This window comes from Planotetraspora mira, from assembly GCF_016863275.1.
Lineage (GTDB): Bacteria > Actinomycetota > Actinomycetes > Streptosporangiales > Streptosporangiaceae > Planotetraspora > Planotetraspora mira.
Genome location: NZ_BOOO01000024.1, coordinates 1 through 115,343 on the forward strand (window position 1 = coordinate 1; position 115,343 = coordinate 115,343).

General features: G+C 68.7%; 97 protein-coding genes, 2 tRNA genes and 2 riboswitches (1 of these 101 running past the window's edge). Of the genes, 63 read left to right on the top strand and 36 right to left on the bottom strand.

The window, feature by feature from the left end:
* From Pmi06nite_RS22545 to Pmi06nite_RS22555, 3 genes are all read right to left on the bottom strand, one after another.
* Positions 1-325: ricin-type beta-trefoil lectin domain protein (locus tag Pmi06nite_RS22545; protein ID WP_239114122.1), on the bottom strand; the 325-nt coding region annotated here is incomplete at its 3' end.
* 229 nt (positions 326-554) lie between these two features.
* The gene (locus tag Pmi06nite_RS22550) at positions 555-2,408 is read right to left on the bottom strand and encodes a ricin-type beta-trefoil lectin domain protein (protein ID WP_203955081.1); all 1,854 of its coding nucleotides are present in this window, start codon (positions 2,406-2,408) and stop codon (positions 555-557) included.
* Positions 2,409-2,555: 147 nt separating this feature from the next.
* Positions 2,556-3,860: an enolase C-terminal domain-like protein gene (locus tag Pmi06nite_RS22555; RefSeq protein WP_203955082.1), complete on the bottom strand. Its 1,305-nt coding sequence runs from the start codon at positions 3,858-3,860 to the stop codon at positions 2,556-2,558.
* Between the two features lie 480 nt (positions 3,861-4,340).
* On the opposite strand from Pmi06nite_RS22555, the gene Pmi06nite_RS22560 reads away from it, so the two are divergent.
* The 4 genes from Pmi06nite_RS22560 to fxsT all read left to right on the top strand — a co-directional run bounded on the left by Pmi06nite_RS22560 (position 4,341) and on the right by fxsT (position 11,997).
* Positions 4,341-4,499: a hypothetical protein gene (locus tag Pmi06nite_RS22560; protein WP_203955083.1), complete on the top strand. Its 159-nt coding sequence runs from the start codon at positions 4,341-4,343 to the stop codon at positions 4,497-4,499.
* A 31-nt stretch (positions 4,500-4,530) separates the two neighbouring features.
* Complete coding sequence (locus Pmi06nite_RS22565; protein WP_239114152.1) at positions 4,531-6,804, top strand: FxsB family cyclophane-forming radical SAM/SPASM peptide maturase; 2,274 nt, start codon at positions 4,531-4,533, stop codon at positions 6,802-6,804.
* A gap of 85 nt (positions 6,805-6,889) precedes the next feature.
* The gene (locus Pmi06nite_RS22570; protein ID WP_203955085.1) at positions 6,890-8,104 is read left to right on the top strand and encodes a TIR-like protein FxsC; all 1,215 of its coding nucleotides are present in this window, start codon (positions 6,890-6,892) and stop codon (positions 8,102-8,104) included.
* A 2-nt stretch (positions 8,105-8,106) separates the two neighbouring features.
* Positions 8,107-11,997, top strand: a complete 3,891-nt coding sequence (fxsT, locus tag Pmi06nite_RS22575) for an FxSxx-COOH system tetratricopeptide repeat protein (RefSeq protein WP_203955086.1) — start codon at positions 8,107-8,109, stop codon at positions 11,995-11,997.
* A gap of 2 nt (positions 11,998-11,999) precedes the next feature.
* Here fxsT and Pmi06nite_RS22580 read toward each other — a convergent pair whose 3' ends face one another.
* The 9 genes from Pmi06nite_RS22580 to Pmi06nite_RS22620 form a co-directional block, all read right to left on the bottom strand.
* Positions 12,000-12,866 carry an alpha/beta fold hydrolase gene (locus Pmi06nite_RS22580; RefSeq protein WP_203955087.1) on the bottom strand — a complete coding sequence of 289 codons (867 nt, stop codon included), beginning with the start codon at positions 12,864-12,866 and terminating at the stop codon, positions 12,000-12,002.
* A 203-nt stretch (positions 12,867-13,069) separates the two neighbouring features.
* A complete protein-coding gene (locus Pmi06nite_RS22585) occupies positions 13,070-14,389 on the bottom strand; it encodes a hypothetical protein (protein WP_203955088.1) in 1,320 nt (439 codons plus the stop codon).
* A 6-nt stretch (positions 14,390-14,395) separates the two neighbouring features.
* On the bottom strand, positions 14,396-14,782 hold the full coding sequence (locus tag Pmi06nite_RS22590) for a cupredoxin domain-containing protein (protein ID WP_203955089.1): 387 nt from the start codon (positions 14,780-14,782) through the stop codon (positions 14,396-14,398).
* A gap of 56 nt (positions 14,783-14,838) precedes the next feature.
* Entirely contained in the window at positions 14,839-15,684 is an 846-nt protein-coding gene (locus Pmi06nite_RS22595) for a copper resistance CopC family protein (RefSeq protein WP_203955090.1), read from the bottom strand.
* A gap of 298 nt (positions 15,685-15,982) precedes the next feature.
* Positions 15,983-19,054 (bottom strand): FG-GAP repeat domain-containing protein, encoded by a 3,072-nt coding sequence (locus Pmi06nite_RS22600; RefSeq protein WP_203955091.1) that lies wholly within the window; start codon positions 19,052-19,054, stop codon positions 15,983-15,985.
* 323 nt (positions 19,055-19,377) lie between these two features.
* Positions 19,378-22,518, bottom strand: a complete 3,141-nt coding sequence (locus tag Pmi06nite_RS42655; protein WP_203955092.1) for an FG-GAP repeat domain-containing protein — start codon at positions 22,516-22,518, stop codon at positions 19,378-19,380.
* Positions 22,519-22,759: 241 nt separating this feature from the next.
* Positions 22,760-24,274: a serine/threonine-protein kinase gene (locus Pmi06nite_RS22610; protein ID WP_239114123.1), complete on the bottom strand. Its 1,515-nt coding sequence runs from the start codon at positions 24,272-24,274 to the stop codon at positions 22,760-22,762.
* 260 nt (positions 24,275-24,534) lie between these two features.
* Positions 24,535-25,017, bottom strand: coding sequence for an Hsp20/alpha crystallin family protein (locus Pmi06nite_RS22615; RefSeq protein WP_203955093.1), 483 nt, complete (start codon positions 25,015-25,017; stop codon positions 24,535-24,537).
* Positions 25,018-25,321: 304 nt separating this feature from the next.
* Positions 25,322-25,410, bottom strand: a tRNA-Leu gene (locus tag Pmi06nite_RS22620).
* A gap of 216 nt (positions 25,411-25,626) precedes the next feature.
* Between Pmi06nite_RS22620 and Pmi06nite_RS22625 the strand changes: the two genes are divergently transcribed.
* The 3 genes from Pmi06nite_RS22625 (at position 25,627) to Pmi06nite_RS42045 (ending at position 29,840) form a co-directional block, all read left to right on the top strand.
* A complete protein-coding gene (locus Pmi06nite_RS22625) occupies positions 25,627-26,937 on the top strand; it encodes a M20/M25/M40 family metallo-hydrolase (RefSeq protein ID WP_203955094.1) in 1,311 nt (436 codons plus the stop codon).
* 94 nt (positions 26,938-27,031) lie between these two features.
* Positions 27,032-27,655, top strand: coding sequence for a hypothetical protein (locus Pmi06nite_RS22630; protein WP_203955095.1), 624 nt, complete (start codon positions 27,032-27,034; stop codon positions 27,653-27,655).
* A 208-nt stretch (positions 27,656-27,863) separates the two neighbouring features.
* Entirely contained in the window at positions 27,864-29,840 is a 1,977-nt protein-coding gene (locus Pmi06nite_RS42045) for a chaplin family protein (protein WP_239114124.1), read from the top strand.
* 329 nt (positions 29,841-30,169) lie between these two features.
* On the opposite strand, the gene Pmi06nite_RS22655 is transcribed toward Pmi06nite_RS42045, so the two are convergent.
* A complete protein-coding gene (locus Pmi06nite_RS22655) occupies positions 30,170-30,337 on the bottom strand; it encodes a DUF5703 family protein (RefSeq protein WP_373317328.1) in 168 nt (55 codons plus the stop codon).
* Positions 30,338-30,638: 301 nt separating this feature from the next.
* On the opposite strand from Pmi06nite_RS22655, the gene topA reads away from it, so the two are divergent.
* From topA to Pmi06nite_RS22690, 7 genes are all read left to right on the top strand, one after another.
* On the top strand, positions 30,639-33,314 hold the full coding sequence (topA, locus tag Pmi06nite_RS22660) for a type I DNA topoisomerase (RefSeq protein ID WP_203955097.1): 2,676 nt from the start codon (positions 30,639-30,641) through the stop codon (positions 33,312-33,314).
* Positions 33,315-33,397: 83 nt separating this feature from the next.
* Positions 33,398-34,768 (top strand): metallophosphoesterase, encoded by a 1,371-nt coding sequence (locus Pmi06nite_RS22665; protein ID WP_239114125.1) that lies wholly within the window; start codon positions 33,398-33,400, stop codon positions 34,766-34,768.
* A gap of 182 nt (positions 34,769-34,950) precedes the next feature.
* Positions 34,951-37,008 (top strand): dTMP kinase, encoded by a 2,058-nt coding sequence (tmk, locus tag Pmi06nite_RS22670; RefSeq protein WP_203955098.1) that lies wholly within the window; start codon positions 34,951-34,953, stop codon positions 37,006-37,008.
* Between the two features lie 563 nt (positions 37,009-37,571).
* On the top strand, positions 37,572-38,756 hold the full coding sequence (locus tag Pmi06nite_RS22675; protein ID WP_203955099.1) for a DNA polymerase III subunit delta': 1,185 nt from the start codon (positions 37,572-37,574) through the stop codon (positions 38,754-38,756).
* A 206-nt stretch (positions 38,757-38,962) separates the two neighbouring features.
* Complete coding sequence (locus Pmi06nite_RS22680; RefSeq protein ID WP_203955274.1) at positions 38,963-39,790, top strand: PSP1 domain-containing protein; 828 nt, start codon at positions 38,963-38,965, stop codon at positions 39,788-39,790.
* Entirely contained in the window at positions 39,787-41,331 is a 1,545-nt protein-coding gene (locus tag Pmi06nite_RS22685) for an alpha/beta hydrolase (RefSeq protein ID WP_239114126.1), read from the top strand. Before Pmi06nite_RS22680 ends, Pmi06nite_RS22685 begins: the two co-directional genes overlap by 4 nt.
* Positions 41,332-41,416: 85 nt before the next feature.
* Positions 41,417-41,490 (top strand) — tRNA-Thr (locus Pmi06nite_RS22690).
* Between the two features lie 216 nt (positions 41,491-41,706).
* Here the strand turns inward: Pmi06nite_RS22690 and Pmi06nite_RS22695 are convergent.
* Complete coding sequence (locus Pmi06nite_RS22695) at positions 41,707-42,201, bottom strand: hypothetical protein (protein WP_203955100.1); 495 nt, start codon at positions 42,199-42,201, stop codon at positions 41,707-41,709.
* Between the two features lie 262 nt (positions 42,202-42,463).
* Here Pmi06nite_RS22695 and Pmi06nite_RS22700 point away from each other — a divergent pair, with 262 nt between their 5' ends.
* The gene (locus tag Pmi06nite_RS22700) at positions 42,464-42,988 is read left to right on the top strand and encodes a DEAD/DEAH box helicase family protein (protein WP_203955101.1); all 525 of its coding nucleotides are present in this window, start codon (positions 42,464-42,466) and stop codon (positions 42,986-42,988) included.
* Between the two features lie 98 nt (positions 42,989-43,086).
* On the opposite strand, the gene sigJ is transcribed toward Pmi06nite_RS22700, so the two are convergent.
* Positions 43,087-44,025: an RNA polymerase sigma factor SigJ gene (gene sigJ, locus Pmi06nite_RS22705; RefSeq protein ID WP_203955102.1), complete on the bottom strand. Its 939-nt coding sequence runs from the start codon at positions 44,023-44,025 to the stop codon at positions 43,087-43,089.
* A 211-nt stretch (positions 44,026-44,236) separates the two neighbouring features.
* On the opposite strand from sigJ, the gene Pmi06nite_RS22710 reads away from it, so the two are divergent.
* Positions 44,237-44,866 (top strand): LUD domain-containing protein, encoded by a 630-nt coding sequence (locus tag Pmi06nite_RS22710; protein ID WP_203955103.1) that lies wholly within the window; start codon positions 44,237-44,239, stop codon positions 44,864-44,866.
* Positions 44,867-44,947: 81 nt separating this feature from the next.
* Here the strand turns inward: Pmi06nite_RS22710 and Pmi06nite_RS22715 are convergent, their stop codons facing one another.
* The 3 genes from Pmi06nite_RS22715 to Pmi06nite_RS22725 are packed head-to-tail and all read right to left on the bottom strand — an operon-like array spanning position 44,948 to position 46,604.
* Complete coding sequence (locus Pmi06nite_RS22715) at positions 44,948-45,448, bottom strand: HAD domain-containing protein (protein ID WP_203955104.1); 501 nt, start codon at positions 45,446-45,448, stop codon at positions 44,948-44,950.
* Positions 45,449-45,488: 40 nt separating this feature from the next.
* Positions 45,489-46,166: a class I SAM-dependent methyltransferase gene (locus Pmi06nite_RS22720; RefSeq protein WP_203955105.1), complete on the bottom strand. Its 678-nt coding sequence runs from the start codon at positions 46,164-46,166 to the stop codon at positions 45,489-45,491.
* A 45-nt stretch (positions 46,167-46,211) separates the two neighbouring features.
* Positions 46,212-46,604: a winged helix-turn-helix transcriptional regulator gene (locus tag Pmi06nite_RS22725; protein ID WP_203955106.1), complete on the bottom strand. Its 393-nt coding sequence runs from the start codon at positions 46,602-46,604 to the stop codon at positions 46,212-46,214.
* Between the two features lie 132 nt (positions 46,605-46,736).
* On the opposite strand from Pmi06nite_RS22725, the gene Pmi06nite_RS22730 reads away from it, so the two are divergent.
* Positions 46,737-47,582 (top strand): SDR family oxidoreductase, encoded by an 846-nt coding sequence (locus Pmi06nite_RS22730; protein ID WP_203955107.1) that lies wholly within the window; start codon positions 46,737-46,739, stop codon positions 47,580-47,582.
* Between the two features lie 48 nt (positions 47,583-47,630).
* Here the strand turns inward: Pmi06nite_RS22730 and Pmi06nite_RS22735 are convergent, their stop codons facing one another.
* A complete protein-coding gene (locus Pmi06nite_RS22735; protein WP_203955108.1) occupies positions 47,631-48,005 on the bottom strand; it encodes a DUF2218 domain-containing protein in 375 nt (124 codons plus the stop codon).
* Positions 48,006-48,146: 141 nt separating this feature from the next.
* On the opposite strand from Pmi06nite_RS22735, the gene Pmi06nite_RS22740 reads away from it, so the two are divergent.
* On the top strand, positions 48,147-48,734 hold the full coding sequence (locus tag Pmi06nite_RS22740) for a TetR/AcrR family transcriptional regulator (RefSeq protein ID WP_203955109.1): 588 nt from the start codon (positions 48,147-48,149) through the stop codon (positions 48,732-48,734).
* Between the two features lie 34 nt (positions 48,735-48,768).
* On the opposite strand, the gene Pmi06nite_RS22745 is transcribed toward Pmi06nite_RS22740, so the two are convergent.
* Both Pmi06nite_RS22745 and Pmi06nite_RS22750 read right to left on the bottom strand, forming a co-directional pair.
* Positions 48,769-49,371: an HAD family hydrolase gene (locus tag Pmi06nite_RS22745; protein ID WP_203955110.1), complete on the bottom strand. Its 603-nt coding sequence runs from the start codon at positions 49,369-49,371 to the stop codon at positions 48,769-48,771.
* Positions 49,372-49,462: 91 nt separating this feature from the next.
* A complete protein-coding gene (locus Pmi06nite_RS22750; RefSeq protein WP_203955111.1) occupies positions 49,463-50,386 on the bottom strand; it encodes a LysR family transcriptional regulator in 924 nt (307 codons plus the stop codon).
* A 71-nt stretch (positions 50,387-50,457) separates the two neighbouring features.
* Here Pmi06nite_RS22750 and Pmi06nite_RS22755 point away from each other — a divergent pair, with 71 nt between their 5' ends.
* Entirely contained in the window at positions 50,458-51,339 is an 882-nt protein-coding gene (locus Pmi06nite_RS22755; RefSeq protein ID WP_203955112.1) for an SDR family NAD(P)-dependent oxidoreductase, read from the top strand.
* Between the two features lie 27 nt (positions 51,340-51,366).
* Entirely contained in the window at positions 51,367-52,296 is a 930-nt protein-coding gene (locus tag Pmi06nite_RS22760) for an SDR family NAD(P)-dependent oxidoreductase (protein ID WP_203955113.1), read from the top strand.
* A gap of 163 nt (positions 52,297-52,459) precedes the next feature.
* Here Pmi06nite_RS22760 and Pmi06nite_RS22765 read toward each other — a convergent pair whose 3' ends face one another.
* The gene (locus Pmi06nite_RS22765) at positions 52,460-53,464 is read right to left on the bottom strand and encodes a DUF2278 family protein (protein WP_203955114.1); all 1,005 of its coding nucleotides are present in this window, start codon (positions 53,462-53,464) and stop codon (positions 52,460-52,462) included.
* Positions 53,465-53,727: 263 nt separating this feature from the next.
* Here Pmi06nite_RS22765 and Pmi06nite_RS22770 point away from each other — a divergent pair, with 263 nt between their 5' ends.
* From Pmi06nite_RS22770 to Pmi06nite_RS22785, 4 genes are all read left to right on the top strand, one after another.
* Positions 53,728-54,006 (top strand): YiaA/YiaB family inner membrane protein, encoded by a 279-nt coding sequence (locus Pmi06nite_RS22770; RefSeq protein WP_373317329.1) that lies wholly within the window; start codon positions 53,728-53,730, stop codon positions 54,004-54,006.
* A 261-nt stretch (positions 54,007-54,267) separates the two neighbouring features.
* Positions 54,268-55,230 carry a hypothetical protein gene (locus tag Pmi06nite_RS22775; protein WP_203955116.1) on the top strand — a complete coding sequence of 321 codons (963 nt, stop codon included), beginning with the start codon at positions 54,268-54,270 and terminating at the stop codon, positions 55,228-55,230.
* Positions 55,231-55,374: 144 nt separating this feature from the next.
* Positions 55,375-55,929 carry a DinB family protein gene (locus Pmi06nite_RS22780; RefSeq protein ID WP_203955117.1) on the top strand — a complete coding sequence of 185 codons (555 nt, stop codon included), beginning with the start codon at positions 55,375-55,377 and terminating at the stop codon, positions 55,927-55,929.
* 29 nt (positions 55,930-55,958) lie between these two features.
* The gene (locus Pmi06nite_RS22785) at positions 55,959-56,345 is read left to right on the top strand and encodes a VOC family protein (protein ID WP_203955275.1); all 387 of its coding nucleotides are present in this window, start codon (positions 55,959-55,961) and stop codon (positions 56,343-56,345) included.
* 12 nt (positions 56,346-56,357) lie between these two features.
* On the opposite strand, the gene Pmi06nite_RS22790 is transcribed toward Pmi06nite_RS22785, so the two are convergent.
* Entirely contained in the window at positions 56,358-57,191 is an 834-nt protein-coding gene (locus Pmi06nite_RS22790; protein WP_203955118.1) for a helix-turn-helix domain-containing protein, read from the bottom strand.
* A 53-nt stretch (positions 57,192-57,244) separates the two neighbouring features.
* On the bottom strand, positions 57,245-57,880 hold the full coding sequence (locus Pmi06nite_RS22795) for a TetR/AcrR family transcriptional regulator (protein ID WP_203955119.1): 636 nt from the start codon (positions 57,878-57,880) through the stop codon (positions 57,245-57,247).
* 79 nt (positions 57,881-57,959) lie between these two features.
* On the opposite strand from Pmi06nite_RS22795, the gene Pmi06nite_RS22800 reads away from it, so the two are divergent.
* Positions 57,960-58,760: an SDR family NAD(P)-dependent oxidoreductase gene (locus Pmi06nite_RS22800; RefSeq protein ID WP_203955120.1), complete on the top strand. Its 801-nt coding sequence runs from the start codon at positions 57,960-57,962 to the stop codon at positions 58,758-58,760.
* A gap of 80 nt (positions 58,761-58,840) precedes the next feature.
* On the opposite strand, the gene Pmi06nite_RS22805 is transcribed toward Pmi06nite_RS22800, so the two are convergent.
* Positions 58,841-59,950, bottom strand: a complete 1,110-nt coding sequence (locus tag Pmi06nite_RS22805) for an alpha/beta hydrolase (protein WP_203955121.1) — start codon at positions 59,948-59,950, stop codon at positions 58,841-58,843.
* A 155-nt stretch (positions 59,951-60,105) separates the two neighbouring features.
* Between Pmi06nite_RS22805 and Pmi06nite_RS22810 the strand changes: the two genes are divergently transcribed.
* The 6 genes from Pmi06nite_RS22810 to Pmi06nite_RS22835 all read left to right on the top strand — a co-directional run bounded on the left by Pmi06nite_RS22810 (position 60,106) and on the right by Pmi06nite_RS22835 (position 68,194).
* Positions 60,106-60,942: an alpha/beta hydrolase gene (locus tag Pmi06nite_RS22810; protein WP_203955122.1), complete on the top strand. Its 837-nt coding sequence runs from the start codon at positions 60,106-60,108 to the stop codon at positions 60,940-60,942.
* Between the two features lie 250 nt (positions 60,943-61,192).
* Positions 61,193-62,830 (top strand): ABC-F family ATP-binding cassette domain-containing protein, encoded by a 1,638-nt coding sequence (locus Pmi06nite_RS22815; protein WP_373317330.1) that lies wholly within the window; start codon positions 61,193-61,195, stop codon positions 62,828-62,830.
* Between the two features lie 215 nt (positions 62,831-63,045).
* Positions 63,046-63,837 carry a hypothetical protein gene (locus Pmi06nite_RS22820; protein ID WP_203955123.1) on the top strand — a complete coding sequence of 264 codons (792 nt, stop codon included), beginning with the start codon at positions 63,046-63,048 and terminating at the stop codon, positions 63,835-63,837.
* Positions 63,838-63,922: 85 nt separating this feature from the next.
* Positions 63,923-65,026: a saccharopine dehydrogenase family protein gene (locus Pmi06nite_RS22825; RefSeq protein WP_203955124.1), complete on the top strand. Its 1,104-nt coding sequence runs from the start codon at positions 63,923-63,925 to the stop codon at positions 65,024-65,026.
* Positions 65,027-65,204: 178 nt separating this feature from the next.
* On the top strand, positions 65,205-66,842 hold the full coding sequence (locus tag Pmi06nite_RS22830) for an RNA polymerase sigma factor (protein ID WP_203955125.1): 1,638 nt from the start codon (positions 65,205-65,207) through the stop codon (positions 66,840-66,842).
* Between the two features lie 197 nt (positions 66,843-67,039).
* Entirely contained in the window at positions 67,040-68,194 is a 1,155-nt protein-coding gene (locus tag Pmi06nite_RS22835; protein WP_203955126.1) for a C40 family peptidase, read from the top strand.
* Between the two features lie 66 nt (positions 68,195-68,260).
* Here Pmi06nite_RS22835 and Pmi06nite_RS22840 read toward each other — a convergent pair whose 3' ends face one another.
* Complete coding sequence (locus Pmi06nite_RS22840) at positions 68,261-68,791, bottom strand: inorganic diphosphatase (RefSeq protein WP_203955127.1); 531 nt, start codon at positions 68,789-68,791, stop codon at positions 68,261-68,263.
* An 86-nt stretch (positions 68,792-68,877) separates the two neighbouring features.
* Between Pmi06nite_RS22840 and dacB the strand changes: the two genes are divergently transcribed.
* The 11 genes from dacB (at position 68,878) to Pmi06nite_RS22895 (ending at position 78,817) form a co-directional block, all read left to right on the top strand.
* A complete protein-coding gene (gene dacB / locus Pmi06nite_RS22845; protein WP_239114128.1) occupies positions 68,878-70,272 on the top strand; it encodes a D-alanyl-D-alanine carboxypeptidase/D-alanyl-D-alanine endopeptidase in 1,395 nt (464 codons plus the stop codon).
* A gap of 76 nt (positions 70,273-70,348) precedes the next feature.
* Positions 70,349-71,416, top strand: coding sequence for an Rv3626c family coenzyme F420 biosynthesis-associated protein (locus tag Pmi06nite_RS22850; protein WP_203955128.1), 1,068 nt, complete (start codon positions 70,349-70,351; stop codon positions 71,414-71,416).
* Between the two features lie 201 nt (positions 71,417-71,617).
* Positions 71,618-72,598: a tRNA lysidine(34) synthetase TilS gene (gene tilS, locus Pmi06nite_RS22855; protein WP_203955129.1), complete on the top strand. Its 981-nt coding sequence runs from the start codon at positions 71,618-71,620 to the stop codon at positions 72,596-72,598.
* A gap of 12 nt (positions 72,599-72,610) precedes the next feature.
* Positions 72,611-73,168, top strand: a complete 558-nt coding sequence (gene hpt, locus Pmi06nite_RS22860; RefSeq protein WP_239095131.1) for a hypoxanthine phosphoribosyltransferase — start codon at positions 72,611-72,613, stop codon at positions 73,166-73,168.
* Between the two features lie 264 nt (positions 73,169-73,432).
* Positions 73,433-75,433, top strand: a complete 2,001-nt coding sequence (gene ftsH, locus Pmi06nite_RS22865) for an ATP-dependent zinc metalloprotease FtsH (RefSeq protein WP_203955130.1) — start codon at positions 73,433-73,435, stop codon at positions 75,431-75,433.
* Positions 75,430-76,020 carry a GTP cyclohydrolase I FolE gene (gene folE / locus Pmi06nite_RS22870; protein WP_203955279.1) on the top strand — a complete coding sequence of 197 codons (591 nt, stop codon included), beginning with the start codon at positions 75,430-75,432 and terminating at the stop codon, positions 76,018-76,020. Before ftsH ends, folE begins: the two co-directional genes overlap by 4 nt.
* Positions 76,021-76,173: 153 nt before the next feature.
* The gene (folP, locus tag Pmi06nite_RS22875; RefSeq protein ID WP_239114129.1) at positions 76,174-77,049 is read left to right on the top strand and encodes a dihydropteroate synthase; all 876 of its coding nucleotides are present in this window, start codon (positions 76,174-76,176) and stop codon (positions 77,047-77,049) included.
* Entirely contained in the window at positions 77,046-77,471 is a 426-nt protein-coding gene (locus Pmi06nite_RS22880; protein ID WP_203955131.1) for a nuclear transport factor 2 family protein, read from the top strand. Before folP ends, Pmi06nite_RS22880 begins: the two co-directional genes overlap by 4 nt.
* Before the next feature lie 26 nt (positions 77,472-77,497).
* Positions 77,498-77,857: a dihydroneopterin aldolase gene (gene folB / locus Pmi06nite_RS22885; RefSeq protein WP_203955281.1), complete on the top strand. Its 360-nt coding sequence runs from the start codon at positions 77,498-77,500 to the stop codon at positions 77,855-77,857.
* Positions 77,854-78,354, top strand: a complete 501-nt coding sequence (folK, locus tag Pmi06nite_RS22890) for a 2-amino-4-hydroxy-6-hydroxymethyldihydropteridine diphosphokinase (protein ID WP_203955132.1) — start codon at positions 77,854-77,856, stop codon at positions 78,352-78,354. The genes folB and folK overlap by 4 nt, the downstream gene beginning before the upstream one ends.
* Before the next feature lie 13 nt (positions 78,355-78,367).
* Positions 78,368-78,817, top strand: coding sequence for a DUF3180 domain-containing protein (locus Pmi06nite_RS22895; RefSeq protein WP_203955133.1), 450 nt, complete (start codon positions 78,368-78,370; stop codon positions 78,815-78,817).
* Between the two features lie 9 nt (positions 78,818-78,826).
* On the opposite strand, the gene Pmi06nite_RS22900 is transcribed toward Pmi06nite_RS22895, so the two are convergent.
* Together Pmi06nite_RS22900 and Pmi06nite_RS22905 are read right to left on the bottom strand one after the other, a co-directional pair.
* Entirely contained in the window at positions 78,827-80,011 is a 1,185-nt protein-coding gene (locus Pmi06nite_RS22900; protein ID WP_203955134.1) for an NADH-quinone oxidoreductase subunit D, read from the bottom strand.
* 75 nt (positions 80,012-80,086) lie between these two features.
* Positions 80,087-81,355, bottom strand: coding sequence for an aminotransferase class V-fold PLP-dependent enzyme (locus Pmi06nite_RS22905; RefSeq protein WP_373317331.1), 1,269 nt, complete (start codon positions 81,353-81,355; stop codon positions 80,087-80,089).
* Positions 81,356-81,423: 68 nt separating this feature from the next.
* Positions 81,424-81,539, bottom strand: a riboswitch (SAM riboswitch).
* Between the two features lie 121 nt (positions 81,540-81,660).
* Here Pmi06nite_RS22905 and Pmi06nite_RS22910 point away from each other — a divergent pair.
* Positions 81,661-82,860 carry a cytochrome P450 gene (locus Pmi06nite_RS22910; RefSeq protein ID WP_203955136.1) on the top strand — a complete coding sequence of 400 codons (1,200 nt, stop codon included), beginning with the start codon at positions 81,661-81,663 and terminating at the stop codon, positions 82,858-82,860.
* Here the strand turns inward: Pmi06nite_RS22910 and Pmi06nite_RS22915 are convergent.
* Entirely contained in the window at positions 82,857-83,831 is a 975-nt protein-coding gene (locus Pmi06nite_RS22915) for an SAM-dependent methyltransferase (RefSeq protein ID WP_203955137.1), read from the bottom strand. The two genes, Pmi06nite_RS22910 and Pmi06nite_RS22915, sit on opposite strands and share 4 nt — an antisense overlap.
* A gap of 147 nt (positions 83,832-83,978) precedes the next feature.
* Here Pmi06nite_RS22915 and Pmi06nite_RS22920 point away from each other — a divergent pair, with 147 nt between their 5' ends.
* The 7 genes from Pmi06nite_RS22920 to Pmi06nite_RS22950 all read left to right on the top strand — a co-directional run bounded on the left by Pmi06nite_RS22920 (position 83,979) and on the right by Pmi06nite_RS22950 (position 93,482).
* Positions 83,979-84,869 carry a Rossmann-like and DUF2520 domain-containing protein gene (locus tag Pmi06nite_RS22920; protein ID WP_203955138.1) on the top strand — a complete coding sequence of 297 codons (891 nt, stop codon included), beginning with the start codon at positions 83,979-83,981 and terminating at the stop codon, positions 84,867-84,869.
* Between the two features lie 41 nt (positions 84,870-84,910).
* Complete coding sequence (gene panC, locus Pmi06nite_RS22925; RefSeq protein WP_239114154.1) at positions 84,911-85,720, top strand: pantoate--beta-alanine ligase; 810 nt, start codon at positions 84,911-84,913, stop codon at positions 85,718-85,720.
* Positions 85,721-86,391: 671 nt separating this feature from the next.
* The gene (locus tag Pmi06nite_RS22930) at positions 86,392-88,890 is read left to right on the top strand and encodes an L-aspartate oxidase (RefSeq protein WP_203955140.1); all 2,499 of its coding nucleotides are present in this window, start codon (positions 86,392-86,394) and stop codon (positions 88,888-88,890) included.
* 7 nt (positions 88,891-88,897) lie between these two features.
* On the top strand, positions 88,898-89,680 hold the full coding sequence (locus Pmi06nite_RS22935; protein ID WP_203955141.1) for a type III pantothenate kinase: 783 nt from the start codon (positions 88,898-88,900) through the stop codon (positions 89,678-89,680).
* Positions 89,681-89,739: 59 nt separating this feature from the next.
* Positions 89,740-91,416 (top strand): lysine--tRNA ligase, encoded by a 1,677-nt coding sequence (lysS, locus tag Pmi06nite_RS22940; protein ID WP_239114130.1) that lies wholly within the window; start codon positions 89,740-89,742, stop codon positions 91,414-91,416.
* Positions 91,417-91,436: 20 nt separating this feature from the next.
* Positions 91,437-92,915 (top strand): bifunctional lysylphosphatidylglycerol synthetase/lysine--tRNA ligase LysX, encoded by a 1,479-nt coding sequence (gene lysX, locus Pmi06nite_RS22945; protein ID WP_203955142.1) that lies wholly within the window; start codon positions 91,437-91,439, stop codon positions 92,913-92,915.
* 306 nt (positions 92,916-93,221) lie between these two features.
* Complete coding sequence (locus tag Pmi06nite_RS22950; protein WP_239114131.1) at positions 93,222-93,482, top strand: helix-turn-helix domain-containing protein; 261 nt, start codon at positions 93,222-93,224, stop codon at positions 93,480-93,482.
* An 80-nt stretch (positions 93,483-93,562) separates the two neighbouring features.
* Here Pmi06nite_RS22950 and Pmi06nite_RS22955 read toward each other — a convergent pair whose 3' ends face one another.
* Complete coding sequence (locus Pmi06nite_RS22955; RefSeq protein WP_203955143.1) at positions 93,563-94,495, bottom strand: C40 family peptidase; 933 nt, start codon at positions 94,493-94,495, stop codon at positions 93,563-93,565.
* Between the two features lie 189 nt (positions 94,496-94,684).
* A riboswitch (cyclic di-AMP (ydaO/yuaA leader) is annotated at positions 94,685-94,847 on the bottom strand.
* 381 nt (positions 94,848-95,228) lie between these two features.
* Here Pmi06nite_RS22955 and Pmi06nite_RS22960 point away from each other — a divergent pair.
* The 6 genes from Pmi06nite_RS22960 (at position 95,229) to Pmi06nite_RS22985 (ending at position 102,887) form a co-directional block, all read left to right on the top strand.
* Positions 95,229-95,777: an amino-acid N-acetyltransferase gene (locus Pmi06nite_RS22960; protein ID WP_203955144.1), complete on the top strand. Its 549-nt coding sequence runs from the start codon at positions 95,229-95,231 to the stop codon at positions 95,775-95,777.
* A gap of 121 nt (positions 95,778-95,898) precedes the next feature.
* Positions 95,899-97,113, top strand: coding sequence for an RDD family protein (locus Pmi06nite_RS22965; RefSeq protein ID WP_203955145.1), 1,215 nt, complete (start codon positions 95,899-95,901; stop codon positions 97,111-97,113).
* Positions 97,114-97,277: 164 nt separating this feature from the next.
* Entirely contained in the window at positions 97,278-97,832 is a 555-nt protein-coding gene (locus tag Pmi06nite_RS22970) for an RDD family protein (protein WP_203955146.1), read from the top strand.
* A gap of 556 nt (positions 97,833-98,388) precedes the next feature.
* Entirely contained in the window at positions 98,389-98,733 is a 345-nt protein-coding gene (locus tag Pmi06nite_RS22975) for a histone-like nucleoid-structuring protein Lsr2 (protein ID WP_203955147.1), read from the top strand.
* A gap of 268 nt (positions 98,734-99,001) precedes the next feature.
* A complete protein-coding gene (locus Pmi06nite_RS22980; protein ID WP_203955148.1) occupies positions 99,002-101,503 on the top strand; it encodes an ATP-dependent Clp protease ATP-binding subunit in 2,502 nt (833 codons plus the stop codon).
* Between the two features lie 448 nt (positions 101,504-101,951).
* Positions 101,952-102,887 carry a TIM barrel protein gene (locus tag Pmi06nite_RS22985; RefSeq protein ID WP_203955149.1) on the top strand — a complete coding sequence of 312 codons (936 nt, stop codon included), beginning with the start codon at positions 101,952-101,954 and terminating at the stop codon, positions 102,885-102,887.
* Between the two features lie 173 nt (positions 102,888-103,060).
* On the opposite strand, the gene Pmi06nite_RS22990 is transcribed toward Pmi06nite_RS22985, so the two are convergent.
* The gene (locus Pmi06nite_RS22990) at positions 103,061-103,927 is read right to left on the bottom strand and encodes an iron-sulfur binding domain-containing protein (protein WP_275409596.1); all 867 of its coding nucleotides are present in this window, start codon (positions 103,925-103,927) and stop codon (positions 103,061-103,063) included.
* Between the two features lie 126 nt (positions 103,928-104,053).
* On the opposite strand from Pmi06nite_RS22990, the gene Pmi06nite_RS22995 reads away from it, so the two are divergent.
* Complete coding sequence (locus Pmi06nite_RS22995) at positions 104,054-104,767, top strand: hypothetical protein (RefSeq protein ID WP_203955150.1); 714 nt, start codon at positions 104,054-104,056, stop codon at positions 104,765-104,767.
* Positions 104,768-104,799: 32 nt separating this feature from the next.
* Here Pmi06nite_RS22995 and disA read toward each other — a convergent pair whose 3' ends face one another.
* The 5 genes from disA to Pmi06nite_RS23020 form a co-directional block, all read right to left on the bottom strand.
* The gene (gene disA / locus Pmi06nite_RS23000; protein WP_203955151.1) at positions 104,800-105,939 is read right to left on the bottom strand and encodes a DNA integrity scanning diadenylate cyclase DisA; all 1,140 of its coding nucleotides are present in this window, start codon (positions 105,937-105,939) and stop codon (positions 104,800-104,802) included.
* A 33-nt stretch (positions 105,940-105,972) separates the two neighbouring features.
* Positions 105,973-107,400 (bottom strand): DNA repair protein RadA, encoded by a 1,428-nt coding sequence (radA, locus tag Pmi06nite_RS23005; protein ID WP_203955152.1) that lies wholly within the window; start codon positions 107,398-107,400, stop codon positions 105,973-105,975.
* Positions 107,401-107,435: 35 nt separating this feature from the next.
* Positions 107,436-107,750: a thioredoxin gene (gene trxA / locus Pmi06nite_RS23010; RefSeq protein WP_203955153.1), complete on the bottom strand. Its 315-nt coding sequence runs from the start codon at positions 107,748-107,750 to the stop codon at positions 107,436-107,438.
* A complete protein-coding gene (locus Pmi06nite_RS23015) occupies positions 107,747-108,124 on the bottom strand; it encodes a MerR family transcriptional regulator (protein ID WP_203955154.1) in 378 nt (125 codons plus the stop codon). Before Pmi06nite_RS23015 ends, trxA begins: the two co-directional genes overlap by 4 nt.
* A 74-nt stretch (positions 108,125-108,198) precedes the next feature.
* Complete coding sequence (locus tag Pmi06nite_RS23020; protein WP_203955155.1) at positions 108,199-108,897, bottom strand: class I SAM-dependent methyltransferase; 699 nt, start codon at positions 108,895-108,897, stop codon at positions 108,199-108,201.
* Positions 108,898-109,062: 165 nt separating this feature from the next.
* On the opposite strand from Pmi06nite_RS23020, the gene Pmi06nite_RS23025 reads away from it, so the two are divergent.
* The 6 genes from Pmi06nite_RS23025 to Pmi06nite_RS23050 form a co-directional block, all read left to right on the top strand.
* A complete protein-coding gene (locus Pmi06nite_RS23025) occupies positions 109,063-109,878 on the top strand; it encodes a sugar phosphate isomerase/epimerase family protein (RefSeq protein ID WP_203955156.1) in 816 nt (271 codons plus the stop codon).
* Entirely contained in the window at positions 109,875-110,663 is a 789-nt protein-coding gene (locus Pmi06nite_RS23030) for a class I SAM-dependent methyltransferase (protein WP_203955157.1), read from the top strand. Before Pmi06nite_RS23025 ends, Pmi06nite_RS23030 begins: the two co-directional genes overlap by 4 nt.
* Positions 110,660-111,292, top strand: a complete 633-nt coding sequence (locus tag Pmi06nite_RS23035) for a TetR/AcrR family transcriptional regulator (RefSeq protein WP_239114133.1) — start codon at positions 110,660-110,662, stop codon at positions 111,290-111,292. The genes Pmi06nite_RS23030 and Pmi06nite_RS23035 overlap by 4 nt, the downstream gene beginning before the upstream one ends.
* 180 nt (positions 111,293-111,472) lie before the next feature.
* Positions 111,473-113,575 (top strand): (Fe-S)-binding protein, encoded by a 2,103-nt coding sequence (locus Pmi06nite_RS23040; RefSeq protein WP_239114134.1) that lies wholly within the window; start codon positions 111,473-111,475, stop codon positions 113,573-113,575.
* A gap of 160 nt (positions 113,576-113,735) precedes the next feature.
* Entirely contained in the window at positions 113,736-114,530 is a 795-nt protein-coding gene (locus Pmi06nite_RS23045; protein ID WP_203955159.1) for a hypothetical protein, read from the top strand.
* Positions 114,527-115,343 carry the 5' portion of a glycosyltransferase gene (locus Pmi06nite_RS23050; protein WP_203955160.1) on the top strand. 260 nt of this gene lie beyond the right edge of the window, so the window shows 817 of its 1,077 coding nt (coding positions 1-817); its start codon is at positions 114,527-114,529; its stop codon lies beyond the right edge, outside the window. The genes Pmi06nite_RS23045 and Pmi06nite_RS23050 overlap by 4 nt, the downstream gene beginning before the upstream one ends.

Sequence of the window (115,343 nt, forward strand, 5' to 3'; positions counted from 1 at the left end):
AGCCGTTGCAGTCGTAGATCTGCACCTTCGTGCCGTTGGCGCTGCTGGCGGCGGCCACGTCGAGGCACTTGCCGAGGGCGCGGATGGTGCCGTCGGTGCCGACGTTCCACGACTGGGCCGCGGTGCCGTTACACGTGTAGAGCTGGACCTGTGTGCCGTTGGCGCTGCTGGCGGCGGCCACGTCGACGCACTTGCCGCCGAGGCCGGTGATCTGGCCGGTCGCGGCCATCGCGGGGGTCAGGCCGGTCGCGATCAGGGGGAGTGACGCGACCAGGGTGCCGAGGAGCAGCCGGAGCCGGAGCCGGCCGGAGCGTTTGGGGTTCAAGGGGGGTGCCTCTTTTCTGAGAGGGGTCAACGCTTCGACTGCGAGATGGAGAAGAGGTGAGGGGTGAGGACCTCCCGGGGTCCGCCTTCCGTGGTGCCGGGTGGGCAGCCCCGGCAACTGTTAGGAAGGTTTCCTTATAATTACTGAGCCGTAGTTAACTCCGGCGAACCGGGATGAGTCAAGAGGCTGGTTGATGTTCGCGGAGCCGGGTGTCGACTCGAGCGTGGAGTCAGGCCTGGACGGTCCACTTCTGGTTGGAGCCGCCTGTGCAGTCCCAGATCTGGAGCGGGGTGCCGTCGGCCGAGCTGGGGCCGGTGGCGTCCAGGCACTTGCCGAGCGCGCGGAGCGTGCCGTCGGAGTTCGCGGTCCACGACTGGGCGGCCGAGCCGTTGCAGTCGTAGATCTGCACCTTCGTGCCGTTGGCGCTGCTGGCGGCGGCCACGTCGAGGCACTTGCCGAGGGCGCGGATCGTGCCGTCGGCGCCGACGGTCCATGACTGGGCGCTCGAGCCGTTGCAGGTGTAGAGCTGGACCTGCGTGCCGTTGGCGCTGCTGGCGGCCGCGACGTCGACGCACTTGCCGCCGAGACCCGTGATGGCCTTTCCGCCGGGTCCGGAACCACCGCCGGACGGGGTGCCGGCCCAGGTGAAGGTGGCCGAGGTCTTGGTGGGCAGGCTGTAGGTGAACGACTGGCCGCCCCAGTTGACCTTGACCGTCTGGGTGCTCCCCGTCGTGTTGTAGGCGATGAGCGCCTTGGACCCGTCGGGGTTTTTCCACGCCACGTTCTTCACCGCGGAGTTGGCGGTGGAGTCGATCCGGTACGCGCCGGGCCGTACGAACTTGGTGAGGTGGCCCATCGTGTAGTACTCGATCGTGTAGTCGACCTGGCCGCTCCGGCCGTCGCCGTTGTGGACGGTGATCAGGCCGGTGCAGGTGTCGCAGCCGCCGTTGTGCGGGCCGTGGTTCTGGTCGACGGCGAGGCTCCACTTGACCCAGCTACGGTCCCAGTTGCGGGTGTAGTCGATCAGGTTGTTCATGTCCTCGGTCTGCTGGTTCCCGATCCACGTCCCGCCCGAGTGCTCGGTCATGTACGCGTTGACCTGCGGGTACTGGTTGTGCACCGTCGTCTGGGTGGCGACGTCGCCGCCGTACCCGTGCCAGGCGATCCCGCCGAACAGCGGGTCGTTGCGGATGGCGGTGTCGGCGAGCAGCGGGGCGGCCCAGGTGTTGTAGGCGTCCCAGTTCCAGTCGTTGACGAGGGTCTTGGTGGTGATGCCGGCGTTGCGGAAGGCCGGCCACAGCGCGCTCTTGATGAAGTACTGGATGCCGGCGGTGTTCCACTGCATCGACGGGTACCCGGCGCAGCAGGTGGGCTCGTTCTGCACCGACACGTAGTCGATGGGCACACCCTGCGCCTGGTAGGCCTGGATGTACTTCGCGAAGTACTCGCCGTACAGGCCGTAGTACTGCGACTGGAGCCAGCCCTGGTTCAGCGAGTTGTTGTCCTTCATCCACGCGGGCGCGCTCCACGGCGAAGCCATGATCTTGAGCGCCGGGTTGAGCGCCTTGGCCTGCTTGGTCAGCGGCAGGACGTCGGCGAGGTCGTGGTTGATCGAGAATCCGTTGAGGTCGCAGCAGGTGTCGTCGAAGGAGTAGTTGTTCCTGGCGAGGTCCGAGGAGCCCAGCGGGTTGCGGATGAAGCTCAGGCCGATGCCGTTGACGGGGTCGAACAACTTCTGCATGACCGAGGTTCGGGTGCTCGCACTGAGTGCGCCGCTGCTGTTCATCAGCCACGCGGCGGTGTCGGTGAACGACGCTCCGCCGCCCTCGAACTGCTGGTAGGTCGTGTTCTCGTTGACGTTGATCGTCTGTGCCGCCCCGGGACTCGTGGCGGCGAAGGACACGGGCGTCTGCTGCTGGAGCCCTCTGGTGACGGTACGGCCTCCGGAGTCGGAGGTCGTGGTGAGCCAGACGTTGACGCTCTCGCCCGCGGCCTGGGCGGCGGGGGCGCCGACGACGGTCAGCGTGCCGGCGGCCGCCAGCAGAACGGCGGGCAGCGCAAGACGGAATCTTCGGAAGGGCATGAGCGGGGTCTCCCTCTGGGGGTGGAGTGAAGACCGCCCGTACGGGCCCTGCCCGGCAGCGCACTCGGCGTGACGTAAGTGATAACACGCTTGACACCGGTGTGCAACGGGTTGGCAACGGACAAGTGACGAAAAGATCCGCCGCCGTCAGGGGGCCTCGATGCCCCCGTCGGGGCGCCGCACCCGCGTCGACCAGCGCTCGTGCAGGTGGGTGAGCGGCGGATGCTCGGCCGCCAGCTTCTCGTCCAGGTCGATTCCCCAGCCTGGGGCCTGGTTCGGGTACAGGTAGCCGTTGACCGGGCCGAGCGTGCCGGGGAAGACCTCGTGGACGACGTCGGGATACACGTGGCCCTCCTGGATCTGGAAGGCCGGGGTCGTCACGTCCAGCGCCACGTTGGCGGCGGCGCCGACCGGGGAGACGTCGGCCGGCGAGTGCCAGGCCGTACCGACTCCGGTCAGCTCGCACAGCGCGACCAGCTTGCGTGTAGGGGTGGCGCCGCCCACCGCGGAGACGTGGAGCCGCAGCAGGTCGACGCCGCCGTCGCGGATCAGCCGCGCCGCGTCGGTGACCGAGCTGACCTGCTCGCCCGCCGCGATGGGCATCGGCGCGGCCGCGCGCACCTCGGGCAGGCGGTCGTAGAACTCCGGCGCGATCGGGTCCTCCAGGAAGAACAGCCGGTACGGCTCCAGCGACCTGGCCAGGGCGATGGCCTGCTTGGGGGCGAGCCGGGAGTGCACGTCGTGCATCAGGCCGGGCTCCTCGCCCAACTCGCGGCGGGCGCGTTCGAACAGCCCAGGGGTGTCGCGCAGGTAGCGCTGCACATCCCAGCCGTCGGGGTACGGCGAGCCGGGGTAGCCGCCGGGCGAACCGGGCGCGCCGTAGTGACCGAGCCCGGGGGCGCCCACCTGGAGCCGCACGTTCCGGTATCCGAGGGCCAGGATCGCCGCGGCCTCCTCGATCGTCTCCTCGGCCGTCGCCCCTCCCGCGTGCAGGTAGGTGTCGGCCGCGGCGCGCACCCGCCCGCCCCAGAGTTCGTGGACGGGCATGCCCGCACGCTTGCCGGCGATGTCCCACAGCGCCTGGTCGACTCCGGACAGGGCGCTGTTCAGGACCGGCCCGCCGCGCCAGTAGGACGAGAAGTGCACCATGCGCGTGATGTCCTCGATGTCGGCCGGATGGCGGCCGATCAGGAGGGGGCCGACGTGCTGGTCGACCGCGGCCGCCACGGCGTGGAAGCGCTGGGTGAACGTCGCGCAGCCCAGGCCGTACAGGCCGGGTTCGCTGGTGTCGACCCGTACGACGACCAGGGGCGGCCCCTCGGGAGCCGTCACGATCGCGCGGACCCGGGTGATCCGCAGGGCGTCCCGGTCCGGCCAGGGCGCGGGGAACTCGGGGGAGGGGAGTTCGGGCAACGGCGCCGCCGCCGTGACGTCCGCGACATGCTCGGTCATCGTGACTCCACTTGTAGCTCGGCGAAGAGGCTCATCCGGCTCTGCTGCCGGCACCTGAAGGCCGTCAACGTTCCCCCCTGTCCCGTTTACCGCTTGTCCCGTGTCCGCGCAAATCGTTTTGCGCTCGAGATCGCGAGTAGTTTTTCCCGCACTCCTCGCCTTGTCAACGGTCCGGTGTCGCGGTCCCGGTAGGGCGGACCCGGTGTGGCGGTCCGGTGCCGGGGAACCGGCCGGGCGGGTCCTTCGATTTCCGGGGGTGCTAGGCCCGGATTTATCCGAGATTTCTCGCACTGGATGTGTATTGTTGTGCTCGGAAAAGTCGTTTGGGAAGTTTTGGTCCACCCCAGGCCCAAGGCAGCCTGAGTAATAACCTTCTTCTGGAAGTCAGCCCTATGTAACTCCTGGTAGCGTGGGGCCCCTACCGCTTGCATTTAGTCGAGCGCCCGTTCGCATTGGTGTGGGATTATGAGCGCTACTGCAATGACGCAGTTCAACGTGGCATCGAACGTCACGGACCTTCGGGACGTTCCGCTGTCTCTCGTTCCCACTGCCGATGTCGACCGTATCCTTGGGCGTGTCCTTCCGGAGACCGTGGCCGTCGAGTCGGTCTCCGTGGCGGCTTTCAACTCCTCGATCTGACCACTAGGGGGCCGTCGTGAACGGGCCCTTCGTGCCATTCCGGCAATTCGTACTAAAAGTACACAGCCGGTGTGATCTAGCGTGCGACCACTGTTATGTATATGAGCATGCCGATCAGTCGTGGCAGGTGCGTCCAAAAGTCATATCGGACGAAACCGCTACTTGGTCGGCCAGCCGTATAGCGGAGCATGTCAAGCGGCACGGCCTTGAGCGCGTGCACATCGTGCTGCACGGCGGCGAACCGCTTCTCGCTGGCCGGGACAGGCTCAGGCGCATCATCGCCGAACTGCGCGGTCACCTCGACGCCTTGTGTGACCTTGATCTGCGGGTGCACACGAACGGCGTGCTGCTCGACGACCGTTACCTCGATGTCTTCGCCGAATACGACGTGAAGGTCGGCGTCTCCCTCGACGGCGATCGGGTGGCCAACGACAGGCACCGTCGCTATGCCGACGGCCGCAGCAGTTACGATCGCGTGATCCGGGCCGTCGAACTGCTGAGCAGGCGTCGCGAGGTGTATGCGGGTCTGCTGTGCACGATTGACGTCGCCAACGATCCGCTCGCCGTCTACCGGGCTCTGTCCGACCTGAACCCGCCCCGCATCGACTTCCTGCTCCCGCACGCGACCTGGGACACGCCTCCTCCGCGGCCGTCCGAGACCGCGTACGCCGACTGGCTCATCCGAATCTTCGATGCCTGGCTCGATGAGGGGGCCAGGGTGCCGGTGCGCATGTTCGAGTCGATCCTGCGCACCAGCCGGGGAGAATCCAGCCTCACGGAGTCGCTCGGTCTCGAGCCGGCCGACCTCGTCGTCATCGAGACGGACGGGGCCTACGAGCAGGCCGACTCCTTGAAGGTCGCCTTCGACGGGGCGCCTTCCACGGGGCTGAACGTCGTCAGCGACGACCTCGACACGGTGGCCGCGCATACCGGCATCCTGGCTCGGCAGCAGGGACTCGGCGGGCTGTGCGACACGTGCCGCGCCTGCCCGGTCGTCGACAGTTGCGGCGGCGGCCTGTACGCCCACCGGTACCGGACCGGATCCGCCTTCGCGAATCCGAGCGTCTACTCGGCCGACCTTCTCAAGCTCATCACTCATGTCAGGCACAGGACCGCCATGCCCGCGCACGCCCTGCCGTACGAGACGATCGAGGCCCTCGCCTGTGGATACGGCGACGACCACGACATGGAGCATCTCCTGGCGGGGCAGCGCACGCTGCGCCGCGGACTCCTGGCCGGCGTCCACGCCCAACGGTCCGCGGCCGACGGATGGGATCTGCTGACCAGGCTCGACGCGGAGCATCGTCCTGCCGTCGACGCGGTGCTCGACCACCCCTACGTCAGGGAGTGGGCCGCTCGGTGCCTGACCGGCGGCGGGAGCCCCGGCTACCTCGCGAACATCGCCGCGGCCGCCGCCGTCAGGGCGGGCGTCGACGCGGAGATCACGCTGCAGGATGTGGACGGGGTGTTCCACCTGCCGACCCTGGGCGCGTTCGAGGCGACGTCCGGCGCCGACGGCCGGTTGCTCGTGAAGGACGAGCGGTTCACGCTTGCGCGGACTCCGGACGCCGTCTGGCTTCCCGTACGGAAGATCGAGACCGGCGGCTTCACCGTCATCCTGGAGGACACCGATCCGCACCGTCACTGCCACGGTCATCTGGCGGCCGGGCGGCTGCCCGAGGAGGAGGCGGGCGCGTGGCAGCGGATGTTCACCGAGGCGTGGTCGCTGATCGAGTCCCATTACCCCCGCTACGCGCCGGGGTTGCGCGCCGCGCTGTCCACGGTGGTCCCCCTGGCTCCTCCGGAGGGCGGTGACGTCAGTTCGGCGGCGCGGCATGCGTTCGGCTCCGTCGCGATCGCGCTTCCCAAGGACCCGGCCACTCTCGCCCTCCTGCTGATGCACGAGTTCCAGCACGTCAAGCTGGGAGCGGTGCTCGACATGGTCGACCTGTACGACCAGGGGCACTCAGGCCTCTACTACGCGCCCTGGCGTCCGGACCTCCGTCCGCTCGAGGGCCTTCTGCAGGGCACGTACGCCCACCTGGCCGTCTCCGACTTCTGGAGAGTGCGGCGTGACAGCGTGCCCGGTGACACCGAGGTCCAGTTCGCGCTGTGGCGCAAGCACACCGCCGATGCGATCGACTCCCTCAACGGCTCGCAGGCGCTGACCCCGCTGGGCATGCGGTTCGTGGCCGGTATGCGGCGGTCCGTGGAGCCCTGGCTCGCCGAACCGGTCGCCGATGAGGCCATTGCCCTCGCCGCGGAACTGGCGCGGCGGCATCGGGCGGCTTCGGGCGCCCGGTAGGACTCACCACTTTTTCTGGAGTTTCACGATCGCGGCCTTTCCTCGCAAAGGCCGTGTTCTTATAGTGAATTCCGGAAGGAGGCGGATGACGACTCCCCAGTCCTCGGCTCAGCCCTCGGGGCCGTACTTCTTCCTGAGTTACGCGCACGTGCCGCCCTACGACCTCTCGGATGCCAGCGATCCCAACCAATGGGTGGAAAAGCTGTTCAAGGTGCTCTGCGAGCACATCATGCATCTGACCCGGGTGCCTGCCGGAGCGGCCGGGTATATGGACCGGGAATTACGCGTCGGTGACAACTGGCCCCAAACGCTCTCCGAACGCCTCTCAAGCTGCCGGGTCTTCGTGCCCCTGTACTCACCGCGCTACTTCGAGAGTGATCACTGCGGAAAGGAATGGGCGGCCTTTCTCGACCGGGCGCAGGGGCACACCGGGCCGGTGGCGATCCTGCCGGCCATCTGGGCCCCCATGCGGACGATGACCCTTCCGCGGGCGGCCCAGGCGATCCAGTTCAACCACGCGGACCTCGGCTCGCGATACGCGGACGAGGGCTTCTACGGGATCATGAAGCTCAGCAGGTATCGGAGCCAGTACCAGATGGCCACCATGGGCCTGGCGCAACGGATCATCGAAGTGGCGGAGACGTCGCCCATGCCGTACGGCAAGATCCGCGACTACACGGCCGTGCCCAGCGCTTTCACCGACCACACACCGGAGCGTCCGGTGACCGTCACCGTCGTCGCTCCCGACCTGCGCCATCTGCCCGAGGGTCGGGACGCCTACCACTACGGGCGCACGCCGTACGAGTGGGATCCGTTCCGCAGCCGCAACGGGATGCGCCCTCTCGCCGACTGCGCGGAGGATGTGGCACGTTCCCGCGGCTTCCTTCCCCATGTCGGCACCCTTGAGGATCACGGCGGCGAACTGGCGGCGGAGACGCCGCAGGCTCCGGGGGTGATGCTGGTGGACCCCTGGGCCACGACGCAGGAGGAGTGCCAGGAGTCGCTGCGGCCGGTGAACCGGCCGGGACGGCAGTGGATCTCCGTCATGGTGCCGTGGAACCGCGACGACCAGGAGACCGTCGAGCAGGAGCCTCGGCTGAAGGGACACCTCAGGGACGCCCTCGGGCACAAACTGGCGGAGCCGGCGGCCGAGACGGACGTGCGGAGCCTCGAGTTGTTCCGGAGCCTGCTTCCCGAGGCCCTGCACAAGGCGACCCAGCAGTACTTCAAGCACGCGCCCGCCTACCCCCCAGAGGGCGCGAGAGTCGACAGACCCCGGCTGGTCGGGCCAGAGGAGTAACGATGAGCGAGGGCCGGATCGTCACCTTCTACTCGTACAAAGGCGGCACCGGGCGCACGATGGCGCTGGCCAACACGGCGTGGATCCTCGCCAGCAGTGGCAAGCGGGTCCTGGTCGTCGACTGGGATCTCGAGTCGCCCGGATTGCACAAGTTCTTCCGACCGTTCCTCGACAACGGGACGGTGGCGACCACCTCCGGGGTCATCGACCTGATCACGACCTACCAGTGGGCGGCGATGAAGCCGGGGGCCCGCCCCCGCGAATGGCATCGGCAGTACGCCCGCGTGGAACCGCACGCCGTCTCGCTCGACTTCGAGTTCCCCGGCGAGGGCACCCTGGACTTCATTTCGGCCGGCCGGCAGAACCGTGACTACTCCTCCCTGGTCTCCGGGTTCGACTGGGACACCTTCTACGAACGCCAGGGCGGCGGACAGTTCTTCGACGCGCTGCGCGAGGACATGAAGGCCTGTTACGACTACACGCTCGTCGACAGCCGTACCGGGCTGAGCGACATCGCGGAGATCTGCACCATGCAGATGCCCGACGTCCTCATCGCGTGCTTCACCCTCTCCGACCAGGGCATCGACGGCACCTCGTCGGTGGCACGGCACATCGACGACCGTTACGGCGAGCGCAACATCCGCATCCTGCCTGTGCCGATGCGCATCGAGACGGGCGAGAAGGAGAAATGCGACGCGGGGCGCACCCTGGCCAAGCGCCGATTCGACAAGTTCCCGCGCGGGATGACCCAGGAGGAGATCGACCGGTACTGGGGCGCCGTGGAGATCCCGTACACGCCCTTCTACGCCTTCGAGGAGATCCTGGCCACCTTCGGCGACGAACCGGGCCGGCCGAGTTCCATGCTCGCCGCCTTCGAGCGGCTGACCGGCGTGATCACCGAGGGTGAGGTCGCCTCCTTCCCGCCGCTCGAGGAGTCCACGCGGATCCGCTATCTCGACACCTTCACGCGCCGCCACCCGACGCATCAGACCGACGTCTACCTCAGCTACACGTCGAAGGACCGGATGTGGACGGACTGGATCGCCGCGCTGCTCGATCGGTACGGCTACCGGGTGTCGCTGCGTGAGGTGGACTCCGACGAGGGCATGGACTTCGCGGGCGACTCCCCGCGTACGGTCGCGGTGCTCTCCGACGCCTACATCCGCTCCCCCCACAGCCATGAGGTGTGGCAGCGGCTCACGGAGGCGGAAGGCGCCGTCCGCGGCGAGCTGATTCCGATTCGGGTGTCCGAATCGCACTTCCCCTCGCCGTTCGGTGACCGTGCGCTCTCCGATCTCACCAGGATCGCGGAGCACACGGCCGCGGAGCGGGTCCTCAAGGCGTTCGGACGGACGGAAGAAGGGGCGGCACTGGACACGACGGGGCTGGGGGCCCGGTATCCGGGAAGCGTGCCCGCGGTCTGGAACGTCTCCGACCGCAACGCCGTCTTCACCGGACGGGGGGCCGTCCTCGACGAGTTGCGCACTCAGCTGGTGGGGGGCAGTTCCGCGGTGGTCCTCCCGCAGGCGCTCTACGGTCTCGGCGGGGTGGGCAAGACCCAGGTGGCGCTGGAGTACGCCCACCGATTCCGCGCCGACTACGACCTGGTCTGGTGGATCTCGTCGGAGGACCGCGAGCGCATCAACTCGGCGTTCGAGGAGCTCGCCCGGCAGTTGCACATCCCCGTCGCCGACAACATCGCGGAGGTCGTCGCCGCCGTCCGTGAGTCGCTGCGACTCGGCAATCCGTACGGCCGCTGGCTGCTGATATTCGACAACGCCGGCGACCCCGAGGATCTGAGGGGATTCTTCCCCGGCGGTTCCTCCGGTCACATCCTCATCACTTCGCGCAACCAGGCGTGGTCGGCCGTGGCGGCCCCTCTCGAGGTGGACGTCTTCAGCCAGGAGGAGAGCCTCGAGCACCTCAGCCGGCGGGTGCCCGGACTGGCTCCACCGGAGGCGATTCGTGTCGCCGAGGCTCTCGGCAACCTGCCACTCGCCGTCGAGCAGGCGGCGGCGTGGCTGGCGGAGACCGGCATCCCGGCCGTGACGTTCCTGGAACAACTGGAAACCGAGGCGGCCCGGGTGTTGTCCATGTCACAGCCGGCCGACTATCCACAACCGGTCGCCGTGACCTGGAACCTGTCACTCGGCCAACTCCAGGAGAGCTCGCCCGCCTCGGTGCGCCTCCTCCAACTGTGCGCCTTCTTCGCGCCGGAGCCGATCTCGATGCAGCTCCTCTACAGCGACGAGATGATGGAGTCGCTGCTGCCGTATGACGACACCCTGCGCGAGAAGCTCGTCCTCGGCCGTGTCATCCAGGAGATCGGCAGGTTCGCCCTGGCCAAGGCCGATCAGGGCAACAACACGATTCAGGTGCACCGCCTGGTCCAGGCCGTGATCCGGAGCCAGATGACGCAGGAGGAGCAGAACGAGGCCTGCCACGAGGTCCATCGCATCCTCGTCGGCGCGAGACCCCGCCAGGGTGACGTGGACGACCCGGAGAACTGGATCCGCTACGACCTGATCTGGCAACACCTTCAGCCGTCCCGGGCGACCGAGTGCACGGAGGAGGAGACCCGGCAACTGCTCACCGACCGCGTGCGGTACCTGTGGAAGCGCGGCGACTTCGACAGTGCTCTCGCGCTGGGCGACCGTCTCGCGAACTTCTGGGAGACGGTGTTCGGAATCCACGACAGGCAGCGGCTCCACCTGCTGTTCAACGTGGCCAATGTGAAGCGCTCGCAGGGCAAGTACGAGGAGGCGCGCGACCTCGACACGTGGGTCAGGGAGCAGCAACTGCAGGTCGTCGGGGAACGTCATCCGCACACGCTGCTCACCGCGGGAGGGCTCGCGGCCGACCTCCGCGGTCTGGGCGACTACCAGAACTCGCTGGACATGGACAAGGTGACCTACCAGCAGTGGAAGACGCTGTTCGGCCAGGACCACCCGCGCACCCTCGCCTCGGCCAACAACCTCGCGACGTGCTACCGGCTGGTCGGCGACGCCGTGAGCGCCCGCGACCTCGACCACGACACCCGTCAGCGCCGGAACCGGGTGCTCGGCCCGACTCATCCGTACACGTTGTTCTCCGCCGCTCAGCTGGCCCGCGACCTGCGTGAGATCGGCCTCTATCGCGATTCGGTGGACCTCCTGCGCACGACCCTGCAGCTCTATCGGGAGTCACTCGGCGAGTCCTTCGTCGACACTCTGCGGGCGGCCAAGAGTCTGGCCGTCTCGTTGCGGAGGGCGGGCGAGCAGACGGAGGCGTGGCAGTTGGCCAAGGACACCGAAGAGAGGTACATGCAGCGGTACGCGGGCACGCCGGACGCACTCGCGGCACGGCTTGAGCTCGCCTGCTGCATGTCCGCTTTGGGGGACAAGACCGGTGCGCGAGACCTGGCGGGGGAGATCGCCCGCATCTATCAGGACACTCTCGGCGAAAGTCACCCGGGAACGTATATCGCTCTGAACAACCTGGCGATCTACCTGCGTGGGACCGGCGAGAACGCCAGGGCGGAGAGCATCGCGAGGACGTCGCACGAAGGGCTGCACTCCCACCTGGGGGCGGATCATCCCTTCACCCTGTCGGCGGCGATCAACCTCGCCAACTGCCTGGGCGACGAGGAGCGCCTGGCGGAGGCCGAGGCGCTGGAACGCCGGACGCTCGGGGATCTGCGCGAAAAGCTGAGCGACACACATCCGGACACACTCGCCTGCGAGGCCAACCTGGCGGTGACTCTGCGGTCGAACGGGCAGGTCGCCCAGGCGGAGCAGTTGCGTGGCCGCCTACTCCCGGTCATGGGCCGGATCCTGGGCGACAACCATCCGACCTTGGCCTATCTCAAGGAGTGGCGGCGAATCAACAGGGACCTCGAGCCTCAGCCCTTCTGAGGTCAGGCGGCGGACAACCAGGTCAGTACGTCCGGCATGACGCGGAGGGAGCCGAAATGTGCGGCTCCTTCCTGGATGACCACGCGGGCCCCGGGGATCTGCCGGCCAAGCCAGCGAGAGTGGTCGACGGGGGAGAACACGTCCTCATCCCCGTGCCACAGCAGCGTCGGCACGGAGATGTCCGCCGGCTGGAAACCCCACGGGGAACTGAACGCGACGACGTCGTCGACCCACCCCCCGGCCGAGGTCCGTACGGCCTCCGCGAAATTGTGGGCGAGCATCAGGCGGATTCCGAAGTCCGCCATGACGTACCTGTCCGGCTCGGGGAGGTCGGCGTCGAAGGCGGGCACCATCCGGGTCGGATCCGCTCTGATCCGCTCCACCGTGGGGGAGAGCAGTTCCATCATCGCGGCGTGACCGGTCTCCGCGGCCTTGTGCTCGATCACGTTGGACGGCGTCATGCCGTTGAACCAGTCCAGCCCTTCCGCTTCCCGCGGCGCCAGGGTGACGAGAGCGGCCACCCGCGTCGTCCTCTCAGGTAACAGCCCGGCGCAGGCCAGCGCGTGCGGAGCCCCTCCGGAGCGGCCGATCACTGCGAAACAGTCGATGTCCAGGGCATCGGCGATCGCCTCCACGTCCGCGGCGGCGTCGGCGACGGCCCGGCCCCTTCTCCGGTCGGACAGGCCGTATCCAGGCCGGTCGTAGCTGATCAGCCTGATGCCGAGCCGATAGAGGACCGACGCGCGCGGAAACGGCCCCAGCCTGCTCCCCGGTGTGCCGTGCAACAGGAAGACCGGGCTCCCCTCTGGCTCTCCCCTCTCGTCGACTGCCAGCGTCCGTCCGTCATGAGCCTTCACGAACGTCGTCAAGGAACCTCCCCGTCTCCCGATCGCAATGTTCCCTTATAGGTGCCTTTCGTCATATAGCTATTTCTGACGAATATTCCTCACTGCAATGAAAGTGCTGGGAAAACTGGGGTGCGATGACATGAAACGTGATCGCCCGATTAGAGGAATTGCGCCATCGCCATTCCGGCCATTCCTTTAGCGTCCATGCGGAATGGCCGGAGGCCTCAGGCGGCGAACAGGAGCAGCAATCCCATCACGGTGTAGACGACCATCAGCACCAGCAGCGGGATCTGCCCGGCGACGGCGGTGCGCCGCGGGAGCAGCGCCAGCGCACGGTCGTGGGCCAGCACGGTTCCGAGCACGTGGCCGATGATGATGACCGTCACCTGGAGCAGGGCGATGCTCGCGGGGGTGTTGCCGAGGCCGCCGACCGTCCAGCCGGCCGTGCCCAGCCAGTCGGCGCCGGTGCCGAGGGGATCGGAGAGCAGCGCGATCGTCCGCTGTCCTTCGAGGAGGAAGAGCGTGTAGTAGTGCGCGACCAGATAGCCGACGGCGATCGGCACGATCGAGTGGGCGAGTTCGCCCGCCATGACGCGTGGCTCCGTCGCGCCCCGCCGTCCGGCCAGGGCGGTCGCGCCGAAGAATGCGGCGAGAACGAGGCCGATGACGACGACCAGGCCCGCCGTACCCATGACGGGCCCCGGCAGTGGGCTCTCCTGGACGAACCGCACCCAGGCCGGGGCGCCGGAGAGGCTGTCGTACATGGTGGACCCGAGGAGCACCACGACGAGCACCGGCAGACCGGGAGCCGGCCGTAACCCGGACATCCCGTCGAGGGAGTTCCGCCAGGCCACGACGCCGTCATCACGTCTCACCACGGGTGCGAGCCTGCCGATGAGGCCGCTGTAGGCCTCGAACGCGTCTCCCTTGTCGAACCAGCGGGCTCCGAAGACCACCGCCCCCGCCAGCATGAGCGCGGCGTACGCGCCCAGCCAGATTCCGATGACGGGCAGGGTGGCCCGGTCGGGGGCGACCAGTTCCAGCCACACGAACGCGAACAGCCCCGCGGCGGCGGGCCAGTAGCCGAGCCCTTCGGGCAGCGGCCGCAACCCGGCGTCGGGGTCACGCCGTAGCGCCCTGGACGCCAGTAGGTGCAGCGTCCGCAGCGGGTTGAGGGTGCGCCATACCGGCCCGAACAGCAGCGACGCGGGAATGAGGCCCACCCAGAACAGGACATAGAAGGCGCCGGCCGTCGGGTTCTCCACCTGGTCGGGACCGAAGACCAGGCCGATGCAGAAGTACGCGGCGACGACGAGCCCCGCCGTCCGCCAGATCCACGCCCAGGCCTGGGAGGAGACCGCCCGCTGGAACAGATCGGAGAACGGGCGGATCCGTGCGAGCGGCCCGCCCAGACGGGGCTCGGTCCACAACATGCCGAGGACCGCGAACGACACCAGCAGCGCGATGACCGCACCCGCGAGTGCGGCGGAGAACGGGATCGGCAGATCCTGACGGCCGCCGACGCCGTGAGCCAGGAGCACCACGCCGCCCTAGCGGACCGCGAGCTGGAACAACTGCAGGCCCGACTCGTGCGTCTCCACCTCGAACAGGCCGTCCTGGTCGGCGACGAACTCGATCGTCGCCGGTGTTCCCGGCTGCAGGCTCGCGGCCTTGTCGTAGCCGTGCACGTGCGCCTCGTCGGCCACGTCGCTGGTCACCGTTATCCGTACGGTCTGGCCCTTGGTCACGTCGATCCGGCCCGGGGGAGGAGTCACACTCTTCGCGGCGATCGTCACATTGATCTCCTTGACCCCCGCCACGGTGCTGGAGGCGGTGTCGGCGCTCGATCCGGAGCAGGCGGCGGCGCCCCCCAGCAGGCCCACGCCGAGCACGAGGCCGGTGAGCAGCGAACGGAAGCGGGCAGGGTTCGGCGTCATGACTGCTCTCCTGGGGGTGAAGGAGGGGGAATCTCTGTACTGGCGGAGGAGGTGGTTCAACGTCGCTTCGCGGTCTTGCCGCGTGGAGCCTTGCGCGGCGCGTCCATGCGCTGGGCCAGTGGTGATCTCCCAGGTGGGCCGGGGGTTCGGCGGGCAGGCGCGGCTCCACCGGGTGAGGGCCGCCGCGCGGCTCTGACCACCATGAAGCCCGTCCCCACGACGAGGACGGCGGGAATCAACCACACGAGCACACCGGTGCCGGAATCGTCCTGCGCAGCGGCCTGCGCCCCCACCGCAGGCGACGGACCGCCTGTGTCGCATCCGGTCTCCGGCACGCCCCGGGGGGTGCAGCCGGCCGACGGACTGGCGGACGTCGAGGTGCCGGCCGGGGGTGCGGCGGCCGACGTGTCAGCCGCCAGGAGCGAGGCGTCCGGCTGGTTGGCCGGGGCCTGCCAGCCCTTGGGAGCCGCCGTCATCTCGCCCTTGTACGTGAACCTGAGCTGCCCCTGGACGTGCTCCCCGTCCGAGGCGATCGTCATGTATTTCGCGGTGTAGACGCCTTGCTCGGGCCAGTACGCCACGGGGATCTTCGCGGGATAACCGGTGTGGTAGAGCTTCGGCTCCCAGACGCCGTCGATGAGGTGGTCCTCCCGGACCGGCTCGTCGAGCCGCTTGGGCTCATCCGTCAACCACTGGCGGTCGACCCGGACTCCGCTCGGCGTGGTGACCGTGAAGTACGAGTTGGGCGCGGGTGGCTCGGTGAAGTAGAGGAGGACCGACTCCATCGGCGCCTTGACCGTGCTGTCCTTGGCCGGGATCGACATCCCGAGCTGGCCGTGGGCCGCCGCAGGCGACGACATGGTGGTCATGGCGGCGCCGCTGACGAGCGCCGCGAGGATCATCAGGGAGAACCGGCCCAGCCGCCGGGGGCCGCGACCTGTGACTGGTGAGGGACAGGCCGATGCTGGCGAAGAACGCGTGACTTGGGACAAGCGCGGAGCCGATCCTTTCCGGTACCGAACACGTGCGCCGACCACGTCATACGTCGAGTTGTTCTCCCATGTCCGCCAGGTGCCGACCGGCGTACGCGAGAGACGCTTGGGGCCACATTGTCACCAGCAAGTTGATCGAGCGTCAACCCTCAGAAAACGGTGCGGGCCGGACACGTCGAGTGACGTGCCCGGCCCGCGAGGGCGAGGTTTACAGGAGCGATTTGTAGGTGTTCCAGCCGGTGCCGATCGTGGTACGGGTGCCGAAGCCGCCCGTGCCGTCGCCGGCCCACCGGTAGAGGTTGCCCGCGGTGTCGGTGGTCAGGAGGTCGTTCTTGCCGTCCTGGGTGATGTCGCCGATGCCGATGATGGCGTTGTAGGCGTTGAAGCCGGAGCTGATCTTGACTTTGGCGCCGAAGCGGCTGTCGCCGCCGGGGAGTCTCCAGAGGTCGCCCGCGGGGTCGCGGGCCACCAGGTCGCCTCTGCCGTCGCCGTTGAGGTCGCCGACGCCGACCATGGCGGTGTAGCCGCCCTGTCCGGAGCCGATCTTGATTCGGGCGTTGAAGGTGTTGTTGTTGTTGGCCGGGTAGAGCCACAGGTCGCCGGTGGTCTCACGGGCCACCAGGTCGGCGCGGCCGTCGCCGGTCAGGTCGCCGGGGGAGGTGAGCACGTTGTACTTGTTCCACCCGGTGCTGATTGAAAAGTACTCGTCGGAGGGGGAGAAGCCGATTCGAGCCGTTCTGCCCCAGTAGGCCCGCACCTCGCCGGCGGAGTCGCGGACCAGGATGTCAGCGAATCCGTCGCCGTTGAGATCGCCGATCGGCACCAGCGTGGACGAGGTCGGCCAGGTCGCGAAGACGCCGTCGTTGCGGAAACTCCCGTTCGACAGGCCCGTCCAGGCGTTGGTCGCGCCGTCCGGGCGGACGGTCATGAGGTCGGGGATGCCGTCACAGTCGTAGACGTGGGTCAGCAGCCGGCCGCACTTCACGGTGAGGGCCCTGCTGCCGATCTGCGCGGCGGTGGCCTTCCCGTCGTAGGTGACGGTGAGTTTCCAGATGTAGGGGCCGCTGGCGGCGAGGGCGCCGTTCGGGTCCCTGCCGTTCCAGGAGATCTTCAGGGGTTCGTGGCCGCGGGTGGCGCCGCCCTGGGACGTCGCCATCCGGTTGCCGGTGATCGTGGAGTAGACGTTCATTTCCCACGAGTCGACCGGGCGGGCCAACCACACGGACGGCTCCCAGTCGGCATCCGGGGACTCGGGCCCGGTCCGCGGCTCGATGAGGTCCAAGGAGTCCAGTTTGCCGACGACGGGGAAGGCGTTCGGCACTCCGTCCGCGCCGACGTGTACGCGCTGGTCGGCGTCGACCCAGGCGATGTGACCGCTGTACTTGTCCACCGCCCAGGTGATCCTGCGGTCGTCCGGCAGGCCGCCGTCAGCGAGGGGCGCGACGGTCCGTTCCGCGACCGGGGTGCCGGTGTGGAAGTCGGTCAGCTTGAGTTCGCCCGCCGTGCGGTCGTGCCGCACGACGTAACCGTCCCCGAGCATGGACTGCCCGGACGGCACCTCGAAGCCGCGGTTGTTCGTCAGGTCGTACACCCCGGCCTGCTTGCCCTCACCGCAGGACCAGTAGAGCCACCGGGCCGTCCCCTGCAACTCGGTGGGGACGCACGCCACACCGGTCGTCACCGTGCGAGTCGGCGCGCCTGGAGTGGTCGCGTCGATGGTCAGCTTCTCCGCCGTCAACGTCCCCGGCGTGCTCGCGGAAGCGCTCCACAACATGTCGTACCAGAGCGCCGCCGCCTGCACGGGGCGGCTGCGAACGATCTTGTTGTACTCCGGAGAGAGGACGTACTGCGTCTTCGGCGAGTCGCCGTCGACCACCACATAGTCGTAGGCCGCGTCCACGACCTGCCCACCGGATCCGGGCATGCTGGTGAGCCATTGAGAGGCCCCACGGGCCTCAAGGGTGGTCTCCCCATCCGGCCATATGGTCAGGAAGGAGGTGCCGTAGGAGTTGCCCTCCATCATCCGTACGCACTGCGAACCCGTCGCACACCTCACGATGGTGCCGGGAATTCCCGTGGCCACCTGCTCGGTGTCACCCGCGACCGGCACGGCCCCGATGCCCACGTCCTGCTTGCGCAGGCTGACCTGGTAGGAGGAGTCGTCCGCCAGGGTGAGATCGCCCCGGTAGAGGTCCAGTCCCAGCACATCGGCGGGCAGGGGAGACAGCGATTCGACGGCCTTCCGCTTCAGCGTTCCGTCGGCGCCTTCGGTGAAGCGATGAACCGCCCAGTCCTTCGCGGAGGAGCCCCCGACGATCAGGGCACTGTGATCAGCCACGAACAGCGGCAGCGTGGAGACGCTCGCCATGTGGTCGAGCACCTTGCTCGGCTGGCCGCCGTTCAGCGGCCAAGCCGTCACGCTCTCGTCGAATCTGTCGATCGGATCGACGGCCGGCTGCGCCATCAGCAGCGTGTCGCCGACCACTGAGATGGCGTTGGCGTTGGAGGGCAACGTGATGTCCTGCGCCGAAGCGGACAGATCGTCGCGAGGAATCCAGCGCACCGTAGTAGTTGTCCACCAAAAGATGCGTGTCTCGGTCAGCGCGACCCGCATCTGGTTCGTTCCCACCATTGCGGCAATCGGACCGATGGCCCCGGTGGTGGGGTCGAGCATGCCGATGCGGTAATCGCTGTCCTGCTGATACATGATCAGCGCGCCCTGATCGTCCGATGCGCGCGGGTCGATGGCCCCCGGGTTCAGTTTGGCGCCCGTCGGAAGCGTGATCGGCAGAGACTCCGTGGATCCCGGCTCCGTGCCGAGCAGCACGCCGGCGGCCGGAGTGGTGGGCGTCGCGCCGCGGACGGCCACCACCTTCCCGGCAGTTGTGCCGCGGACCCCGTACCCCGCCGGGAGCGGCATCTCGCGGCGTTCACCGGTGTGCGGGTCGAGCAACGTGTACGAGTCGGTTTCCGTCGTCCACAGGAGTATCTGATCACTGTCACTTTTGACAGGCCGTACGAGGGTGCTGGAAGGCAGCGACGTCAGGCCGGGCACCGACGCTGAAGCGCCGGTCGCGTAGTCGGTCCAGAGATAGCCGTCACGGCCCTCCTGCGTGTGGAGGAACCCGGTGACGCCGCCGGCCTTGGGGGTGTCCACCCTTGGCTTCGACCGGGTTTCAGGCTGGATCACGATTTCCTGGGTCTCCGCGGCCGCGGCGTGAGGCATGCTCACGGCGAGTGGCACCACGGCGGTTCCGAGCGCCAGCGCCATGGCCGCCATGCGGGCGGCGATGCGAGCCGTTGGTACGGAACGTCCTCGTCCGTGGGGTGATTCAGTCGACATGGTGGACCCGCGATCTTCGTCGGGCCCGAGGTTGTGGCGCAAGAAATACCTCTTGGGGGGAGGGGAGAGAGACGGCAGAATATCGTTCCAAACTGACAAAAAAAGACCATTTGGCGCACATGGCGTAGCTGATCGACAACGAACCGATCGGCGCCTGCGCTTCCTCGCTCATGCCGCAGCAGATCCCCCATGAAGGGGATGAAACGGCATGTGGAGGCTCAGGGGATGCCTGGCCTCCACATGCGTTCCGCTACAGGTCGTCAGACGAGTGTTTTGTAGGTGTTCCAGCCGGTGCTGATCGTGGTTCGGCCGCCGAAGCCGCCGGTGCCGGTGCCGGCCCATAGGTAGAGGCTGCCTGCGGTGTCGCGGGCCAGGAGGTCGTTCTTGCCGTCCTGGGTGAGGTCGCCGATGCCGACGAAGGCGTTGTAGCCGCTGAAGCCGGAGCTGATCTTGACCTTGGCGGCGAAGCGTTTGTCGGCGCCGGGCAGTCTCCACAGGTCGCCTGCGGTGTCGCGGGCGAGGAGGTCGCCGACCCCGTCGCCGTTGAGGTCGCCCATGCCGACCATGGCGGTGTAGCCGCCCTGGCCGGAGCCGATCTTCACCGGGGCGTCGAAGGTGTCGTCGTCGTTGGCGAGGTGGAGCCAGAGGTCGCCGGCGGTGTCGCGGGTGACCAGGTCGGCGCGTCCGTCGTCGCTCAGGTCGCCGGGTGAGGTCAGCACGTTGTACTTGTTCCACCCGGTGCCGATCGCGGCGGAGGCGTTGGAGGGGGACGGTCCGGTCTGGCCGTCCTTGCCCCAGTAGGCGCGGACGTTGCCCGTGGAGTCGCGGACCAGCAGGTCGGCGTATCCGTCGTTGTTGAGGTCGCCGATCGGGACCAGGGTGGAGGTGGCGGGCCAGGTCGCGGTGAGGCCGTCGTTGTGGAGGCCTCCCGTGGACAGGCCGGTCCAGGAGTCCGTCTTGCCGTCCGAGCGGACGGCAAGCAGGTCGGGGATCCCGTCGCAGTCGTACACGTGGGTCAGCAACCGGCCGCACGACACGTGCAGCACACCGCTGCCCACGTTGATGGGAAGGGTTCCTCCGTCGTACTTGACGGTCAGCTCCCAGGTGTAGGACCCGCTGTCAGGGATGACCCCCGTGCCGGGCCACCCATGGCCGACGGGACTGGGGCCGCGTAGGGCGCCGCCCTTGAAGGTCGCCACCTCACTCTTGGAGATCTGGTTGACGATGGTGAGCTCCCAGGAGTCCACCGGGCGGCTGAGATACAAGTCCCCGTTCCAGTGAGCGGCGTACGTGTCCTTGCTCCTTGGCACGACCTCGTCGGCATCGCCATTCCGGGCGATCACGGGCATGGAGTTCGGGACTCCGTCCGCCAGAACGTGCACGCGGTCCTCACCGTCCACGTAGGCGATGTGGCCGCCGTACTTGTCCACCGTCCAGGTGATCCGGCGGTCGTCGGAGAGGCTTCCGGCAGGCAGATCGGCGATGGTCCGCTCCGCGGCCGGGCCGCCGGTGTGGAAGTCGGTCAGCTTGAGCTCCCCCGCCGTGCGGTCGTGCCGCACGACGTAACCGTCCCCGAGCATGGACTGGCCCGACGGCACTCCGAAGCCGCGGCCGTTCCACAGGTCGTAGACCCCGGCCTGCTTGCCGTCGCCACACCACCAGTAGAGCCAGCGGGCCGTCGCCTGCAGCTCGGTGGGCACGCAGGCCACACCGGTCTTCACCGTACGGCTGGGCGTGCCGGCCGTGGCCGAGTCCGGATTGAGCTCGGCGATCAGCGTGCCGGGAGAACTCGTGGACGCGCTCCACAACGTGTCGTACCAGACCGCGGCCGCCTGCACCGGACGGCTCCGGGTCACATCGAAGGCGCTCGGCTTGACGATGTACTGCGTCTTCGGCGACCCGCCGTCGACCACCACGTACTCATCGGAAGCGTCTCGTATCTGGCCACCGGTTCCCGGCACGTGGGTGCTCTCGACGGGTCCGGACTGGAGGTAGGTGAGCCCGGTGGAGTCGGTGTACAGGTAGTGGACCCCTCCGTCACGAGGGCCGTCTGCCACGCGAACGCAGGCCGATCCTGTCGCGCACCGGACGACGGATGAAGGCATGCCCGCAGGTTCAAGGGTGACGGGGTTCGCCGTCGGCGTCGTCGTCGTGCCGACGTCCTGCTGGTGGAGGCTGAGCGCACCGTCCAGGTCGGCGATCGTGTTGAGGGTGCCACGGAAGAGGCTCAGTCCCACGACCTCGCTCTTGGTGGTCGTGATCGAAAGGGGGAGGATCACCTTCTGCGAGACTTCACCGGCGCTCTGGGTGAACCGGCGCACCGCCCAGTCGTCGCCTGAACCGCCGGCGATGAGGACACTGCCGTCCGCCGCCTCCAGCCCGGTCGCGTAGGCAGACGCGACGTGGTCGAGTAGGACCTTCGCCTCCCCACCGTCGAGCGGCAGGGCCGTCAGTTTCGAGCCGAGCGTGGATCCGGGGGCCGGCGATGCGGTCAGAACGGTGTCGCCGACCAGCGTCACCGGAGCCGAGCTCTTGGGGAACGTGAAGTCGCGTGGAGTGGCGGAGGGATCGTCACGAGGCACCCAGTGCATTGTGGAGTCGCCGGGTGTCCACCAGGCGAAGCGATCCGGGGTGAGGTAGAGCCGCAGGTTGTAGACGACCGGCACCGCAGGCGTGGGGGTGACCACCCCGGTGACGGCGTCGAGGAGGCCGTAGTGGAAGCCCCCTCCATCCTGATACTGGATCAGCGCGCCCTGGTCGTCCGCGACACCGTCTATGAGGGTGCGGGCAGTGAGTTCGGCGCCCTGGGGGAGTCCTGTGACGGGCAGCGGTTCTACCGTCCCCTGCCGGATGTCGACCAGCACTGCCTCGGGCTCAGGGGCCGTGGGGATCCTGCCGTGTGCAGCCAGCACCTTGTCGGCGACGAACCCTCGGACGCTGACACCGGGCGGCAGTTGCACGTCATGACGCTCACCGGTGTGCGGATCGACAAGGCCGTACCAGTCGACGCCTTTACCCGGGGTCGGGTAGATGGCGATGGCCTCGCTCTCGGAGTCTGCGGGCTGCGCCACCGAGCTTCGTACCGGCGCCGACAACACGGTGCCGGTCAGTGTCGTCGAGGCACCGGTCGCGTAGTCGGTCCAGAGGTACCCGTCCTTGCCCTCCTGCTGGTGCAGGAATCCGGTGGTGCCGGCTACCACCGGCGTGTCTTCGAGAGGCGTGATCCGGTTGGTGGCCGGGATCACGATCTCCTGCGAAGCCGCGGCCTGCGCAGGTGGCGCACTGGCGGCGAGCGGAACCGCGGCAGACGCGAACGCGAGTGCCGCGGCCGCCAGGCGGGGGGTGATGCGCCGTGCTCGTGGGCGCGGTGATTCAGCCGGACCGTGGGTTGATGGCCCCACAAGTTCTCCTTGGCGGTGCATGGTTCAGCGAAGTCCGGCCACGATGATCGTCGGATGGTTGTGGCCGAGAACGCCGCCGGGTTCCAACATGATCGATGAGAGGCAGCAGAATATCGTTCCAAAGTGACAAAACAAGACCATTGAGGCGCACGTGGATTAACTTCCCTATTACGGCATGAGCCGCATATCGGTCATCGCGTACGGCCGGCGGGCACGACGGCGGACCACGGCGCCGGCAGTGTCAGCGGAGGAGTATTCCCTTGACCTTGCCGCTGAGGCTCAGGCCGGGCTGCCACTCCAGAGTGAACGGCCTGCTGAGATCGTCGGGCATCGGGAAGACCGCGTGGTCGGTGAACTTCGAGCCGGCCTTCACCGTCCAGTCCCCTCGCTTCTTATGGGTGGAGCAGTAGGTCTTCTTCGAAGTGACGGCCTGGCCGCTGGCGAGCATGAGCACATTGGCGGTGGGAAGTTCGTCCTTACAGGTGAGACCTCGCGCCCCTCCCCGCGGGCGGTACTGGATATACGCCGTCAGAGTGTCCTTGCCCACGTCGAAGTAGGTCAGGGTGAGAATCCATTCCCTCCCTGTATAGAACTGCCGATTGATGGGATACCGGCCGGGAGCCGGCCTCTTCGTTTGTGCCGGAGTCGATTTGACCGGAGTCGCGGACGGGCTCACGCCCGCCGCCGCCTTCTGCGCGACGGCCGAACTCGTGGCCGTGGCTTCCGGTGCCCCGGCTCCCAGGTCCCGCGTGAGCCGCAGCACGGTGGCCAAGCCGCCGACGAGCAGGACGCCGACGACGACCCCGGTGATCGCGAGGCGACGGCCCCGAGACCGCCGAGGAGGGCTCGGCGACGTCTCCACCGAGGTGGCGTACAGGGTCAGGCGAGTGGTCAGCGTCGGCGGCAGCCAGTGGACCGTCGTGTCCGTGTCGCTCATCATCATGGTCTGGATGACCTGCTCGACCGAGGGACGCGCCTCCGGGTCTTTCGCAAGGCATCGGCGCACCAGCGACAGGATCGGCTCGGGGCAATCCGTGAGCGTGGGCTCCTCGTGCACGATCCGGTAGAGCACCGTGGCGTCAGGGCCCTCTCCGAAAGGGGTGTGACCCGTGGCCGCGAAATAGGCCGTGGAGCCCAGGGCGAACAGATCGCTGGCGGGGCCCGCCGGCTCTCCCCGGGCCTGCTCCGGCGACATGAACCGCGGCGACCCGATGCGCAGTCCGGTACGGGTGAACGGCGTGCTGTCGGCCGCACGAGCGATCCCGAAGTCGATGACCCTCGGCCCGTCCGGGGCGAGAAGGACGTTGGACGGCTTGAGGTCGCGGTGCACGATATCGGCCCGGTGGATGGCTTGCAGGGCCTCGGCGATGCCGGCGACCAGCACGCGCAGGGTGTCGACCGGCAACGGCCCGAGTTCCGTCACCGCCTCGGCGAGCGAGGGGCCGGGGATGCACGCCGTGGCCAGCCATGGCTGCGCCACCCGGGTGTCGGCGTCGACGACCGGGGCGGTGTAGATGCTCTGCACCCGTTGCGCCGCGTCGATCTCCTGCTGGAAGCGTCGGCGGAACTCGGGATCCTCCGTGTACTCGGGCCGGATGACCTTGATCGCCAGTCGCCGCCCGCTCTGGGTGCTGCCCAGGTACACCCTGCCCATGCCGCCGGCGCCCAGCCGGGCGAGAACGCGGTAACCGCCGATCTCGCGCGGGTCATCTGCGGCAAGGGGTTGGAACGGTGGATCGGACCATGCCGACTGCAAGGGGGCTCCTCCATCGCTCGGCAAGAACACGCAGCAACATAATGCGCCATTCACCCATTACTAGGCGATCTCCGGGCGACGACCATTCGCCGGTCATTCTGCGAACTCTGACGTACGCGTAGAAGGCCGCCGGAGTTTGAGCCATTACCGGCGGATCCGGCGTCGGTACGGCGTCGCGGCTCTAGCCGTACGGAACGGGCCCGGCCCCACGTGGGGGACGGGCCCGTGTCATCAGGCGATGCCGGCCGGTGCGCGCCATGTCATACGGCGATCTGCTCGCCGTCCGCGGCATCGGTGGAGACGGTGATCCGCCGCGGCTCCGCCCCGGCATGGGCGCCGGCCACCCGGACGCTCAGGACGCCCGCGTCGTACGACGCCGTCACCGCGTCGGCGGTCACGTGCGCCGGGAGCGCGAACGACCGCCGGAACGAGCCGTACCGCACCTCGCGCAGCGTGCGCCCGTCGCGCTCCTCGCTCCTCTCGTCGCGCCGCTCACCGCGGACGACCAGCCGTCCACGGTCGACCTCGACCGCGACGTCCTTGTCGACGTCGATGCCGGGGAGTTCGACGCGGACCACCGCGTCGTCCCCGTCACGGGTGACCTCGGCGGCCGGGGTGAAGCCGGTCGGGCGGGTCGTGCTCAGGGGAGTCGCCGGGGCGAAGTAGGGGCCGAATGCTCTGCGCGCCACGCGATCGAAGTCCGCGAACGGGTCGCGCCTGCTCCACAGCGTCAAGCTGCTCATGTGGTCCTCCACCATCGGTCACTGCCGGCCCTTGCGGCCGGCGTTGGTACCAAACATGAGTCGACCCGACTCAATTCCCGATTCGCCCGGCTATCCGGGTGTCCGGCGATGGGCAGGGGATCGAGGGTGGGCCGCGACAGCCCGGAAGGCGTCCCCGGCCTTGGGGGAGCGCGCGCCGAGGATCGTGCCGAGGCGCTCGCGGCCATCAGGGAATCGAGGATCATGATCGCTGTCGCGAATGTCGCCGACCCCGGGAAATGAAAAAGTCCCGAGCCTGTGACCTGCACAGATTCGGGACCGAGGTTGGTGTCCGAGGGGGGACTTGAACCCCCATGCCCATCACTGGGCACTAGCACCTCAAGCTAGCGCGTCTGCCTATTCCGCCACCCGGACGTGGTGCCTGCACGCGAGACCGTCATCCCGCGTCGGCTGATACAGATTAGCACTGTCCCGTGGCTGGTTCATACCGAGAATCAGGCGCCGTACGGCTTGCGCCCGGCCCGTGGTGATGACCCGGGGCGGCCGACGGCAGGATGGAGACGCGAGCCGTCCAGGCCGCATGCCGTACAAGATCGCAAGCCGACCCGGCAGCGAGCGCGAGGAGGCGCAATGACCCCATTGAACGGCGAGGACGAGGTCGTCGAGCTGTGTGGCGACCTCATCCGGATCGACTCGACGAACGCCGGGGACAACTCCGGCCCCGGTGAGCGGAAGGCCGCGGAATACGTGGCGGCCAAGCTCGCCGACGTGGGCCTCGAGCCGCAGATCCTCGAGTCCGACAACGGGCGGGCGAACGTGATCGCCCGCATCGAGGGGGCCGACCCCGGCCGGGACGCCCTGCTGCTCCACGGGCATCTGGACGTGGTGCCGTTCACCGCGTCCGACTGGCGGCACCATCCGCTGAGCGGCGAGGTCGCCGACGGCTGCGTCTGGGGGCGCGGTGCGGTCGACATGAAGGACATGGACGCCATGATCCTCGCCGTCGTACGGCAGCGCCTCAGCGCCGGCCGCAAGCCTCCGCGTGACATCGTGCTCGCCTTCACGGCGGACGAGGAGGCGGGCGGCAACTACGGCGCGCAGTGGCTGACGGAGAACCACCGTCACCTCTTCGACGGTTGCACGGAGGCGATCGGGGAGGTCGGCGGCTTCAGCGTGACCATGGGCGCGCAGGACGGAGGCTCGCGCCGGCTCTACCTGATCGAGGCGGCGGAGAAGGGCATCGCCTGGATGCGGCTGACCGCCAAGGGCAGGGCCGGTCACGGCTCGATGCTGAACGACGAGAACGCGGTCACCGAGCTCGCCGAGGCCGTCGGGCGTCTCGGCCGCTATGAATGGCCCGTACGGCTCACCTCCACCGTCCAGGCCTTCTTCGATGAGGTTTTCGAGGTCGAGGTGAAGGCCGAGGACGCCGAGGCGGCGGTGGCCGAGCTCGGCCTGCTCGCCCGCATGATCGGCGCCACGCTGCGCAATACGGCCAACCCGACCATGCTCGCGGCGGGGTACAAGGCCAACGTCATCCCGCAGGCGGCGACGGCTCACGTCGACGGGCGGTTCCTCCCGGGATACGAGGACGAGTTCTTCCAGACGGTCGACGAGCTTCTCGGGCCGAACGTCACCAGGGAGTTCGTCTACCACGACGTCGCGGTCGAGACCTCTTTCACCGGGCCTTTGGTCAAGGCGATGGCTGATGCGCTGCATGAGGAGGACCCCGGGGCGAAGGTCGTCCCGTACACCCTCAGTGGGGGGACGGACCTCAAGGCCTTCAGCCGGCTCGGGATACGCGGGTTCGGCTTCGCGCCGCTCCAGCTTCCCCCGGACTTGGACTTCTCCGGGATGTTCCATGGCATCGACGAGCGGGTTCCGGTTGATTCGCTCCGATTTGGGGTTCGAGTTCTTGACCGATTCCTCGATTACTGCTGAGAAATCTCTTGTGATCACGTGGTGTGCGGCTACAGTGACTCTGCGTTGAGGGCGGGATCCGCACCGGGCGGACTCCACGGACTCGGGAGGTCGTGTGACGCGCACGCCGGAGCTGCAGTGGGGGGCGTTCATGCCCGCCGCTGTCCGGTGCGCGTCCGCCGGTCCCGAGTCCGGCAGGGGAAACCGGATGGCGCGGTTCGCGGCCGGTTCCCGTCTGGGTCCCCTTCTGGTCATCGGCGGGCTGATCGCCGTCGGATGGCTGCTCGGTGTGATCTTCGGTGTCTTCGGCACGGCGACGTCCGTGGCGCAGACGGCCCTCTCGCATGTCGCTGCCGGATCGGCGCTCTCCGATGTTTTCCCCACGGCGGACTCCAGCGGATCGCTCGCTACGAGCGCCGACGGGGTCTCCACGGGGAGTTCCGGTGATTTCCCCACGGCGAGTGACAACGCCCCGGCGAATGCCGCGGCCATGGCGGGGCGCACGGTCGACGGGCTGACCAGCCAGTCGAAGCCCGTGCTCCCCTCACCGTCCACTGTGGACCACGCCCCGGACAACCATGGGCTGGTCCCACAGACGGGCAGTGGATCCTCCCTGTTCGGGGATCTCGCGCGGCCCATTCTCGAGCCGCGTCTCTCTTCGCTGCCCGCCCCCTTGGCGGCAGTGGTTCCCCCGGTCGTCCGCACAGCGGCGGATGACCCTTCTTTCTCTCCAGACTGATCCCGCCTCGGCACCGGGTCTCCGTTCGACGGCGACCGGTGCCGGCGCCTGCCCTGAGCCGTTCACATACGGCCCGGCCGGTTCCGCGCGGGTGAAGCGGAATCTCTCCATCTCGTGACTGACGATCCAAGGTCCAGTGGTGCCTTGGCCTGGACGCATGTCCCGAGTTGTCAGGAAACCCCCTAAGAACGACCTAGGAGCATTCATTATGCGAACGTGGGCGAAGGGCTCAGCCCCCGCGGCGTTTCTCGCCGCCGGCGTCATGGCCCTCGGCAGCGGTACGGCTCACGCCGACACCGTGGGCGACGGCTCGATCGGTGGCGGCAACCAGCTCAACCTGCCGATAACCGTGCCGATCGACATCAGCGGGAACGCCGTGGCCATCGCCGGCGACGCCGACGCGTCCTCCAAGGGCGGAGCGTCGGTTCAGGGCGGGAACGGCGGTGGCATCTCGGGCCGGACCTCGGGGGCGCACAGCATCCTCGGCGGCAACCAGGCCAACGTGCCGATCACGGCGCCGATCAACGCCTGTGGCAACGCGGTGTCGTTGTTCGGGAACGCCGACGCGGGCTGCAAGGGCGGCTCGACGGTCAAGAACTCCGGCAGTGGCGGCGCCGGCGGCAACGTCACCTCGGGCCGCTCGTCCATCCTGGGCGGCAACCAGATCGTCGCGCCGATCACGGCGCCGATCAACGCCTGTGGCAACTCCGTGGCGATCTTCGGCAACGCGACCGCCGGCTGCAAGGGCGGCGCCTCGGTCCAGAACTCCGGGAGGGGCGGCGCGGGCGGCAACCGTACGTCCGGCCGCTCGTCCATCCTGGGCGGCAACCAGATCATCGCGCCCATCACCGCGCCGATCAACGTCTGCGGCAACTCCGTCGCCGTCCTCGGCCGGGCGTTCTCCGGATGCCAGGGCGGCTCGTCCGTCTCCGGTGGCGGCGGCCACGGACACGGCGGCTACGGCGGCTGGAAGGGCGGCGGCCACGGTGGCTGGAACGGTGGCTGGAACGGTGGCTGGAAGGGGCACGGCGGCTCGACCGGCCGTAACACCACCGACGGCCGTTCGTCCATCGGCGGCGGCAACCAGGTGGTCGCGCCGATCACGGCTCCGGTCAACGTGTGCGGCAACGCGATCAGCAACGGCAGCGCGAGCTGCGGTGGCGGCGTCAGCGTCAAGCGGCCGAAGCCCGGTGGCTGGAGCGGCCGTAACACCACCGACGGCCGTTCGTCCATCGGCGGCGGCAACCAGGTGGTCGCGCCGATCACCCTGCCGATCAACATCTGCGGCAACGCCGTGGCGCTCGCCGGCGACGCCTTCGCGGGCTGCCGCGGCGGTGCGTCCGTGAAGGGCGGCTGGGGTGCGGGTGGCGCGGGCCACAACGTCACTTCGGGCCGTTCGTCCATCCTGGGCGGCAACCAGATCGTCGCCCCGATCACGGCTCCCATCAACGCCTGCGGCAACGCCATCGCGGTGCTCGGCCGGTCGAACGCGAACTGCGCGGGCGGCGCCTCGGTCCTCGGCGGTGTCGGCGGAGGCAACAACACCACCTCGGGCCGGTACGGAATCCTCGCGGGCAACCAGATCGTCGCCCCGATCACGGCTCCGGTGAACGTGTGCGGCAACGCCGTCGCCGTTCTGGGCGACGCGGCCGCCGGCTGCCTGGGCGGCGCCCAGGTCGGCTCGCACCACGGCCGTTACGACCGCCACGGCTGGGGCCGGACGCAGCACCAGGCCGCGTCTCGTGACGCGATGTCCGCGCTTCCGGGTGTCCCGGCGCTGTCGAGCCTCAAGGAGGCCAACGGCGTTCCCCAGCAGATGAGCGCCGCCGCGGCCCCGTCGGCGCCGGCCGTGGGCGACCTGCCGAGCATGGCGGGCCTCCCCGCGCTGCCGGGCGCGCCCACCGGTTCCGGCAAGCTCCCCAGCGGCAGCCTGGACAAGACGGCACGCACCCTGACCGGCCAGGACACCGTCAGCGGCATGACTGACGCACTGCCGGTGAGCGACCTCGGCGAGGCCACCGACGTGCTGCCCCTCAAGAACCTCGGCCTGATGAGCGCGGAGCAGCCGGTCGGCGTGACCGGGATGAACTCCGGTTCGCTGGCCGCCCTGCTCCTTGGTGCCATGTTCGCCGCTTCGGCGAGCCTGTTCGCCGTGACCCGGCGCATCCGCGTCGGCCGGAAGTGACTCCAGCCCGAAGCGACTCCGGCCGGGGCTGACCCGGCCGGAACTGATCCCAGCGGGAACTCGTTCCGGCTGGACGTAGCACCAAGCCCTTCACAGCTTTCCGCCGGAAGACGCCCAGTAGAGGTGGTTGGGGCGGAAAGTAACAAATATCACTCGTCCGCGTCAGGGTGCGGGACGGCGCATCGGTCGCCTGTCCAGCGCCGGGCGCGGACGACCAGAGACGCTCCCCCGCCGTCCAGGCGGTGGTGAGCACAGATGCTTTGCCCGTTCCGGGGGCGCGGCCCGGGGCGGGCAAAGCGCATTTGGCCGGTCGGTCGTGCGAGTATTACTCACATCGTCCGAACAGCGCGGATGACCTTGCGGCGCAGCCGGATACGTCTGCTGCCGTCGGGATACAGCCGCAGACGATCGATCTCCCAGCTTCCGTGCTGGGCATGCTCCGTCAGCATTTGCCTGGCCACCTCCCGCGAGGTGTCGCGTGGCAGATAGATGTCCATGTAGGAGTAATCCAGCACAGCGATTAGTCTCCGAGGGGCGTGCTAGGGAACCCGAACGGCTCTATTCTGCGTCCTCGTGGATAACGGGTCCAGGTGGGTTACATCCTCGGACAGAACCGGGTAGCCCGAGAGGGAAGGACTTGCGGATCCAGGTACCTTCAAATCGGCTCCCTGGCCGGGGACGAGCGAGGCGGCAGGCGCTGTGCCGCCCGGGGCCGGAGAGACGAAGGACACCAGTGATCGGGAACGCAAGGCCCGGAAACACGGGGAACGAACAGCGAACAGCGAGGTAGGAAGCAGCGTGCCAGCCAATAACGGCAACGCCGGCGGAACCCGCCTGGTGATCGTCGAGTCGCCTGCCAAGGCGAAGACGATCGCCGGGTACCTCGGGCGCGGCTACATCGTGGAGTCCAGCATCGGGCACATCCGTGACCTCCCGGAGAAGGCCGATGACATCCCGGAGAAGTTCAAGGGAGAGGCCTGGGCACGTCTCGGCGTCAACGTCGACCATGAGTTCGAGCCGCTGTACGTCGTCAACCCCGACAAGAGGTCGCAGGTCTCCAAGCTGAAGCAGCTGCTCAAAGAGGCCGACGAGCTTTACCTCGCCACTGACGAGGACCGCGAGGGCGAGGCCATCGCGTGGCACCTGCGTGAGGTGCTCAAGCCGAAGATCCCGGTGCACCGGATGGTCTTCCACGAGATCACGCCGCACGCCATCCAGGACGCGGTGTCCAATCCCCGCGATCTCAATCTCCGGCTCGTCGACGCCCAGGAGACCCGCCGGATCCTGGACCGTCTCTACGGTTACGAGGTCAGCCCCGTCCTGTGGAAGAAGGTCAAGCCGCGGCTGTCGGCAGGCCGCGTCCAGTCGGTGGCGACCCGGTTGGTCGTCGAGCGCGAGCGGGAGCGCATGGCGTTTACCGCCGCCAACTACTGGGACCTGCAGGCGCTGTTCGACACGGGCCGCGCGGCCGACGACCCGAGCACCTTCACGGCCACGCTGACCGGGGTCGACGGCAAGCGCGTCGCCCAGGGCCGCGACTTCGCCTCCACAGGCACCCTGAAGAGCGCGGGCGTCCTCCACCTCGACGAGGCGTCCGCCGGAGCCCTGGCGGGCAGGCTCTCCGACACCTCCTACGCCGTCCGGTCCGTCGAGCGGAAGCCGTACACGCGAAAGCCGTACGCGCCGTTCCGGACCACGACGTTGCAGCAGGAGGCGAGCCGCAAGCTGGGCTTCTCCGCGAAGTACACGATGCAGGTCGCCCAGCGGCTCTACGAGAACGGGTTCATCACCTACATGCGTACCGACAGCATCACGCTGTCGGAGACGGCCGTGGCCGCCGCGCGAGGCCAGGCCATCAAGCTGTACGGCTCGGCCTACGTGCCCGACAAGCCGCGCGTCTACACGAGCAAGGTGAAGAACGCGCAGGAGGCCCACGAGGCGATCCGCCCGTCCGGCGAGGAGTTCCGCACGCCCGGTGAGACCGGGCTGTCCGGCGACATGTTCCGGCTGTACGAGCTGATCTGGCAGCGCACGGTCGCGTCCCAGATGAAGGACGCCGTGGGCGAGTCCGTGTCGGTCAAGGTCGCCGGCACGTCGAGCACCGGGGAGAGCGTCGAGTTCAGCGCCACCGGCCGGACGATCACGTTCTACGGGTTCCTCAAGGCGTACGTCGAGGGTGCGGACGATCCGGCCACCGACCGGGACGACTCGGAGAAGCGACTGCCCAACCTGGCCGAAGGCGACCGGCTGACGGCGAGGGACCTGACCGCGCTGGGCCACTCGACCAAGCCGCCCGCCCGCTACACCGAGGCGTCGCTGGTCAAGGAGCTGGAAGACCGCGAGATCGGCCGTCCGTCGACGTACGCGTCGATCATCGGGACGATCCTCGACCGGGGGTACGTCTTCAAGAAGGGCACCGCCCTGGTGCCCTCCTTCCTGGCCTTCGCCGTGGTCAACCTGCTGGAACAGCACTTCGGCAACCTGGTCGACTACGACTTCACCGCCGACATGGAGAAGGTCCTCGACGACATCGCCAACGACCGGGCCGAGCGGGTGCCCGAGTTGCGCCGGTTCTACTACGGCGAAGAGGGCGACGAGGGTCTCAAGGAGATGGTCACCGACCTCGGCGAGATCGACGCCAAGGAGATCAGCTCGTTCGCGATCAGGGGCAGCGACATCGTGATCAGGGTCGGCCGGTACGGGCCGTACCTCGACCGTGAGGGCGCCCGGGTGAACATCCCGGAGGACATGACCCCCGACGAGCTGACCGCCGACAAGGCCGAGGAGTTGTTCTCGCGCCCGAACGGCGATCGCGAACTCGGCGTCGACCCGGCCACCGGCCGCACGATCGTGGCCAAGGACGGCCGGTTCGGCCCCTACGTCACCGAGATCCTGCCGGAGGAGCAGCCGCCCGCCGACACGAAGAAGCGGACCAGGAAGGCCGACGTCGTCAAGCCGCGCACCGGCTCGCTGTTCAAGACGATGTCCCTGGACACGATCACCCTTCAGCAGGCGCTGATGTTGCTGACGCTTCCCCGCGTGGTCGGTGAGATCGACGGGGAGGAGGTGACCGCCCAGAACGGCAGGTTCGGCCCGTACATCAAGAGGGGCACGGACTCCAGGTCCCTCACGTCCGAGGACGACCTGCTGACGGTCACGATCGAGCAGGCCAAGGAGCTGTTCGCGCAGCCGAAGCCGCGTGGCCGTGGCCGGGCGGCGGCCGCACCGCCGCTGCGTGAGCTGGGTGTGGATCCGAACTCCAAGAAGCCGGTCGTGGTGAAGGAGGGCCGCTTCGGGCCCTACGTCACCGACGGGGAGACCAACGCGTCCCTCCGCAAGGGCGACGGTGTCGAAGAGATCACGATCGAGCGCGCGGCCGAGTTGCTCGCGGAGCGCAGGGAGCGGGCGCCGGCTCCGAAGAAGCCCGCCACCAGGGCGAAGACGACCACGAAGAAGCCCGCCGCCAAGTCCTGAGGCGGCGGCGGGTCCGCCGGGGGCGGCGCGCTTGTCGGCGGTAGCTCATAGCATCGTCGTCAGCCGGTCGAGGGGAGTCCGTCGTGGGGTTTGGGATCGCCATCGTGGTGGCCGTGGCGGTCGTGCACTACTACCTGTGGCGACGCCTGATCCGGCCGGCGACGACGCCGGGATCGCGAGCGCGCCGGGTGGCGGTGTGGGCCCTGTTCCTGCTGGCCGCCCCGCTGGTGCTGACGCGTGCCGGCGGCCGGATCTTCGGCACCGGGTTCGAGCACTTCATCGCCTGGCCGGGCTACCTGTGGCTGGCGATCATGTTCTACCTGCTGGTGTTCGCGCTCGTCATGGAGATCCCGCGGGCCCTGGCCCTGCTGGCGGTGCGGCGGATCGAGCGCCGGGAGACCGGATCCACCGCGGCCGCCCCTGCCACCCCTGCCACCCCTGCCACCCCTGCCGCCCAGGATGAGCTGCCGGTGGCGGCGTTGGCGGCTTCCGGCGCATCCGCTCCCGAGGCCACCTCCGGGGCTTCGTCTCCCGCTCCCGCTGACATCACCTCGCACGGCCGGGACGACCGCCCCGAAGACGCGGCCGTCCCCCGCGAGGGCCGGATCGACCGGCGGATGTTCATCTCCCGTACGGCCTCCGCGGTCGTGGGCGTGGGTGCGCTCGCCACCGTGGGCTACGGCGTGGCCACAGCCCTGGGCGACCCGATCATCGAGCGTGTCCCGGTCCGTCTGGCCCGGCTGGACCCGCGGATGAACGGGCTGCGGATCGCCGTGGTCAGTGACATCCACCTGGGCCCGCTGACGGGCATCGGGCACACCGAGCGCATCACCCGGATGATCAACGGGCTCCAGGCCGACGTGGTCACGATCGTCGGGGACCTGGTCGACGGCAGCGTCGCCGAGCTCGGCGCTCTCGCGGCTCCGCTCAAGGACCTGGAATCCCGCTACGGGGCGTATTTCGTCACCGGGAACCACGAGTACTACACGTCCGCAGGACCCCAGGAATGGATCGACGAGCTGGACTCCCTGGGGGTCCGGTCGCTGCGCAACGAGCGGGTCGAGATCAGCCACGCCGGAGCCGTGCTCGACCTCGCCGGGGTCAACGATCTGAACGGCGCGGCGTACGGAGACGGCCCCGACTTCGGCAAGGCCCTGGACGGCCGTGACGCCGCCCGGCCGGTCGTGCTGCTCGCCCACCAGCCGGTCCAGGTCGAGACGGCCGCGGAGCGTGGCGTCGACCTGCAGCTCTCCGGGCACACCCATGGCGGCCAGATAGCGCCGTTCAATCTGGTCGTCTCGCTGCAGCAGCCGGTGGTGGCGGGCCTCGCGGCGTTCCCGAGGGCCGGCGGGGGCGAGACACAGGTCTACGTCACCCGAGGCGCCGGTTACTGGGGACCGCCGGTCCGTGTCGGCGCTCCGCCCGAGATCACCCTCATCGAGCTGCACGCCTGAATCCCCGGCGCGTTTGGCCCCTGCGCATATCTGTTGAAAAGGGGCAGTAGAAGCTGACTGTTCCTCGCGTCCACAGTGCGGGACAGGGCGGGACGTAATACCCTCAGGCGACGAGCAGGCGGGGCATATCCGGCCCGCTCGTCCCCCATACAGCCCAGCGAGCACCTGGATACGCTGACATCATGAGCACCCCTGGCCGGGCAGCCCAGCGACGCAAGACGTCGCACGTTCTGGCGATCGCGCCGTTCCGCAGGCTCTGGACGGCGATGGGGGTGTGCAGCCTCGGTGACTGGCTCAACATCATCGCGCTGACCGCCCTCGCGGGTAACCTCACCCAAGGCTCGGGCTTCCAGGCGCAGAGCCTGGCCATCGGCGGTGTCTTCGTCGCCAAGATGTTGCCCGCGATCCTGCTCGGGCCCCTCGCCGGAACCGTGGCCGACCGCTTCGACCGTCGCCTGACGATGGTCGTGGCCGACATCGTCAGATTCGGCGTGGTGTTGTCGATTCCACTGGTCGGCAATTACCAGTGGGTCCTCATCGCCGCGTTCCTGGTGGAATGCGTGAACCTCTTCTGGGTGCCCGCGAAGGACGCGACCGTCCCCAACCTCGTGCCCAAGGAGAGGCTGGAGGAGGCCAATCAGTTCAACCTCCTGGTCACGTATGGCACCGCTCCCGTCGCCGCGGCCCTGTTCGCCGTCGGATCGGCGTTGACGAGCATGGTGACGGCCGCGTTCCCCGCGTCCGGCGTGAAGCCCACCGATCTGGCGCTCGGCATCAACGCCGTCGCGTACCTGGTCTCGGCCGTCCTGATCTTCACGTTGCGCAGCATCCCCAAGGACCACACCCGCCAGGCCTCCACCCTCTCGGTGCTCGGGCAGATCGTGGACGGCTGGCGCTTCGTCGGCGGCAACCGGGTCGTCAAGGGTCTGATCATCGGAATGCTCGGCGCGTTCGCCGCCGGAGGCGCCGTCGTGGGCGTCGGGAAGGCCTATGTCAGCGCCCTCCACGGGGGTGACGCGGGATACGGCGCGGTCTTCTGCGCGGTGTTCCTCGGCATGGGGCTCGGGATGTTCTTCGGGCTGCGCCTGCTCGGCGGGCTCTCCCGGCGGCGCATGTTCGGGCTGTCCATCATCTTGGCCGGGCTGACCCTCGCGGCCATCGCGGTGATCCACGATCTCGTGATCGTCGTCATGCTCACCGTGCTGCTCGGAGCCTGCGCCGGCATCGCCTGGATCATCGGCTACACGATGATCGGGCTGGAGGTCGAGGACGCCCTTCGCGGCCGGACCTTCTCCTTCCTGCAGTCACTGGCCCGCGTGGTGCTGCTGCTGGTCGTGGCCGTGGCCTCCGGGCTGGCCGCCGTCTTCGGCAGCCATCTCCTCGCCGTCGGCGGGATCAGTTACCAGTTCGACGGCTCCAACGTGGTGCTCCTGCTGGCCGCCCTGCTTGCCGTGGTCGTCGGCCTGCTCGCGTTCCGGCACATGGACGACCGCCGCGGCATCCCGATCGGCGTCGACCTGATGGCGGCGCTGCGGGGCGAGAAGTTCGTCCCCGAGGCCGAGGAGCAGCCCCGCGGGTTCTTCGTGGCGTTCGAGGGCGGCGAGGGATCGGGCAAGACCACTCAGTCGCGCCTGCTCGCCATCTGGCTGCGCGACCAGGGGTTCGACGTCGTCCAGACCCGGGAGCCCGGCTCGACCAAGGTCGGCATGCGCCTGCGCGCCATCCTGCTCGACGCCACTCACCAGGGCCTGTCCGCCAGGTCCGAGACCTTGCTGTACGCCGCCGACCGGGCCGAGCACGTCGAGAAGGTCATCCGGCCCGCCCTGAAGCGCGGGTCCACGGTCGTCACGGACCGTTACGTCGACTCGTCGCTGGCCTACCAGGGTGCGGGCCGGGCTCTCGAGCCTGAGGAAGTGGCCCAGATCAACTCATGGGCGACGGGCGGGCTGCTGCCCGACCTGACCGTCCTGATCGATGTGCCGCCGTCGGTCGGGCTGCGCCGGATGGCCTCCCCCGCGGACCGGATCGAGGCCGAGCCGCTGGAGTTCCACGAGCGGGTCAGGCGCGAGTTCCGGACGTTGGCCGCCGCGGCCCCGGAGCGGTATCTCGTGGTCGACGGCACGCTGCAGCAGGCCGAGGTGTCCCGCCTCATCCAGGACCGGGTTCGGGAGGTCCTTCCCGACCCGGTCCCCCACGAGGCCGAAGCCGCCACCGGCACCATCCCCGCCATCCGCGACTAACCCCCGCCGCGACACCCCCCCTCCGCCGTGACATGCCCCACCCCCTCCGTCGTGATCATGCACAGGTTCGTGGATGTGCCTCGTAACCAGCGGAAACGCCGGGCGTGATCATGCACGGGTTCGTGAATATGCCGCCCGACCAGCAACGATGCCCTGCGTGATCATGCACACTTTCGGTTATATGGCCGTTGACCTGGCCACACTCAAGTCGTGATCATGCAAGGCTTCTTGGTTGTGCTGCTTGACGTGCGCTTTCTTGCTTCGTGATCTGGCGATGAGCCGAAGCGTGTGGTGCATGATCGCGGGTGCCATCTGTGCAGGTGTGCCTGCTGTTCGACGAAAGTGTGCATGATCACGAATCGCGTTCGCCCAGTTCGGAGGCACTTCCCCCGAACTTGCGCATGATCACGCCCCGCGTTTTTGCTGGTCACGAGGCACATCCACGAACTTGTGCATGATCACGGCGGGTGTGGGGGCAGGTCATGTGGCACTTCGCCGAAGGTGTGCATGATCACGCGGGGAAGGGTGGGGGCGGGGCAAGATCAGGGGGGTAGGTTGATGGGGTGAGTGTCTTCGGCGATCTGGTGGGGCAGGAGCGGGCCGTCATCGTGCTCCAGAAGGCCGCCGCGGCCGCGGCCGACGCCCTCGCCGGGGGACGTGGCGCCGGCATGACCCACGCCTGGTTGTTCACCGGCCCTCCGGGATCCGGGCGTTCCAACGCCGCCCGGGCCTTCGCCGCCGCTCTTCTCTGCCCCGACCAGGGCTGTGGACACTGTGACGCCTGCCACCAGGTCGATGTCGGCTCCCATCCCGACGTGACCTGGGTCCGCCCTGAAGGGCTCTCCTACAGTGCCAAGCAGACGCGGGATCTCGTGCTCAAGGGGGCCGGCGCCCCGACGCTCGGCCGCTGGCGGATCGTGCTCTTCGAGGACGCCGACCGTGCGACGGAGGCCGCGGCCAACGCGCTGCTGAAGGCCATCGAGGAGCCGCCGCCGAGGACGGTCTGGCTGCTGTGCGCCCCGTCACCCGACGACATGATCATCACGATCCGGTCCCGCTGCCGCGTCGTGACCCTGAGCACCCCCTCGACCGAGGCCGTCGCCCACGTGTTGATGACCAGGGACGACGTCCCGCCCGACACGGCGCTGTTCGCCGCGCGCGCGGCGCAGGGGCACATCGGCCGGGCCCGGCGGCTCGCGCTCGACGAGGAGGTACGGCGGCGCAGGGAGGACGTCCTCTCGATTCCCAAGTCGTTGTCCGGAGTGGGTGACTGCATCACCGCCGCCGAGCGGCTGGTGAAGACCTCGACCGCGGACGCGGACGCGGCGACGACGGCTCTGAACGAGGTCGAGACGACCGAGTTGCGCCAGGTGTACGGCGAGGGCTCGTCCGGCAAGGGGCTCAACAAGGGCCTTGTCCGGGGAGGGGCCGGAGCGTTGAAAGAGCTCGAGACCATGCAGAAGTCACGGGCCACCAGAATCAAGCGCGACTCCCTGGATCTCGCTCTGCTCGACCTCGTGGCGTTCTATCGCGACGTGCTGGCCGTCCAGTTCGGCGCGCAGGTCGAACTGGCCAACGAGGACCGGCGGCACGAGGTGGAGACCCTGGCACGCAACTCGTCGCCCGTCGACACGCTTCGCCGTACGGACGCGATCATGTTGTGCCGCGAGCGACTGGCGGCCAATGTGAACCCGCAGATCGCCGTGGAGGCCATGACCCTGGCGCTCCGCGATCCCAATCTCGTGTGATCGCAGGGGCGATCACTGTATTCGCGATATCCGGGCTGTCCGGAATTCTGGCTGATCGAGTGGTCTGAGTTCTGGGGGTACGGGGGCTTTCGGCGCAATGATTCCGGCGGAAGTCAACCGGAGGCCCTGACCAGTTGTGGTGTGAGCCACGTATGGTGGGTGCACGGCGGAAGCCGTACGAGATCGAGGAGGGCCGGCTCTTGGGCATGATCATGGCCGTGAGCTTCACTCGTTACGGTCGGCTCTACTATCTCGACCCCGGCGGCCACAGCCCCAAGGTGGGAGACAAGGTTCTGGTGCCCACGGACACCGGTCCCGAGGTGGCCGAGTGCGTGTGGGCGCCGCAGTACGTGAGCGAGGACATCGACGGCCTTCCGGTCTGTCAGGGTGTCGCCGGGGACGAGCATCTGAGCCGCGACGAGGGTAACCGCCGTCACAGGGCTGAGGCCCGGAGCGTGTCCAAGCGCCTGATCAAGCGGCACGAGTTGCCAATGAAGGTCGTCGGCGTCGACTATCTGGACGCCGACAACGTCTACACGGTCTACTTCTCCGCGCCGCACCGGGTCGACTTCCGGGCGCTCGTCCGCGATCTCGCTCGGAACCTGCGTGCTCGGGTGGAGTTACGCCAGATCGGCCCCCGAGACGAGGCCAGGCTTCAGGGCGGCATCGGCCCGTGTGGCCGCGATCTGTGCTGTGCGACGTTTTTGAAGGACTTCGAGCCCGTATCGGTCCGCATGGCCAAAGATCAGGATCTCCCGGTCAACCCGCTCAGGATCGCGGGGGCGTGCGGCCGTCTGATGTGCTGCCTGAAGTACGAGCACCCGCTCTACCAGGAATTCAGGGCATCTGCCCCACGTACCGGGCTCGCTGTGGACACGCCGGAAGGCCCAGGAACCGTCGTCGGCCACAACGTTCCGTCAGACTCGGTGATCGTACGGCTGAACGACGGAGGTCGGCGCTGCGCCTGTTCCAAGGCCAGCGTCTGCGCCCCGCGCAAAGCGTATGACTCGGCCTACGGGACGGATGAGGCGTGACCAACCGAATCATGGCCGCTTGCACAGCGGCCCTGCTGACTGCTGCGCTCGTGGGCGCGTGCTCGACGAGCGAAGAACCCGCGGCGAGGGCCGCGAACGACGCGAGGACGGCGCCGACCCCGGCACTGCAGTCGTTCTACAGCCAGACGCCCGACTGGGCGGGCTGCGGCGAGGGTTTCGAGTGTGCGAAGGTCAAGGTTCCGCTCGACTATGCGAAGCCGTCCGGAGAGCAGATCGAGATCAGCGCGATCCGCCTGCCCGCCACAGGTAAGCGCATGGGCTCGCTGTTCATCAATCCCGGCGGGCCGGGAGCGTCGGGGATCCAGTACACGCGTGCGGCTCCGTTCCTGTTCACCGATGACCTGCGTGCCAGGTTCGACATCGTCGGCTTCGACCCGCGCGGTGTGGGGGAGTCGGCTCCGGTCAGGTGCATGTCGAGTCAGGAACTGGACGCCTACGTGGGTCTGGACGGCAGCCCGGACACGCCGGAGGAGATCGCCGCCCAGGAGAAGGGCTCGAAGGCCTTCGCGGCCGCCTGTGAGGCGAAATCGGGAAGCCTGCTTCCGTACGTCGGTACGGCCAACGCGGCCAGAGACATGGATGTGCTGCGCGGAGTTGTCGGTGACTCTGGACTGACATATCTCGGTAAGTCCTACGGCACCTACCTCGGCGCGCTGTATGCGGATCTGTTCCCGAAGAGGGTGCGAGCCCTCGTCCTGGACGGCGCCGTCGACCCGGCGGTCTCCTCCTTCTCGGCCAACAAGGTGCAGGCCCAGGGGTTCGAGGTGGCGCTCAAGGCATTCACCGAGGACTGTTTGCGTGTCAGCGCGTGCCCCTTCACCAGCCGTACGGTCGACGGTGCGATGGCGGAGGTCGCGGGCCTGCTGCAGAAGGCTGACGCGCACCCCTTGCGGAACGATCTCGGGGACGGCCGCGTGATCAACGAGGCCTGGACGGTGCTCGGCATCGTCACCCCGCTGTACGACCACCAGCAGTGGTCGAGACTGCGGACGGCCCTCGGCCAGGCATTCAAGGGCAACGGGACTGATCTCCTCCGCATGGCGGACATCCTGGTGGACCGGCAGCCGGGTGGCGCCTACTCCAACCAGACCGAGTCGAACATGGCGATCAACTGCATTGATCATCCGTATCCGAAGGGCACGGCCACCTATGAGAAGGCAGCCGTCGACGCCGCGAAGGCGGCCCCGCATTTCGGGTCCTTCGTGATGTGGGGATCGTTCCCCTGCTCGTTCTGGCCGGTGAAGGCCGCGGGTGCCGACGCGGCGGACAGCGTCAAGCCGCTCAAGGCCGAGGGGGCGCCACCCATCCTCGTCGTGGGCACCACGCGTGACCCCGCCACGCCGTACGAGTGGGCGAAGGGGCTGGCCTCGGAACTGTCCTCGGGCGTCCTCCTGGGCTACGACGGCGATGGGCACACCGCCTACCGGACAGGCTCAGCCTGCGTCGACACGGCGGTCGACGACTACCTCATCTCGCTGCGCGTGCCCAAGAAGGGCATGCTCTGCCCGGAGGCCGGATAGCTCGGAAACTTCAGCCGGCGGGGGTGATCAGGGTGCACGAGAACCCCCGCTGAACCTGTAGACTTGCTCTGCCGTTCTACGGTGTGCCGCCTTAGCTCAGTCGGCCAGAGCACTTCACTCGTAATGAAGGGGTCAAGGGTTCGATTCCCTTAGGCGGCTCCGACACAGAGGCCCTCATGATGATCATGGGGGCCTCTTTGCTTGCGGCAGACCAATTCGGTGACGGCTGTGCTGCTGTGGCCGGCCGGCAGACGAGAGATCAGGACGGCGCAGAACTGCGTGGGTCCGAACCTCGGTGGGTGTGTTCACCATGTGCTGAGCGCCGGCGGCGAGACGCGATGGGGGGGTGATGAAGGGGCAGGGTCCGCAGGATGCCTAGGCGTTCTTTTGGAGATCCTTTCTACATGCGTCAAGGAATGTGTCTCCCGCTGTTCCAAGATGGGAAGCAACGGTCCTGAGCATTTCAAGCGGTGCGGACGTCTCTGGTTCATCGAGTCCGCGCCATGCGCGGAAGAAATCGTTACCCCCGTTACGGCCCGTTCTCCAGACATCAAGAGCCGCTGTTCGAACCTCGTCGGTGCCGAAGAGGGCTACCTGATTGAATGCCTTTCTTAATTCGGCTCGGAGGTGGTTCCAGCGAATCAGGGCCTCGTGGAGCGGGATGGAATCTCTTGATTCGACGAGGGTGGGCAGATCGCGGAACCATTGCAACACCTCTTCTCCCGCTTCTGACAGGTTCCTGTAGGCCTTCTGCCGCTCGTCGCGCAGCCACTTGGCGTGTTCGAAGTTGAGCCGCATCGCTTCCAGGTTCCGGCTGTCACGCGCACGTCGGCGCTCCAGGAACGCGTTGGTGAGCAGGGTGAGGACCACGCCACCGAGTGTTGCTGTAACTGTGATCAGCTGAGTTGCCACCTCGGGCCCCATGGCGCTGCTGCCTTTAAGTCGGTTAATGCTAGGACTCGTGAGGTTCCATGATTGCCGCAACGTTTCATATAAGCGAGGCGGCTCCAAACTCAGAGGCCCGGGGGTCGTTTCGTTTGCTCGAGGGCACTGCTGCCGGGCTTGCGATGGGCGAGATCATGATGTGAAGACGCGGGTCCGTGGCATAGGCGCTCTGGCTACGCTGACTGTCATGATTATCTGGCTGAACGGGACGTTCGGTGCAGGCAAGACGAGCACCGCGAAGGAACTCGTTTCCCTCATCCCCGAGGCGCACTACTTCGACCCTGAGCAGGTCGGCTTCATGCTCCGGCACATCTCGGGCCTTCCGGAGGTCGGGGACTTTCAGCATTGGAGGCCATGGCGTGGCCTCGTCGTGGAGACGGCCTCGCAAGTGCTCAAGTATGTCGGCGGGGTTCTCGTCATGCCGCAATCAGTTCTTGTCGAGCAGTACTGGGAGGAGATCCGTACAGGTCTCCGAGAAGCAGGCATTCCTCTCCGTCACTTCGTGCTTCACGCGGATGAGATCACCCTCACTCAGCGGATCGAGAGTGACGTGGTCGACATAGGTGCCCGGCAGTGGCGCCTGGATCATCTGCCGAAGTATCGCGAGTCGTTCACCTGGCTCAGCCGCGAAGGAGAGGTCATTGACACTGCGGCTGTCTCGCCATCTGAGGTGGCCAAGGACATCGCAGCTGCCATCGATCCCACGCTCTAGGTCAGGTGACCACGCGGCAGGGTCGAGACCGGCATTCTCAACGATCTGCCGGAAGGGCTGCTGTCCTGTCAGCGGACTCGATGGGATGGAGACGCGCGTCAGCCGGTCGTCCAGGGCCGGAGTTTCTCGGGGTTGCGTACTGCCCAGATGCGCTTGATCCTGTCGCCTGCGACGTCGAACGCGAACACCGTGATGGTGACGCCGTCTTGCTGAGCGACCAGGCCGGGCTGGCCGTTGACTGTGCGTTCCAGGAACGTCATGTTGCTGGGCGCCCGGTGGGCGATTTCGACCCAGGCGTGCGCGATCTGCTCGCCGCCTTCGATAGGACGCAGGAAAGTGAGGGCGAGGCCCCCGCCGTCGGCGATCGCCGTGGCGTTGGGGTCGAGTAGGCCGATGAGGGCGTCGATGTCCTTGGCTTCCCATGCCGCCTTGAAAGCCCTGACGACGGCGGCCTGCCGGGCTGCCGGGGTCGCGGGAGCCTTGGCGGCACGGATGCGGCGGCGGGCTGATGAGGCCAGCTGGCGGCATGCTGCCGGCGTACGGCCGACGATCTCGGCGATCTCCGCGAAGGAGTAGCGGAAGACGTCGTGGAGGATGAACGCGACGCGCTCAGCCGGGGTCATCGATTCGAGCACGACAAGGAAGGCCATGTTGATCGACTCGTCGAGGGTGACCCGGTCGGCCGGATCGGCCGTCGTGCCGTCCTGCCGTCCGGTGATCCACTCCATGGGTTCGGGTAGCGGCTCGGGGATCCATTCGCCCACGTAGCTCTCTCGTCTGGCCCGTGCCGAGTTGAGCAGGTTGAGGCAGATGCGGCTGGCGACCGTGGTCAGCCAGGCGCCGGGGGATTCGATGGCGTCCTGCTGCTGCCGCGACAGGGCGTACCAGCGGGCAAAGGTCTCTTGTACGGCATCTTCCGCTTCGGCCCGGGAGCCCAGCAGTCGGTAGGTGAGATTGATCAGCTGACGCCGCTCACTCACGATCGCGCTCAGGCTCGGATGGGGCCGGCCGTGTCCAGGCTCGGATGGGGTGGTCATGGGTGTCGCCGGCCTCCATCGGTCGCATCTGCCCTCACCAGTTCGACAAGACAGAGCATCGGAATGTGAGGCGGGCGCGTCGCCTCACATTCCTGGAGGTTGCGTTGTCGAACTGCTGAGACGAACACATCATCCAGCGAGTGGGGCACCGCCACCGCGGCGCCACCTGCGCTCCACGACTCCCTACGCCATGACCAGCCCAGGAGGCACCATGACCATCTCGGTTCCGGCATCACCATTCACTGACCCGGCGCCTGCGGAGCGCCTGGAGCGGGTGGCTGCTGCGCTGACGGCGAACAATTTCGCCGTCGAAATCCTCGATGACGTCGCTGCCGCACGTATCCGTATCAAAGATCTGATTCCCGAGGGCGCCAGCGTGTTCACCGGGGCCAGCGAGACCCTCCGCCTGTCCGGCATCGATGAGGACATCAACACCAGCGGACGCTACGACGCCATCAAGTCACGCACCCTGGCCACGGACCGCGCCACCGGCGCCCGCGACATCTGGCGGATGATCGCCAGCCCCGACGTCATCGTGGGCAGCGTCCACGCAGTCACCGAAACCGGCTCCCTTGTGATCGCCTCGGCCAGTGGAAGCCAACTGCCCGGCTACGCCGGCGGCGCCGGCCGCGCGATCTGGATCGTCGGGGCGCAGAAGGTGGTACCCGACCTGGGCACCGCGCTGCGCCGCGTCGAAGATTACTGCCTGCCGCTGGAGAACGTCCGTGCCCAGGAGGTCTACGGGCGGCCCAGTGCCCTCAACCGGCTCCTCATCCTCAACGCGGAACTCGAACCCGGGCGCGGCATCGTCTTGTTGCTCCGCGAAGCCATCGGATTCTGAAACCACCAGAGGGCAGCGAGCCGAGGCTGCCCAGAGAGTCCTGATCTGTTTCGGGCGTGACGATGCTCGCGGCTGGAGCGGCTATAGCTGTGCCAACCAGTCGGCGACGACGGCGAAGTCGCCATGTGTGAGACCGCGCCGAGGGTCAACGCGATGGAGGAGAGCCTGTCCGTGATGGTGAGCGGACACCCAGAAGCGATCGGCATCGGTGATTTCGTCATCCACCCAGACGAACGCGCGCCCGGCCGCCCACTCGACGAGGCCGCGGGTCTTCCAGTGCAGCGGGCCCTCCTCATCCGAGTCCGGCCAATCCACCACCGGCAACTCGGGCAAGCCGAGCAACGGCGCAATCACTTCGTTCGCATCGGCCATCCATGTCGTCGCCCACACCAGGTCACACGGCAGCGCCGACAACCGTGCCCCATGCCGGGGATCGATCCTGGCCAGCAGTGGGTTGGAGCCTGCTTGCGGTGCTGCCTCGTGGCCTGAGCGCCCACCGAGATGCGGCTGTGGCGTCCCGAACGGAATGAGTGGTCCATCGACGTCGAGGAACAGCAACGGACGGTCCACGGAACCCGGCATAGCCGCACAATAGCGATGGTCGAACCCCGCTCGGATCTTGCTAGCAGTCACTGCCGCCGGGCTTGCGATGAGCGATCACGACGTACCGCTCGTCCTCGATCGGGCGGCCCCACAGCGTCGGGTCGGTGAGCTGCTCGTGGTGGCCTACGACGGCCAGAGGTTCGAGCGCCTCGATCAGCTGTTCAGCGGTCACGCCGCCGAGCCAGGGCAATTCCGGCGATCCAGGTGCATAAGGAGTGCTGTCCGCCGAGGTCTGCCAGTGTCCTTCGACGAGCACCAAGCGTCCGCCGGGTCGTAGCAGGTTCAACCACCGCCGAAGTGCTTTCTCCGGGGCGGGGAGCGTCCACATGAGGTGGCGGACGAGGATCACGTCGAACGGCTCATGCGCGGCCGTGGGCGGGTCGCTCGCATCTCCCACCAGCAATGGGATGTCGAAGCCGGCGGCGGATAGCTTGCCGGCCGCCTGCTCGATCATGCGCGGGGACAGGTCGACTCCGATGGGCCGGTGACCCTGCTGGGCAAGGAGCAGGGTCAAGGAGCCGGTCCCGCAGCCCAGATCGAGGATCTCGCAGGGCGAGCCCGGGAGCCATCCCGCGAGGCGGCGCGCCCAGGCATCGCGGACCTGGGGATCGCGGAGCCCGTGGTCGGCTTCGTCGTCGAAGCTCTCGGCGGATGCGTCCCAGTAGGAGGAGACGGGGGCGAGATCTGATGCAGGCATGGACGGATGGTCGCAGGCGGCACCGACAACCCGCCTTCGGCAGCGCTACTGGGCCGAATCGGTGTCGTAGTCGTTCCGCGCGTGCTCGACTTTGTCGAGGTTGGTGGTGGCCCATTCGGCGAGATGGGCGAACAGCGGGGCGAGGCTGCGGCCGAGTTCGCTGATCTCGTACTCGACCCGAGGGGGGACCTCGGGGTAATAGGTGCGCACGATCATGCCGTCGCGTTCGAGTTGCCGCAGCCGCTGGGTGAGCACCTTCGGGGTGATCGTGGTGATCCGTCGCTGCAGCTCGACGAACCGTTGCCTGCCGTCCGCGTTGAGGGTCCACAGGATCGGTGTGGTCCATCGGCTGAACACGATGTCGACGACTGGGCTGATCGGACAGGCGTGTTCGGGATCGGCCGACGCGAGTGCCGTCCAGGTCGTGTTGTCAGCCATGCGCATCCCTTGGAGATAGTCACTTTCTTCTAGGTACCTACTATATCGACGGTGTTAGCGTCGCCGAGTCGCAGCAAGACCGCGATGCCTTCGCCCGGCTCGGGCGTTGATAACCACTCAGGGGAGCTGTTCATGATCGTAGTGATGGGGGCGACCGGCAACGTCGGCCGACCGCTCGTGCAGGCGCTCGCGGAAGCCCGCGAGCAGGTTACGGCGGTCTCCCGAGGGGTCTCGGATGCGGGCGTGCCGGAGGGCGTCCGGCATGCCCAGGCGGACATGACCGACCCCGAGAGTCTCCGGGCTGTTCTCGACGGCGCCGACGCGCTGTTCCTCCACGACGGCGGCGGGAGTGCACACCCGTTCAGCCCACAGGACATCCTCGACGTCGCGAAGGCCGGCGGAGTGGGACGCGTCGTGTGGCTGTCCTCCCAGGGCGTCGTGACCCGGTCGCAGTCGTCCTCTCACGGGGATGTGGGACGGTCCAGGGAGGACGCCGTCCGGCAGTCGGGAATGGACTGGACGATCCTGAGGCCCGGCGGCTTCCACTCCAACGCGTACGCCTGGGCCGGGTCGATCCGTACCGCTCGAACGGTCGCCGCGCCGTTCGGGGACGTCGGGCTGCCGACCGTCGACCCGGCCGACATCGCCGACGTCGCCGCCGCGGCCCTGCGCGAGGAGGGTCACACCGGGCGGTTCTACGAGTTGACCGGACCTGACCTCGCCACGCCCCGGCAGCGAGCCGAGGCGATCGGCGACGCGCTCGGCGAGCCCATCCGGTTCATCGAGCAGACCCGCGACGAGGCCCGCGCACAGATGCTGCAGTTCATGCCCGAACTCGTCGTCGAGACCACCCTCGACATCCTCGGCGAGCCCACTCCGGCCGAGCAGCTGATCAGCCCTGACGTCGAGCGGGTCCTCGGCCGTGCGCCGCGCGCCTTCGCCGACTGGGTCCGGCGCCACATCGCCGCCTTCCGGTGAGACCCCGGCGATAAGACCAGGTTCCAGCTCACGGGCCCTCTCGGCTCTTCAGCGTGGCGGGAGGGCGCCGGGAGTTTCGGACCGCTGCCAGGTCACGGTCATCGGGTCGCGCAGGCTGAACCGCTCGAAGTCGCGGGTGACGGTGTCGCGGATCTGGGCCAGGCCGTCCTCGTCGGGGGCGTCGATGCGCAGCGTGAGAGTGCCGGCGTCCGCCGTGAGCGTGCACCGGCCCCATGGAGTGAAGGTGACGACTCCGCTGACGTCCGACCACTCGGCGGTCACCTGCACCTCGCGGTGGGGCGTCGTTCCGTTCCGGTGCATGCGGTGGGTATGGGCGCCGCCCATGGCGGAGGCGTGCCGGCAGAACTGGACGAGATAACGGCCGGCCCGTTCGGTCGGGATCTGAGTCTGGAGGATCGGCATCGTTTTCCTTCTCTCTGAAGGGAACTGATCGCGGCTCCGGGGCGGTCGGCGATCAGTTCTGGCGCCATCAAATTATCGAGACACTCTGTCTCCGTCAATGACATAGTGATTCGTAGGTGAACGGTATGTATGATCGTGGACATGCCCAAGCTGTGGACCGAGACGATCGACGCACACCGCGCCGCGGTCCGGGACGCGGCGTTGGATGCCATGGCGGCGCTGGTGGCCGAGCACGGGCTGGTCGCGCTGACCATGTCGCAGATCGCGGAGAAGGCCGGCATCGGGCGCGCGACGCTGTACAAGTACTTTCCCGACGCCCAGGCCGTCCTCACCGCCTGGCATGAGCGTCAGATCACCGCACACCTCGACCAACTCGCGGCCGTCGCGGATCAGGCCGCCCCGGCCGTCGTACGCCTGCAGGCCGTCCTGCGCACCTACGCCCACATCCAGCATCACTCGGCGCGCCACCATGGTGGAGAACTCGCCACGCTGCTGCACCATGGCGAACACGTCGACCGTGTGCGACGACGACTCCGCGACTTCGTCCAAAGCCTGATCGCCGAGGCCGCCCAAGACGGAGACGTCCGCGACGACGTGGCCGCCGACGAACTGGCCGCCTACTGCCTGCACGCCCTGACGGCGGCCGGCGGCCTCTCCGGTCAGGACGCCGTCCACCGCCTGGTCGCCGTCACCCTGGCGGGACTGACACCCTCCGCCCTTCGCCGTTGAGTTCCGGACCACTCATGCGGTCCGGAAGCATCGGTCAGGGAGCCAGTGCCTTCTCCAGGTCGGAGATGCCGCTGTACAGGACGCCGTGCATGCCCAGCCTCACGGCGGCCTCGACGTTCTCCGCACGGTCGTCGACGAACAGGCATCGCTGCGGCGGCACGCCCACACGTTCGGCGGCGATCTCATAGATCCGCCGGTCCGGCTTCGCGACGCCCACGCGGGCGCTGCTGACGACCTCGTCCGCGAAGTGGGTCAAACCGAGCCGCGCAAGATCGTCTTCTAGTGACAGCGTCGCGTTGGTCACGAGCACGACCGGTACGTGAGCCTGCGCCCGGCGGAGCAACTCGAGCACGCCTTCATCGGCCCAGAAGTCCCCATGGGCGAACGCCTCGCCCAGCCCGCGTGCCTGTTCCTCCGGCACCTGATCGGACAGACCGGCCACGATCGACTGAACCCACTGTTCGGTCGTGATCTTCCCGAGCAATGCCGGCAGGTCCCGCTCGTGCGCGAAGGCGACCTTCGCCGTGGTGCCCTCAGGAAGGCCCGCGGCACGCTCCAGCCTGGTCACTTCGGCTGTGTCGTAGAACCGGATCACTCCGTCGAAGTCGCAGAGCACCGCTTCGAAGGGCACTGTCATCGCATCTCCTTGTTCCTCGGCGAAGCCACAACGATCTTTCCAGCCGTACCCTTCGGACAGTCTGCCGGGCTTCCGTCGACTGGCGCCTGATTCAGGTCGCTGCTCCGCTCTCGGCCGCGGCCGCCCGCAGGGCTTCGGAGAGGCGGGCGACCGGCTCCGTCAGTGGGTGCGGGAGCCGTGCCAGCAGGATGCGCCGCTGTTCCTGGGGGCCGCCGTGCACCGCCACGATCCGCACTCCTGAGGGTGCGGTCGGCACCAGCGACGCCGGCACGGTGGTCAGTCCGCACCCGGCGGCGACGAGATGCAGCTTGGCCAGCCAGTCACGGGCGGTGTGCGCGATCTCAGGGCGTTCGTCCAGCCCGGGCCAGACGCCCATCAGGTTCTCCTCACCGGTGGACGGGCCGGCGATCCAGCGCTGACCGCGCAGGTCGGCGACGTCGACGGAGTCACGCCTGGCGAACGGGTGGGTGGCGGGCACCGCAAGACGCAGGCTGCGCTCGGCGAGCGTCTGCAGTTCCAGCGGAGGTGACTCGGCGTCGGGCGGACGGAACGGCGGCGCCGATGCCAGCACCGCGAGATCCACGCTGCCGGCCCGCAACGCGCGGACCAGCGCGGGTGTGCTGCCCTCCCGCGAGATGACCCTGATGGCGGGGTGAGTGCGGCGCAGAGCGGCGATGGCGTTGGGCACCAGGACGGCGCCCGCGCTGGTGAACCAGCCGACACGCACGGTCCCCGCCGCGGCCGGAAGGCCCGCGAGTTCGCGTGCCGTGGCGTCGATCTGGTCGAGCACCGTCGTGGCCCGCCGCAACACGATGTGCCCGGCCGCGGTCAGCCGCACCCCGTCGCGTCGCCGTTCCAGCAGCGGGACTCCGGCCGCGCGTTCCAGTGCGGAGATCTGCCGGGAGACGGCTGACTGGGTGTAACCGAGCGCGGCCGCCGCGGAAGTGAGCGTGCCTCGCTCGGCCACCTCGCGGAAGACCCGGAGTTCGGTCAGCGAGGCGTTCGTGAAGTCCATGAATATTACGCATACCAGGTGTGCGTAACTTTCGTTGGACGCATGACTGACGGTCTTCCTAGCCTGGTCACATGGAATCCACACGTGTCGCCCTGGTCACCGGGGCCAACAAGGGCATCGGCTTCGCGCTCGTCGAGGGGATGGCCGCCCGGATGGGCCCGGACGACGTGGTCCTGCTCACCGGACGAGACGCTCAGCGGGTCGGGGACGCCGCCGCACTCGTCGCGAAGGCCCCCGGGACGAGGAGCCGGGTGGAGGGCCGGGTGCTCGACGTCACCGACGCCGGCGCCGTGGCTGCGATGGCCGCCGAACTCGGCGAGCGCCACGGCGGGGTGGACATCGTGGTGTCCAACGCGAGCGCCCTGCTCACCCCTGATCGGCCGCAGTCCGAGCAGGCCGATGAATTCCTCGCCGTCGCCAACGGGGGCACGCACGCGATGTTGCGCTCGTTCGGCCCGGTGCTGCGGCCCGGCGGGCGACTGATCGTCGTGGCCAGTTCTCTGGGCACGCTCGGTCACCTGGACCCTCGGCTCCATCCCCTGTTCGACGGCGCGTCGCTCGACGAGGTCGAAAGGGCCGTCGAGTCCTGGCGCACCGCCATCCACGCCGGTACGGCGGAGGGGCTGGGCTGGCCGCGTTGGCTCAACGTGCCGTCCAAGGTGGCCCAGGTCGCGGCGGTGCGGGCGGTCGCGGCGCAGCGGCGGGCGCGGGACCTGCCCGCGGGGACGCTCATCGCGGCGGTCTGCCCCGGACTCGTGGACACTCCGCTGTCACGGCCGTGGTTCGAGGACTTCAGTCGGGCCCAGACGCCGGAACAGGCCGCGAGGGCGCTGCTCGACCTGTTGCTCTCCGAGCGGGTCGACCCGGCCTTCTACGGCGAACTCGTCCGCTTCGGCGGCGTCCTGCCCTGGTACGGCGGAACGCCGCTCCGCGAGCAGGACCTCACCGCATGACCTGTTTTCAAGCAAGGAGTTTCGTCCATGAGTGCCATTCAGACTCCGTTCGGCTTCGCCAGCACCGCCGGTGAGGTCGCCGCGGGCGTCGACCTCACCGGCCGCCGCGTCGTCGTCACCGGCGCCTCGTCCGGTATAGGCGTGGAGACGGCGCGCGCGCTGGCGGGCGCCGGCGCCGAAGTCACCCTCGCCGTCCGTGACGTGGCCGCGGGCGAGCGCACCGCCGCAGCCGTCACCGCGACAACGGGCAACCGGGCATTGCGTGTCGCGCGGCTGGATCTGACGGACCCGGCGTCAGTGGCGGCGTTCGTAGCGTGGTGGCAGGGGCCGCTGCACGTTCTGGTGAACAACGCAGGTGTGATGGCCTGCCCCGAGGAGTACACCGCGCAGGGGTGGGAGTCACAGTTCGCCACCAACCACCTCGGCCACTTCGCGCTGGCCAAGGGGCTGCACCCCGCGCTGGTCGCCGACGGCGCGGCGCGGATCGTCGTGGTCAGCTCCACTGGGCACCAGATCTCGCCCGTGGTCTTCGACGACCCGAATTTCGCCTTCCGCCCCTACGATCCCTGGCTTGCGTACGGCCAGTCCAAGACCGCGAACGTGCTGTTCGCAGTGGAGGCGACCCGGCGCTGGGCCGGTGACGGCATCACCGCCAATGCGCTGATGCCCGGGGCCGTCTACACCAACCTCCAACGCCACACGGGCGGCCGGGGTAGTGGACGGGTTCCGGCCGAGCTGATCAAGTCGGTGGAGCAGGGGGCGGCGACGTCAGTGTTGCTCGCCGTGTCGCCGCTGCTCGACGGCGTCGGCGGACGCTACTTCGTCGACTGCAACGAGACCGAGGTCGTCGATCGACGCACCGGTGACCTGCACGGAGTGGCCCGTTACGCCCTCGACCCGGCCAACGCGGAGCGCCTGTGGACTCTGTCGGAGAGCATGCTGAGCAGCGCGGACTGATCACGGACGGCACATCGGCCGACCCCGGGGATACAGTCAGGTCTCGAACGGCCATGATCCCCCCGCAGAAGGCCAGGACCATTCGTGACGACCACCATATGCCGGCGGTTCGTCTACCTGCCGCTTCGCGACTGGCCCCTCCGGCCGGAAGAGCAGGGCGTCGTCAGAAGGTGATCGTCCATCCTTCCCTGGCCGCCTGTTGTTTGGTGTAGGAGACGCCGTCGGCTTTGAGGCCGGCGGGGTCGAGCAGGGTGATCGCCCCGCCGCCGTTGCCCAACTGGAGCCCCGCGGTGACGGGAAGGCAGAGGGCCGCCCCCGGGCCGATGAGCCCGGTGAGGCGGAGCGTGCGTCTTCCCTGGTCGGTCAGGCGCCAGCCGTCGAGGTCGATCGGTTCGGGTGAGGCGTTCATGAGGGTGACGGTCTCGGGTTCTGGGGCGGGGCCGACGGGGTTGACCAGGGCGGCGAGGATGCGCAACGCCCGGTCACCCGGCACGGGCCGCGGGGGTGCCTCGTCGACGGCGTGCCCGGTGGCGTCGTCGGTGTGCCAGGCCTGGGACTGGAAGGCCAGGAAGATCGCGATCCACCGCTGCTCGGCGGGCAGGTGTATCAGAAGGCCCCCGTCCTGCCAGACGCCGTCGTCCTTGCGGAAGCTTCCGCTGTTGCCCTGGTTCATGTGGACGTCGTGGACGCCGTTGCCGGGCAGGAAGCCGAAGACCTTGTCACGGGTGGAGGGTTCGGGTCCCCACCGCTCGCCGAAGACGTAGACGCCGGCGGCCGGGTCGCCGATCGCCCGCTGGAGGTAATGGTCGAGCTTGTCGGCCAGGTCGTTGTCCTGGCCGGGAAGCTCGGGCGGGAGCGTGCGCATGAGCGCGGGGTCGAACAGGTTGCCGCGGATGAAATCCAGACTCGCGCCGCCGGGTCTCGACGCGAGCGCCGTCCACCCGCTGCCCGGCTCGGGCAGGAGCGCCGTGACAGGGTGGCTGAAGTCCTCGTCGGCCAGGTAGAGCAACTCGGAGGGGGCCTGCTGCGACTCGACGTTGACCGCGGCCCGATAGGCGGTGCCGCCGGCGTCGAGGAGATGGATCTGGAAGTGCGGGGTGTCGGTGGCTCCCTCGCGGCGCAGGTCGACGGCGCGACCCGCCAGTACGCCATAGGACCGCAACGGCATCGGCGAGGCTCCAATCACCTGGCATCGAGTCACATCGGCTCGTGTGCGATTTCGACAGTAATCTCGACGCCGGCCGAATGGCCGACATTGCGGCATTTGGAAAGCAAGTCCCGTTATTCGCGACTCCCGGATCAGGGGCAGGGCGTCGCCGGAGAGCTCCGTTCCGTACGACATCGGTGAGTGCACCTACTCACCTCGCGCTGAGTAGGTGCACTCACGACACACGAACAAACCGTGCCGACGATGGTCATATGACACGACCCGTGCAAACCGCTCCGACCACGACGACCGCGTTCTACGTTCAGTCCGTCATCTCGTTCGGGGTCTCGGTGACCGCTCTCGCCGTGGGCGTCGCGTACCTGCCCGTGAACGGCTGGGTCCGGGCGTTTTTGAGCCTGGGCCTGCTCTATGTGGTGACGTCGACGTTCACCCTCGCCAAGTGCGTCAGGGACCGGCAGGAGGAGAGCACCCTGGTCGGCCGGGTCGACCAGGCCAGACTCGACAAACTGCTGGCCGAGCACGACCCCTTCAAGGTCGACTGATCGCCGTCACCCGGCCGGCGGGATGTCCGGCCACCTGCGTTCGGTCGCGGAGCGACTGCTGCGGGCCGCGCAGGAGCCGCCTTTCTTGACTGGTTCATCGACCGGTTGAGTCACGTTCGCTTACAAGAACATCACGGCCGAAAAGGTCATTTCGGGTCTGAGTGAGGCGTCTCGGTCGCACGAACCGCACCGGTCATCCGGTCGCGGACGGGCGAGCGACCCGGCGCCTTCTCTCAACGCGAAGTGCCCTTGGAGGAAATGATGCCCACCCGAGCGAAGATCGCCACTGGACTGGCGGCCTCGATCACCGTTGGAGCGCTGGCCCTGAGCACGGGCCTCGTGCCCGCCCAGGCGGCCGCGCCGGCGCATGCCCCGACCGCCGCATCGGCTGCCGCCGCCGTCGAGCCCCCGGTGTTCACCGCCACTCTCTCCAGGTCCTATGACACCTTCGACGCGAACCAGGCGGTCGCCGTCGACAAGAAGTACTTCTACGTGGTCGACAACCGTAAGATCACCAAGCACGACAAGGCGACCGGCAAGCCGTTGCTGCAGTTCGTGAGCGACCCCGCCGGCCCGATCATCCACATGGACAGCGCCGTGGTGGTCGGCGACAAGCTGTACGCCGCGCACTCCAACTACGACCAGTCGCCGATGGAGAGCTCGATCGAGGTGTTCGACACCAAGACGATGCGGCACGTCGACACCTACAGCTTCGGCATCTACCGCGGCTCGCTGACCTGGCTGGACCGGCACGACGGGGCGTGGTGGGCGGGCTTCGCCAACTACGACGAGGTGCCGGACGGCGAGACCGAGCCGTATGGCGAGACCTACAACACGCAGATCGTCAAGATGGACGACCACTTCCAGGTCGTCGAGTCCTGGAACATCCCGAAGACGATCCTCGACCGGTTCAAGCCGATGAGCAATTCCGGTGGATCGTGGGGACCCGACGGCCGGCTCTGGCTCACCGGGCACGACCTCGGCGAGGCGTACGTCATGAACCTCCCGGCCGCAGGCCCCGAGCTCGAATGGGTCGCCACGGTCACCCTGCCGAACGTCGAGGGCCAGGGCATCGCCTGGGACCGCTCGGGCGACAAGCCCACCCTCTGGGCGATCAAGCGCTCCACCTCGCAGGCGCTCAGCTTCACCGCTCCGTATCGCTCGATCAGCGACCCGCACGGCTCCTCCTGGCAGGTGCTCGGCCCCGGCCACTTCCAGCAGTGAGCTCCACGCGCTGATCGGCGGATGATCGGTGGAGCCCCACTGCGAGGCGGCTCCACCGCGAGGCCCTTCCGGTTCGCCGGAAGGGCCTCACGCGTGTCCGTCCCGGGGGTTGACCGTCCGAATCGATCCGAAGAAGACTGCACCATGGCCGACATCGGAAACTCGCTGGAGAAGGCGTTCGACTTCGTCTGGGGCCGCTTCCTCGATCGACTGGACGGCCTGAGCGACGACGAGTACTTCTGGGAACCCGTTCCGGACTGCTGGTCGGTGCGTCAGGACGCCGCCGGGCGGTGGCGGATCGAGGGGGACGGGGGCGGCCCGACGGGCGAACCCGCTCCTGATCCGCCGCCCATCACCACGATCGCCTGGCGCATCGGGCACATCGGCGCGACCTTCATCGGCTTCGGCGACCGGCTGTTCGCGGACGGGAAGATCACGGTCGACGATGTGGAGTTCGCGTCCTCGGCGACGGGGGCCCGTGCCTACCTGGACGGCGCCTACCGGGACTGGCGTGCGGGAATCGGCGGGATCGACGAGCAGCGGTGGTGGAGTCCCATCGGCCCGGCCTTCGGCCTCTACGCCAAGGACTCGACGGTCGACCTGGCTCTGCACGTCTTCGACGAGATCGTGCATCACGGCGCGGAGGTCGGCGTCCTGCGCGATCTCTACCGCCGGAGAAGCGAGCTCGGAAACCTCTGACTCGGGGCGGACTGGGGGACGACGGCGTGATGGCCCGGATCAAGGACATCGTGGTCGACTGCCGGCATCCCGCCACGGTCGCGCGGTTCTGGGCGGCCGCACTGGACGGCTACGCGATCGCGCCGTACGACGAGGCGGAACTCGAGCGCCTGCGGAGCAACGGCATCGACGATCCGGAGGACGATCCGACCGTTCTGGTGGAGGCGCGGCCGGGTGTGACGCCACGCTTCTTCTTCGTGCTGATCCCGGAGCCGAAGGTCGTCAAGAACCGGCTCCATCTCGACCTGACCTGCGACGACCTTGACGCGGAGGTGGAGCGGCTGTGCGCGCTCGGAGCGCGTGTGGACGCCGTCCACGAGGGCTGGGTCGTGCTGACCGACCCGGAAGGCAACGAGTTCTGCCTCCTGCCGGCCTGAGCCGTACGGAAGTCAGGCCGAGGCCCGCGCGACCGTCCGGCCCAGATGGGCGAGAGCGCGTTCCGACGTGCTGTCGGGCTCGGCGCCCATGACGATGAGCTGCTGAGTGGGTGCGCTGTTCACGGTGAACACGTCCCAGGACACGGTCACCGGGCCGACGTCGCGGTGCCGGAACCGCTTGACCTCGTTGCGCCGGGTCCGGACGTGATGGCGCGCCCACAGGCTGCGGAACTCCTCACTGTGCTCGGAGAGCTCCTCGATGAGCTGAATGAGATCCGGGTTGCCGGGGTCCCTTCCCACCGCCGCACGCAGTTCGGCCACCTTGTACGCGGCGGCCTCCTCCCAGTCCAGGTAGAAGTCCCGTGAGCTCGGGCAGAAGAAGACCAGCTTCAGGCAGTTCTCCTGGTGGGCCACTCCCTCATAGAGCGTGGTGGCCAGCGGGGTCGCGGCCAGCACGTTCAGGCCGCGGCCGATCACGAACGCCGGATTGCTGTGCCAGCCCGCCATGAGCTGGAGAAGGGCCGGGCTGACATGCTCCGGTCCGCGGACGTCCGCACGGGGCGGCCACGCACGCGTGTGCACGAGCTCGTACAGATAGTCGGTGGCGTCGGCGTCGAGCCGCAGGGCCTCCGCGAGGGCGGTCAGCACCTGCTGGGACGGGTTGCGTTCCCGGCCCTGCTCCAGCCGGATGTAATAGTCACTGCTGACGCCGGCGAGCATCGCGAGTTCCTCGCGGCGCAACCCCGGAGTGCGTCGCCGACCACTGGGCGGCAGGCCGACGTCCTCGAGAGACGTCGTCTCACGCCGGGTGCGGAGGAAGTCGCCGAGAAGCCTGTCGTTGTCCATCTGGCCAGGCTATTTCGCATTACCTATCAATACAGTGGGTGTGTCGCACCCCCTCATCCGTCGCCGGCGGTCGGCGCGGTGCGCGCATCGGGAGCCGGCTCGGCGAGTGTCTGGAACATCGCCTCGAGGTGCCGGGACAGGACGGCCGGATCCGCCTCGGCGAGCGCCGTGTTGCCGATGACCTTCCGCATGAGCCAGACGCCCGCGATGACCGACAGGAACAACGCGGTGCGTTCGGCGTCGTGCGCGCCGGTCACCATGCTCTTCAAGTGGCGCTCGACGTGCCGTTGCGTTCCTTCGCGCAGGATCTCCGCCGCTCGCGGGTTCGCGGCCGAGCGGAGCAGCAGGAGGAACGGGTCCAGGCTCTCGGCCTCGGGCGCCGTCTTCGCCACAAGGGCGGCGGCCGCGTCGCGGCTGAGCGTCGACAGGTCGTCCCCGACCACGGTCCGCGGGGCGAGGGCGACATCGACGACTTCGGCGAAGAGCCCCTCCTTGGAGCCGAAGTATCGGTTGACCAGCATGGCGGTCACGCCGGCCTTCTGCGCTATCTCGCGGACGCCCACGCCGTCGTAGCCGAACCGGGTGAAGGCGGTCAACGCCGATCGCAGGATCGCCTCTCGGGTCATGCCGGCGTCGCGCCGGCGCCGGGGGGTGGGCTCGCCATCGTGGCTCATGTCGTCGGCTTCCATGTCTACCAGTGTAGACAATTCGAACAAGGCATGTATACAGTCGTAGACATAAGGCAAGGGGAATGTGAGGTGTGAGGCGATGGATCTGAGACTTGCCGGCAGGCGGGCGCTGGTGACGGGGTCGAGTTCCGGCCTGGGAGAGGCGATCGCGCGGCTGCTCGCCGCCGAGGGCGTGACGGTCGTCGTGCACGGCCGCGACGAGGGCCGGGCGAACGGGGTGGCCGAGGCGATCCGGGCCGCGGGAGGGGAGGCGGTCGTCGCGGTCGGTGATCTCGCCACCGACGCCGGCGCCGACGCGGTGACCGCGGCGGCCCTGGCCGGCGGGCCGATCGACATCCTCGTCAACAACGCCGGGGCGTACGAGCATCTGTCATGGGCGGACGCCACTTCGGCGATCTGGGCGGAGACGTACAACGTCAATGTGATCTCCGGCGTACGGATGATCCAGAGGTTGGTCCCGGCCATGCGCGAACGGGGCTGGGGCCGGGTCATCCAGATCGGCGGGGGACTGTCGCAGCAGCCGTCCGCGGCCCTGCCGCACTACAACGCCTCGCTGGCGGCACGGCACAACCTCGCCGTCTCACTCGCGCGCGAACTCAAGGACACGGGTGTGACGTCCAACGTCGTGGCTCCCGGAGCCATCCTCGTCCCGGAGGTACGCAAGCTCCTCACCAAGCTGGCGCCGGCGAACGGCTGGGGCGAGACGTGGGAGGAGATCGAGCGTGGGGCGATCACCGACATCGTCCCCAACGACGTGGGTCGTCTCGGCAGACCGGAGGAGATCGCGGCCGCCGTGGCCTACCTGGCCGGTCCGGTGGCCGACTATGTCAGCGGTGCCACCATCCGCGTCGACGGAGGCACGATCCGCTCGGTCATCTGAACCGCGATCAGACCGTTCCTGCGACCTGCGGGCCCAGGACCGTGGGCCTGGCGGTCACGCTCGCGATCTGACGCGCGGGTCTACAGGCCCGACACGAACGTCCGCACGGCGCCCTCGTACTGCTCCGGGTCGACGTTCCACGAGCCGGTGTGGCCCCCGTCCTTGGTCTGCACGAGCGTGACGAGGTCGGACCGGATCCTGGCGAACTCCAGAGCCGGTTCCACGGGCACGGTGCCGTCGGCCGAGTCGACGAAGATCAGCGCCGGGATCGAGAAGTCGTGGGCATGCCGTACATGGTCGAGGTCGTCGAAGGACAGACCGGTGCGCCGCTCGATGACCCAGTCGGCGACCGAGACCAGGAAGTCGGGCACGCCCATCTGGCGGCCGCCGTGCGCGATGGGCGACCGCCAGTCCATGACGGGACTGTCCAGGATCATGCCCTTGATCGGCTCGTCCGGGAGCTTCCGCACGGCCATGGGCACGATTCCGCCGCCCATCGACCATCCGTAGAGGACCACGTCCGTCGCGCCCTGGCTCTTGGCGTAGGTGATGGCCGCCGCCAGGTCCTCCCACTCACCCGCTCCGAGGTGGAGCTTCCCGCCTGGGCCCGCGGGTGCGCCCTCGTCGTTGCGGTAGGTGATGCCGAGCACCGGCATCCCGAATCGACGGAGGGTCGGCAACACGCGGAGCGCCTCGGCGGCGTCGCCGTTCCGCCCGTGTACGGCGATCACCCACGTGGACGAGGTGCCCTCGGTCTGCCAGGCGGGGAAGTCGCCGAGCGGGGAGGGGACCTTCACATCCTTGTACGGCACGCCCACGGCCGACGGGCGCACGCGGCCCCACAACGATCGGTCGAGATAGGCCCGGACGCCCGGGCGGAGCGTGCCCCGCGACACCTTCTCGACCTTCCGGGTCACCGTCCCGATTCCGGTGGAGACGACAGGGCCGAGGAGGGCGTTCCCGTTCGCCCAGGTCAGGCCGTATGTCCCCGGTGCCGCCGTGTCGGTGCCGCCCTTCAGCGTGACCTGGTCGCCGCTCACCGCCGTCACCTCGAGCGGATAGTCCGAGGAGTGATAGGGATCGATGACGAGGCCCGAGTAGTACCACCCGGCGCTTCCCAGCGCGATCACGGATGGGAGGGCGATCCCCGCCACGGCCCAGACGAGACGACGTCTCCGCTTCTCGCGCATGGCCCAAAAACCTAGCGTGAAATGCCGTGATCCCTCCATTTGTGAGGCCGAATCCGGCTGTGGCGTGCACCACGGCTGGACGACCGGTGATTGTTCACCCGTTCGCAGCCATTTGCCCGATTGCGTATCCCGACCCGCCGAGTAGGTTTCTTGGCATGACCACTTCGCATGACGTACAGCAGGTCGAGGAAGCCAACGCGAGCGGCCGCACGCCGGTCGTCTTCGTCCATGGCCTGTGGCTGCTCCCGAGCAGCTGGGACCGGTGGGCCGCGTTGTTCGCGGAGTCCGGATACGCTCCCGTGAGCCTGGGCTGGCCGGACGACCCCGAGACGGTCGAGGAGGCAAACGCCCATCCCGAGGTCTTCGCGAACAAGACCGTCGGACAGGTCGCCGACCACCTGGCCGACCTGATCGCCAAGCTGAACGAGAAGCCGGTCGTCATCGGCCACTCCTTCGGCGGGCTGCTCGCGCAGATCCTCGCCGGGCGCGGCCTGTCGGTGGCCGCCGTGGCGATCGACCCCGCTCCCTTCCGCGGCGTGCTCCCCCTGCCGATCTCCGCCCTGCGGTCCGCCTCGCCGGTGCTGACCAACCCGGCCAACCGGCACCGCGCCGTCCCGCTGACCTACGACCAGTTCCGCTACGCCTTCGCCAACGCCGTCAGCGAGGACGAGGCCAAGGAGCTGTACGAGACCTTCGCCGTGCCCGCCCCCGGAGCGCCGCTGTTCCAGGCGGCCGCGGCCAACCTCAACCCGTGGACCGAGGTCAAGGTCGACACCGACAACCCCGACCGCGGCCCGATGCTGATCATCTCCGGGGAGAAGGACCACACCGTCCCCTGGGCGATCGCCAACGCGTCCTACAAGCAGCAGAAGGACAACCCCGGCCTCACCGAGATCGTCGAGATTCCCGGCCGCGGCCACGCTCTCACGATCGACAGCGGCTGGAAGGAAGTCGCCGACACGGCCCTGACCTTCGTCCGCCGTTTCGCCTGACACGGCGGTCGCATCCTCTGTCGCATGCGCGGGTCCGCCGCCGGACCGGTCTCCGGTTCCGGTCGGCGGCCTGCTCGAGAGCCCGGCCTGAGCGCTCGGCCTGAGCCCGGCCTGAGCGCTCGGCTTGAGCCTGGCTGAGAGCCCGGCCTGACAGGGCCGGTCGCTTATCCGGTGGCCAGGTTCCTTCTTCGCTGTCTACGCTTCGCGGGTGTCCTCTTCATCCGATTGGCCTGCGACCAGGGGCCACAGCGTGCAAGTGAGCCGTCTGACCCATGTGCTCCCTGACGGCAGGCCGTTGCTGAACGACGTGTCGTTCCGGATCGGCGAGGGAACCAAGGCCGCCCTGGTCGGCCCCAACGGGGCGGGCAAGACGACCCTGATCCGGCTGATCGCCGGAGACCTCCAGCCGATCGAGGGATCGGTGACCCACGCCGGCGGACTGGGCGTGATGCGGCAGTTCATCGGCAGTCTGCGGGGCGCGGGTGAGAGCTCTCCGGGAGGAGACGGCCGCGACAGCCGTACGGTCCAGGACCTGCTGCTCAGCGTCGCTCCCGTGCGCGTGAAGGAGGCGGCGGAGCGGCTCGCCGGCGCCGAACTCGCGATGATGGAGCGCGAGGACGAGAAGACACAGATGCGCTACGCCCAGGCGATCACCGACTACACCGACGCCGGCGGTTACGACATCGAGGTGCTCTGGGACACCTGCACGATGGCAGCGCTCGGCGCGCCATACGACAACGTGAAATATCGGGACCTCACCACGCTGTCGGGCGGCGAGCAGAAGAGGCTCGCGCTGGAGGCCCTGCTCCGGGGACCCGACCAGACCCTCCTCCTCGACGAGCCCGACAACTACCTCGACGTGCCCGGCAAGATCTGGCTCGAACAGGCTCTGCGGGAGACCCCCAAGACCGTGCTGCTGGTCTCGCACGATCGCCAGTTGCTGGCCAACGCCGTCGACCGGATCGTCACCGTCGAGTCGGGGAACGTCTGGATCCACGGGGGCGGCTTCGCCACATACTCCGAGGCGCGCAAGGATCGCAACGAGCGGCTCGACGAGCTTCGCCGCCGCTGGGACGAGGAGCACGCCAAGCTGAAGCGCCTGGTCGTGATGCTGCGGCAGAAGGCGACCTACAACGACGGCATGGCCGCGCCCTACCACGCGGCCCAGACCCGGCTGCGCCGGTTCGAGGAGGCCGGGCCGCCCGAGCTCGCCCCGAAGGACCAGCTCATCAGCATGCGCCTGCGCGGCGGCCGCACCGCCAAGCGTGCCGTGATCTGTGAGAATCTCGAGCTCAGCGGCTTGATGAAGCCGTTCGACCTGGAGATCTGGTACGGCGAGCGCGTCGCCGTCCTGGGCTCCAACGGCTCGGGCAAGTCGCACTTCCTGCGCCTGATCGCGGGGGAGGACGTCCGGCACACCGGGGTGGCGCGTCTGGGTGCGCGGGTCGTCCCCGGGCACTTCGCGCAGACCCACGCCCGGCCCGAACTGCTCGGGCGCACGCCCTGCGAGATCGTGATGACCGAGCACGCCCGCCTGAAGAACGAGGCCATGAAGGCGCTCGCCCGCTACGAACTGGCCGGCGGCGTCGCCGAGCAGCGGTTCGAGACGCTCTCCGGTGGTCAGCAGGCCCGGTTGCAGATCCTGCTGCTCGAGATGTCCGGGGCCACGCTGCTGCTGCTCGACGAGCCGACCGACAACCTCGACCTGGCCAGCGCCGAGGCGCTCCAGGCCGGACTGGACGCCTTCGACGGCACGGTCCTCGCGGTCACGCACGACCGCTGGTTCGCCGACGACTTCGATCGATACATGGTGTTCGGCGCCGACGGCCGCGTCTACGAATCGCCGGAGCCGGTCTGGGACGAGACGCGGGTGGTCCGCCCGCGATAAACCACGATAAATAGCAATAAGACTCGATTAATCGTCTTGATTGCGGCCGACTCGATGCCCGGACGGCGACTGCCCGCTCATCACGCGCACGGAACGGCGTTTCCGGCGACGGGTGCGCGGCCGGTTGAGAAGGCGAAGAGAACGGCCGTTAAAAACAACGCACGCCTTGCGCGTGTCACCGGTCCGGCCATCTGGTTCCGGGTTAAGACGGCTGAGTGACGCGACGCACCCACATCACGATCGCCCTCGCCCTCGCCGGACTGGTGACCACGGCGTGCTCCGGCGACGACAATTCGAACGGCCTCCGGCCGCTCTCTCTGAAGGAGCAGGCCTCCTCCGTCGTCAAGTCGGGCAGCGGTTACGTGGTGAGCTGGGCGGGCGTGCTCAGCAACGCCAACCGCTGGCACTTCGGCGAGAACGCGGTCGCCGTGATCACCGCTGTCGACGCCGCCGGCAAGGAGGTCGTCCACATGGAGCAGCCGCTCGACGCGGTCGCTCCGGGCGCGTCGTTGCCCTTCTCCGGCCAGGTGACCTCCAGCGCCAAGCCCGTCCGCGTGAAGATCGACTACAGGCCGGCCTCGTGGCGTGCCGCGACCCGGATACCGTCGGCCTTCCTGGCCTTCCCGGTGTCCGAGGTCTCGACCGACCGGCTGCCGGCCGGTTCCTACCTGGTGACCGGCTACGTCTCCGACCCGTTCCTGAAGGCGGCCGACGGGCTCGCGGTCACCGCGCTGCTGCGGGACGCCGGGGGCAAGCTGGCGGGAGGCGGCACCGCCTACGTCGACGACGTCCGCGCGGGTGACAAGCGCCGTTTCGTCATCACCGTGGAGGGGGTGCGCGGAGCCGTCGCCAAGACCGACGTCCTGGTCACCACCTGGGGCGCGACGGCCAAGCCGTACGAGGACCTGGCCACCGCGGGGGCGGTCCCCATCCACACGGTCATGCCCACCACTGAGCCGTTCGTCAAGGACCGCGGCTACCAGACGATCACCGATCGGCGTCAGTGAGACAGCCCGTCGGCGGCATCGGTCACCCGGAACCGGCGACGACCCACTGTGGATCTTGAAATCGGAGGCAGGTTACCGTAACGGCATGACGAGCCCCAGGATCGTGGTCTTCGGAGCCACCGGCTTCACCGGCGGGCTCATCGTCGAGGCTCTGCTCGCGATCGGGGTCCGGCCGCTGCTCGCGGGCCGCGACCGGGCCAGGCTCGACGCACTCGCGGCCACCCTCCCCGCCGAGGTGCCCACGGCCGTCGCGGACGCCAGGCGGCCCGAGTCGGTGCGCCGCGTCGTCGGGCCCGGTGACGTGCTCGTCTCCGCGGTCGGCCCGTTCGTCCGCATGGGCGACGCGGCGGTGCGCGCCGCGACGGAGGCGGGCGCCGTCTACCTGGACACCTGCGGCGAGCCGATGTTCATCAAGCGGATCTTCCAGCGGTACGGCCCCGCCGCCGCCACACGGGGGGCGGCCCTGGTCACCGCGTTCGGGTACGACTACGTGCCCGGCAACCTGGCCGCGAGCCTGGCACTGCGGAAGGCGGGCGCGGAAGCGGTCCGCGTCGACGTCGGATACTTCCTCAGCGGCAACGTCGCCAGGCGTGCCAGCGCCGGCACCCGAGCCTCCATGCTCGGTGTCGCCCTCGACCCCATGTACGGCTTCCGCGAGGGCCGCATCGTCCGCGAACACGGACGGACGAGGGTGTTCCACACCGGCGGCCGCCGGCGTCACGGCGTCTCGGTGGGCGCCTCCGAGCACTTCACCCTCCCGCCCGCCCATCGGGGGCTGCGCGAGGTGAACGTCTACCTGGGCTGGTTCGGCGGTCTCGGCCGGGCGGCCGGCCTACTGGCCAGGTCGGCTCCAGTGATCGCGGCCCTGCCGGGCGCCAAACGGGCGACGGAGAACATGGCCGATCGCCTGCTCCGCTCCGCCGATCGGGCGAATCCGGCGGGCAGGCCGCTCTCTTCGCAGGTCGTCGCCGAGGCATACGACGCCAGGGGCAGGCTGATCGCCTCTGCCGAGCTCGACGGCGGCGACCCGTACGACTTCACCGGGCGCGTCGTCGCCTGGGCCGCCGCGACCGCGCTGGCCGGGGGCGTGCGGGGAAAGGGCGCCCTCGGCCCGGTGGACGCCTTCGGTCTGGATTCCCTCGTCGAGGGCTGCGCGGAGGCCGGGTTCGCCGTGCAGGAGAACGGGTGACGCTCGGCTTTCTTTCCCGAGCGCGATTTCAGCAATGAACATGAATTGTCCGAATAAGGTTGCATAGAAGTCGTGTGGAATCGCCGTTGATCGCCACCGTTAAATGCGATCCGTGTAGTTACGCGACTTCAGGTGAATCGGTGGAGCTTTAAGTAACAGAGCCTTTACGCTCGGTTATATGAACGATGGCATCCTGGTCGATGCGTTGCGGGCCCGCGATCCCGGCGCGCTCGCGGCTCTCTATGACACGTATGCCGAAGGGGTCTACCGATACTGCCGCGCGATGCTGGGCAGCCCCGACGGCGCCCAGGTCGCGTTGCGCGACACCTTCGTCGCGGCCGAGGCTCTCGTGGGCTCGCTCGGCGACTCCGCGAAGTTCCGGCCCTGGCTTTACGCCCTGGCGCGCGGAGAGTGCCTGCGCCGCCTGATGCCCGGGGAGCCCACGCCGGTCGACACCGGCCCTCTTCCCGTCATGACGCCGCCGAACGGCGATCCCGGCGACGCCGATCTTCGGAACGTGGCGTGGAGTGCCGTCATGGGGCTCGACCCGCGCGATCGCGAGGTGCTGGAGCTGGCCACCCGGCACGAGCTCTCCGGAGCGGAGGTGGCGGCCGTCCTCGGCACGGGCGAGCGGTACGCCGAGGGGCTCCGCGAGACCGCGGTCGCCCGGCTCCGCGACGCCGTCACCGCGGAGATCCTCGCCCGGCAGGAACCACGCGGCTGCCACCGCCTGGCCGGAATCCTCGCGGGCTTCGGCGGAGACCTCCCGCGTGAGATGCGTGACCGGGTGACCAGGCACCGGGCCCGTTGTGAGATCTGCTCACGCCGAGGGATCAAGCAGATCTCGGCTGCCAAGGTCTTCGCCCTGCTGCCCGAGATCACGCTGCCGGGCGCATTGCGCGTTCGCGTGCTGAGCTGCTTCATCGATCCCGAGCTCGTGCCCTACCGCCGGTTCGTGGCGCGGAGGATCGGCCCGCTGGACATCTCCGGATTCCCCCGCTCGGGGATCAGGGGCGAGGGCCGGGTGGCCCAGGCGATCGCCGGTACGGTGGCCGCCGTCGCGGCCGTGGCCGCGGTGGTGCTGGTGCTCGCGCAGGTGGTCGGAAGCCCGGAGGAGAGGATCACGACCATCACCGCGCGCCGGGTGCCCGTTCCCAGTGGGACGTCGGTGGTCGCGGCGCCCCCGCCGGCGCAGGCCGCGAAGCCGGAAAGGACGCCGACCCTCATCATGCCGGTGGCGGAGGAGGCGCCGATCGACACCCTCGGGCCGCGCAAGCTCGTGGCGGCCGTTCCCGGGGTGCCGAACAGGCCCCAACCGACCCCCCAGCCCCTTCCCGCGCCGACCTGGTCCAAGCCGCAGGGCCCGTTCCATCCGCCGTCCTGGCCGCACCGGCCGACTCCCCGGCCCACCAGCCCCGCTCCGACCACACCCACACCCACGCCGACCCCGACGCACACACCGACTCCTGAGCCGAGCGAGCCGACGACGCCGCCCACCGCGCCCACGCCCCCCACTGAGCCGCCGACGTCCCATCCCCGGCCGCCGCACGAGCATCAGCACGGCTCCGGTCACCCCCGGCCGCACCGTGAGCGGGACTGCCCGCCCTCCGCCGAGCCGCGGCCGCGGCCGAGTCAACCCGGTGGGTCACACCCCAGGCCGGAGCGTCGCGCCGAGCCGCGTCCCGAGCGTCGCGCCGAGCCGCGTCCCGAGCGTCGCGCCGAGCCGCGCCCCGAGCCGGAGCAGCCCGCTCCGCCCGCGCCCGAGCCGACTCCCTCGGTCGAGCCCACCGCGCGCCCGGAGGCGCCGTCGGAGTGACGGCCCGCCCCGTCGTCGGGGGCTCCTTGTCACCCCGACGGCGGGTTCGACCGAGCCCGCTTCCCCGGGGCAACGGCCGACCCTTTCCACCACATACCGGGCGATCTACCTCGCGACCAAATTACTTTCCGTGTCTTAGATGTGTACGGAGAGTAACCGGTGGGAACTGAGGGATGTGGAATTAGGGAAGGGGTAGCATGCCACTCCTCAGAGCGTCGGGCCTGGTCGCAGGCTTGGGTTCAGGTCTCGTCCTGACCCTTGGCTGCCCGGCCGCGGCGGATCCGAGACCCTCGGCACATGACGTCGCCGAGGCCCGGCAGCAGGCTCAGGACCGAGCGCATCAGCTGGGCGAGGCGGAGGCCGACCTGGCCGTCGCGCAGGCCCGGCAGGACGACCTCGCCTCCAACGCGGAGCGACTCGTCGAGGCCTACAACGGTGAGCTCGTCCGGCTCGAGAACGCGCGGAACCAGTATGAGCAGGCGTCCAGCCGCGTTCGGCAGGCCGCAGACCAGTACCAGCAGGCGCGGGCGGCCGCCGCCGCGGAGGCCGCCCGGGCCTACAGCGACCTGATCGTCTTGCGGCCGGCCGCCGCGATGTTGTCCACCTCGGGAGGCTTCGGCGCCTATCTGCAGCAGGCCAGTGTGCTCAGCCATCTCGACAGCGAGCACGCCGCGACCCTGCAGCAGTTGCGCGACGCCCAGGAGGTCTTCGGGATTCTGCGCGACCAGGCCGCCGAGGCCTACGAGACGCAGAAGAAGACGGCGGAAGAGGTGAAGCTGGCCAGGGACGCCGCCCGCGCGTCCGTCGACCAGCAGGTCCAGGAGACAGAGAAGATCAGGCACCAGAAGGCCGCGATCTCGCAGCGACTCGACGCCGCCAGGTCGCGGGTCGAGCGTCTGCGCAGCGCCCGTGCCGTGGCGCAGCGGACGAGAGTGGGGCTCCGCGCCGGCCTGGCCGTACCGGGCTGGGCGGGATCACTGGCCTCGGGCAGAGGCGGCCGTGCGGCGCAGTGGGCGCTCAAGCAACTCGGCAAGCCATACGTCTGGGCGGCTGACGGGCCCTCGAGCTTCGACTGCTCCGGCCTGACCATGCGGGCCTGGCAGCGGGCGGGCATCTCGCTCGACCACTGGACCGGAACTCAGTGGAGTTCCGGCCCGCACGTGCCGGTCAGAAATCTCCGCAGTGGCGACCTGGTGTTCTACGGGCAGTTGACCCGTTACCCGGGGACGATCCACCACGTCGGGATCTACATCGGCCGGGGGCTGATGGTCCACGCCCCCCAGACGGGGGACGTGGTCCGCATCTCGAGCATCTGGCGTCGTGACCTCGTGGGGGCGACCCGGCCGAGATAACCCGGCGCGGTGGGGGGAGCACGACTTCAGGCGCCCGGTGGTCCGGTGTCCTGATTCTTCGGCGACTCAGTGCTCCGGAGTCTGCTCCTGGTCCTGGGTCTGCTCCTCGTGGTGCTCTTCCGTGAGGGCCCGCTTGGTCGAGGCCACGATCTCGGCCTCGGCCTCGGTGCGGCCGACCCAGTTCGCCCCCTCGACCGACTTGCCGGGCTCCAGGTCCTTGTAGACCTCGAAGAAGTGCTGGATCTCCAGCCGGTCGAACTCCGCGACATGATGGATGTCGCGGATGTGCTCCATGCGGGGATCCGTGGCGGGGACGCACAGAACCTTGTCGTCTCCGCCCTTCTCGTCCGTCATCCTGAACATGCCGACGGCCCGACACTTGATCAGGCACCCGGGGAAGGTCGGCTCCTGCAGCAGCACCAGGGCGTCGAGCGGGTCACCATCCTCACCCAGGGTGTTCTCGATGAACCCGTAGTCGGCGGGGTACTGAGTCGACGTGAAGAGCATGCGGTCAAGGCGGATCCGGCCGGTCTTGTGGTCGACCTCGTATTTGTTCCGTTGCCCCTTGGGAATCTCCACGACAACGTCGAACTCCACTGCGGTTCCTCCGCTCACGCCCCCGGATTCCCGGGCTGGCGTTAATGTCTCGTATGCGTTTTATGGCTGGCGCGAATTGAGGTCTCGTGGTGCGACGTGAGCGATGGGTGGCGGTGGCCACACTCGCCCTCCTGCAGGTCTTCGTCGTCGTCGCGGGCAGCTACCTGCTCTCCCACGACAGCGCCGAGATCCCGGTCTCCATCGCGCCCCCGAAACCGACCCCGACCCCTCTCGTCACCGCGGGTCCGGTTCTGGCCGCGGCGGGGGACGGGGCGCTCCCCGCCAAGGGTACTTTGAGCGCCGGCCTCGCCGAAGCGCTGGGTGACCCGGGGCTCGGGAAGAACGCCGCGGGTGTCGTGCTGGACGCGAAGACCGGCGGAATGCTCTTCGACGGCCGCGCGGCGAAACCGCTCACGCCCGCCTCGACGACCAAGGTGGTCACGGCGACGGCGGTGCTCGACTCCGTCGGGACCGACGTGCGACTGGCCACCACCGTGGTCATGGGCAAGGCCGCGAACTCGATCACGCTCGTGGGCGGAGGCGACCCCACCCTGGCCGGGCCCAAGACGGTGGCGGACGCGAAGAAGTCGAAGCAGGACCCGTATCCGAAGCCCGCGTCGCTCGCCCAACTCGCGTCACGCACGGCCAAGGCGCTCAAGGCCGCGAAGATCACGTCGGTCAAGCTGTCGTACGACGCGTCGCTGTTCAGCGGGCCGATGACCGCTCCGGGCTGGAAGCCGAACTACGTGCCGGAGGGCACGGTGGCTCCGGTCGCGGCGCTGACCATCGACGAGGGCCGCTCGCCCGGCGGCCCGCGGTACTCCGACCCGCCGCTCTCCGCCGCCAAGGCCTTCGTCACGCAGCTCATGCGATACGGCATCGAGGTCGAGGGGGAGGTCACCCCGGCCAAGGCCGCGCCCGGCGCCCGGGAACTGGCCAGGGTCGAGTCCGCGCCCATGTACGCCCTGGTCGAGAAGATGCTGACCGAGAGTGACAACGACCTCGCGGAGGCCCTCTCACGTCAGGTCGCCATCAAGGAGGGGTTGCCGCACACCTTCGTGGGGGAGGCCAAGGCCGTCCACCAGGTTCTGGGCCGCCTCAAGGTGGACCAGGGGGTCGAGATCCACGACGGCAGCGGTCTGTCGACCAGGAACCGCATCACGCCGGCCGCGCTCGCACGCCTGATCGCCGCGGCGGCCTCTCCGGGGAACCCCCACCTGCACTCTCTCATCAGCGGCCTGCCCGTCGCGGGCTTCACCGGAACCCTGGACAACAGGTACGGCAGGAGCGACTCGAAGCCCGGCGCCGGATTGGTCCGCGCGAAGACGGGCACGCTCACCGGCGTGAACACGCTCGCAGGCATCACCTACACGGCCAGTGGACGATTGGTGGCCTTCGCGTTCATGGCCGACGAGGTGTCCGATCCCGGAGCGGCCGTCGCCGTACTGGACAAGATGGCGACGATCGTCGCGCAGAGCTGATGGTGCCTGCTCACCCCACCCGCTGCCCGAGGTGCTCCTCGCGCGGCGGGAGCGAGGAGAACGTACGGTGGTGGGTATGCAGGTGATCGACTGGGATCTGGCCGTAGCGACCGGCGTGCGCCTGGTGCGCCCCGGTCCGCAGGTGACCCGAGAGGAGGCCAAGCAGGCGGTCGTCGACCTGAGGACCCTCTCGCGCGAAGCCGAAGGGCACGTGCGTGAGTTCACCGGGATCGACTCCGCGCCTCCGGAGGAGGCCACCGTCGTCGACCGGCCGGGCTGGATCCGGGCCAACGTCGACGGGTTCCGGGTCGTCCTCGAACCGCTGACCGACAAGATGTCGAGCATGCCGCCGATCGTCAGCGCGGTCGGCTCGCGGATCACCGGCGTCGAGGTGGGCGCGGTTCTGGCGTTCCTGGCGTCCCGGGTGCTCGGGCAGTACGAACTGTTCCTCCCGCCGGATCCGTCGGGCAACGCGCCGACGGGCCGTCTGACCCTGGTCGCGCCCAACATCGTCCACGCGGAGCGCGAGCTCGGGGTCTCCCCGCGCGATTTCCGCCTGTGGGTCTGCCTGCACGAGGAGACGCACCGCGTCCAGTTCACCGGCGTGCCCTGGCTGAGGGAGTACGTCCGGGGCCAGATGACCGAGTTCCTGCTCGCGTCCGACATGGACCTCACGACCCTGCTGGAGCGGTTGCGTGCGGCCGGCGACGCGGTGGCCGACGCCTTCAAGGGCGGCGAGGGCAACCTCATCGAGGCCATCCAGACCCCCGAGCAGAAGGCCGTGCTCGACCGGGTCACGGCCGTGATGACCCTCGTCGAGGGGCATGGCGACTACGTCATGGACGCCGTCGGGCCGTCCGTGGTGCCGTCGGTCGCCGACATCCGGGCCAAGTTCCAGCGCCGCCGCGAGGGCGGCTCGCGGATCGACCAGCTCATCAGGCGCTTCCTGGGCATCGAGCTCAAGATGAAGCAGTACGCCGAAGGTTCCCGATTCGTCCGCACCGTCGTCGACGAGGCCGGAATGGCCGGGTTCAATCGAGTCTGGACCTCTCCGGAGACCCTTCCCGACCGGGACGAGATCGCCGACCCCCGCGCCTGGATGAACCGAGTCCTCGGCACCCGAGCCGTAGAACCCGGCATCTGACCCCTTCGGCGTGATCATGCACAGGTTCGGCCGCAGGCCCCCCGACCTGCCCCCACCCGTGGCGTGATCATGCACACATTCGTGATCAAGCGGCCTCACCTGGGCCGACTCTTTTTCGTGATCATGCGCAGGTTCGCGATCAGCTAGGCCGACCTGCGCGGATGCGTTCCGTGATCATGCACGGGTGGACACAATGGGCCTATGGGCCCACATCCCGCCGTCGCCGACGTCCGCCGTGCCGTACGGCAGTCGCTCGGGGATCTCACGCCCGGCGGACTGGTGCTGGTCGCCTGCAGCGGCGGGGCCGACTCGCTCGCCCTCGCGGCGGCGCTGGGGTTCGCCGCGCCGCGGATGGGCCTCAAGGCCGGACTGGTGACCGTCGACCACGGTCTGCAGGACGGGTCGGCCGCCCGCGCGCTCGATGTCGTACGGCTCGCACCTGCACTGGATCTTGAGCCCGCCGAGGTCCTGACGGTCACCGTGGGCCGGGCCGGAGGCCCCGAGGCCGCAGCCAGGGACGCCCGTTACGCCGCACTCGCGGAGGCGGCTCAGCGGCTTGAGGCCGCGGCGGTGCTCCTGGGGCACACGATGAACGATCAAGCCGAGACCGTGCTTCTGCGCCTCGCGCGCGGCAGCGGCAGCCGTTCACTGTCAGGCATGCCCGAGGTCTCCGGCGTCTATCGCCGGCCCCTGCTCGGCCTGAGCCGTATGAGGACCAGGGACGCCTGCGCGGCTCTGGGCCTGCGGCCGTGGGACGACCCGCACAACACCGATCCCGCCTACACCAGGGTCAGGGTCCGGCATGACGTGCTCCCGGCGCTCGAGACGGCCCTGGGGCCCGGCGTGGCCGAGGCCCTCGCCCGTACGGCACGGCTGTGCCGGGACGACGCGGACGCCCTCGACGCGTGGGCCGACACGGTGTACGAGGCGTCGGCGGGCCCGGACGGCCATCTGGAGGTGTCCGCGCTGGAGGACGTGCCGGCGGCGGTGCGGCGGCGGGTGATCCGGCGGGCGGCGGTGTCGGCGGGCGCGTCCGCCTCCGCACTGGGCGCCGTCCACATCGAAGAGGTGGAGCGCCTGGTCACCGAGTGGCGAGGTCAGAAGGCCGTTCACCTACCCGGGGGGGTGGGCGCCGTTCGGCGCTATGGGACGCTGATATTCGCCACAGACAACCTCTCGTAAGGAAAACCCCAGGTGGACGCAGCCGACATGGGTCAGGACCTCTCGAGTGTCCTCATTCCGGAAGAAGATCTCCAAACCAAGATCAAGGAGCTGGCGGGCAAGATCGACGCCGACTACGCCGGGAAGGACCTGCTGATAGTCGGCGTGCTCAAGGGCGCCGTCATGGTCATGGCCGACCTCGCACGCGCCCTCCACGTGCCCGTGCACATGGACTGGATGGCCGTTTCGTCCTATGGAGCCGGCACCAAGTCGTCCGGCGTCGTGCGGGTGCTCAAGGACCTCGACACCGACATCGCCGGGCGGCACGTCTTGGTGGTGGAGGACATCATCGACTCCGGGCTGACGCTGTCGTGGCTCATGAACAACTTGAAGTCGCGGAACCCTGCATCGGTTGAAATATGCACGCTTCTCCGCAAACCGGACGCGGTAAAAGTGCCCATCGATGTGCGGTACGTCGGCTTTGACATCCCGAACGAGTTCGTGATCGGATTCGGCCTCGATTACGACGAGCGATACCGTAACTTGCCCTTCATCGGGACGCTCGCCCCTCATGTCTACGGTGGGGAGTAAGCCCTAAGCGAAGTGCCCTTCCAGTCCGGCGTTATTCGCTCCCAGGTAGGGGAACACGGGAACGGCTGACGTACGTTGGAAGGGCAAGCCGGAATCGCACGGGCAGTTACCGCCTGGGGCGGCCCGGTGTACCTTCGGAGATCCGTGGGGAACCAGTCGGTTACTCATGGGTAGTCAGAAGGAGCGGCAGGATGCCGCGACCCCGGGTTTCCCGGGGCCAGGCCTTGGTCAGGAAGGGACGGGCCCGCCGGGGTTCCGCAACGGATGGATCTCAAGCGATTTACACGTGGGCCACTGCTGTGGATCCTGGGCATCGTCGTGCTGCTCCTGCTTGTCACCACGATGTTCAGTGGCGGCGGCAATTACACCACCGCGGACACGTCCACGGTGGTGCAGCAGATCACGTCGGGCAACGTCAAGAACGCGACGGTGGTCGACAAGGACCAGCGCGTCGAGCTCACCCTGAACAAGCCGATCGAGGTCGCCGGCAAGTCGACCGACCGCATCCAGGCTCCGTGGGTCGAGGGCCAGGGTGTCAAGCTGACCGACGCGCTGACGGCGGCCAACCCCTCCAAGGGCTGGACGGTCGAGGTGCCCCGGGAGAACTTCCTGGTCAGCCTGCTGGTCAGCTTCCTGCCGATCATCATCATCGTCCTGATCTTCCTGTTCATCATGAACCAGATGCAGGGCGGCGGCTCCCGGGTGATGAACTTCGGGAAGTCCCGCGCGAAGCTGATCACGAAGGACACCCCCAAGACGACGTTCGCCGATGTGGCGGGCGCGGACGAGGCCATCGAGGAACTTCAGGAGATCAAGGAGTTCCTCCAGGCTCCCGCGAAGTTCCAGGCCATCGGCGCCAAGATCCCCAAGGGCGTCCTCCTTTACGGCCCGCCCGGAACCGGTAAGACGCTGCTCGCCAGGGCCGTCGCCGGCGAGGCGGGAGTCCCGTTCTACTCGATCTCCGGCTCCGACTTCGTCGAGATGTTCGTGGGTGTCGGCGCCTCCCGCGTCCGCGACCTGTTCGAGCAGGCCAAGGCGAACGCGCCGGCGATCATCTTCATCGACGAGATCGACGCCGTCGGCCGCCACCGCGGCGCCGGCCTCGGCGGCGGTCACGACGAGCGCGAGCAGACGCTGAACCAGTTGCTCGTCGAGATGGACGGATTCGACGTGAAGGGCGGCGTGATCCTCATCGCCGCCACCAACCGGCCCGACATCCTCGACCCGGCGCTGCTGCGTCCCGGCCGCTTCGACCGCCAGGTCGTGATCGACCGGCCCGACCTCGAGGGCCGTAAGGGCATCCTGCGGGTTCACGGCCGCGGCAAGCCCTTCGCCTCCGACGTCGACCTCGATGTGATCGCCCGCCGTACGCCCGGGTTCACCGGTGCCGACCTGGCCAACGTGATCAACGAGGCGGCCCTGCTGACCGCCCGCCAGGACCAGAAGCTCATCACGATGAGCACCCTCGAGGAGTCCATCGACCGCGTGATGGCGGGTCCGGAGCGCAAGTCGCGGGTCATGTCGGACCAGGAGAAGAAGATCATCGCGTACCACGAGGGCGGCCACGCCCTGGTGGCCCACGCGCTGCCGAACTCCGACCCGGTCCACAAGATCACGATCCTGTCCCGCGGCCGCGCGCTCGGTTACACGATGACGCTGCCGATGGAGGACAAGTTCCTGGCGACCCGGTCCGAGATGATGGACCAGCTCGCGATGTTGCTCGGCGGCCGCACCGCGGAGGAGCTCGTCTTCCACGAGCCCACCACCGGAGCGTCCAACGACATCGAGAAGGCGACCTCGATCGCCCGCCGCATGGTCACCGAGTACGGCATGAGCGAGAAGCTCGGCGCCCGTAAGTTCGGCAGCGGCAACGGCGAGGTCTTCCTCGGCCGCGAGATGGGTCACGAGCGCGACTACTCCGAGCAGATCGCCTCCTCGATCGACGAGGAGGTCCGCCGCCTCATCGAGACGGCGCACGACCAGGCGTGGGAGATCCTCGTTCAGTACCGTGACGTGCTGGACAACCTCGTCCTGGAGCTCATGGAGAAGGAGACGATCTCCCGCGAGCAGGTCGTGCAGATCTTCTCGTCGGTGGTCACCAGGGAGAAGCGTCCCTCTTACGCCGGCTACGGCAAGCGACTCCCGTCCGACCGTCCTCCGGTCATCACGCCGAAGGAGCGGGCGAACGGCAACGGAGCGGCGCTGCCCGCCGGCAGCCCGGCCTCCTACTCACAGGACCAGGCGACCCAGCGGGACGAGGCCTGACAGTGGTGCCATCAGTTCCGCAGTTCGACCACGGGCGGATCGAGAAGGCCGTTCGCGAGATCCTTTCGGCGATCGGCGAAGATCCGGATCGGGACGGGCTGCGGGACACCCCCGCTCGCGTGGCCCGTGCCTACGCCGAGCAGTTCGCCGGTCTCGGTCAGACGCCGGAGGACGCGCTGACCACGATGTTCGACGCCGACCACGATGAGATGGTGCTGGTGAAGGACATCGAGGTCATGTCCACCTGCGAGCACCACCTCCTTCCGTTCCACGGCGTCGCGCACATCGGCTACACGCCCAACGAGAAGGGCCAGATCACCGGCTTATCCAAGCTGGCCAGGCTGGTGGACGTGTACGCCCGCCGGCCCCAGGTCCAGGAGCGGATGACGTCGCAGATCGCCGACGCCCTGATGCGGGTGCTCGAGCCTCGCGGAGTGATCGTGGTCATCGAGGCCGAGCACATGTGCATGACGATGCGCGGCGTCCGCAAGCCGGGAGCCAAGACGATCACCTCGGCCGTCAGGGGCGACTTCCGCACGAGCGAGGCGACGCGCGCGGAGGCGATGTCCCTGATCCTCCGCGGCTGATCGCGGCGGGACCCGATTCGTTATGGCGGTGGGCGCACCCATGCGACTGATCGCGACTCGGCAGCACCTAGGCTTGGTTGCGAGCGAAGCGAGTGGGCCTCCCGACGCGGAGGCCACGGTCATTCGCCGACGAGCCGCAGGCGAGGAGGGGCAATGACCACACGACATGTGCACGGCATGCCCGCGCCTGGGCGCTGCCTGGTCATGGGCGTGGTCAACGTGACGCCTGACTCGTTCTCCGACGGCGGCCAGTGGTTCGACGTGGACACCGCGATCAGGCACGGCCTCGACCTCGTCAAGGAGGGCGCCGACATCGTCGACGTGGGCGGCGAGTCGACCCGCCCGGGCGCCGTCCGGGTTCCGCTCGACGAGGAGCTGCGCAGGGTCGAACCCGTGATCCGCATCCTCACCGAGGAGGGCGTGACGGTCAGCGTCGACACCATGCGGGCGGAGGTCGCCGAGGCGGCCGTCAAGGCCGGGGCGAAGCTCGTCAACGACGTCAGCGGCGGCCTGGCCGACCCGGTGATGCCCCGGGTGGTGGCCGCGACGGGCGTGCCGTACGTGGTGATGCACTGGCGCGGGCACAGCCGCGACATGGAAAGCCGCGCGATCTACGCCGATGTCGTGACCGAGGTGGCCGAGGAGTTGCGCAAGCGGGTCGACTCGGTGCTCGCCGAGGGGGTCCGCGAGGAGCAGATCGTCCTTGATCCTGGTCTGGGTTTCTCCAAGCAGGCCGAGCACAACTGGGCTCTGCTCGCCGGCATCGGCACACTGAACGAGCTGGGTTACCCTCTGATCATCGGCGCGTCCAGGAAACGTTTCCTCGGCCGCCTGCTCCCGGACGCCGACGGCACGCCCAGGCCGTTCAGCCGCAGTGACGACGCGACGCTCGCGGTCACCGCGCTGGCCGCCCAGGCCGGTGCCTGGTGCGTCCGGGTGCACCACGTCGCGGCCAACGCCGACGCCGTGCGCGTGGCCGCCGCGTGGACGGCGGCCAGCGATGGACATGCCGACAAAGGACGCGGATGAAGGACATCGAGGAGCTCAACGAGGCGTTCTACAACGCGATTGAGAGCGCCGACCTCGACAAGATGTCGGAAATATGGGTGGAGGACGTCGCCGACCGGGTCGCGATGTGCGTGCACCCCGGCTGGCCGATGCTCAGCGGCCGTTCCGAGGTGCTCAGGTCATGGGCGCTGATCATGGCGAACACTCCGTACATCCAATTCGTGCTCACCGACGTCCAGACCACGGTCGTGGGCGACGTGGCCATCGTCACGTGCGCGGAGAACATCCTCACGGCGGCCGACACCGACGAGCCGGGCTTCGCGGCCGGCCGGGTCGTGGCCACCAACACCTTCCTGCGGACCCCCGCCGGCTGGCGGCTCTGGCTGCACCACGGGTCTCCCGTCCTGCAGGGTGACGACGATGATGAGGAAGAGGAGCCGTGAGCGAGCCGACCGGACGTACGGCACGGATGGACAGCGTGCGCCTCGCCGGGCTCAGGGCGCGCGGGCGGCATGGCTGCCTGCCCGCCGAGCGCGCGCTCGGCCAGGAGTTCGTCGTCGATGTGATCCTGTTCCTCGACACCGCCCCCGCCGCCGCGTCCGACGACCTGACCAAGACCGTCGACTACGGCGCGCTGGCCCTCCAACTCGTCCGTACGGTCGAGGGCGAGCCGGTCAACCTGATCGAGACCCTCGCCGACCGGCTGGCGTCGGACTGCCTGGCCTATGACCTGGTCGACGAGGTCGAGGTCAGCGTCCACAAGCCGGCGGCGCCCATCCCGCTGCCGTTCGGCGACGTGGTGGTGACCATCAGAAGGGCCCGCGGATGAGGGTCGTCCTGTCGCTCGGCAGCAACCTCGGCCGCCGGATCGACTACCTCCAGGGTGCGCTGGACGCTCTGTTCGACGCCCCGGGGCTCAGCTTCGTGGCGGTGTCGCCGGTCTACGAGACGGATCCGGTGGGCGGCCCGGAGCAGGAGGCCTTCCTGAACGCCGTGGTGATCGCCGAGAGCGTGCTGGCCCCGCGGGTGCTCCTCGACCGGGCGCACGACATCGAGAAGGCCTTCGGCCGCGAACGGCTCGAACGCTGGGGACCGAGGACGCTCGACGTCGACCTGATCATGGCGGGCGACGTGGTGTCCGACGATCCCGAGCTCACCCTGCCGCACCCGCGGGCACACGAGCGGGCATTCGTGTTGATCCCGTGGGCGCAGGCCGATCCCGCGGCGGCCCTTCCCGGCCTCGGGCCCGTCTCCGCGTTGCTCGCCGGCCTCGACCACAGTGGCGTACGGCTGCGCGCCGATCTCTGCCTCGAACCCCCTGCCTGACGAGGAGCCCAGCGTGAAGCCCAGCAATCCCGGCGTGCTCGTGGGCCTGGTGGTCGTGTTCGCCCTGGCCACCTGGGGAGTACTGCAAGAGCTCTACTCCCAGATCCCGACCGTCCCGTGGACGGCGATCCCGACGCTGCTGATCCTCGCGGTCGGCGAGGGGTACACGGGCTGGCTGACGCGCGCCAGGATCCTCCGCAAGCCGGACACCAAGCCGGTCGAGCCGCTGGCCGTCGCCCGGCTGGCGGCACTCGCCAAGGCGACGGCCTACGCGGGCGCGGTCTTCGGCGGGATCTTCGCCGGGTTCGTCCTGCACGTGCTGAACCTGCTCGATCTGCCGAAGCCGCGGCAGGACGCGATCGTGGCCGGCGGCTCCTTCGTCGCCTGTGTGGCCCTGATCTGCGCCGCGCTCTTCCTCGAGTACTGCTGCCGGGTCCCCGGCAAGCCCGAGGACGAGGAGTAGAGAGCCGGCCTACTTGTCGATGTCGCCGACGACGAAGAACATCGAGCCCAGGATCGCCACCATGTCGGCGACGAGGTTGCCGGGGAGCAGTTCGCGCAGGACCTGCACGTTGTTGAAGGACGCGCTGCGGAGCTTGAGCCGCCAGGGCGTCTTCTCCCCCCGGGACACGAGGTAGTAGCCGTTGAGGCCGAGAGGGCTCTCCGTCCAGGCGTACGTGTGCCCCTCGGGGGCCTTCAGGATCTTGGGCAGGCGCTGGTTGATCGGCCCCGGCGGGAGCTGCCGTAGTCGCTCGACGCACGCGTCGGCGAGGTCGAGCGAGACCTTGACCTGCTCCAGGAGCACCTGGAACCGGGCGTGGCAGTCGCCGGCCGAGCGCGTCACGACCTTGACCGGCAGCTCGCCGTACGCCAGATAGGGCTCGTCGCGCCGCAGGTCGAAGTCGACTCCAGAGGCCCGGGCGATCGGGCCGCTCACGCCGTACTGCATGATCGTCTCTCGATCGAGCACGCCGACGCCCCTGGTCCTGGCCAGGAAGATCTCGTTTCCGGCGATCAGCTGCTCGATGTCGGGCAGGCGGCGGCGCACGTCGGCGACGGCCCCGGACGCGCGGTCGAGCCAGCCGTACGGAAGGTCCTCCTTGAGGCCGCCCACACGGTTGAACATGTAGTGCATGCGGCCGCCGGAGATCTCCTCCATGACGTGTTGCAGGGTCTCCCGCTCGCGGAAGGCGTAGAAGAGCGGAGTGATCGCGCCCAGCTCCAGGGGATAGGAGCCGAGGAACATGAGGTGGTTGAGCACCCGGTTGAGCTCGGCGAGCAGCGTGCGTGCCCAGATCGCCCGCTGCGGCACCTCCATGCCGAGCATGCGCTCCACCGCGATCACGACGCCGAGCTCGTTCGCGAACGCCGACAGCCAGTCGTGCCGGTTGGCCAGCACGATGATCTGCCGGTAGTCGCGCACCTCGAAGAGCTTCTCCGCGCCCCGGTGCATGTAGCCGATGATCGGCTCGGCCGACACGATCCGCTCGCCGTCCAGCGTGAGCCGCAGCCGCAACACCCCATGGGTGGACGGGTGTTGCGGGCCGATGTTGAGGACCATGTCCTCGGTGGCCAGCTCCCTCGCCTGGACGGCTTCCGCACCCGCGCCGATCCCGACGACGCGTTCCCGGAACCTGCCCTCGGGCTCTTCCGTCATAGGTCCCATGCTCCCACGCTCGTACGGCCTGGCGAAGAGCGTGAACCCCATCGAAGCCGTACGAGCCGGGATATGTCAGGCCTTGGCCAAGCCTCGCAGCGCCTCGAGCAGGCGGTCGACGTGCTCCTCGGTCGAGCCGATGCCGATCGAGGCGCGCACCGCGCTCGCCGTGTCGTCGTCGCAACCGCCGTCCGCGGTGCCGAGAAGGTGCCGGACGAACGGGTGGGCGCAGAACTTGCCGTCCCTGACCCCGACGCCGTGCTCCGACGACAGGAACTCGGCCACCTCCCGCGCGGAGCGGCCCTCGACCACGAAGGACACGATGCCCACCCGTGGGTGGTCCGGGCCCCACAGCGAAAGCTCCTGGACGCCCTCGATCGCGGCGATCCCCGCGCGCAGACGGGTCACGAGGCGTTCCTCCTCGCGCACGAGGTCCGTCCAGCCGGTGGCGCTCAGGGTGTCGCAGGCGGCGGCGAGGGCGATCGCGCCCAGCACGTTGGGGGTCCCCGCCTCGTGCCTGGCCTCCGGGTCGTCGCTCCACTCCACGACGTCCGTGACGGACTTCACCGCGCCGCCGCCCCGCAGGTACGGCAGGGCCTGCCCGAGCCAGTCCGCGCGGCCGATCAGGGCGCCCGCGCCGAAGGGGGCGTAGAGCTTGTGACCGGAGAAGGCCACATAGTCGAGGTCGAGCGCCGTCAGGTTGAGCCGCCGGTGGGGGACGAGTTGCGCGGCGTCCACCGCGATCCTGGCGCCGTGGCGGTGGGCGATGTGCGCCAGACCCGCGATCGGCCACAGCTCGCCGGTCACGTTCGACGCCGCCGTGACGACGAGCAGCGCGGGACCGTCGATCTCCGACAGGGCCTCGTCTGCCGCCCGGATCGCCTCGCCGGGGAAGGCCGGGGGTGCCAGCCGTACGACCTGGGCCCAGGGCAGGAGCGAGGCGTGGTGCTCGGAGTCGAAGACCACGACGGTGGTGCCCGTCGGCAGGGCGCGGGCGAGCAGGTTCATCGCGTCCGTGGTGTTGCGGGTGAAGACGAGCGCGTCGTCGGGACGGGCGCCCACGAAGGCCTTCACGGTGTGCCTGGCCTGCTCGTACCTGGCGGTGGTGAGCTGCGAGGCGTAGCCGGCGCCGCGGTGGACGCTGGAGTAGGCCGGGAGCGCGGCGGCGACCGCGGCGTTCACGGCCTCCAGACAGGGCGCGCTCGCGGCGTAGTCGAGGTTGGCGTACGGCACGAGCCTGCCGCCCTTGACGGGCACCTGGAGGTCGGAGCCGAGCACGGCGGGGATGTGGGCTTCCCGGACGGCCGTGGGGGTGGGGGAATCAGCAGAGGCGGAACGGCTCAGAACGGACAACGTAGACAACGCCGGACTCCTTGGGGTCATGGGACCCCGGCCATGGCGTCGTACGGCGGAGCCCGCGCTTGCCCGGCACACCTCGTGCCGGACCTGGTCCTCACCCGGGGCACCCCGCCGCGGACGCGAGGGTTGCCGGCCAGCGAGCCGGGGCTTGACGCTGGCGCTCATGACCTGATGTGGACTATAACCGACGGCCCCCAGTCGTCCGCAAATCCCCAGGTGAACCGGCCGATGACGGCGAATCGGGCAGTGATCCGGGTGCGGTCCGCGGCCAGGATCCGTATGGTGGCTTTGTGAAGTTTGATCCTTGGAATCCCCAGTTCGTGGCTCATCCGTACGACGCCTATCGCGATCTGCGGGACAACGAGCCGGTCAGCTTCTTCGAGCCCACAGGACAGTGGCTGATCGCCCGGCACGCCGACGTCAACGCGCTGCTGCGCGACCGGCGGCTCGGCCGGTCCTACCTGCACGTGGCCTCGCACGAAGCCTTCGGACGGGAGCCGGAACCGGCCTTCCAGGAGCCGTTCTGGCGGGTGACCCGCGCCGGGATGCTCGATGTGGAGCCCCCCGTCCACACCCGGCTGCGCCGCCTGGTGTCCAAGGCCTTCACCCCGCGGATGGTGGAGGCGCTGCGCCCCCGCGTCCGCAAGATCGCGACCGGCCTGGTCCAGGAGTTCGTGGAGCGGGGCGGCGGGGACCTCATCGCGGAGGTGGCCGAGCCCCTCCCGGTCACCGTGATCGCCGAAATGCTCGGCGTGCCGGAGTCCGACCGGCATCTGCTCCGGCCCTGGTCGGCCGACATCTGCAAGATGTACGAGCTGAACCCGCCGATGGAGTCGCAGCAGGCGGCGGTGCGGGCGTCGCTGGAGTTCGGCGACTACCTGCGCGAGCTGGCCAGGAAACGACGGCAGGAGCCCGGTGACGACCTCATCTCGGCGCTCGCCCAGGTCGTCGACGAGGGGGACAGGCTCACGGAGGACGAGCTCGTCGGGACGTGCGTGCTCCTGCTCAACGCCGGTCATGAGGCGACGGTCAACGTCACCGGCAACGGATGGTGGTCGTTGTTCCGCAACCCCGCCGAGCTGGACCGCCTGCGGGCCGACCCCGGCCTGCTGCCCACCGCGGTCGAGGAACTCATGCGCTACGACACCCCGCTGCAGATGTTCGAGCGCTGGGTGCTCGAGGACATCGAGGTCGGCGGCGTGGAGATTCCGAAGGGCGTCGAGGTCGCGCTGCTGTTCGGCTCGTCCAACCGTGATCCCGCCGTGTTCGACGATCCCGACAGGCTGGACGTCGGGCGGGCCGAGAACCCGCACATCTCGTTCGGCGCGGGCATCCACTTCTGCCTGGGCGCGCCGCTGGCCCGGGTGGAGCTCATCGAGTCGTTCGGCGCGCTCCTGCGGGCCGCTCCCGATCTGGCGCTCGTGGAGGAGCCGGTCTGGAAGCCGGGTTACGTCATCCGGGGCCTGGAGTCGCTGAAGGTCACCGTCTAGTTCGCGGACCTCGTGGACTGGCTCAGCCAGCCGAACCCGCCGAGCCCTGAGGGGGCGATGAGCTCGGCCTCCTCGGACGCCAGGCTCAGCGCCCTGAGGTAACCGGCCGGATCGCTACGAGCCATGTCGAGGGGCGGCCGCCCGCCGCGTATCCCCAGGTCGCGGAGGGCGTCCCGCTGAGTGGTCAGCGTGGTGGAGACGGCGACCGCCCGTTCGCCGGCGGCGGCGCACGCGTCCAGGGCCACGTGCGCCGTGATGTCACAGGTCCCGTCCGGTACGGCAGGCACGATCGACCCGCCGCGGTAGCCCGTCAGCGTGCCGATGGGCGGTCGCCGGTCCCTGTGGTGCGCGTAGTCGACGGCGACCGCCGTGCCGCGCGAGAGCCGTACGAGCACGGAGGTCCAGGCCTCGTCGCGCGGGCGGCCGATCTCGGCGCGGCAGCCCGGTGTGCACAGCGGCCACCAGCGCTCCAGCCAGTCGAGATCGGCGGCGTCGGGCGCCGGCCCGAGGCGCTCGTCGCCCGTCGCGGGATCGACCAGCACCAGCCGCGGCCCCGACGGCGTCTGCTCCGCGACGTCGAGGGCGATGTTGTCCAGCCACTCGTTGGCGACGACCAGGCCCTCCACCGTGGCGGGCGGGGTCGAGGCCCAGGCGATCCTCTCGTCGAGGCCCGGAGGGCGGGAGGACAGGTCGACGGCGGTGACGCGCAGCCGTACGGCCAGGTCCGGGGGAGCGGAGGCCAGGACCCGGGCGGCCAGCAGGCCGTCACCACTGCCGACGTCGACGAAGTCGATCGCCGGAGGGCGCCCGAGTGCCTCGTCGACCCGGCAGGTCAACTCGAGCAGGGCCCGGGCGAAGGACGGCGAGGCGTGCACCGAAGTCCGGAAGTGCTGGTCCGGGCGCTCACGCCGATAGAAGCCGTCGTCGCCGTAGAGCGCCTCCTGAATGGCGTCGCGCCACGTGACCCACACAACACCCCACGTTATCGAGCCTCGGCCTATGACGAAATGCGTACTCGCCGCTCGACATAGCTACATCGCAAAAGGGACAAAATTCGACCATTGGGTCCAGGCCAGGCAGGCGGGCGGTCGCCGCTACCCTGGGCGAGGGGAGGCGTCATGGACACTAGTGACCGCCCGGGGCGGCTCGCCGTGGGAGTGCTCGGCGCGGGACGGGTCGGCTCCGTTCTGGGAGCCGCGCTCGTGCTCGCGGGCCACCGCGTGGTGGCCGCCAGCGGGGTCTCGGACGCGTCCCACAGACGGGCCACCGAGCGGCTGGCAGTCGAGCTGACCCGGCCGGACGAGGTGATCACCCGATCCGATCTGGTGCTGCTCACCGTGCCGGACGACGTCCTTCCAGGACTCGTCGCCGGTCTGGCGGCCACCGGAGCCGATCTGCGCGGCAAGCTGCTCGTGCACGCCAGCGGCGCGTACGGCCTGGACGTCCTCGGCCCGGCGACCGACCTGGGGGCGCTGCCCCTGGCCCTGCACCCCGTGATGACGTTCACCGGCAGGGACGACGATCTCGTCAGGCTGAACGGATGCTCGTTCGGCGTCACGGCGCCCGCGATGTTGCGGCCGGTGGCCGAGGCGCTGGTGATCGAGATGGGCGGCGAGCCGGTGTGGATCGCCGACCAGGACCGGGCGCTGTATCACGCCGCCATCGCCGGCGCGGCCAACCACATGGTCACGCTGATCGCCGAGTCGCAGGAACTGCTCGGCCGGATCGGGGTCGAGCATCCCGGCCGGTTGCTCGGCCCGCTGCTCGGGGCCGCTCTGGACAACGTGCTGCGGCTCGGCATCGCCGGGCTGACCGGCCCTGTGGTGCGCGGCGACGCGGGGACAGTGCGCAAGCATGTGGACGCGCTCATCCTGGCCGCCCCCGAGGCGGCGGACGCCTACGTGGCCCTCGCCAGGCTCACCGCGGACCGGGCGCTGGCCGCCGGACTGCTGAAGCCCGAGGCCGCCGAACGCCTGTTGGACGCATTGGGAGGAAACATATGGACGTGATCGTCGCAGGCGATCGCGCGGATCTGGTCAAGGCGAAGGACATGCTCGGCGCGGGGACGCTGGCCCTGGTGCCGACCATGGGGGCGCTGCATGAGGGGCATCGGTCGCTGATACGGCTCGCCCGTGAGCGTGCCGATCATGTTGCGGTAAGCATTTTCGTCAATCCACTCCAGTTCGGGCCTAACGAGGATTTTTCGCGTTATCCGAGGACATTTGATGTCGACCTGGAGGTGTGCGCGGAGGAGGGCGCCGGCGTGGTCTTCGCGCCCTCCGCCGAGGAGATGTACCTCCCGGACCGGCAGGTCGGCGTCTCCGCCGGGGAGATGGGCACGATCGTCGAGGGCGCCTTCCGGCCCGGCCATTTCGACGGCGTCCTGACCGTGGTCCTGAAGTTGCTGAACCTGGTCCAGCCCGACGTCGCGGTCTTCGGTCAGAAGGACGCCCAGCAACTCGCGATGATCCGCCGGATGGTGGCCGATCTCGACGTCCCCGTCGCGATCGTCGGGGCGCCCACCGTGCGCGAGCCCGACGGCCTGGCCCTGTCGAGCCGCAACCGCTACCTGTCGGCACGGGAACGGGCGACCGCGCTGTCCCTTTCTCAGGCCCTCGCGGCGGGGGCCGCGGAGACCACGCCGGCCAGGGTCCTGGCGGCTGCGAAAGCCGTACTGGAGGGCGCCACGCGCCTGGATCCGCCCCTCCTCCTGGATTACGTGGAACTGGTCGACCCCATGACGTTCCGGCCGGTGGACGACGACCACCAGGACGAGGCCCTCCTCGTCGTGGCCGCCAAAGTCGGCACCACCCGCCTGATCGACAACACCCCCATCCTCCCCACACCCCCTCCGGCGTGATCATGCACAAGTTCGTGAATCGGCCCCCTCGCCTGCCCTTCCCTCGGGCGTGATCATGCACAGATTCGTGGATTGCCCTACTGACCTGCGGCACTCCACTTCGTGATCATGCACGGATTCGGCGCCGGGCCGCTTGAGCTGGGCGTTTCCGGTTCGTGATCATGCGCAAGTTCGGTACGGCATGGCCTGAGCTGGGACTTCCCGCTTGGTGATCATGCACGGCCATGCCCTCCCCGTACGGCGATGCGGCCCTGCCGTACGGGAGCGACGTGAAGCAGGCCGCGATGCCGGGTGCGCCGGTTGGGCCGATGAACCCATACCTGCACGTGATCGCCCGTCAGGACAGGGCGGGGTGCAAGTCTCGGCTTGTGCATGATCGAGAACCGTGCAGGTCCAGCTCAACGCGTACAACGTCGAACCTGCGCATGATCACGGACCGGAAGCGCCCAGGTCGAAGGGTGTGCCACCGAATCCGTGCATGATCACGAAGAGGATCGCCGCAGGTCAACGGGCCAATCCACGAACCTGTGCATGATCACCCCCCAAGAAAGGGCACGTGAGAGGCCAGATTCACGAACCTGTGCATGATCACGGCCAAGGGAGGGTGGGGGTGGGGGGGATACGGGGAAAGGGGGGCGTTATCGTCATATTGACGAAAGGGGAACCCCCTCATGGTGGCGATACCGAGAAAGCTGACGGCTCCCGCTCCCGGATGGAGTGTGGACGCCGACGTCGTCGTGGTCGGGTCGGGCATCGCCGGCCTGACGGCGGCCCTGACCTACATCGAGCTCGCCCCTGAGGCGCGGGTCCTCGTCGTCACCAAGGACGTGCTGTCCGCCGGATCCACCCGATGGGCCCAGGGCGGCATCGCGGCGGTCCTCGACCCCGAGGACACCCCCGACGAGCACCTCAACGACACCCTCATCGCGGGCGTCGGACTCTGCGACGAGGAGGCCGTGCGGATCCTGGTCACCGAGGGCCCCGACGCGCTGAAGCGGCTCATCGGGCACGGGGCCCGTTTCGACCGGGACAGCGACGGCGAGCTCCAGCTCACCCGCGAGGGGGGCCATCGCCGCAATCGGATCGTCCATGCGGGCGGCGACGCCACCGGTGCCGAGGTGCAGCGCGCCCTCACCCAGGCCGTCCTCGCCGAGCCGCGCATCGAGATCATCGAGCACGCCCTCGTCCTCGACCTCCTCCAGGACGAGACAGGCCGTGCGAGCGGCGTGACCCTGCACGTCATGGGAGAGGGCGCCAGGGACGGCGTCGGCGCCGCGAACGCCGGGGCCGTCGTCCTGGCCAGTGGCGGCATGGGCCAGGTCTACGCGGCCACGACCAACCCGGTCGTCTCCACGGGTGACGGTGTCGCGCTGGCCCTCCGTGCCGGAGCGGTCGTGCGGGACGTCGAGTTCGTCCAGTTCCACCCGACGGTCCTCTGGCTCGGCGAGGGCTCGACGGGCCAGCAGCCCCTGGTGTCGGAGGCGGTCCGCGGCGAGGGCGCCGTCCTGATCGACGTGAACGGCGACCGGTTCATGCAGGGCGTGCACGAGCTCGCCGACCTCGCGCCGCGCGACGTCGTGGCCAAGGCGATCACCAGGAAGATGCACGAGACCGGCGCCGACCACGTCTACCTGGACGCCCGGGACTTCGGCGAGGAGAAGTGGCGGGCGAGGTTCCCGACGATCCTCGCGGTCTGCCGCGAGCACGGCATCGACCCGGTCACGGAGCCGATCCCGGTCGCGCCGGCCGCCCACTACGCCAGCGGCGGCGTCCGCACCGACCTGTACGGCAGGACCAGCGTTCCCGGCCTCTACGCCTGCGGTGAGGTGGCCTGCACAGGCGTCCACGGCGCCAACCGACTCGCCTCCAACTCCTTGCTCGAGGGTCTCGTCTTCGCCGAGCGCATCGCCTCCGACCTGGTCGCCCACACGAGGACACCGAAGAAGGCGGACGCGCTGCACCGGCCTGAGGGCCTGGTCGACCCCCGGGTCAGGGCCCGGATCCAGAGCCACATGAGCCGGGGCGCCGGGGTGCTCCGCAGCGAGGAGAGCCTGGCCGAGGTCGCCCGCGCCCTCGAGAACGCCCGCTGGACCCCGGTCGCCGTCGAGCCCTGCACCGAGTCGTGGGAGGCCACGAACCTGCTCACGGTCGCGTCCGCTCTGGTCGCGGCGGCGAAGGAGCGGGAGGAGACCCGCGGCGCCCACTGGCGTGAGGACCACCCGGAACGCGACGACGACCGCTGGCGGCTGCACATCGACATCTCGCTTGGAACGGAAGGACTGCTCATGCGACACCAGGCCCACGACATCGACGCCGAGCTGACCGGTCTGGGCATCGAGCCCGCCCAGCTCAGCCACCTGGTGTCCACGGCTCTCGACGAGGACCTCGCCGGCGGGCTGGACGTGACGTCGGCCGCCACCATCCCCACGGACCAGACCGCCGTGGCCGACCTGGTCGCCCGCAAGGAGGGCGTGGTCGCCGGGCTCGTGGTCGCCGAGGCCGTCTTCCGCCAGGCCGGCCCGGAGACGGTCGTCGAGCGCCGGGTCAAGGACGGCGACCGGGTCGGCCCCGGAGACGTTCTCATGACCGTCCACGGCCGCACGAGGGACCTGCTCACCATGGAGCGGACCGCGCTGAACTTCCTCACGCACCTGTCGGGCGTCGCCACCGCCACCAGCCGGTGGGTGGACGCGGTCGCCGGGACGAAGGCCCGCGTACGGGACACCCGCAAGACGCTGCCGGGCCTGCGCGCACTGGAGAAGTACGCGGTGCACTGCGGCGGCGGGGTGAACCACCGGATGGGCCTCCACGACGCCGCCCTGATCAAGGACAACCACGTGGTTGCGGCGGGAGGCGTCGCCGAGGCGTTCCGTGCCGTACGGCAGGCCTTCCCCGATGTGGCGATCGAGGTCGAGGTGGACCGGATCGACCAGATCGAGCCGGTCCTGGCCGAGGGCGCCGAGGAGATCCTGCTCGACAACTTCACGGTGGATCAGCTCGCCGAGGCCGTACGGCTGGTCGGAGGGCGGGCACGCCTGGAGTCCAGCGGCGGGCTGACCCTTGACAGCGCCCGCGCCGTGGCCGAGACCGGAGTCGACTATCTGGCGGTCGGAGCCCTCACGCATTCGGCTTCGGCGCTGGACATTGGCCTGGATCTTCGTGGTGCATAATCGGGGAATGCTGCTCACCATCGACGTCAGCAACACCCATACGGTGCTTGGCCTGTTCGAGGGTGAAGAGGTCATCGAGCACTGGCGGATCGCCACCGACCCCCGCCGCACCGCCGACGAGATCGCCGTCGTGCTGCAGGGGTTGCTCGGCCAGTCGCCGATCCTCAAGGACGCGGACATCAGCGGCATCGCCATCTGCTCGACCGTCCCCTCGGTCCTGAACGAGATGCGCGAGATGTCCCGCCGCTACTACGGCGACGTGACGGCGGTCGTGGTCGAGCCGGGCGTCCGGACGGGCGTCCCCGTCCGGATGGACAACCCCAAGGAGGTCGGCAGCGACCGCATCGTCAACGCCCTCGCCGCCGCCACCCTGTACGGCGGGCCGTGCGTGATCGTGGACTTCGGCACGGCGACCTCGTTCGACGCCGTCTCGGCCCGCGGGGAGTACATCGGGGCGGTGACGGCTCCGGGCCTGGAGATCTCGGTGGACGCCCTGGCCACGGCCGGCGCGCAACTGCACAAGGTCGAGCTGATCCGCCCGCGCTCGGTGATCGCGAAGAACACGGTGGAGGCCCTCCAGTCGGGCATCGTCTACGGCTTCGCGGGTCTGGTCGACGGCATCGTCGAGCGCATGACGGCGGAGTTGTCCGACGACCCCGACGACGTCACCGTGGTGGCCACGGGCTCGGGCGCTCCCCTCGTGGTGAGCGAGGCCAGAACGATCGACGTCCACGAGCCGTGGCTCACCCTGATCGGCCTGCGCCTGGTCTACACGCGGAACACCGCCTGAAGCACTCCCCGGCGTGCGGGACCATAGAAGGCAGGATTCCCTGAGAGAGGACTGCCGTGATGGACGCCGACTGGGTGGCGCGTTTCGCCGATGAGGTCATCGCCGAGGCCGAACGGCGCGCGCCGGGCAAACCCATCGTCTGCGCGTCCGGCCTCAGCCCCTCGGGGCCGATCCACCTGGGCAACCTGCGCGAGGTCATGACCCCGCACCTGGTCGCCGACGAGATCAGGCGGCGTGGGCACGAGTGCGTGCACATCCTGTCGTGGGACGACTTCGACCGGTTCCGCAAGGTACCCGCCGGCGTCGACCCCTCGTGGAGCGAGCACATCGGCAAGCCGCTGACCTCGGTGCCGGCCCCGCCCGGCAGCCCGCACCCGAACTGGGCCGAGCATTTCAAGGCGCCGATGGCCGCCGCCCTCGCCGAGATGGGCGTCGAGTTCCGCGGCATCAGCCAGACCGAGATGTACACCTCGGGGGCGTACCGGGAGCAGGTCCTGCTCGCCATGCGCGAGCGGCGGCGGATCGACGCCATCCTCGGCCAGTACCGCACCAAGGCGAAGGCCAAGGTCGCGGACGACGACGAGGCGGCCGCCCTCGAGGGCTCGGGGGCGGCGGGGGAGGACGACGGCTCCGGCGCCGGCGGCTACTACCCCTACAAGCCCTACTGCTCGGTCTGCGACCGTGACCTGACCACGGTGACGTCCTACGACGACGAGACGACGGCCCTGGCGTACACCTGCGCGTGCGGCCACGCCGAGACCGTGACGCTCGCCGAGCACACCCGGGGCAAGCTGGTGTGGAAGGTCGACTGGCCGATGCGCTGGGCCTACGAGGGCGTGGTGTTCGAGCCGTCCGGCGTCGACCACACCTCGCCGGGGTCGTCCTTCGTCGTCGGCGGCCAGATCGTCAGGGCGATCTTCGGCGCCGATCAGCCGATCGGCCCGATGTACGCCTTCGTCGGAATCAGCGGCATGGCCAAGATGAGCAGTTCCAAGGGAGGCGTGCCGACCCCGGCCGACGCCCTTTCGATCATGGAACCCGCTCTGCTGCGCTGGCTGTACGCGCGGCGCAGGCCCAACCAGTCGTTCAAGGTCTCCTTCGACCAGGAGATCCAGCGGATGTACGACGAGTGGGACACGTTGTCGAGGAAGATCGCGGACGGCTCCGCGCTCCCGGCCGACCAGGCGGCCCATCGCCGCGCGGCGACCACCGCGTCGGCGACCCTCGGCGAGACCCCTCGGCGGTTGCCGTACCGGACGCTCGCCTCGGTGGCCGACATCACCGGTGGCGACCAAGAGCAGACGTTGCGGATCCTCCGCGAGTTCGACCACGAGATCGCCGGGCTGGACGAACTGCGGCCGAGGCTCGACCGCGCCCAGCACTGGGTGGCGACCTACGTCCCCGCCGAGGAGCGCACCCAGGTCCGCGAGGAGCCCGACACCGCGCTGCTCACCACCCTGGGCACCACCGAGCGGGAGTCGCTCAAGCTGCTGGCGGACGGTCTCGACGAGCACTGGTCGCTCGACGGCCTGACCGCGCTCGTGTACGGCGTGCCGAAGATCCAGGCCGGGCTCGATCTGAGCGCCAAGGCGGCGACGCCCGAGCTGAAGGCTGCTCAGCGGGCCTTCTTCGCGCTCCTCTACCGGCTGCTGGTGGGCCGTGAGACGGGGCCGCGGCTGCCCACGCTGCTGCTCACCGTGGGTCGTGATCGGGTGCGCAGGCTGATCGCTTCGTAGGGCCCGTACGCTGTGTGACCATGCATGACCTTCCTGAGCAGATGCGGGTGCGCCGGGACAAGCTGGACCGACTGCGCGCCCAGGGCATCGACCCCTACCCGGTGACCTTCCCACGGACCACGACCATCGCCGAGGTCCGGGAGAAATACGCCGACCTGGGGGCGGGAGCGGCGACGGGCGACCGGGTCGGCGTCACGGGCCGGGTCATGTTGTCGCGCGTCGGCGGAAAGCTCTGCTTCGCCACGATCCGGGACGGCTCAGGCGATCTCCAGGTCATGGTGTCGCTCGACCGGGTCGGTGAGGAGTCGCTCGCCGCGTGGAAGCGCGACGTCGATCTCGGCGATCACGTCGGCGTCGAGGGCGAGGTCGTCACCTCCCGGCGCGGCGAGCTCTCCGTGATGGCGGAGAGCTGGCAGATCACGTCCAAGTGCCTGCGGCCGCTGCCGGAGAAGCACGCGGGCCTCAGCGACCCGGAGGCGCGCGTACGGCACCGCTACGTCGACCTGATCGTCAACGACGAGGCCAGGCGGATGGCGTACCTGCGCAGTGCCACGGTCAGGGCGGTGCGCGACTTCTGGCACGAGGAGGGTTATCTCGAGGTCGAGACCCCGATGTTGCAGCCGATCCACGGTGGCGCGGCGGCCCGGCCGTTCAAGACCCACATCAACGCCTACGACATGGAGCTCTACCTCCGCATCGCGATCGAGCTCTACCTCAAGCGGCTGGTCGTGGGCGGCATCGAGAAGGTCTTCGAGATCAACCGGAACTTCCGCAACGAGGGCGCGGACGCCACGCACAACCCCGAGTTCACCATGCTCGAGGCGTACGGGACCTATCTCGACTACAACGACATGGCCGACCTGACCCAGCGCATGTACCAGCGGGCGGTGGTGGCGGCACTCGGCACCTCCGTCGTGGTGCACGAGGGACGACAGATCGATCTCGGCCTGCGGGAATGGCCACGCGTCACGCTGTACGGCTCGGTCTCGGCGGCACTCGGTGAGGAGGTCACACCCGAGCTCCCCCTCGACCAAGTCCGGAAATTTGCGGACAAGGCGGGGGTGCATTGGGAGCCCGCCTGGGGCCAGGGCAAGGTCGTTCAGGAGATCTTCGAGGCACTGGTCGAGCACACGCTGATCCAGCCGACGTTCGTCATGGACTACCCGCTGGAGACCTCCCCCCTCACTCGTCAGCACCGGGACAACCCGCTGCTGACCGAGAAGTGGGACCTCATCGGCTTCGGCACCGAGCTCGGCACGGCCTACTCCGAGCTGGTCGATCCGATCGAGCAGCGCCGCCGCCTGGTCGAGCAGTCGCTCCTGGCCGCGGGCGGCGACCCGGAGGCGATGCAGCTCGACGAGGACTTCCTGGAGGCCCTGGAGTACGCCATGCCGCCCACCGGCGGCCTCGGCGTCGGGATCGACCGGATGATCATGGCTTTCACCGGCAAGAACATTCGGGAGACGATCCTGTTCCCTCTCGTCAGGCCGCACGGCTGAGCCTTCTCGGGCCCGGCCCGGCATCCCCGCTACAGGCACGAAAGTCGCGGAATCCGAGCGATTCGGGTGGACCCGATCGCTCGGAAGCGGGCCGTCGGATCCCAGAATCGCCAGCCCTCGGGACGTGTCCGTAAAGCCCGGAAGCATCCGGAATCTCACACTGCTGGGAACAGTGTTGCTGCCGTGGCGGAGCGCTCATCCGAGCGCCGTTCTGCACAAGGCCGTACCTTGACGACCTTGTCGGACGGCGTTTACCTTCCCTGAGGGTGGGCCGACCCAATCATCGTCGTGGGGGAGGGCGGGACGATGGGGCTTCCTGACGTCGTCACGAGAGGCGAGGATCTCGCAGTGGACCTCGCTATGGATGTCGAGCGCGCCGGTCTGAACGATGAGGATCTGTTGCTCCTCGCGGAGCTCGCCAAAGGGGTCACCGCGGATCGCGTGGGCCGGAGCCTGGATGTGAGCGGCCGCACGGTCCGCCGGCGGCTACGCCACATCTGCGATCAGATCGGTGTGGCGACCGCCATCGAGGCGGTCGCCTGGGCAGCGCGGCGCAGGCTCATCTAGCGCCGCCTCAACACAGCATTTCGCCGCAGGCCCGGGCTCGGACCTGCGGCGTCATGATTCGGGGACCGCCTCGCCGGGGCTCAGTCCGCGATTCGTACCACTCCCGCGATCGGCCGCCCGGCGAGAGGCGCCACACGCACCACGTCGCCCGTGTGGGGAGCGTGGATCATGAAGCCGCCGCCGAGGTACATACCGACGTGGTGCAGGTCCGAGTAGAAGAAGATGAGGTCACCGGCGCGCATGTCCTTGGTGGAGATGTGCGTGCCCGAGGTCCACTGGTTGCCGGTGTAGTGGGGGAGGCTGATCCCGACCGTGTGATAGGCCGCCATCATCAGGCCTGAGCAGTCGTAGGAACTCGGCCCCGCGGCTCCCCAGACGTACGGCTTCATCTGCTGTGTCAGCGCCCACCGGGCCGCCTGGGCGGCCTTGCCGTCGCCGACGACGGGGAAGGAGACGCGCTTGGCCGCGCCGCCGCTGACGCTGGCGGCGACCGTGCTGTAGAGCTTGCTCTCGGACTTCTTGACCAGCTTGGTGATCTTCTTGCGCTGGGAGTCGAGGCTGGAGAGCAGCTTCTTCACCTCGGCCGCACGCGCGGCGGCGCCGGCCTTCGCCCGCTCGGCCGCCTGCATCGCGTTGGCGACCTCGGTGACCTCCTGGCCCTGCTGCATCTCCAGGGCGTAGGTGGTGGAGGCCTGGTCGAGGTAGGTCTCGGGATCGACGCCGCCCATCAGGGCGAAGGGCGTGGATCCGAAGCCGCCGTTCATGTACGAGTTCTGCGCGAGGTAGGCGGCCTTCTGGCGGCGCTCGGCGAGCTCGGACTCGCTCTTGGCGAGGGTCTTCTTGGCTACATCGGCCGACCGCTGGGCGGCGCTGAGACGGACGCGCTCGCCGTTGTACTGCTCGGAGAGGGTCTCGATGTCGCTGTAGAGCTTCTCGACCTCGGCGGCGAGTTGCTTGGTGGTGGGCTTGGGCTCAGCGGTGGCTGCCACCATGGGGACGCCGACCGTGATCATGGTTATCGCAACGCCAACTAAGGCGAATCTCCGGATGGAGCCGGACAGGGCTCCGCCGGCCACAGGCTGCCGGCCGTGGGCATGTCTACCGGCCGCCCGTTCTCGACGCACGCGCAACAAGACTCCTCTCCAGTGTCGTGTCGTACGGACGGGGTCGCCGTGTGATGCGCAGATGGTCACACGGTTCCGTACGGCACTCCTTGCCGCCTACCGGGTTAGCTGACGGGTTCGGGCCGGAGTAGCCCTACCTTTCGGATTCACCCCTTGTTGATCTAGAACGTCCAGATCCGCACAGTTGGGTCCCCGGCTCCACTTCGCACGTGAGTGCTCGGAAGACTCGGCGGCCCGGTCGCCGTGTGGGGCCACGATGACCGGTAATGTCGCTGGACATTAGTGCATCCGGGGTTCTAGCTCAACCAGAACTCGAGATTCCGTTGAGGTTTCACAACCAAACGATCACGGCAAGGTCACGGCCGATAATGGCCCACACCCCCATCTAGCTGCGGTTTAGCCGTTTTGGAGCGTTTTGCCGGGCGGTCGGCGCAGGTCCAACCCTGGACATAACCTGAAAGCATGGGGACAGAGTGACCAGTGGGATCGGTCGGGCTGGCCGGCGCACCGTCCCTGGCGTGAATCTGGCACCCCTTTTTGGGCCTGACCGTTAATGGATTCCTCGCGCCTCCGCGGTGCCGTGGAACCGGTTCACCTGCGGCGCCGACTACGCTGACGGACCATGGAGCAGGTCGCGGAGCAGACGTCTGCCGAGTCCGGGCCCCCGGCGGTCATCGTGCGCAGGGCCACGACGTCGGACGTGCGCGTCATCCGCCGCCTCGTCGACGAGTACTCCGGAGTGGGTCCCCGGCTCCTGGAGAAGAGCACGGTCACGCTCTATGAGGACGTGCAGGAGTTCTGGGTCGCCGAAGCGGGGGGAACGGTCGTCGGCTGCGGTGCTCTCCATGTTCTCTGGGAGGACCTGGCCGAGATCCGCACCGTCGCCGTGGATCCGGCCGCGCGGGGCAAGGGTGTGGGCCACCGCATCGTCGGAGCCCTCATCGAGACCGCGCGCGATCTAGGAGTGGGGCGGGTCTTCTGCCTGACCTTCGAAGTGGACTTCTTCGGCCGCCACGGTTTCGTCCCCATCCAGGGCACTCCGGTGGCACCTGAGGTATACGCGGAGTTGCTCGCGTCTTATGACGAGGGCGTCGCCGAATTCCTCGATCTCGAGCATGTGAAGCCCAACACGCTCGGCAATACCAGGATGTTGCTCCATCTCGACCGGTGATCTTGACCGGGCTGTTGACGTTGCGCAAAAGTGACTGTTGATATGCGTCTCGCTACGTTAGGCGATATCAGCATGCGAGCCTGACGATGTGCCGCACGCGCACTCGAAACGAGGTGACACGGTGAGCACTGGACAGCCGCCGTACCCGCAGGAAGATCCGGATGGTTCGCCTCCGGCCCGCGGACGCGACCGCCAGGACACCGAGCAGTCCCAGCAGGGCTACGACCCGGACGCCACGATCGTCGGCCAGCCGGGTCCGCAGCAGGGATACGGGTACGGCCAGCAGCCCGGCACTCCTCAAGGCCAGCAGGGTTACGGCCAGCAGGGATACGGCCAGCCGCAGTATGGCCAGCAGGGCTATGGCCAACAGGGCTACGGTCAGCAGCAGTACGGCCAGCAGGCGCAGCAGGGGGCCAACCCCCAGCAGCCCGGCCATCCGTACGGACAGCCGCCGGCGCAGCCTCAGGACCAGGGAGGTCAGGGCGGCTACGGCCAGCAGCCTCCCAACCCCTATGGCCAGCAGACTCCGAACCCCTACGCTCAGCAGCCGGCCCAGCCGTACGGTCAGGGCCAGCAGGGTTACGGCCAGCCGCAGTACGGTCAGCAGGGCTATGGCCAGCAGGGTTACGGTCAGCCCGATTACGGCCAGACGCAGCAGTACGGTCAGGGCCAGCCCGGATACGGCCAGCAGCCTTACGGCCAGCAGCCCTATGGTCAGCAGGGTTATGGCCAGCCCGGGTACGGCCAGCCCGCTTATGGACAACCCGCCTACGGTCAGCCGGGGTACGGCCAGCAGTACGGCGCTCCCGCGGCGATTCCGCCGGGTGCGCCGGCGCCGCTCGCCGAGTGGTGGCAGCGACTGGTCGCGAGGATCATCGACGGCGTCATCGTCTATGTCCCGTTCCTCATCATCTCGGCGATCATCACCGCCGTAGTGGTCACGAACGCCGGTTATGACGCCGAAACAGGAGTCGTGACGTTGGAAAGCGGCGTCTTCCTCGCCGCCTTGCTCAGCGCCTTGGTCGGTGGCGTCGGGATGATCGCCTACGAGTTCCTCATGCTCCGGCAGCGAGGACAGACCTTCGGAAAAATGGCCATGGGCATCAAGGTCGTCCAGGTCGGCGGAACGCTCGGCCCGGAAGGTCTTCCGCAGGATGTCGCGGCCAAGCGGGCCGGTGTGCTCTTCGGCCCGCAACTGATCAGATTTAACCTCCTCCTATCCTTGATCGCCGGCATCTTCGCCTTGGTGAATGCGCTCTGGCTGCTTTGGGACAAGCCGCTTAGTCAGGCGTTGCACGACAAGGTGGCCAAGACGATCGTGGTCAAGGTCAAGTAGTGCTACGAAACGGGGCCGATGGAACGGACCATCGGCCCCGTTTTCGTATCTTCGATACAAGTAGTGCTCACTGTGAAGGTAGGTAGTAAAAGCCGTAACGGCCGGGGTTTCCCGTGCGATGCTTGACCGACGCATGTCCCGACCGCTGTCACGAGAGGTGACCAATGACTGCGGAACCACCCCCCGGCCAGAATCCATATGAGTCCGCGCCGCCGCCACCGCCCGGCGGATATCCGCCTCCTGGTTACGGCCCTTATGGGGGCGCTCCGCAAGGTGCGCCTATCCCTCCGGGTGCCCCGGCCCCGCTCGCCGAATGGTGGGAGCGCTGGGTTGCGCGACTCATCGACAGCATCATGTTCGCCGTCGTGTTCTACATTCTCAGCGGCATCCTTGGCCTGATCGGCGGGTTGATCGCCTACCTCGGTTATGCGGCCTACGACTACATGCTGCACTCCAAGGACGGTCAGACGCTCGGCAAGAAGGCCATGAAGATCCAACTCGTCGGCGTAGGAGGAGCGCCACTGGATTCGTCCGCGCTCATGAAGCGTTCGGCCATCTATCCGGGCGTCATGGTGCTCAGTCCGCTGGCCTTCGCCCTCTCTGGAATCGTCGGACTCTTCGTTCTCGTGCTGGGCATCCTGATCATCGTGGACAGCCCTCTTCACCAGGGACTTCACGACAAGATCGCTGGCACGCTCGTGGTGAAGGCTCCGCGCTGACACAGCGCTGAAATCACTGTGACATCGTGCCGACACGGTGCGATCTATGCCTCTGAACTCAGGGCGAAAGGTGGGGCGGCCCGCTTCGGCGGACCGCCCCACTTGGCATTCCTGGGTATGATTTCTCCACATCCGGTAAGGCGGCTGGAGAGACACGGATTACCTTCTGCTCCACAGGTGCCCCCGGAAGGAGGAGCAGGTCCTGGCGGCGCTATCGTCGAGAGGACGCCCTCCAGAGCTGAACGCCACGGTGGCCGGACGTCATCCCGAAATTCACGCGGGTGCCGTGAAAGACACCCCCGGCGCAAGCGAGTCAGAATGACAGATGTATTGTCCGCCTTGATACCTTCCGTGGTCGCCGCGGGAGCGGTCGTGTACGGCATCGTAAAGTTGGTACGTTCCGATGCCGCCGGCCTGCGCTCGACACCGGAGTCGCGGGAGAACTCAGCAAGCTCACAGGTTCCTGAGAATCCACAAACTTGAATTGTCAGCCGCGGGAAACCGGGTATATGTTTGGCTGACGAATCAAATCTATGCTCCGCGAAAGGATTGCCGGATGGCCAAGCACACACAGGTGATTCTCATCGACGATCTCGATGGCGGCGAGGCCAATGAGACGGTCGCGTTCGCGATTGACGGCGCCGCTTATGAGATTGACCTGAGCGACGGCAACGCCAAGCGGCTTCGTGAGGCTCTGTCACCTTTCGTCGGCGGTGCGCGGCGAGCCGAATCCGGTTCGACCCGAGGTCGCCGTCGTGGTGTGGGCGGTAGTGCACAGCGTGCGATGAGCCGCGAGAAGAGCGCGGAGATCCGCGCTTGGGCGAAGTCGCACGGCCACCCCGTGAGTGAGCGGGGCCGTATTGCCGCATCGATCGTCGAAGCCTACGACGCAGCGCACTAACTGCGCCCTTGATCGCGCGGTTATGCCAGTCGTCGGATGTTCTGACGATCGGCATAACCGCGCGATTCTGTTTCCACTCTCCTAAAACCTCGTTCGCTTGCGGCGTATCCGGAACATCTCGCGCCCATCAGGGGGTTGGATAGAGGGTGAACGCCTCGCGCTCGGGGAACCCTTCTGCTATGGGAGCGGTCGCTGGGTCGGGGCTACCATGCGGAACGACGGGCCGGATCTCCCTGGCTCGCCTGACCGCTCTGTGAGGAGCGACGAGATGTTCGAAAGGTTCACCGACCGTGCGCGGCGGGTTGTCGTCCTGGCTCAGGAAGAAGCCCGGATGCTCAACCACAACTACATCGGTACTGAGCACATTCTTCTTGGCTTGATCCATGAGGGTGAGGGCGTTGCGGCCAAGGCTCTGGAGAGCCTGGGCATCAGCCTTGAGGGTGTGCGCCAGCAGGTCGAGGAGATCATCGGCCAGGGCCAGTCGGCGCCGTCGGGGCACATTCCCTTCACCCCGCGCGCCAAGAAGGTCCTTGAGCTGTCGCTCCGCGAGGCCTTGCAGCTCGGCCACAACTACATCGGCACCGAGCACATCCTGCTCGGTCTCATCCGTGAGGGTGAGGGTGTGGCGGCCCAGGTGCTGGTGAAGCTGGGGGCTGATCTCAACAGAGTGCGGCAGCAGGTCATCCAGTTGCTCCATGGTTACCAGAAGGAGCCCGCGGCGGCCGGTGGGCCGCAGGAGGCTGCTCCTTCGACCTCGCTTGTGCTGGACCAGTTTGGCCGCAACCTGACTCAGGCCGCCCGTGAGGGCAAGCTCGACCCGGTCATCGGCCGGGAGAAGGAGATCGAGCGGGTCATGCAGGTCCTCTCCCGGAGGACCAAGAACAACCCCGTGCTGGTGGGAGAGCCCGGCGTCGGCAAGACCGCCGTCGTCGAGGGCCTGTCGCAGAAGATCGTCAAGGGCGAGGTGCCCGAGACGCTCAAGGACAAGCAGCTCTACACCCTCGACCTGGGTGCCCTGGTGGCCGGCTCCCGCTACCGCGGTGACTTCGAGGAGCGCCTCAAGAAGGTGCTGAAGGAGATCCGCACCCGCGGCGACATCATCCTGTTCATCGACGAGCTGCACACGCTGGTCGGAGCGGGCGCCGCCGAAGGCGCGATCGACGCGGCGAGCATCCTCAAGCCGATGCTGGCCCGCGGTGAGCTCCAGACCATCGGCGCGACCACGCTGGACGAGTACCGCAAGCACCTGGAGAAGGACGCCGCGCTCGAGCGCCGCTTCCAGCCGATCCAGGTGGCCGAGCCGAGCCTCAGCCACACGATCGAGATCCTCAAGGGCCTGCGCGACCGTTACGAGGCGCACCACCGGGTCTCCATCACCGACGGCGCCCTCGTGGCCGCCGCCCAGCTGGCCGACAGGTACATCAGCGACCGGTTCCTGCCGGACAAGGCGATCGACCTCATCGACGAGGCCGGCTCCCGGATGCGCATCCGCAGGATGACCGCTCCGCCGGACCTGCGCGAGTACGACGAGAAGATCGCCAACGTGCGGCGCGAGAAGGAGTCCGCGATAGACGCGCAGGACTTCGAGAAGGCCGCGGCCCTGCGTGACCAGGAGAAGCAGCTCCAGCTCAAGCGCGAGCGCCGTGAGAAGGAGTGGAAGGCCGGCGACATGGACGTCGTCGCCGAGGTCACCGAGGAGCTCATCGCCGAGGTCCTCGCGACGGCCACCGGCATCCCGGTCTTCAAGCTGACCGAGGAGGAGTCGCAGCGGCTGCTCCGCATGGAGGACGAGCTCCACAAGCGGATCATCGGCCAGGACGACGCGATCAAGGGTCTGTCCCGGTCCATCCGCCGGACGCGCGCCGGCCTGAAGGACCCGAGAAGGCCCGGAGGGTCGTTCATCTTCGCCGGTCCCTCCGGCGTCGGCAAGACCGAGCTGTCCAAGGCGCTCGCCGAGTTCCTCTTCGGGGACGAGGACGCGCTGATCATGCTGGACATGTCGGAGTTCATGGAGAAGCACACGGTCTCGCGGCTGTTCGGCTCCCCGCCCGGTTACGTCGGGTACGAGGAGGGCGGCCAGCTGACCGAGAAGGTGCGGCGCAAGCCGTTCTCGGTGGTCCTCTTCGACGAGATCGAGAAGGCCCACCCGGACATCTTCAACTCGCTGCTCCAGATCCTGGAGGACGGTCGCCTGACCGACGCCCAGGGTCGCGTGGTCGACTTCAAGAACACCGTCATCATCATGACGACCAACCTCGGCACCCGGGACATCTCCAAGGGCATCGGGGTGGGCTTCGCGAAGAACAACGACGCCGAGAGCAACTACGACCGGATGAAGTCGAAGGTCCAGGAGGAGCTCAAGCAGCACTTCCGGCCCGAGTTCCTCAACCGTGTCGACGACATCGTGGTCTTCCACCAGCTCACGCCGAAGGAGATCATCCAGATCGTGGACCTGATGCTCGCCCAGGTGGACGAGCGTCTGAAGGACCGCGACATGTCACTGGCGCTGACCCCGGCCGCGAAGCAGTTGCTTGCCGACCGCGGGTACGACCCGGTGATGGGTGCCCGTCCGCTTCGCCGGACGATCCAGCGCGAGCTGGAGGACAGCCTGTCCGAGAAGATCCTGTACGGCGACCTGCGTCCGGGTCAGATCGTCAAGATCGACATCGAGGGCGAAGGCGACGCGGCGACGTTCACCTTCGTCGGCGAGTCCAAGGCTCCGGTGGTTCCCGACTCGGCGGCGTCCATCGCCGAGCCGATCCAGAACTGACCGGGCGGCACTGACCGAGCAGCACCGACGAGGGGCGTCCCCGATGGGGGCGCCCCTCGGCGTATGTGCGAGGTCGTTTCGACCGCCCGAGGAGCGCTCCGAGCCTGTCACGCCGGAGGCGCGATGCCGGTCATCCATATGGACCTCACCTCGGGTCCGGGTTTTGCGTTAGATCGGGTATCCCGCCACCGGACGTAGTACTACACTCTGTAGAGTCTGGCCTGGTTCCATGCGGATCATGACGGCGAACGTGGCGAGACCGCTCTCGAAGTCATCCCGGCGGCGTACGTACGAATCCGCTGCGGGACGGACGCGGGAACCCGGGCATCCGCGGGAGGCTCGGTGGAGGCCGGGAAGATCCCGGTGCCAATGGGACCTCGGCCCCATGCGATCGGGACAGATCGTGTGGACCATGGTCGGAGAGTGCACAACGTCTGGGAGGCACCTGATGCGCCTGTTGCACGACGACGGGACGCTCGTTCACCTGGCCTACAACGCTGGGGTACATCCGGCCGAGGACCTGGAGAACCTGATCGCCCACCTCACCCGTTACGCGGTGCCGGTGCGGCGGAAGCTGGGCGTCGAGCGGCTCGGAATCGGCCTTTGGCTGGCGCCCGCCGTCGCCGACCATCTCATCGCCGACCGCATCGAGCTGGTACGGCTGCGCCGTTCGCTGGAGGAACGCGGACTGGAGGTCGTCAGCCTCAACGGGTCCGGCGGCCACAACCAGGACGTCCTCGGGCCGGACTGGGCGAAGCCCGAGCGGTACCGGTACACGATGTCGCTGGCGAAGATCCTCGCCTTCCTGCTCCCTGAGGATGTGCGGTTCGGCAGCATCTCGACGATCCCGATCGGCTGGCGCCGCGACTGGCCGGCCGATCTGCACTCGATCGCCTCCCGCCGCCTCGAACGGCTCTCGCGGGAGCTGCGCGGCCTCTACAGCGTGACCGGCAAGACCATCCGCGTCGGGTTCGAGCCCTGGCCGGGCTGCGTTCTGGAGACGACGGAGCAGGCGCTCGCGAGGGTCTGCGACATCGACTCCGATCACCTCGGCGTCTGCCTGGACGCCTGCCATCTGTCCTGCGGCGCGGAGGAGCGCGGTGCCGCCCTCCGGGGGCTCGCTCTCGCGGGCGCGCCCGTGGTGAAGCTGGGGCACGTGCACAACCACAGCCAGGAGATCCCGAGCACGCAGCCGGTGCTCCAGGACACGCTCAACGCGATCCTGTCCGGCGCGGTCAACGGCTCGGCTCATGTCGAGGTCGAGGCGCACGAGTGGACGGCTCCCAAGTCGAAGGGCCCGGCGGCCCTGGTGGCGAGGCTCGCCGCCGAGCTCGACTGGACCCGCCGCAACCTGACCGACCTCGGCCTCAAGCTGGCCGCCTGACCGTCCCTGCATGATCACGCGCCTGGTTTCCGCAGGTGGGGTGGGGTTCCGCCGAACCTGTGCATGATCATGCACCTGATTTCCGCAGGTGGGGTGGGGTTCCGCCGAACCTGCGCATGATCACGATCGGGGTGTGCGCAGGTCAGGTGGGATCTCGGCGAACCTGTGCATGATCACGCGGGGAGGCGGTAGGTCCCGTCTTCCAGGATCTCGGCGAGCCCGTCGTCCAGCAGGCCGTCGAGCGCCCTCTCCCGCTGGACGTGGTCGTCCCACACCGCATCCAGCGCCTCCTTCGGCACGGGGCCGTACGCCTCGCGCAGGACGGCCAGCAGCCGGCCCCTGCACTGGCGGTCGGTGCCCGCGTAGGTCTGCCCCACCCGTGCCGGTCCCGCGTGGGCCGGGCGGCCCGCCAGCCTCCAGGCGCACCGCGACGCCACCGGGCAGTCGTCGCACCTGGGGGCGCGAGCCGTACAGACCAGGGCGCCCAGCTCCATCACGGCGACCGCCCAGCGCGGGGCGCCGACGGGTGGCAACAACGACTCGGCCAGCCGCCGCTCGGCGGCCGTGGTGGCCTTCGGCGGATATTCCTCCCCCTGTACGGCTCTCGCGAGAACCCGCCGGACGTTGGTGTCCAGGACGGCGTGGCTGCCTCCGTAGGCGAAGCTGGCCACGGCGGCCGCCGTGTAGTCGCCGATGCCCGGCAGGGCGCGCAGCTCGTCGTAGGCGGACGGAACCCGGCCGCCGTGGTCCACGGTGATGGCCTTCGCGCACGCGTGCAGGTTGAGGGCCCGCCGGGGATAGCCGAGGCGGCCCCAGTGGCGTACGGCCTCGCCTGGCGGCTCCTGGGCGAGGGACTCCGGAGTGGGCCAGCGCTCCATCCAGTCGGCCCAGATCGGGAGCACCCGGACGACGGGGGTCTGCTGGAGCATGATCTCGCTGACGAGGATTCCCCAGGGGGTCGCGTCGGGTCGCCGCCACGGCAGATCGCGGTTGTGTTCGGCGTACCAGTCCAGGATCGGTTCACGTAGTGAGGCGGCCACCGTCCGACCTTATCGCCGGTCATTCCGGAGCAGGTCCGGACGGAAGCCACGCGTGCAGCGGCTCCGTCCGGCACCGGCGCGGCGAGCCGTTTCCCCTGGCGGCCCATGACTCACCATACTGTCCGTATGGATCCGGACACGTTCCGTGGTGATGTCGGTGTCGAGGGCGGGGACGTCTACTGGCGCCGCCGGGTGTCGGTGCTCACCGGCATGCTCGTCGTCGTGGCAGTCGTGGCCTGGGCGTGTTCGAGCGCGTCCGGCAAGCCGGAGAGCCCGACCGGGGTCAAGGCCACACCGGGGGCCGGCGACGGGATGGTCGTCTCGCTTCCCTCGCCGCTCGGTTCGAAGTCTCCCGGCCCTTCGAGCGCGGCTCTGGCGCCGGGCAGGCTGCCCTCCGCGTCGGCCGTGCCGTCCGCTCACGCGTCGGCGAGCTCGAGACCCAAGCGGCCGGGTGATCCGTGTGACGCCAAGGACCTCGTGGTCGCCCTCCAGACCGGCCAGGACGTCTACAACCGAGGCGTGACACCGAGCTTCATGCTGACGATCGTGAGCACCAGCCGTGTCTCGTGCACGGTCGACGTCGGGCCGCGGGCGCTGGAGATGCGCGTCACGTCGGGCTCGGACCGGGTCTGGTCGACGGCGGACTGCGTCAGCGGCCCAGGCGTCGACACGCAGACGCTGCGGCGAGGCGTTCCCTACGTTCGGACGGTTCAGTGGGACCGCCGGCTTTCGGGGAGCGACTGCGCGAGCCGGCGTTCGTCCGCCGCGCCGGGCACCTACGTCGCGTCGGCTCTCGCGGGCCCCCTCCGAAGCCCGAGGGTGGTCTTCCATCTCCGCTGAGCGACTCCGCCGGCGACTTCGCTGAGCGACTTCTAGAGGTAGCGCTCCAGAATCGAGGACTCGGCGAGGCGGGAGAGTCCTTCGCGGACGCTGCGGGCCCGTGTCTCGCCGACCCCTCCGACCGCCTGGAGATCGGTCGTGCTCGCCGCCAGCAGCTTCTGCAGACCACCGAAGTGGCCGACCAGCCGGTCGACGATCGTGTCGGAGAGCCGGGGGACCTTGGCCAGCAACCGGAAGCCGTGCGGGCTGACCGCGGTCTCCAGGCCGTCGGCACCGGAGTGGCCCAGCACGTGGGCGACCCTCGACAGATCGAGCAGGTCGGTGGAGGACAGGTCGTCGAGCTCCCGCATCGCCTCGGTGAAGCGCCGGGGCCCCTCGTCGAGTGAGGACGGCAGGTAGTCGCGCACGATCAGCTCGCGATCGGCGTCGACCCCGGCGACCAGTTCGTCGAGCTGGAGGGTGAGCAGCCGGCCGTCGGTGCCGAGCTCGACCACGTAGCCCTCGATCTCCCCGGCGATCCTGCGGACCATCTCGAGCCGCTGCAACACCACCGTCACGTCGCGGACGGTGACCAGGTCCTCGATCTCCAGAGCCGAGAGCGTGCCGGCGACCTCGTCGAGCCGCAGCTTGTACCGCTCCAGCGTGGCGAGCGCCTGGTTGGCCTTGGAGAGGATGGCCGCCGACTCCTCCAGGACATAACGCGTGCCGTCGAGGTAGAGCGCGATGATCCGCATCGACTTGCTGATGGCGATCACGGGAAGGGACGTCTGCCTGGCCACGCGTTGAGCGGTCCTGTGCCGGGTGCCCGACTCGTCCGTCGGGATGCCGGGATCGGGCACGAGATGAACGGCGGCGCGGACGATGCGCAGGTCGGCGCTGTCCAGCACGATCGCGCCGTCCATCTTCGCCAGCTCGCGCAGCCGGGTCGCGGCGAACTCGACGTCGAGCTCGAATCCGCCGGTGCAGATCTCCTTGACGGTGTCGCTGTAGCCGAGGACGATCAGGCCGCCGGTGTGGCCGCGGAGGATGCGCTCCAGCCCGTCACGCAGGGCGGTGCCCGGAGCGACCGCGGCGAGCACGGTTCTCCTCCGGTCGTCCAATCCCTTGTCGTGTTGCACGTGACCCCCGTGCTCGGCGGCTCCATCGGCCCGGTGACGCCCCTGAGGGCTCATGACACCGTCCAGTTTACCGGCGTAACGGCGTCTTCACCGGACGTGTGCGAGTGCATCCCACACGTTCTCGACTTCTGTGACGTCGAAGCCGGGTGCGAAGCTCGTCGTGCGGGACGCGGGTTCGCGGACCGCGACCAGACCGCCCCGCGACTTCGGGCTCTCCAGCCGGGGGGTGTCGTTCTCGAGCGAACCTGCGGGCACCAGCGCCCGGGTGAACCCCAGCCGGGAGGCCTCGGCCAGCCGTCGCCGCACGTCCCTGACCGCGCGCAGCTCGCCGGCCAGGCCGACCTCGCCAAGGACGATCATGCCGGAGGGCAGGGCCTTGTCCCCGGCCGCGCTGACCACCGACAACATCAGGGCCAGGTCGACCGCCGGGTCGGTCAGCCGGATTCCCCCGACCGTCGCGGTGAACACGTCACACTTGCCGATCTTGGCGTTGAGTCGTCGCTCCATGACGGCGAGCACCATCGCGACCCGGTAGGAGTCGAGCCCCGAGGAGGTGCGACGCGGCTGCGGCGCCTCCGTCGGCCCGACCAGGGCCTGCAGTTCGGCGGGGATCGGCCGGGTGCCCTCGATGGTGACCGTGACGCACGTGCCGGGCACCGGCTCCGGGTGCCGCGAGACGAACAGCCCGCTCGGGTCGGAGATGCCGGTGATCCCGCGCTCGTGCAGGTCGAAGCAGCCGACCTCCTCGATCGGGCCGAACCGGTTCTTGGCCGCGCGCACCATGCGCAGCCGCGAGTTGCGGTCGCCTTCGAACTGCAGGACCACGTCGACGAGGTGTTCCAGCACGCGGGGGCCCGCGATCGTGCCGTCCTTGGTCACGTGGCCGACGAGCACGGTCGACATGCCGCGCTCCTTGGCCAGCCGCACGAGGTTGCCGGCGACCTCGCGGACCTGGGTGACGCCGCCGGGCACTCCCGTGGCGTCGGCCGAGCCGATCGTCTGAACCGAGTCGACGATCAGCAGCCGGGGCTGGACCTTCTCGACATGGGCGACGAGGGCGGCCAGGTCCGTCTCCGCCGCGAGGTAGAGCTGGTCCTCGATCGCGCCGATCCGGTCGGCCCGCATCCGCACCTGGGAGGCCGACTCCTCGCCCGTCACATAGAGCACGGTGTCGTGCCGGGCCGTACGGGCCGCGGCCTCGAGCAGCAGCGTCGACTTGCCGATGCCGGGCTCGCCGGCCAGCAGGACGACCGCCCCCGGCACCAGGCCGCCGCCGAGGACGCGGTCGAGCTCACCGACGCCCGTCGGCCTGGCGTGCGCCGTCTCGGCCGCGACCTGGCCGATGGGGACCGCGGGTGCGGAGACCGCGCCCGGCTTGACCACGTGGACGCCCTGCCGGGCGCCCGCCTCCTCGACCGTGCCCCACGCCTGACACTCGCCGCAGCGGCCCACCCACTTGGCGGTGGTCCACCCGCACTCGCCGCACCGGTACGCCGGCCTCGCTGCCTTGCTCACGTGCCGGAGGCTATCGGTCGCCGCCGACAATCGCGTCAGATGTGCTGCTCGAGGTCGGCGAGGAGCAGGCGCTTGGGCTTGGCTCCCCTGATCTGCTGCACCACCTCGCCGTCCCGGTAGAGGTTGAGCGTGGGCAGGCCGAGGATGCCGTACTTCGCCGCGATCTCGGGGTTCTCGTCGAAATTGATCGAGGCGACGGTCACCCGGTCGCCGTACTCCTCGGCGATCTCCTCCAACACCGGCGCGACCATCCGGCACGACGGGCACCATTCGGCCCAGAAGTCCACGAGCACGGGCTTGTCGCTCCGCAGCACCTGCTCCTCGAAGTTCTCCGCTGTCAGCGTGATCATGCTTCTCCTCGTTTGATCAGGCAGCCCGGGCACGCCTCGGCGAACTGGGCGGCCACCTCGGATCTGCGGGCCAGCAGAGCGCGGATCTCGGCGTCGATGTCGGCCAGCTTGCGCCGGTAGACGGCGACGGACTCCGGGCAGGAGCCCCCCGACTCGTGCCCCGATTTCAGGCACTCGACGAAGGGGCGGGCGTCCTCCAGGGTGAAGCCCACAGCGATCAGCGAACGGATCTCCGCGACGAGCCGCACGTCGGCCTCGTCGTACTCGCGGTAACCGTTCGCGGAGCGCCGGGCCCTGATCAGCCCGTTCTGCTCGTAGTAGCGCAGCGCCCGGGGGCTGACCCCCGACCGCCGAGCGAGCTCTCCGATCCGCATCGGCCCTCCTTCGGCACGACCGTAAGCGTTGACGCCGGTGTCAGGGTCAAGCCTCAGGAGGCCGCGGATATGCCTCAGAAGTGGCGCCACCTGAGAACGTTGGGATAGAAGATCTTCAGGCCGGGGGTCTCCTCCGCGGCCCTGGCCGCCACCGCGGGCGCGAACTCGATGGCCAGCACGGCCTCGAGGTCGGCCCGGGACGAGAACTCCATCGTCAGGTCGAGTTCCCTGCGCCGCCATCCCTGGCGGGACCAGAACTCCTCGACGGCCTCGGGCGAGTACGAGGGGACCGTCTGCCGGAACCACCGGCCGAAGTCGCCGCGGGAGCCGTCCAGGTCGATCACGAAGGCCGCGCCGCCCCGGCGGACCACCCGGGTCAGCTCGCGCAGGCCGGGCTCACAGCCGGGACCGAAGAAGTAGGCCCATCGGGCGACCGCCACGTCGACCGAAGCGGGGGGAAGGGGCAACTCCTGGGCGGTGGCCGTACGGACGGAGACGTTGGGCAGGGACGCGCATCGGGCGGCGGCGCGCGCCGCGAGGCCCGCGTGGGGTTCGATCCCCACGACACGCGAGGCCGTGGCGGCGTAGGAGGGCAGATGGAAGCCCGATCCGCAGCCGATGTCGAGGACGGTGGCGGCGTCCCAGGGCCGGATCTCCCGCATGGCGGCGTCGGCGAGCCCGCCGGGGTCCACCGCCTGGTTCTCCACCTCGTAGATCTGTGGGGAATTCCAGATGTTCGGGCTGGGTACGGCCCCGTTCGCGATCCGTGCCATGGGTTCACGATAGTTCGTGATCTTGCATGTCATCATTGTGGCGAAGCGGCACACGGTGCTGGTCCGGCTTAGGCTGGATCCGTGAACGGGCGCAGGCGGCGAACAGACCACGACGGAGCTGCCACAGCGACGTGCCCGTCGAGCCGCCAGGGGAGGCGGGCGTAGATGAGTGTGATCCGCGTGCCCAGCGCGAAGGTGGCGCTGTCGACGGCCTCGGTGTACCCGGAGCGTACGCCGGACGCCTTCGAGCTTGCGGCGCGCCTCGGGTACGACGGCGTCGAGATCATGGTGGGGCAGGACCCGGTCAGCCAGGACGTCGAGGTGCTCCAGCGACTGAGCGACCACTACTCGATGCCCGTTCTCGCCGTGCACGCTCCATGTCTGCTGGTCACCCAGCGTGTGTGGGGCCGCGACCCATGGGTCAAACTGCAGCGGGCGCGGGACGCGGCCGAACGGCTCGGCGCCCAGACCGTGGTGGTCCATCCCCCGTTCCGGTGGCAGCGCGACTACGCCAGAGACTTCGAGGTCGGTCTCGCCCGGATGCGCGAGGAGACCGATGTCGTCTTCGCGGTGGAGAACATGTTCCCCCTCCGGGCGCGGGGCAACGAGGTCGTGCCGTACGCGCCGGACTGGAACCCGGTCGACTACGACTTCCCCCATGTGACGCTCGATCTGTCCCACACCGCCGTGTCCGGCTCCGACGCGATGGAGATGGCGGGCAAGCTCGGCGACAGGCTCGCCCACCTGCATCTCGCCGACGGCGTCGGCACCACGAACAAGGACGAGCACCTGGTGCCCGGCCGGGGCGTGCAGCCCTGCGCGCAACTCCTCGAACGCCTCGCCGGAAACGGATACGGCGGGCTGATCGTGCTGGAGATCAACACCCGCAAGGCCATCAGCCGCACCGAGCGGATCGACGACCTGACCGAGGCGCTCGCCTTCGCCAGGCTGAACTTCGCCGCGTCCACGACGGCCACATGACCAGGGCGCGAGAAGACAGCCATCAGGTCTTCGACCGGGTGGCGGAGGCCTACGACGCGGCGCGGCCCGAGTATCCGGAAGCGCTCTACGTCGCGCTGGAGGAGTTGTCCGGCGTCCGGCTCGAGGGCGCCCGGATCGTGGACGTCGGCGCGGGCACCGGCATCTCCACCCGCGGCCTGATGGATCGCGGCGCCCAGGTCGTCGCGCTGGACCGCGGGGGCCGCATGCTGTCGCGTCTTCGAGCGCGCACGGAGTGCGGATCGCTGCTGGCCGACGGGAACTCGCTGCCCTTCCGCGACGGCGTGAGCGACCTGGTCACCTACGCGCAGGCCTGGCACTGGCTGGACCCGGTCCTGTCGATCGCGGAAGCCGTACGGGTGGTCACACCGCGGGGAGCGGTGGCCGGCTGGTGGAACTCCGTGGACGCGGGCAAGGCAGACTGGCTCGCGGCCTGCCAGGTGCGGCTGGCGGAATCGTGTGAGGGATACACCGGCCCTGCGCTGCCCGGGTGGAGCATGCCCCCCATCGCGGAGGCGATGGCCGACGCGGGGCTGCGCATCGAGGAGACGTGGGTCCACTGGACGCGTGGGGTGCTCCTCGACGACTTCCTGACCGACCTGCGCTCGCACTCCTATGTCGCCATCCTCGACACGGAGGCGATGGAGGAGCTCATGGCCCGGGAGCGCGCCGAGCTCACCAAGGTCTTCACCGACGGCAGGATGACCGTCCCGATGCGGGTCTACCTGGCGGTGGGCCGCAGAGGCGACACGGGCGGACGGTCGTGACGAGAGGCCCGGCCGGCGGGCGCGCGGGCGCGCCGGAGGAACACGTGCCGGAGAAGAGGCGCCGGCCCGGACGCCGTCCCGGAGCCGCGGACACCCGCGGGGAGATCCTCACCGCGGCGCGCAGGGTCTTCGCGGAGAAGGGCTTCGACAAGGCGACGATCCGCGGCATCGCCCGTGAGGCGAGCGTCGACCCCGCGCTGGTGCACCACTACTTCGACACGAAGGACGGCATCTTCGTCGAGGCCATGCAGTTGCCGATGGACCCCGCGGTGGCGCTTCCCACGATCTTGGCCGGGCCGCGTGAGGAGATCGGCGAGCGGCTCGTGCGCTTCGTCCTCACACTGACGTCCGACCCTCAGGCGCGTGAGCCCGTCGTGGCGCTGCTGCGTACGGCGATGGCGAACGATCAGGCCGTCGCCATGATCCGTGAGTTCCTCACCCAGGCGGTGCTCGGGCGGGTGGCGGAGGCGCTGGGCATCCCGCCGATCCGGCTGGAGGTCGCCTTCGCCCAGATGTTCGGCGTGATCATGATGAGGTACATCCTCAAGCTGGAGCCGATCGCGTCCGCGGACCTCGAGGAACTGGTCGAGATCCTCGCGCCCACGATCCAGCGTTACCTCGAGGGCTGAGGGCTCGCGCGATCCGGTCCAGAGCCTTGTTCTAGTATCGGAGCGTACTGGTCGTCATGCGGTGAAAGGGCATAAGTTACCGACGGGTACCATTCGTGGTGGGCCGGGTGGACATGCCTGGTCACCGCGGACGGGCGGCGATCATACGCTTGGCAGCCAACGCTGGATATGGGAGGGCCCGTGCTCTGGGTAGCGATCATCGGGCTGGTCATGACCGCCATCGCGGTCACCTTGGCCGGTCGCCGCGTGCTGTTCCTCTACAGGCTCGCCACCAGCGGCCAGCCCGCCCCTGAGCGTGTCCGCTACGCCAGGGAGAACGTGGGCGCGGAGATCAAGGCCCAACTGGTCGAGGTCTTCGGGCAGAAGAAGCTGCTGAAGTGGACGCCCTCCGGCACCGCCCACTTCTTCGTCATGTGGGCGTTCTTCATCCTCGCCACCGTCTATCTCGAGGCGTACGGCGCGCTGATCCAGGGCGCGGTCACCGGTACGCCCGACTTCCACATCCCGCTCATCGGCACGTGGCCGATCCTGGGCTTCCTGCAGGACTTCATCGCGGTCGCGGCGCTCATCGGCCTGATCGTGTTCGCCGCCATCCGCGTCGCGAAGTCACCGAAGAAGCTGGGCCGCGGGTCCCGGTTCTCCGGCTCGCACCTCGGCGGCGCCTGGCTGGTCCTTTTCATGATCTTCAACGTGATCTGGACGATGTTCCTGTTCCGCGGGGCGGCGGTCAACACGGGCAACTTCCCCTACAAGTCCGGCGCCTTCGCCTCGGACCTGGTCGCGAAGATCCTCCCGACGAGTGAGGCACTGGAGAGCGTCGGGCTGCTGCTGCACATCGGCGTGATGCTGGTCTTCCTCGTGATCGTGGTGAACTCCAAGCACCTGCACATCTTCACGGCCCCGATGAACGTGCTGTTCTCGCGCCGCCCCGACGGGCTCGGCGGAGCGCAGGAGATGCGCAGCAACGGCAAGGTGCTCGACTTCGAGGAGGCCGACCCCGACGTCGACGTGTTCGGGCGCGGCAAGATCGAAGACACGACCTGGAAGGGCTTCCTCGACTTCTACACGTGTACGGAGTGCGGCCGCTGCCAGTCGCAGTGCCCGGCGTGGAACACCGACAAGCCTCTGTCGCCCAAGATGCTGATCCTCGACCAGCGCGACCACGCCTTCAAGGTCGCGCCTTATCTCCTGATGAGCGAGGAGCAGCGTGCCCACCAGGGCCAGGACGTCCTGGCCCTGCTCGAGAAGCCGCTGGTGGGCGAGGACGGCGTCATCCACCCCGACGTGTTGTGGTCGTGCACCAACTGCGGCGCCTGCGTCGAGCAGTGCCCCGTGGACATCGAGCACATCGACCACATCCTCGACATGCGCCGCTACCAGGTGATGATCGAGTCCTCGTTCCCCTCCGAGGCCGGCGTGATGCTGAAGAACCTCGAGAACAAGGGCAACCCGTGGGGCATGCCGGAGATGAAGCGGGCCGAGTGGATCGAGGAACTCGACTTCGAGGTCCCGATCATCGACGAGAAGATGCCGGAGGACGTCGAGTACCTCTTCTGGGTGGGCTGCGCCGGCGCTCTTGAGGACCGGGCGAAGAAGACCACCAAGGCCGTGGCCGAGTTGCTCCACATCGCGGGCGTGAAGTTCGGCGTGCTCGGCCCGATGGAGGCGTGCACGGGCGACCCGGCCCGACGTCTGGGCATGGAGTTCCTGTTCAACATGCTCGCCCAGCAGAACATCGAGACGCTGAACGAGGCCGGCGTCAAGAAGATCGTCGCCACGTGCCCCCACTGCTTCAACACCCTGGCCAACGAGTATCCGCAGCTCGGAGGCGACTACGAGGTCGTGCACCACACGCAGTTGCTGTCGCATCTGGTCGAGGAGGGCAGGCTCACCCCGATCACCCCGATCGAGGAGAAGATCACCTACCACGACCCGTGCTTCCTCGGCCGTCACAACAAGGTGTACGCCCAGCCGCGCGACATCATGGCGAAGGTGCCCGGCGTGCAGACGCAGGAGATGCACCGCTGCAAGGACCGCGGGTTCTGCTGCGGGGCCGGTGGCGCCCGCATGTGGATGGAGGAGCGGATCGGCAAGCGCATCAACACCGAGCGCGTCGAAGAGGCGCTGACCACCGATCCCGACACCGTTTCCACGGCCTGCCCCTTCTGCCTCGTCATGCTCGGCGACGCGATCAATGAGAAGAAGAACTCGGGTCAGGCTAAGGAGTCCGTCGAAGTGGTCGACGTGGCCCAGTTGTTGATCAAATCCGTGAAGGGCATCTAAGGGCGCGACTTTGCAGGATTTGTGAACTATTGGTGGAATCTTTGTGTAAAGAAGGAAGAAACGCTCGTTCGCAGAGAAGGGCATGAAACCCTTTCTCCACATAACGGGAAAATCACGGTAACCTCAACGTTGGCTCGATCGACGGGGAGGGGGCTGCAGGGTGGGCGTGGTCGTCACCGGCGCTGAGGTAACACTGGCCGACGTCCTCTCTCTTCGTATTGCGATCGACGAGCCGCTCGCCGAGGGCACCCGGCTCGTGCTGCGCCATCGTGGCACCGGTGTGGAACGGGAGGTGGCGCTCGGGACGCCGGGCGACCCGCCCGGTGACGCCAGCGTCGCCGTCTCACTCGCCCCGCTGTCGCTCACCACGGGCCGCTGGGACGCCTATCTCCAATCCGACGCGACGCGCACCCGGATCCAGAGCGTCGATCCCGGTTTCTCGCTCGACAGCCTCGACGCGTACGCGCTGGGCCGCAGGACGATGGCCTACCGGGCGTACCGGACCAGGAACGGCTTCCTCGCCATCAAGATCGAGGAGGCGGAGCCGGTCGCCGACGTCCGCGCGGTGTGGTTCCGCGAGGGCAGGTTCGAGGTCACAGGGCTGCTCGCCTACACCGGGCTCGACGACGACGACCGGCACCATGAGGCCAGGCTCGCGTTGCGGCACAACGACCCGGCCGCGACCGTCACGGTCGCCGCCACGGTGCAGGGGGTCCGCTTCCACGCGGCTCTGTCGTTGTGCGACGTGCTGGACGCCATCCCCGAATCGGAGGGCGTCTGGGAGCCCTCGCTCGAAGTGGACGGCGTCGACGGCCAACTTCCGCTCGGTGCCAGACTCGACGACATCGAGGGGAAACGGCGCCGCGTCCACTACCCCAGGGCGCTCGTGGACGGCGTGCCGATCATGCCGAGCTTCACCTCCGACGACGAGTTACGGCTCGAGGTGGGTGCGTGAGGATCACCTTCCTGGTTCCCTCCGCGTACAGCATGCGTGGGGACGTCAGGGCCGTCCTCAACCTCGCGGCCGAACTGGCCGGCAGCCACGAGGTCGAGGTCGTGAGCGTCAAGCGGACCAGGGAGAGGCCGTTCTTCCCCGTCAGCCCCCGCGTCGCCATGCGCTGGCTCATGGACGTGCGGCCCGGTGTGCCCCATCTGCTGCCACGTGGCCAGATGCGGACCGAGGTCGCGTTGTGGCGGATGCTCCGCAGCCTGCGGTCCGATGTCCTGGTGACGGCACGGCCGGGGCTGAGCGTGCAGTCCGCCAGGTACGCGCCGCGAGAGATCGTCCGCATCGCCCGGGAATGGAACCGCCCCGTGGTGCCCGGCCCGATCCGGCGGTTCTATCCCCGCCTCGACGCGGTCGTGGCGAGCAGCGCGAGCGGCCGGGACGAATGGATCCGGCTGCTCGACGACGAACTCTCCGTCCACGCGATACCCGACGCGCTCCCGGCGGGGCCGTGGCCGCGCTCGCGCATGGACAACAGGATCGTCTGCGCGGGCGGCCGTCTCGTCCAGCAGAAGGCGTACGACCGGCTCATCCGCGCGTTCGCGATCGTCGCGGACAAACGGCCGGACTGGAGGTTGCGCCTGTACGGCAGCGGCCCCGAGGACAAGCGTCTGCGCACCCTGGCCGCCGACCTCGGTCTTCACAACCACGTCTACTTCATGGGCGCCACGTCGGACCTGGCCGGAGAGTTCGCCAAGGCGTCGATCGTCGCGGTGCCGTCCCGCCAGGAACCCCTGGGGATGACGGTGATGGAGGCGCTGA

Bases quoted from the DNA above. Each gene is read 5' to 3' on its own strand.
- Pmi06nite_RS22550 (WP_203955081.1), bottom strand. From the start codon at position 2,408: ATGCCCTTCCGAAGATTCCGTCTTGCGCTGCCCGCCGTTCTGCTGGCG.
- Pmi06nite_RS22935 (WP_203955141.1), top strand. From the start codon at position 88,898: ATGCTGCTCACCATCGACGTCAGCAACACCCATACGGTGCTTGGCCTG.
- Pmi06nite_RS42045 (WP_239114124.1), top strand. From the start codon at position 27,864: ATGCGAACGTGGGCGAAGGGCTCAGCCCCCGCGGCGTTTCTCGCCGCC.
- Pmi06nite_RS22975 (WP_203955147.1), top strand. From the start codon at position 98,389: ATGGCCAAGCACACACAGGTGATTCTCATCGACGATCTCGATGGCGGC.
- Pmi06nite_RS22780 (WP_203955117.1), top strand. From the start codon at position 55,375: ATGGCCGACATCGGAAACTCGCTGGAGAAGGCGTTCGACTTCGTCTGG.
- Pmi06nite_RS22790 (WP_203955118.1), bottom strand. From the start codon at position 57,191: ATGGACAACGACAGGCTTCTCGGCGACTTCCTCCGCACCCGGCGTGAG.
- Pmi06nite_RS22700 (WP_203955101.1), top strand. From the start codon at position 42,464: ATGATTATCTGGCTGAACGGGACGTTCGGTGCAGGCAAGACGAGCACC.
- Pmi06nite_RS23025 (WP_203955156.1), top strand. From the start codon at position 109,063: ATGAGTGTGATCCGCGTGCCCAGCGCGAAGGTGGCGCTGTCGACGGCC.
- Pmi06nite_RS22830 (WP_203955125.1), top strand. From the start codon at position 65,205: ATGAACGATGGCATCCTGGTCGATGCGTTGCGGGCCCGCGATCCCGGC.
- panC (WP_239114154.1), top strand. From the start codon at position 84,911: ATGCTCGGCGCGGGGACGCTGGCCCTGGTGCCGACCATGGGGGCGCTG.
- Pmi06nite_RS22775 (WP_203955116.1), top strand. From the start codon at position 54,268: ATGCCCACCCGAGCGAAGATCGCCACTGGACTGGCGGCCTCGATCACC.
- Pmi06nite_RS22995 (WP_203955150.1), top strand. From the start codon at position 104,054: ATGGATCCGGACACGTTCCGTGGTGATGTCGGTGTCGAGGGCGGGGAC.
- Pmi06nite_RS22725 (WP_203955106.1), bottom strand. From the start codon at position 46,604: ATGGCTGACAACACGACCTGGACGGCACTCGCGTCGGCCGATCCCGAA.
- Pmi06nite_RS22810 (WP_203955122.1), top strand. From the start codon at position 60,106: ATGACCACTTCGCATGACGTACAGCAGGTCGAGGAAGCCAACGCGAGC.
- tilS (WP_203955129.1), top strand. From the start codon at position 71,618: ATGGGCCCACATCCCGCCGTCGCCGACGTCCGCCGTGCCGTACGGCAG.
- Pmi06nite_RS22655 (WP_373317328.1), bottom strand. From the start codon at position 30,337: ATGGACATCTATCTGCCACGCGACACCTCGCGGGAGGTGGCCAGGCAA.
- Pmi06nite_RS22985 (WP_203955149.1), top strand. From the start codon at position 101,952: ATGCGCCTGTTGCACGACGACGGGACGCTCGTTCACCTGGCCTACAAC.
- Pmi06nite_RS22750 (WP_203955111.1), bottom strand. From the start codon at position 50,386: ATGGACTTCACGAACGCCTCGCTGACCGAACTCCGGGTCTTCCGCGAG.
- Pmi06nite_RS22625 (WP_203955094.1), top strand. From the start codon at position 25,627: ATGACCCCATTGAACGGCGAGGACGAGGTCGTCGAGCTGTGTGGCGAC.
- Pmi06nite_RS22950 (WP_239114131.1), top strand. From the start codon at position 93,222: ATGGGGCTTCCTGACGTCGTCACGAGAGGCGAGGATCTCGCAGTGGAC.
- Pmi06nite_RS22735 (WP_203955108.1), bottom strand. From the start codon at position 48,005: ATGCCGATCCTCCAGACTCAGATCCCGACCGAACGGGCCGGCCGTTAT.
- Pmi06nite_RS22740 (WP_203955109.1), top strand. From the start codon at position 48,147: ATGCCCAAGCTGTGGACCGAGACGATCGACGCACACCGCGCCGCGGTC.
- Pmi06nite_RS22595 (WP_203955090.1), bottom strand. From the start codon at position 15,684: ATGATCCTCGCGGCGCTCGTCAGCGGCGCCGCCATGACCACCATGTCG.
- Pmi06nite_RS22930 (WP_203955140.1), top strand. From the start codon at position 86,392: ATGGTGGCGATACCGAGAAAGCTGACGGCTCCCGCTCCCGGATGGAGT.
- folB (WP_203955281.1), top strand. From the start codon at position 77,498: ATGGACAGCGTGCGCCTCGCCGGGCTCAGGGCGCGCGGGCGGCATGGC.
- Pmi06nite_RS22970 (WP_203955146.1), top strand. From the start codon at position 97,278: ATGACTGCGGAACCACCCCCCGGCCAGAATCCATATGAGTCCGCGCCG.
- Pmi06nite_RS22850 (WP_203955128.1), top strand. From the start codon at position 70,349: ATGCAGGTGATCGACTGGGATCTGGCCGTAGCGACCGGCGTGCGCCTG.
- Pmi06nite_RS22730 (WP_203955107.1), top strand. From the start codon at position 46,737: ATGATCGTAGTGATGGGGGCGACCGGCAACGTCGGCCGACCGCTCGTG.
- Pmi06nite_RS22760 (WP_203955113.1), top strand. From the start codon at position 51,367: ATGAGTGCCATTCAGACTCCGTTCGGCTTCGCCAGCACCGCCGGTGAG.
- Pmi06nite_RS22880 (WP_203955131.1), top strand. From the start codon at position 77,046: ATGAAGGACATCGAGGAGCTCAACGAGGCGTTCTACAACGCGATTGAG.
- Pmi06nite_RS22955 (WP_203955143.1), bottom strand. From the start codon at position 94,495: ATGATCACGGTCGGCGTCCCCATGGTGGCAGCCACCGCTGAGCCCAAG.
- disA (WP_203955151.1), bottom strand. From the start codon at position 105,939: ATGAGCCCTCAGGGGCGTCACCGGGCCGATGGAGCCGCCGAGCACGGG.
- Pmi06nite_RS22680 (WP_203955274.1), top strand. From the start codon at position 38,963: ATGATCATGGCCGTGAGCTTCACTCGTTACGGTCGGCTCTACTATCTC.
- lysX (WP_203955142.1), top strand. From the start codon at position 91,437: ATGCATGACCTTCCTGAGCAGATGCGGGTGCGCCGGGACAAGCTGGAC.
- Pmi06nite_RS22745 (WP_203955110.1), bottom strand. From the start codon at position 49,371: ATGACAGTGCCCTTCGAAGCGGTGCTCTGCGACTTCGACGGAGTGATC.
- Pmi06nite_RS22960 (WP_203955144.1), top strand. From the start codon at position 95,229: ATGGAGCAGGTCGCGGAGCAGACGTCTGCCGAGTCCGGGCCCCCGGCG.
- folK (WP_203955132.1), top strand. From the start codon at position 77,854: ATGAGGGTCGTCCTGTCGCTCGGCAGCAACCTCGGCCGCCGGATCGAC.
- Pmi06nite_RS22755 (WP_203955112.1), top strand. From the start codon at position 50,458: ATGGAATCCACACGTGTCGCCCTGGTCACCGGGGCCAACAAGGGCATC.
- Pmi06nite_RS22825 (WP_203955124.1), top strand. From the start codon at position 63,923: ATGACGAGCCCCAGGATCGTGGTCTTCGGAGCCACCGGCTTCACCGGC.
- Pmi06nite_RS22555 (WP_203955082.1), bottom strand. From the start codon at position 3,860: ATGACCGAGCATGTCGCGGACGTCACGGCGGCGGCGCCGTTGCCCGAA.
- Pmi06nite_RS22835 (WP_203955126.1), top strand. From the start codon at position 67,040: ATGCCACTCCTCAGAGCGTCGGGCCTGGTCGCAGGCTTGGGTTCAGGT.
- fxsT (WP_203955086.1), top strand. From the start codon at position 8,107: ATGAGCGAGGGCCGGATCGTCACCTTCTACTCGTACAAAGGCGGCACC.
- ftsH (WP_203955130.1), top strand. From the start codon at position 73,433: ATGGATCTCAAGCGATTTACACGTGGGCCACTGCTGTGGATCCTGGGC.
- Pmi06nite_RS22900 (WP_203955134.1), bottom strand. From the start codon at position 80,011: ATGACGGAAGAGCCCGAGGGCAGGTTCCGGGAACGCGTCGTCGGGATC.
- Pmi06nite_RS22710 (WP_203955103.1), top strand. From the start codon at position 44,237: ATGACCATCTCGGTTCCGGCATCACCATTCACTGACCCGGCGCCTGCG.
- Pmi06nite_RS22785 (WP_203955275.1), top strand. From the start codon at position 55,959: ATGGCCCGGATCAAGGACATCGTGGTCGACTGCCGGCATCCCGCCACG.
- Pmi06nite_RS22570 (WP_203955085.1), top strand. From the start codon at position 6,890: ATGACGACTCCCCAGTCCTCGGCTCAGCCCTCGGGGCCGTACTTCTTC.
- tmk (WP_203955098.1), top strand. From the start codon at position 34,951: ATGAGCACCCCTGGCCGGGCAGCCCAGCGACGCAAGACGTCGCACGTT.
- Pmi06nite_RS22615 (WP_203955093.1), bottom strand. From the start codon at position 25,017: ATGAGCAGCTTGACGCTGTGGAGCAGGCGCGACCCGTTCGCGGACTTC.
- Pmi06nite_RS22765 (WP_203955114.1), bottom strand. From the start codon at position 53,464: ATGCCGTTGCGGTCCTATGGCGTACTGGCGGGTCGCGCCGTCGACCTG.
- Pmi06nite_RS22590 (WP_203955089.1), bottom strand. From the start codon at position 14,782: ATGACGCCGAACCCTGCCCGCTTCCGTTCGCTGCTCACCGGCCTCGTG.
- Pmi06nite_RS23030 (WP_203955157.1), top strand. From the start codon at position 109,875: ATGACCAGGGCGCGAGAAGACAGCCATCAGGTCTTCGACCGGGTGGCG.
- Pmi06nite_RS22715 (WP_203955104.1), bottom strand. From the start codon at position 45,448: ATGCCGGGTTCCGTGGACCGTCCGTTGCTGTTCCTCGACGTCGATGGA.
- Pmi06nite_RS22805 (WP_203955121.1), bottom strand. From the start codon at position 59,950: ATGCGCGAGAAGCGGAGACGTCGTCTCGTCTGGGCCGTGGCGGGGATC.
- lysS (WP_239114130.1), top strand. From the start codon at position 89,740: ATGGACGCCGACTGGGTGGCGCGTTTCGCCGATGAGGTCATCGCCGAG.
- Pmi06nite_RS22720 (WP_203955105.1), bottom strand. From the start codon at position 46,166: ATGCCTGCATCAGATCTCGCCCCCGTCTCCTCCTACTGGGACGCATCC.
- Pmi06nite_RS22600 (WP_203955091.1), bottom strand. From the start codon at position 19,054: ATGGCGGCCATGGCGCTGGCGCTCGGAACCGCCGTGGTGCCACTCGCC.
- Pmi06nite_RS22795 (WP_203955119.1), bottom strand. From the start codon at position 57,880: ATGGAAGCCGACGACATGAGCCACGATGGCGAGCCCACCCCCCGGCGC.
- Pmi06nite_RS22920 (WP_203955138.1), top strand. From the start codon at position 83,979: ATGGACACTAGTGACCGCCCGGGGCGGCTCGCCGTGGGAGTGCTCGGC.
- Pmi06nite_RS23020 (WP_203955155.1), bottom strand. From the start codon at position 108,897: ATGGCACGGATCGCGAACGGGGCCGTACCCAGCCCGAACATCTGGAAT.
- folP (WP_239114129.1), top strand. From the start codon at position 76,174: ATGACCACACGACATGTGCACGGCATGCCCGCGCCTGGGCGCTGCCTG.
- trxA (WP_203955153.1), bottom strand. From the start codon at position 107,750: ATGATCACGCTGACAGCGGAGAACTTCGAGGAGCAGGTGCTGCGGAGC.
- Pmi06nite_RS22800 (WP_203955120.1), top strand. From the start codon at position 57,960: ATGGATCTGAGACTTGCCGGCAGGCGGGCGCTGGTGACGGGGTCGAGT.
- Pmi06nite_RS22560 (WP_203955083.1), top strand. From the start codon at position 4,341: ATGACGCAGTTCAACGTGGCATCGAACGTCACGGACCTTCGGGACGTT.
- sigJ (WP_203955102.1), bottom strand. From the start codon at position 44,025: ATGACCACCCCATCCGAGCCTGGACACGGCCGGCCCCATCCGAGCCTG.
- Pmi06nite_RS22980 (WP_203955148.1), top strand. From the start codon at position 99,002: ATGTTCGAAAGGTTCACCGACCGTGCGCGGCGGGTTGTCGTCCTGGCT.
- Pmi06nite_RS23015 (WP_203955154.1), bottom strand. From the start codon at position 108,124: ATGCGGATCGGAGAGCTCGCTCGGCGGTCGGGGGTCAGCCCCCGGGCG.